The sequence below is a fragment of the Dyadobacter linearis genome, from assembly GCF_907165045.1.
Lineage (GTDB): Bacteria > Bacteroidota > Bacteroidia > Cytophagales > Spirosomataceae > Dyadobacter > Dyadobacter linearis.
Window position 1 is genome coordinate 288358 of record NZ_CAJRAU010000001.1, and the last position, 115343, is coordinate 403700.

At 48.7% G+C, this 115343-nt stretch carries 83 protein-coding genes (2 of these 83 only partly in view); 37 read left to right on the forward strand and 46 right to left on the reverse strand.

The window, feature by feature from the left end; translation table 11 throughout:
- A protein-coding gene (locus KOD92_RS01050; RefSeq protein WP_215231668.1) for a SusC/RagA family TonB-linked outer membrane protein crosses the window boundary here: on the reverse strand, positions 1-2455 show its 5' portion. It extends 713 nt beyond the left edge of the window; 2455 of the gene's 3168 nt are visible here — the first part of the coding sequence; the start codon lies at positions 2453-2455; the stop codon falls past the left edge of the window.
- Positions 2456-2600: 145 nt separating this feature from the next.
- Between KOD92_RS01050 and KOD92_RS01055 the strand changes: the two genes are divergently transcribed.
- Positions 2601-3488: an AraC family transcriptional regulator gene (locus KOD92_RS01055; protein WP_215231669.1), complete on the forward strand. Its 888-nt coding sequence runs from the start codon at positions 2601-2603 to the stop codon at positions 3486-3488.
- A gap of 8 nt (positions 3489-3496) precedes the next feature.
- On the opposite strand, the gene fucP is transcribed toward KOD92_RS01055, so the two are convergent.
- The 9 genes from fucP to KOD92_RS01100 all read right to left on the reverse strand — a co-directional run bounded on the left by fucP (position 3497) and on the right by KOD92_RS01100 (position 16158).
- Complete coding sequence (fucP, locus tag KOD92_RS01060) at positions 3497-4756, reverse strand: L-fucose:H+ symporter permease (RefSeq protein WP_215231670.1); 1260 nt, start codon at positions 4754-4756, stop codon at positions 3497-3499.
- Entirely contained in the window at positions 4753-5520 is a 768-nt protein-coding gene (locus KOD92_RS01065) for an SDR family NAD(P)-dependent oxidoreductase (RefSeq protein ID WP_215231671.1), read from the reverse strand. Before KOD92_RS01065 ends, fucP begins: the two co-directional genes overlap by 4 nt.
- 35 nt (positions 5521-5555) lie before the next feature.
- Positions 5556-6782 (reverse strand): enolase C-terminal domain-like protein, encoded by a 1227-nt coding sequence (locus KOD92_RS01070; RefSeq protein WP_215231672.1) that lies wholly within the window; start codon positions 6780-6782, stop codon positions 5556-5558.
- A 63-nt stretch (positions 6783-6845) separates the two neighbouring features.
- The gene (locus tag KOD92_RS01075; protein ID WP_215231673.1) at positions 6846-8312 is read right to left on the reverse strand and encodes a c-type cytochrome domain-containing protein; all 1467 of its coding nucleotides are present in this window, start codon (positions 8310-8312) and stop codon (positions 6846-6848) included.
- A gap of 12 nt (positions 8313-8324) precedes the next feature.
- On the reverse strand, positions 8325-9782 hold the full coding sequence (locus KOD92_RS01080) for a DUF1501 domain-containing protein (protein ID WP_215231674.1): 1458 nt from the start codon (positions 9780-9782) through the stop codon (positions 8325-8327).
- A 39-nt stretch (positions 9783-9821) separates the two neighbouring features.
- A complete protein-coding gene (locus KOD92_RS01085; protein ID WP_215231675.1) occupies positions 9822-12140 on the reverse strand; it encodes a PSD1 and planctomycete cytochrome C domain-containing protein in 2319 nt (772 codons plus the stop codon).
- Between the two features lie 184 nt (positions 12141-12324).
- Entirely contained in the window at positions 12325-13779 is a 1455-nt protein-coding gene (locus KOD92_RS01090; RefSeq protein ID WP_215231676.1) for a TolC family protein, read from the reverse strand.
- 26 nt (positions 13780-13805) lie between these two features.
- Positions 13806-15161, reverse strand: coding sequence for an HlyD family secretion protein (locus KOD92_RS01095; protein ID WP_215231677.1), 1356 nt, complete (start codon positions 15159-15161; stop codon positions 13806-13808).
- The gene (locus tag KOD92_RS01100; protein ID WP_215231678.1) at positions 15151-16158 is read right to left on the reverse strand and encodes an ATP-binding cassette domain-containing protein; all 1008 of its coding nucleotides are present in this window, start codon (positions 16156-16158) and stop codon (positions 15151-15153) included. The genes KOD92_RS01095 and KOD92_RS01100 overlap by 11 nt, the downstream gene beginning before the upstream one ends.
- A 577-nt stretch (positions 16159-16735) precedes the next feature.
- Between KOD92_RS01100 and KOD92_RS01105 the strand changes: the two genes are divergently transcribed.
- Positions 16736-19153 carry an ABC transporter permease gene (locus KOD92_RS01105; RefSeq protein ID WP_215231679.1) on the forward strand — a complete coding sequence of 806 codons (2418 nt, stop codon included), beginning with the start codon at positions 16736-16738 and terminating at the stop codon, positions 19151-19153.
- An 18-nt stretch (positions 19154-19171) separates the two neighbouring features.
- Here KOD92_RS01105 and KOD92_RS01110 read toward each other — a convergent pair whose 3' ends face one another.
- From KOD92_RS01110 to KOD92_RS01135, 6 genes are all read right to left on the reverse strand, one after another.
- Positions 19172-20629 carry a DUF1501 domain-containing protein gene (locus KOD92_RS01110; RefSeq protein WP_215231680.1) on the reverse strand — a complete coding sequence of 486 codons (1458 nt, stop codon included), beginning with the start codon at positions 20627-20629 and terminating at the stop codon, positions 19172-19174.
- A 5-nt stretch (positions 20630-20634) separates the two neighbouring features.
- Positions 20635-22947 (reverse strand): PSD1 and planctomycete cytochrome C domain-containing protein, encoded by a 2313-nt coding sequence (locus KOD92_RS01115; protein WP_406566158.1) that lies wholly within the window; start codon positions 22945-22947, stop codon positions 20635-20637.
- A 68-nt stretch (positions 22948-23015) separates the two neighbouring features.
- Positions 23016-24554: a RagB/SusD family nutrient uptake outer membrane protein gene (locus KOD92_RS01120; protein ID WP_215231681.1), complete on the reverse strand. Its 1539-nt coding sequence runs from the start codon at positions 24552-24554 to the stop codon at positions 23016-23018.
- Between the two features lie 18 nt (positions 24555-24572).
- Entirely contained in the window at positions 24573-27992 is a 3420-nt protein-coding gene (locus KOD92_RS01125) for a SusC/RagA family TonB-linked outer membrane protein (RefSeq protein ID WP_215231682.1), read from the reverse strand.
- A gap of 192 nt (positions 27993-28184) precedes the next feature.
- Positions 28185-29258 (reverse strand): FecR domain-containing protein, encoded by a 1074-nt coding sequence (locus tag KOD92_RS01130; RefSeq protein ID WP_215231683.1) that lies wholly within the window; start codon positions 29256-29258, stop codon positions 28185-28187.
- 30 nt (positions 29259-29288) lie between these two features.
- Positions 29289-29879: an RNA polymerase sigma factor gene (locus KOD92_RS01135; RefSeq protein ID WP_215231684.1), complete on the reverse strand. Its 591-nt coding sequence runs from the start codon at positions 29877-29879 to the stop codon at positions 29289-29291.
- A 238-nt stretch (positions 29880-30117) separates the two neighbouring features.
- Between KOD92_RS01135 and KOD92_RS01140 the strand changes: the two genes are divergently transcribed.
- The 9 genes from KOD92_RS01140 to KOD92_RS01180 all read left to right on the forward strand — a co-directional run bounded on the left by KOD92_RS01140 (position 30118) and on the right by KOD92_RS01180 (position 37338).
- Entirely contained in the window at positions 30118-30516 is a 399-nt protein-coding gene (locus tag KOD92_RS01140; RefSeq protein WP_215231685.1) for a DUF2147 domain-containing protein, read from the forward strand.
- 15 nt (positions 30517-30531) lie between these two features.
- Positions 30532-31692, forward strand: a complete 1161-nt coding sequence (locus tag KOD92_RS01145; protein ID WP_215231686.1) for a hypothetical protein — start codon at positions 30532-30534, stop codon at positions 31690-31692.
- Positions 31693-31878: 186 nt separating this feature from the next.
- On the forward strand, positions 31879-32439 hold the full coding sequence (locus KOD92_RS01150) for a helix-turn-helix domain-containing protein (protein WP_215231687.1): 561 nt from the start codon (positions 31879-31881) through the stop codon (positions 32437-32439).
- Positions 32440-32547: 108 nt separating this feature from the next.
- A complete protein-coding gene (locus KOD92_RS01155) occupies positions 32548-33741 on the forward strand; it encodes a PAS domain-containing sensor histidine kinase (protein WP_215231688.1) in 1194 nt (397 codons plus the stop codon).
- On the forward strand, positions 33734-34789 hold the full coding sequence (locus KOD92_RS01160) for a response regulator (RefSeq protein ID WP_215231689.1): 1056 nt from the start codon (positions 33734-33736) through the stop codon (positions 34787-34789). The genes KOD92_RS01155 and KOD92_RS01160 overlap by 8 nt, the downstream gene beginning before the upstream one ends.
- Positions 34790-34879: 90 nt before the next feature.
- Positions 34880-35290 (forward strand): Rossmann-fold NAD(P)-binding domain-containing protein, encoded by a 411-nt coding sequence (locus KOD92_RS01165; protein WP_215231690.1) that lies wholly within the window; start codon positions 34880-34882, stop codon positions 35288-35290.
- A gap of 63 nt (positions 35291-35353) precedes the next feature.
- Complete coding sequence (locus KOD92_RS01170) at positions 35354-35503, forward strand: DUF2256 domain-containing protein (RefSeq protein WP_215231691.1); 150 nt, start codon at positions 35354-35356, stop codon at positions 35501-35503.
- Positions 35490-36971: a cryptochrome/photolyase family protein gene (locus KOD92_RS01175; RefSeq protein WP_215231692.1), complete on the forward strand. Its 1482-nt coding sequence runs from the start codon at positions 35490-35492 to the stop codon at positions 36969-36971. The genes KOD92_RS01170 and KOD92_RS01175 overlap by 14 nt, the downstream gene beginning before the upstream one ends.
- Positions 36972-36981: 10 nt before the next feature.
- Positions 36982-37338: a DUF4174 domain-containing protein gene (locus KOD92_RS01180; RefSeq protein WP_215231693.1), complete on the forward strand. Its 357-nt coding sequence runs from the start codon at positions 36982-36984 to the stop codon at positions 37336-37338.
- On the opposite strand, the gene KOD92_RS01185 is transcribed toward KOD92_RS01180, so the two are convergent.
- The 10 genes from KOD92_RS01185 to KOD92_RS01230 all read right to left on the reverse strand — a co-directional run bounded on the left by KOD92_RS01185 (position 37328) and on the right by KOD92_RS01230 (position 50974).
- A complete protein-coding gene (locus KOD92_RS01185) occupies positions 37328-38818 on the reverse strand; it encodes a capsule assembly Wzi family protein (RefSeq protein ID WP_229254473.1) in 1491 nt (496 codons plus the stop codon). The two genes, KOD92_RS01180 and KOD92_RS01185, sit on opposite strands and share 11 nt — an antisense overlap.
- On the reverse strand, positions 38815-41922 hold the full coding sequence (locus KOD92_RS01190) for an efflux RND transporter permease subunit (protein ID WP_215231694.1): 3108 nt from the start codon (positions 41920-41922) through the stop codon (positions 38815-38817). The genes KOD92_RS01185 and KOD92_RS01190 overlap by 4 nt, the downstream gene beginning before the upstream one ends.
- A gap of 9 nt (positions 41923-41931) precedes the next feature.
- Positions 41932-43020, reverse strand: a complete 1089-nt coding sequence (locus tag KOD92_RS01195; RefSeq protein WP_215231695.1) for an efflux RND transporter periplasmic adaptor subunit — start codon at positions 43018-43020, stop codon at positions 41932-41934.
- A gap of 21 nt (positions 43021-43041) precedes the next feature.
- Complete coding sequence (locus tag KOD92_RS01200) at positions 43042-44334, reverse strand: TolC family protein (protein WP_215231696.1); 1293 nt, start codon at positions 44332-44334, stop codon at positions 43042-43044.
- A gap of 82 nt (positions 44335-44416) precedes the next feature.
- Complete coding sequence (locus tag KOD92_RS01205; protein WP_215231697.1) at positions 44417-45769, reverse strand: sensor histidine kinase; 1353 nt, start codon at positions 45767-45769, stop codon at positions 44417-44419.
- The gene (locus KOD92_RS01210; protein ID WP_215231698.1) at positions 45766-46446 is read right to left on the reverse strand and encodes a response regulator transcription factor; all 681 of its coding nucleotides are present in this window, start codon (positions 46444-46446) and stop codon (positions 45766-45768) included. The genes KOD92_RS01205 and KOD92_RS01210 overlap by 4 nt, the downstream gene beginning before the upstream one ends.
- A gap of 24 nt (positions 46447-46470) precedes the next feature.
- Positions 46471-47586 (reverse strand): PepSY-associated TM helix domain-containing protein, encoded by a 1116-nt coding sequence (locus KOD92_RS01215; RefSeq protein WP_215231699.1) that lies wholly within the window; start codon positions 47584-47586, stop codon positions 46471-46473.
- A gap of 19 nt (positions 47587-47605) precedes the next feature.
- A complete protein-coding gene (locus tag KOD92_RS01220) occupies positions 47606-49975 on the reverse strand; it encodes a TonB-dependent receptor (protein WP_215231700.1) in 2370 nt (789 codons plus the stop codon).
- An 87-nt stretch (positions 49976-50062) separates the two neighbouring features.
- Positions 50063-50440 (reverse strand): hypothetical protein, encoded by a 378-nt coding sequence (locus KOD92_RS01225; RefSeq protein ID WP_215231701.1) that lies wholly within the window; start codon positions 50438-50440, stop codon positions 50063-50065.
- Positions 50441-50518: 78 nt separating this feature from the next.
- Positions 50519-50974: a PA2169 family four-helix-bundle protein gene (locus KOD92_RS01230; RefSeq protein WP_215231702.1), complete on the reverse strand. Its 456-nt coding sequence runs from the start codon at positions 50972-50974 to the stop codon at positions 50519-50521.
- A gap of 206 nt (positions 50975-51180) precedes the next feature.
- Between KOD92_RS01230 and KOD92_RS01235 the strand changes: the two genes are divergently transcribed.
- Complete coding sequence (locus KOD92_RS01235) at positions 51181-52506, forward strand: hypothetical protein (protein WP_215231703.1); 1326 nt, start codon at positions 51181-51183, stop codon at positions 52504-52506.
- Between the two features lie 45 nt (positions 52507-52551).
- Here the strand turns inward: KOD92_RS01235 and KOD92_RS01240 are convergent, their stop codons facing one another.
- Positions 52552-52974 carry a response regulator gene (locus tag KOD92_RS01240; RefSeq protein WP_215231704.1) on the reverse strand — a complete coding sequence of 141 codons (423 nt, stop codon included), beginning with the start codon at positions 52972-52974 and terminating at the stop codon, positions 52552-52554.
- Between the two features lie 228 nt (positions 52975-53202).
- Between KOD92_RS01240 and KOD92_RS01245 the strand changes: the two genes are divergently transcribed.
- Entirely contained in the window at positions 53203-57099 is a 3897-nt protein-coding gene (locus KOD92_RS01245) for a hybrid sensor histidine kinase/response regulator (RefSeq protein WP_215231705.1), read from the forward strand.
- Positions 57100-57159: 60 nt separating this feature from the next.
- Here KOD92_RS01245 and KOD92_RS01250 read toward each other — a convergent pair whose 3' ends face one another.
- Together KOD92_RS01250 and KOD92_RS01255 are read right to left on the reverse strand one after the other, a co-directional pair.
- Positions 57160-58167: a class I SAM-dependent methyltransferase gene (locus tag KOD92_RS01250; RefSeq protein WP_229254474.1), complete on the reverse strand. Its 1008-nt coding sequence runs from the start codon at positions 58165-58167 to the stop codon at positions 57160-57162.
- Between the two features lie 50 nt (positions 58168-58217).
- Positions 58218-59468, reverse strand: a complete 1251-nt coding sequence (locus KOD92_RS01255; RefSeq protein WP_215231706.1) for a styrene monooxygenase/indole monooxygenase family protein — start codon at positions 59466-59468, stop codon at positions 58218-58220.
- A gap of 188 nt (positions 59469-59656) precedes the next feature.
- On the opposite strand from KOD92_RS01255, the gene KOD92_RS01260 reads away from it, so the two are divergent.
- Entirely contained in the window at positions 59657-65281 is a 5625-nt protein-coding gene (locus KOD92_RS01260) for a hybrid sensor histidine kinase/response regulator (protein WP_215231707.1), read from the forward strand.
- Here KOD92_RS01260 and KOD92_RS01265 read toward each other — a convergent pair.
- Both KOD92_RS01265 and KOD92_RS01270 read right to left on the reverse strand, forming a co-directional pair.
- On the reverse strand, positions 65278-65619 hold the full coding sequence (locus KOD92_RS01265; RefSeq protein WP_215231708.1) for an Hpt domain-containing protein: 342 nt from the start codon (positions 65617-65619) through the stop codon (positions 65278-65280). The genes KOD92_RS01260 and KOD92_RS01265 overlap by 4 nt on opposite strands.
- Positions 65619-66320 (reverse strand): response regulator transcription factor, encoded by a 702-nt coding sequence (locus KOD92_RS01270; protein WP_215231709.1) that lies wholly within the window; start codon positions 66318-66320, stop codon positions 65619-65621. The genes KOD92_RS01265 and KOD92_RS01270 overlap by 1 nt, the downstream gene beginning before the upstream one ends.
- Positions 66321-66567: 247 nt before the next feature.
- Between KOD92_RS01270 and KOD92_RS01275 the strand changes: the two genes are divergently transcribed.
- Positions 66568-67461 carry a DUF808 family protein gene (locus KOD92_RS01275; RefSeq protein WP_215231710.1) on the forward strand — a complete coding sequence of 298 codons (894 nt, stop codon included), beginning with the start codon at positions 66568-66570 and terminating at the stop codon, positions 67459-67461.
- A gap of 22 nt (positions 67462-67483) precedes the next feature.
- On the opposite strand, the gene KOD92_RS01280 is transcribed toward KOD92_RS01275, so the two are convergent.
- The 4 genes from KOD92_RS01280 to KOD92_RS01295 form a co-directional block, all read right to left on the reverse strand.
- The gene (locus tag KOD92_RS01280; RefSeq protein ID WP_215231711.1) at positions 67484-67981 is read right to left on the reverse strand and encodes a GyrI-like domain-containing protein; all 498 of its coding nucleotides are present in this window, start codon (positions 67979-67981) and stop codon (positions 67484-67486) included.
- Between the two features lie 104 nt (positions 67982-68085).
- A complete protein-coding gene (locus tag KOD92_RS01285; RefSeq protein ID WP_215231712.1) occupies positions 68086-69948 on the reverse strand; it encodes a heparinase II/III domain-containing protein in 1863 nt (620 codons plus the stop codon).
- Positions 69949-70035: 87 nt separating this feature from the next.
- Positions 70036-70806, reverse strand: coding sequence for a response regulator transcription factor (locus KOD92_RS01290; protein ID WP_215231713.1), 771 nt, complete (start codon positions 70804-70806; stop codon positions 70036-70038).
- 6 nt (positions 70807-70812) lie between these two features.
- Complete coding sequence (locus KOD92_RS01295; protein WP_215231714.1) at positions 70813-72498, reverse strand: sensor histidine kinase; 1686 nt, start codon at positions 72496-72498, stop codon at positions 70813-70815.
- A gap of 309 nt (positions 72499-72807) precedes the next feature.
- On the opposite strand from KOD92_RS01295, the gene KOD92_RS01300 reads away from it, so the two are divergent.
- From KOD92_RS01300 to KOD92_RS01345, 10 genes are all read left to right on the forward strand, one after another.
- The gene (locus tag KOD92_RS01300; RefSeq protein WP_215231715.1) at positions 72808-73587 is read left to right on the forward strand and encodes a hypothetical protein; all 780 of its coding nucleotides are present in this window, start codon (positions 72808-72810) and stop codon (positions 73585-73587) included.
- Between the two features lie 68 nt (positions 73588-73655).
- Positions 73656-74297 (forward strand): hypothetical protein, encoded by a 642-nt coding sequence (locus KOD92_RS01305; RefSeq protein ID WP_215231716.1) that lies wholly within the window; start codon positions 73656-73658, stop codon positions 74295-74297.
- 47 nt (positions 74298-74344) lie between these two features.
- Positions 74345-75016: a porin family protein gene (locus KOD92_RS01310; RefSeq protein ID WP_215231717.1), complete on the forward strand. Its 672-nt coding sequence runs from the start codon at positions 74345-74347 to the stop codon at positions 75014-75016.
- Positions 75017-75163: 147 nt separating this feature from the next.
- Positions 75164-77470 (forward strand): serine hydrolase domain-containing protein, encoded by a 2307-nt coding sequence (locus KOD92_RS01315; RefSeq protein ID WP_215231718.1) that lies wholly within the window; start codon positions 75164-75166, stop codon positions 77468-77470.
- A 124-nt stretch (positions 77471-77594) separates the two neighbouring features.
- On the forward strand, positions 77595-78203 hold the full coding sequence (locus KOD92_RS01320; RefSeq protein ID WP_215231719.1) for an RNA polymerase sigma factor: 609 nt from the start codon (positions 77595-77597) through the stop codon (positions 78201-78203).
- 193 nt (positions 78204-78396) lie between these two features.
- Positions 78397-79464: a FecR family protein gene (locus KOD92_RS01325; protein WP_215231720.1), complete on the forward strand. Its 1068-nt coding sequence runs from the start codon at positions 78397-78399 to the stop codon at positions 79462-79464.
- A 15-nt stretch (positions 79465-79479) separates the two neighbouring features.
- Positions 79480-82944, forward strand: a complete 3465-nt coding sequence (locus KOD92_RS01330) for a TonB-dependent receptor (protein ID WP_215231721.1) — start codon at positions 79480-79482, stop codon at positions 82942-82944.
- A gap of 20 nt (positions 82945-82964) precedes the next feature.
- Entirely contained in the window at positions 82965-84398 is a 1434-nt protein-coding gene (locus KOD92_RS01335) for a RagB/SusD family nutrient uptake outer membrane protein (RefSeq protein WP_215231722.1), read from the forward strand.
- Positions 84399-84408: 10 nt separating this feature from the next.
- Positions 84409-85812 (forward strand): sulfatase-like hydrolase/transferase, encoded by a 1404-nt coding sequence (locus KOD92_RS01340; RefSeq protein ID WP_215231723.1) that lies wholly within the window; start codon positions 84409-84411, stop codon positions 85810-85812.
- A 13-nt stretch (positions 85813-85825) separates the two neighbouring features.
- Positions 85826-87175 carry a sulfatase family protein gene (locus tag KOD92_RS01345; RefSeq protein ID WP_215231724.1) on the forward strand — a complete coding sequence of 450 codons (1350 nt, stop codon included), beginning with the start codon at positions 85826-85828 and terminating at the stop codon, positions 87173-87175.
- Positions 87176-87197: 22 nt separating this feature from the next.
- Here KOD92_RS01345 and KOD92_RS01350 read toward each other — a convergent pair whose 3' ends face one another.
- A complete protein-coding gene (locus KOD92_RS01350) occupies positions 87198-87752 on the reverse strand; it encodes a DUF1572 domain-containing protein (protein WP_215232607.1) in 555 nt (184 codons plus the stop codon).
- A gap of 178 nt (positions 87753-87930) precedes the next feature.
- Here KOD92_RS01350 and KOD92_RS01355 point away from each other — a divergent pair, with 178 nt between their 5' ends.
- From KOD92_RS01355 to KOD92_RS27370, 10 genes are all read left to right on the forward strand, one after another.
- Positions 87931-88467 (forward strand): 2'-5' RNA ligase family protein, encoded by a 537-nt coding sequence (locus tag KOD92_RS01355; protein WP_215231725.1) that lies wholly within the window; start codon positions 87931-87933, stop codon positions 88465-88467.
- A gap of 104 nt (positions 88468-88571) precedes the next feature.
- Entirely contained in the window at positions 88572-88736 is a 165-nt protein-coding gene (locus KOD92_RS01360) for a hypothetical protein (RefSeq protein WP_215231726.1), read from the forward strand.
- Positions 88733-89536 carry an erythromycin esterase family protein gene (locus KOD92_RS01365; protein ID WP_215231727.1) on the forward strand — a complete coding sequence of 268 codons (804 nt, stop codon included), beginning with the start codon at positions 88733-88735 and terminating at the stop codon, positions 89534-89536. Before KOD92_RS01360 ends, KOD92_RS01365 begins: the two co-directional genes overlap by 4 nt.
- A gap of 77 nt (positions 89537-89613) precedes the next feature.
- Entirely contained in the window at positions 89614-89982 is a 369-nt protein-coding gene (locus KOD92_RS01370) for a hypothetical protein (RefSeq protein ID WP_215231728.1), read from the forward strand.
- Between the two features lie 163 nt (positions 89983-90145).
- Positions 90146-91405, forward strand: coding sequence for an MFS transporter (locus KOD92_RS01375; RefSeq protein WP_215231729.1), 1260 nt, complete (start codon positions 90146-90148; stop codon positions 91403-91405).
- Between the two features lie 162 nt (positions 91406-91567).
- Entirely contained in the window at positions 91568-91894 is a 327-nt protein-coding gene (locus KOD92_RS01380) for a PadR family transcriptional regulator (protein WP_215231730.1), read from the forward strand.
- Entirely contained in the window at positions 91891-94503 is a 2613-nt protein-coding gene (locus KOD92_RS01385) for an ABC transporter permease (RefSeq protein ID WP_215231731.1), read from the forward strand. Before KOD92_RS01380 ends, KOD92_RS01385 begins: the two co-directional genes overlap by 4 nt.
- 165 nt (positions 94504-94668) lie before the next feature.
- The gene (locus KOD92_RS01390) at positions 94669-96021 is read left to right on the forward strand and encodes a sensor histidine kinase (RefSeq protein ID WP_215231732.1); all 1353 of its coding nucleotides are present in this window, start codon (positions 94669-94671) and stop codon (positions 96019-96021) included.
- A complete protein-coding gene (locus KOD92_RS27365) occupies positions 95996-96421 on the forward strand; it encodes a LytR/AlgR family response regulator transcription factor (protein ID WP_229254475.1) in 426 nt (141 codons plus the stop codon). Before KOD92_RS01390 ends, KOD92_RS27365 begins: the two co-directional genes overlap by 26 nt.
- Before the next feature lie 6 nt (positions 96422-96427).
- On the forward strand, positions 96428-96742 hold the full coding sequence (locus KOD92_RS27370; protein WP_255567379.1) for a LytR/AlgR family response regulator transcription factor: 315 nt from the start codon (positions 96428-96430) through the stop codon (positions 96740-96742).
- On the opposite strand, the gene ppsA is transcribed toward KOD92_RS27370, so the two are convergent.
- Positions 96731-99340, reverse strand: a complete 2610-nt coding sequence (ppsA, locus tag KOD92_RS01400) for a phosphoenolpyruvate synthase (protein WP_215231733.1) — start codon at positions 99338-99340, stop codon at positions 96731-96733. The two genes, KOD92_RS27370 and ppsA, sit on opposite strands and share 12 nt — an antisense overlap.
- A gap of 11 nt (positions 99341-99351) precedes the next feature.
- A complete protein-coding gene (locus tag KOD92_RS01405) occupies positions 99352-99813 on the reverse strand; it encodes a MarR family winged helix-turn-helix transcriptional regulator (protein ID WP_215231734.1) in 462 nt (153 codons plus the stop codon).
- 126 nt (positions 99814-99939) lie between these two features.
- Here KOD92_RS01405 and KOD92_RS01410 point away from each other — a divergent pair, with 126 nt between their 5' ends.
- Positions 99940-100752, forward strand: a complete 813-nt coding sequence (locus KOD92_RS01410; protein WP_215231735.1) for a class I SAM-dependent methyltransferase — start codon at positions 99940-99942, stop codon at positions 100750-100752.
- Positions 100753-100927: 175 nt separating this feature from the next.
- Here the strand turns inward: KOD92_RS01410 and KOD92_RS01415 are convergent, their stop codons facing one another.
- Positions 100928-101800 carry a tetratricopeptide repeat protein gene (locus KOD92_RS01415; protein ID WP_215231736.1) on the reverse strand — a complete coding sequence of 291 codons (873 nt, stop codon included), beginning with the start codon at positions 101798-101800 and terminating at the stop codon, positions 100928-100930.
- Between the two features lie 159 nt (positions 101801-101959).
- On the opposite strand from KOD92_RS01415, the gene KOD92_RS01420 reads away from it, so the two are divergent.
- A complete protein-coding gene (locus KOD92_RS01420; protein ID WP_215231737.1) occupies positions 101960-102271 on the forward strand; it encodes a hypothetical protein in 312 nt (103 codons plus the stop codon).
- Between the two features lie 37 nt (positions 102272-102308).
- On the opposite strand, the gene KOD92_RS01425 is transcribed toward KOD92_RS01420, so the two are convergent.
- The 7 genes from KOD92_RS01425 to KOD92_RS01455 all read right to left on the reverse strand — a co-directional run.
- Complete coding sequence (locus KOD92_RS01425) at positions 102309-103796, reverse strand: family 43 glycosylhydrolase (protein ID WP_215231738.1); 1488 nt, start codon at positions 103794-103796, stop codon at positions 102309-102311.
- 52 nt (positions 103797-103848) lie between these two features.
- The gene (locus KOD92_RS01430) at positions 103849-104922 is read right to left on the reverse strand and encodes a glycoside hydrolase family 43 protein (protein ID WP_215231739.1); all 1074 of its coding nucleotides are present in this window, start codon (positions 104920-104922) and stop codon (positions 103849-103851) included.
- A 42-nt stretch (positions 104923-104964) separates the two neighbouring features.
- Positions 104965-106509 carry a RagB/SusD family nutrient uptake outer membrane protein gene (locus tag KOD92_RS01435; protein ID WP_215231740.1) on the reverse strand — a complete coding sequence of 515 codons (1545 nt, stop codon included), beginning with the start codon at positions 106507-106509 and terminating at the stop codon, positions 104965-104967.
- A gap of 31 nt (positions 106510-106540) precedes the next feature.
- The gene (locus KOD92_RS01440) at positions 106541-109642 is read right to left on the reverse strand and encodes a SusC/RagA family TonB-linked outer membrane protein (RefSeq protein ID WP_215231741.1); all 3102 of its coding nucleotides are present in this window, start codon (positions 109640-109642) and stop codon (positions 106541-106543) included.
- 59 nt (positions 109643-109701) lie between these two features.
- Positions 109702-111546: a MutS-related protein gene (locus KOD92_RS01445; RefSeq protein WP_215231742.1), complete on the reverse strand. Its 1845-nt coding sequence runs from the start codon at positions 111544-111546 to the stop codon at positions 109702-109704.
- A 79-nt stretch (positions 111547-111625) separates the two neighbouring features.
- Positions 111626-113551: a sulfatase family protein gene (locus tag KOD92_RS01450; protein WP_215231743.1), complete on the reverse strand. Its 1926-nt coding sequence runs from the start codon at positions 113549-113551 to the stop codon at positions 111626-111628.
- 24 nt (positions 113552-113575) lie between these two features.
- Positions 113576-115343, reverse strand: partial view of a sulfatase-like hydrolase/transferase gene (locus tag KOD92_RS01455; protein ID WP_215231744.1) — the 3' portion only. Its footprint extends 323 nt past the window's final position; 1768 of the gene's 2091 nt are visible here — the last part of the coding sequence; its start codon lies beyond the right edge, outside the window; the stop codon is at positions 113576-113578.

Below are 115343 nucleotides of genomic sequence, written 5' to 3' on the forward strand. Positions count from 1 at the left end.
ATTTATGATAAAGTATGCTCACGCCGTAGTTGAAATCACCAAAGCTCTTCCGATGACGCAGCTCCACTTCCAGACCCGTATTTTGCATTCCACCCGCATTCACAATAGGCGCGAGCAAGCCCACGCTACTCGGCAAATCGGCCCGCGTAGAAAGAATATCGGTCGTATTTCGTTTGTACCAGTCGATCGTCGCGCCGAAAAGACCTTTGTAGAGATCAATATCAAGTCCAAAATCCAGCATTGCCGTTTTTTCCCATCTCAGATCTTTGGTCACCAGGCGGGTCAGCTGCGCGCCGGAGCTCAAACCTGCAAACGGATAAGCCGTGAGACTAAGAATATCCTGGTAGGGATAGTTACCCGCCAGATTGATCCTGTCGGCCACACCCACATTGATCTCCTGATTTCCCAAAACCCCATAAGAAGCCCGGAGTTTCAGGTTATCGACCCAGGAAAGGGAGTTTTTGATAAAACCTTCCTCCGAAATCCTCCAAGCCGCAGAACCTCCGCCAAACGTTCCCCAGCGCGAACTTACACGTGAAGTACCATCGCGGCGGATATTCCCTTCAAGAAAATATTTACCCTTAAAATCATAATTGACACGACCGAAATACGATTGCAATGCCCATTCGGTAGCTGTACCGCCGGTAGTCTGGTTGTTCGGCCCGCTTCCGTCCAATACCATCAGGCTCGTGTTCGGGAAGTCGAAACGGCTACCCGAAAGGCGCTCAGTCAGGTTATTTTGTTGCTCAAAACCGGCCAGAAGTCCCAGGTTGTGATTGGTCCCAAATTGTTTGGTATAATTCAGCGTACTGAAAAAAGTCCTGGTAATGCTCCGGTCTTCCCGCTGCTGCAACCCGAAAAATGTCGGATTCCCATTCGCTACCTGCACGTAAGTACCCTCTGTATTAGGGTGATAAGCAAATGAAGGCGAACCGAACTGGCGGTTTTTCAACTGATCATTGTAAAAGGTAAGTCCCGCTTTATTCAGCCATTTCAGACCTTTTAGAATCTCGATCTCCACGAAAGCCTGCGCATTGACATTGTAGGTTTTGGTATACTGTCCGCCCGTCGCATACACTTCCTCCACACTCCTGTTTCCCGAGCCATTTGTCGTAAAATCGCGGTTCGTGATCCGCCCGCTTCCATCAGGCAGGAAAGGTCCGAATGTAGGTCCCGACGCGTAGGCCAGCAACAGCAGATCGTCATTCACCAGCCACGGCGCTTTCGCATCCTGGAAAGAAAGGTTCAGGTTCGTGCCAACGCGCACCCTTTTGTGCACCTGTGTAGAGAAGTCGATCAGACCATTGTAACGTTTGTACAGATAGCCTTTTGTGATACTTTCCTGATCGAGAAAATTGAAGGAAACATTATAAAGCGTTTTCTCATTTCCACCGCTGAAACCCAGGTGGTGGTTCTGGATCGGACCTTTATCCAGCACATAATCCAGCCAGTTGAAGTTGGGATACTGCTCACTGTTGGGATTATTTTTATACAGATCAATCTGTTCCTGCGTGTAGATCGGCGCCTGACCACTTCTCGCGCGTGCCGAATTGTACATTTCCATATACTGCACAGAATTCGTGATCAGCTCCGGTGTCCGCGTGGCTTCACTGAGTCCGAAGCTGCCGGTATATTCAATTTCGGAAGAGCCTGCTTTTCCTTTTTTTGTCGTGATCAAAATAACACCGTTCGCCGCGCGCGCACCGTAAATAGAGGCTGATGCAGCATCTTTCAATACGGTCACACTTTCTATATCCTGCGGAGAAAGGTTTTTGATGGAAGCAATAATACCATCGACGAGGATCAGTGGCGCATTGGAGGCACCAAATGAACCGAATCCCCGCAACTGGTAGGATGCATCGTCACGTCCCGGCTCCCCGGTAGACTGGATAACGTCCAAGCCCGAAACCCGGCCTTGCAGCAAATTCTGCACATTAGGTACCGGCCGTTCCGTCAGTTCCTTCCCTGAAACCGTGGTCACCGAACCGGACAAATTCGCTTTTTTGGCGGTTCCATAACCGACTACCACTACTTCGGAAAGGGAAGATTCTTCGGCTTTCAAACTGACATCCAGCGTAGTTTGCGTACCGGCAGGAATTTCCTGTCTTAAATAGCCTATATAACTGAAAACCAGCGTCGAGTTCGGCTCGATCTGCAAACTGTATTTACCCTCGGCATCGGTGATCGTTCCCGTGGTAGTACCCTTCACCTGCACACTCGCTCCCGGCAGCGGCGCATTGTCATTGTCGAAAACAGTACCCGAAATCTGGCGGTTCTGACCAAAAGATACGTGACAGAAAATGAGCAAAACCACCACCAGTACCTTTGAAAACCGATCTGAAAGACCATTGAAATGCGCCGGCTTAACTAAGTGAACGCCGCTTCGACCGCACAGACGCCAGGACGCGAGCCAGCCCGACCTCGTCCGTGACTCAGGGTTGTAAATTTGATCCATAAATCTGAAAATGTTTAAATATATCAGGACTGCGCGCTGGTTTAACTCAGCTTGCTTACAGACAAATAAATAGTGATTTAGTTCAAAAAAGTGATTTTGGGTTGATATTTTGTAGTACTATATTTGCAATACGCTCAACTTTTCTATGAAACCAAGCTTCGCAATACTTTCCGACCTGGCCCATTCCCGCAAATCATTCGTGGTGAAGAAAATTGCGCGCTCAACTTTCTCGACAGACTTCCATTTTCACAAGGAATGCCAGCTGGTTCATATCGTTTCGGGCTCCGGCGTGCGCATTATCGGGCATTCTGTTGAGCGATTTGAAAAAGGCGACCTCACTTTTGTCGGGGCCAACGTGCCGCACGTGTGGTACAGCGAGGCCGAAGCAGAAGTTTCGGAGCCGCTTGAAGCCGTTTCACTCGCACTTTACATTGATTCTGAGCTGTTTTGTGAACAAATGGGCGGGCTTATTGATGTTAAGAAAGTACAGAACTTTTTCAACGACGCACAACGCGGGCTGAAAATCCAGGGAGATAAAAAAGAGCTGGTGATCAGTATTTTAGAAGAAATGCTGGAACAAAAAGACGTGCATCTGCTATCTTCTTTCCTGCGCATCCTAGTGTACCTGAGCGACCCCGCGGAATCGACTTACCTCAATGCGCCCGACCCGATTTCCACCTATTCGATCCAGCCGCACGGGCGGATCCCGAAATTGATGTATTACATCCACCAGAACTTCAAGGATGACATTAGTCTGGAACAAGCCGCTTCGGTTTCGGGTCTCCAAATCCATGCATTCTGCCGTTATTTCAAGGCGCTTACCAACCGGACCTTTTCAGAATTTTTGAATGATGTCAGGATCGGTTTTGCGTGTAAATTGCTCCACCAATCCGACTTACCTATTACTCAAATCGCGCTGGAATGCGGTTACAGCAACATTTCCTATTTTAACCGTTGTTTTAAAAAGATCAATAAAATGTCCCCGAAAGAGTTTCGCGACTCCCTGGAAACCCGCAACCGGCAGAAACTCTGAGCGCATTATTACAATGCTGCTTCCTGATCAATATTCAGCACACGATAGCCTGATCTGGCATAAAACACAAGATATGCATAGCAGATAGCCGGCATGATAAATGCGGGTTTAATACCGAATGCATCCGAAAGCAGCCCCATCAGCGGCGGGACGATCGCCCCGCCCACAATACTCATGATAATCAGCGACGATCCCGTCTTGGTATATACGCCGAGGTTTTTAATGCTGAGTGTAAATAAGATTGGGTACATGACCGAAGTGAACAGCCCGACCAGCGACAATGCATAAACGGACACATAGCCGCCGCTGAATATCGAAATGCCGATCAGCGCAATCGCAGCTGCCGAGCAAAACGCCAGGATTTTTGTTGCATTCAGATTGCGCAGCGCAAAAGCGCCGGCGAGCCTTCCTATCAGGACCAGCGCCATATAAAAGGTAATAAAAAGGGCGGCACTTTGTTCGGTAAGGCCGGCTATTCCTGAGGCTTTTGCATAACGGATCATAAAACTGACAATCCCCACTTCCGCACCCAGATAGCAGAAAACGCCCAACGCACCGAGTACGGTATGACGGAATTTCAACACAGAACGGAGCGAGCCCGCACTTTCTCCATCACCTTCGATTTTAGGGAGTTTAATCAAAAACACCAACAGCCCTATTGCCACAAATAATCCACCCAGACTCAGATAAGGCACTTTTACCAACTGCGCTTCTGAATTCAGATATGCATTTAGCTGCGCCGGATCAAACTGCGCGACGGTTTGCGGCGGCACTTCCACGGCATGCAGCAGAAACCGGCTCCCGATATACGGTCCCAATGTGGCGCCCAGAGACCCTACCGCCGATGCCAGACTTAACCGGCTTGAAGCACGGTCGGGATTGCCTAGGACAGAAATGTATGGAGTAGCAGTAACTTCCAGGAAAGTAAATCCGGCCGCCATAATGAAAAGTGCGCCGAGAAAAAGCGGGTAATAGCGCACGCTGGCTGCCGGGAAGAACATAAATGCGCCGATTGCCGCAGTGAGCAGGCCGGTTACCATTCCGGCTTTGTAGCCATATTTATTGATAAATTTCCCAACCGGCAACGCGAGCAAAAAGTACGCCCCAAAGAAAGCCGACTGGATCAGTGAAGATTGAAAATCAGTGAGTTGACAAGCCCTTTTAAGGTGAGGTATTAAAATATCGTTGATGTTGCGACTGAGGTTCCAGATGAACATCAGGCTCATGACAACCAACAGCGGGATAAGTACGTTTTTACCGTTTTTCATCTTTTGTACCCCAATTCTGCCCCGCCACTTACCGGCATTATACAACCTGTTACAAACCGCGCGGCGTCAGAAACCAGGAACACGGCTACGTCGGCGATCACGTCGCCTTCCGGGCAGTAACCTAGCGGGTGGATATTGTTTAGATATTGAGCAATGAATTCAGGATCAGGCTGTTCTTCTGACCATTTCCGTAACATCGGTGTCCACACACCGGCCGGACAAACTGCGTTTACCCGAATACCAAACGGTGCATAATCGAGCGCCATTGCCTTGGTGAGCGCGTTCATTCCTCCCTTTGTGCCCACATAAGCCGCGTGATTTTCCTGCCCTATTTCAGCAACCATGCTGCTGGTATTCAGGATGCAGCCTTTGGTTTGTTTCAACAATTCAATGCCATATTTAGTAGTCCAGAAAACACTTTTCAGGTTTACAGCAAACAGATCATCCCACTCCTCCTCCGAAGTTTCATCCAGCGTTTTCGACGGACTTGCAATTCCTGCATTGTTGTGAATGACATTTATATTACCAAAAACCGCAATGGTATGTTCAATAGCGCTTTTTACCTCATCAGCTGACTTGACATTCCCCGCGAAAGCAGCGAGTGGAAATCCGGAAAATTCTGTTGCAAGCTGGTCCAGAGCCTCCCTATCCGAATCCACGACCGACACACTTGCGCCCGCCGCGAGATATGCTTCCACACACTTCCTGCCGATGCCCGCGGCGCCGCCGGTTATAAAAATCACCTTTCCGTCTAGTACTCCCATATTTTGTTTGAACTGTTCCTTTCGGGCGGCTCGTTTTACTCCTTAAGATCACTGCTGCTCCCGGCTACCTGCGGAACCTGATAATATGCGTCGATTATCTCTGCGGGGTTCACAAAATGCTGTTTCAAATGCGGAATATGTTCGAGGAACAAATGCTCGTGATCCATTCCAATGTGGTTAAAAAGGACCAGATGCTGGTGGATCTGGCCCATATCACCCACGTGCGGCACCACCGGAATGCCCATACTTTTCGACAACAGGCTGATCGTCAGAAATTCCGAAACGCCGCCTACCCGTACCGCGTCCACCTGGCAAAAATCCATCGCCTTCGCCTGGAAAAAATTCTTGAAAATCACTTTATTCGGAATGTGCTCTCCCGTCGCCACTTTAAACGGCGCAATCGTCCTGGCGATCGTCTGGTGGCCGATTACATCGTCGGGATGCGTGGGTTCTTCTATCCAAAACGGATTGATATCCCCCAACATGCTACATGTGTTTTGTGCCTCTGGCACTGTCCATTTTTGGTTGGCGTCGAGCATGATCGTGGCTTTTTCGCCGGCTGCTTTCCGGATTAGCGTTGCTCTCCGTATATCTCTGGCCGGATCGTTGGAGCCAACCTTTAATTTTAATGCGGTAAAACCCTGGTTTATTGCTTTTTGTGTGTTTTCAATGATTTTTTCGTCTGAAAAATTAAACCAGCCCACCGAAGTGTCGTAGCCTTTGTAGCCTGTTTCCAGGACATTCGTACGCAAATTTCTTGTTGCCTGGTGCTCGGTGAGTATGGTCAGTGCCTGTTCCCTGCTGAGCACTTCTTCGAGGTAGCTCAGATCGAGGGTATTGACTAGCTGCTCAGGTGTGAGGTCGAGCAGCAGTTTCCAGAGTGGTACCCGTTTTGATTTCGCCCAAAGATCGTAACACGCATTCACAACCGCCGCCAGCGCCAGATGTACCACACCTTTGTGCGGCCCGAGCCAGCGAAAGGAAGGCGAGTCGACCATTTTACGATAAACAGTACCAAAATCCGACATTAGCTCCTCAATCTCCCTGCCTTTTAATGAAGCCGAAAGGTATTCTATCGCCCTGCAAACCAGGTCCGTACCGACGCCCAATGTGAACGCCAGGCCCACGCCCGTTACGGAAGTTTCCGTTTTCAGGCAGCAAACTGCGTAGGCATATTGCGGGTTAGTGTGCGTCGCGTCGGAACCGACCCCATCGGGCAGATCGAACCGTTTGTCTTTGACTTCAATAGCTACGATGTACATGCAGTGCGGGGATGTTAGGGTACATGTGAAGGGATTTCAAAAAGATGGTGGGTCAGGAACAGATTATTTTTTAGCGCTCGTAAATTTCTTCTCTGCGGTAGTGTCGCTCCGGAAGCCGGTTTCGAAGTGTATCTTTTTGCCATTCTTTAATGCATCTTGTTCTTCCGAAGTCAATGCTGTGCTCCATAGAAATACCTTTTCCAGCGAAGCGATATTCGTTAATGCTTTGATATTGTTATTGTTAACTTTCGTTCCGCTCAATGCCAGCTCACGTAGTTTCGTCAATTTCTCCAACTCACCCAACGTAGTTCCCCGCAGATCTGTGAAATTCAATATCAGTTTGCGCAACTCAGGAAACCGGGCGATCGTCTTTAAATCTTCATCCTTAACCGGCATTTTACCAAAATCCATAGCAACTATCTGATCCTTTATCGGCAGCAGATCGCTGATATCGCTGGATTTAAAAGTTGCCCTGTTGTAAAAATTGACAAACAATGCCGGCGACGCGGGAGCATATTGCCTGATCGTTCGATAGTTTGTATTCAAAGCTTTTATTTCTTCCGGATCGGCCGCTGCAAAATCATATATTTCTCCGGTCCGATTGCCGCCCAGAGTATTCTCTGCGTAGCTAACAATTGGATTTTGAGCCGGCAGTGCGGTTACTTTTTGTTCAAAATCAGAACCCAGCTTTACCCACTCAGCGAGCAGCATTACCTCGTCGTCGGTGAGCTGCGCCTTGCCTCTGGGCGGCATGTGTTTTTTGTCTTCCAGTGGTAAATGTACCCGGCTTACCAGCAACCCAAGATCTGGTTTTGTAGTATCCCAAAGCATTCCGTTCTTGCCTCCTTTGGTCAAAAGTACCTTTGTTTGCATTTGCAGCCCGCCTTTCGACTTTTCTGCATTGTGACAGGAATAACACTTTTGCTGCAAAACAGGCTGCACCAGATTTTCGTAAACTATCGCCTGCTTTATGGAAACCTGATTGGTCGTTTCAGTAGAATTATTCGGTGAAAATGTCAAAAAATCTTCTCCGTGCGTCAGGTTTCCACCCAAATGTCCCGCTACCAATAGCATAGCCAGAAACGTTACCGCAACCAGCTTCGCCGGAATTTTCCAGGGCGCCAGATATTTCGAAGCGCCGTACCAGGCTACACTTCCGACCGATATTCCCACGCCCAGCCACTTGTGCCATAGTAAAGTCCGGGATACTTCGCTTTCTTCTTTAGACAAAATAAAACCTGAAAATGCAGCAACGGTTGCTGTAAACGTTCCCAGTAAAAGCAGCGTTTCGGCCAGTTCCGCATTCCAGCGGACAGAATCCTTTTTTTCGACAATAATGATCCAAAAAGCATAAAGCAGCAGCGCAACCAGCGGAAAATGCAGTACCGCCGGATGCAGCCGCCCCACAGGAAACAGCCAGTTTGGAATCGCTACACCCTTTTCAAATACCAATAAAAAAATCAGCAGGCCATTCAGAAAGAAAGCCAGGTTATAAACGATTCCTTTCCAATTATCCAGGTAGCGGCGCACGATCGATGAATTTTAAGAAATAATGCCTTTTACCAGCTTCCCAGCTACGTCCGTCAGGCGGTAGCGTCTCCCCTGGTGTTTGAAAATAAGCCGCTCGTGATCCAGCCCGAGTTGGTTGAGAATAGTAGCGTGCAGGTCGTGGACATGCACCGGGTCTTTCACGATATTGTACCCGAAATCGTCCGTTTCACCAAAAACCAGCCCCGGCTTAATGCCGCCTCCCGCCATCCAGATCGTAAATGCGCGCGGGTGGTGATCGCGGCCGTAATCGTCTTTGGTAAATTTGCCCTGACAGAAATTGGTCCGTCCAAACTCGCCTCCCCAGATCACCAGCGTTTCGTCCAGCAGGCCGCGCTGTTTCAGATCCGTGATCAATGCTGCCGAAGCCTGGTCCACATCTTTGCATTGCCCGGCTATTTCTTTGGGCAAGCCGGCGTGCCCGTCCCAGCCCTGGTGGTAAAGCTGAATAAACCGAACACCCTGCTCCGATAATTTCCTGGCCAGCAGGCAATTGGCCGCATAAGTCCCCGGCACCAGGCATTCCGGCCCATACATTTTAATGATCGATTCGGGTTCCTTGCTCATATCGGTGATCTCGGGTACCGCCGTTTGCATGCGATAAGCCATTTCATATTGCTGGATCTTCGCCGTCACTTCCGGGTCGCCGAACTCATTGAAAGTGCCCTCATTCAGCGCAGCGAGCTTATCGAGCATCCGCCTCCGTTCAGAACGGTCCATTCCTTCCGGGTCGCCGAGGTACAGCACTGGATTTTCGCCGCTGCTGAACTGTACGCCCTGGTGCACAGAATCGAGAAAACCATTGGTCCACAATTTGGAATACACCCCCTGCCCATTTCCCTTGCCTCTTGAAAGCAGCACGCAAAAGCCCGGCAGGTTCTGATTTTCGCTGCCCAGCCCGTAACTCAGCCACGAACCCATGCTCGGGCGGTTGCCCACCTGCGCGCCCGTCTGGAAAAAAGTAAGCGCGGGATCGTGGTTGATCGCGTCCGTGTTCATGGATTTGATGATGCAGATATCGTCCACAATGCGGGCGGTGTGCGGCAGCAGCTCGCTGATCCACGCGCCAGATTTTCCATGCTGTTTAAAATCAAATACCGAGCCCGCCAGTGGAAACCGGGTTTGGTTGGAAGTCATCCCCGTAAGCCGCTGCCCGCTCCTTATCGATTCAGGCAGGTCTTCACCGAACATTTTATTCAATAAAGGTTTATGGTCAAAAAGCTCAAACTGCGACGGTGCGCCGTTTTGAAAAAGATAGATCACGCGCTTGGCTTTCGGAGCGAAATGCGGCAGGCCCGAAACGATATCGTTTACACTGTTCTCAGCATTCGATTTAAAAAGATCGGGAACCAGCAACGAACCCAGCGCGGCGCTTCCTATTCCAAGACTTAGTTTGGACAGAAAGTGCCTTCGGTTGGAGTTCATTCCAAAATCAAAAATCGGCTTTTCCATATTGCTGTATGCATTATCGAAGCTTCCCGCGTGGCCGGATCAGCTTTTTGTTATCGTTTCTTCCATATTATAAATGGTGCTGATCACCCGCATCAGCGCCGCCGCTTTCACCTGATCGGCTTTTGGCTCGTGCTTGCTGTCGCCCACATTCAATGCAGCGCCGGCTTTGGTTTTATGCTTCGAAAATGTCGCCAGTTCTTCGTGATAATAGTCGGTCAGCAACTTCACTTCGCCCGCATTCGGCTTTCGGCACACTACTCTTTGAAAAACCTCTTTGATCTGGTTTTCAACCGCAACAGGCGACATACTCAGCCGCTCGGCCAGCACGCGCGACGCTTCCAGAACGGTGGGATCATTGAGCATCACCAGCGCCTGAAGCGGGGTATTGGTTTTCTGTCGCTTCACTTCGCAGTGGTCACGGTTGCTGGCGTCGAAGATGACCATCGAAGGCGGCGGCAATGTAAGTTTGATAAAAGTGTAAAGCCCCCGGCGGTACAATGCGCTGTCCTTATCCTGGATATAGCGCGCCAGACTGCCCCTGTTCGCGGTAGTCGCCTCCCAGATTCCTTTCGGCTGGTAAGGTTTCACACTCGGCCCGCCGATTTCATAGTTAAGTAAACCGCTGGTAGACAATACAATATCCCGTATCGACTCGGCTGGAACACGGTAACGCGCACCTCTTGCCAGGTAGATATTCTCCGGATCCTTGTCTGTTTTTTCTTTGGTTGATTTGGAAGATTGCCTGTAAGTGGCCGAAGTGACCATTTGCTTCACAAGCCTTTTAATATCCCAACCATGGTTCATAAAGTCGACCGCAAGCCAGTCCAGCAGCTCGGGGTGGCTTGGCAGCTCGCCCTGCATCCCGAAATCCCCGGTACTCTTCACGAGTCCCCTACCAAATATCTCCTGCCAGATCTGGTTCACGAAAACGCGGGCAGTCAGCGGATTTTCCTTGCTCGTCGTCCACTGCGCCAGCCCGAGCCGGTTCTGCGCATATTTATTGGTGTCAAATCTCATTACCGCAGGCAATGCACTGGCAGTGACCACCTTGCCCGGCGCATCATACACGCCGCGGTTCAGGATGTGTGTCGCCCGCGGCGCATCGTTTTCACCCATTACCGACACCACAATTTTTGAGGTGTCTTTTGTATTAATGAAACGGAGCAGGTTTTTTGCCTCGCTATTGGTGATCGTCAAAACGGGCGTTTTAGCCGGGCCGCTGCCTGCGCTGCCGTCGAAGCCTTTTTCTTTTGAGGTATTAAAAAACGCAAACAGCCGGTAATAATCTTCCTGTGAAACGGGATCGTACTTATGGTCGTGACATTGTGCACATTCTACGGTAAGACCCAGTATTCCCGAACTGAATGTTTTGGTTTTATCAAGATGATATTCCACCCGGTATTCCTCGGGAATTACGCCGTCTTCTTCTGTGATTTTGTGGTTTCGTAAAAAGGCAGTAGCCAGTATTTGTTCTTTGTTTGGATTGGGAAGCAGATCACCCGCGAGCTGCCACACCAGGAACTTGTCGTAGGGTATATTGCCATTGAATGCGTGAATAACCCAATCGCGCCACGCCCATTGTGTGCGCACATCGTCGTTTTGGTAACCGTATGAATCCGCAAACCGCGCCACGTCGAGCCAGTGGATCGCCATTTTCTCTCCGTAAGCTTTTTCTGAAATAAGCTGATCGACGATCTTTTCGTAGGCGTTTGGCGCATCATCTTTTGCGAATTGCTCCTGCATTTCCAGCGACGGGGCCAGGCCGGTGAGGTCAAGCGATACACGTTTCAACAAATGCTCTTTCGCCGCTTGTTCACTCGGTTCGAGACCCGCCTTGTCCATTTTGGCGAGCGTGAAACGGTCTATTTCATTTTTACACCAATCCTCGTCAAGTACCTCCGGCAATGTGGCTTGCGTAGGAACCGTGAATGCCCAATGCTGCTCGTACTTCGCGCCCTGTGAGATCCAGTTTTTGATCAGAGCAATTTCATTTTCATTCAAAAGCCCCAAATGCGACCCGGGTGTGGGCATTTGATATTCGGGATCGGTAGAAGTGATCCGTTTGTACACCTCCGAAGCTTGCGGGTTACCGGGGACAATGGCGTATTTGTCTTTCCCTTCCAGCGCCGAATATGCATTTTCTGCAATATCCAACCGCAAACCGGCTTCCCTTTTGTTGGCATCCGGCCCGTGGCAGGCGAAGCATTTGTCCGAAAGAATGGGGCGTACCTGATAGTTATAGGAGATACCTTTATCAGCCGTAACCCCTTTATTACCAAATCCTTTCCAAAACAAACCCGCAACCAAAATGACGATTCCGGAGAGGATAATATATTTGATCGGAGATGCAGCGCTCATTGCAGTCAACAGGGATTTGAGACACTAATATGCATGTACAACTTCCTCGGAAGCGTGCTATAACATATTAGAATGCTGCAAATCTATGACTGTGAAATATGAAAAACTGATAACGGATTGCGCATTTGTGATACTCCGTTTGCATAATTACCTCGGGGCACTCCGAATTATGGAGTCTTGAAAACTACCTTTCACCGATATTTCCGACAGAATAATAAAGCTGCGCCACTGCTTTCTGGTAGCCCGTCACGAGCTCCGCCATTTTCACTTTCATATCGATCAGCTTGGTTTCCCGGCTATTGATCAGGAACAGCGTACTCTCTCCCAGCTCAAACTTCGCCAGCTCACCATCGACCAGGATCTGCTGGTTTTGAACACTTTGATTCTGAATAGCGAGCTGAGATTCGTATGCTACCAGGTTATTGAATGCATTGAGAATACTCGTATTGATCTCTCGACCAGTCTGCTGTACGTCGTAGCGCAGCGCCTGCTGCCGCACTTTAATCTCCTGCAATTTTCCTCGCTGCTCGCGCAGAAAAAGGGGAAAGGAAAAGTCTACGCCGAGCTTGTAGTTGTTCCAGCGGAGGTCGTAATATTCGGGAACGTAGGAACCGAAATCCGTTCGGCTCGTGATCAGCGACGCGCTGACATTAAGCTTGGGTTTCAGCATTTCGCGCCGGTAATTTCGTTCAAGTTGCAGCTGTAAGCCCTTGTTTTTCAGCATTAAAAGTTGGGGATGCGCCGTGGATGCATAACTGATCAGCGTTTCGAGCTGGTTGCGGTAAAATTTCGAGCCGGGCGGTTCGGTCTCCTGAGGGACTGAATTCTCGGGCACTTCCACCGGTTCCTCGCGCTCGTTCCACAAGTGATTGGACATCAGCAGGCGCGCATTGTTCATTTCTACCTTGATCTTTTCAAGCTGCAAGCTGCGTTCCTGGTAAGTAATAGCGGCTTCCACCGAATCTATCGCAGGTTTATCCCCCATTAATGTCTGATTTTTCAAAAACAAGAACCTTCTGTAAGCGAGATCTGCGCCGTCGCGGATCAATGTATATTGCCGGTAAGCATAAAACCAGTCCCAGTAACTTTTCACCGCATCATACCAAACTGTATTGATCTCCTTGATCTTTTCTGCCTCCGCATAATTGACCATCACGCGTGCCTGCCGCAAAGTATTCCGCCGCGCGTCGATCAGAAGTCCCTGGCCCAGCGGGACATTCAACCCGAGCCCGGCGAGACCGGGTATGCCGGTTCGCGTTTCAGGATTGGTGTTTTCGCCGACGAACCGATCATAGCCAATCTTCAAATCCGCCCCTGCAAGCCAGAGAGGCACTTTTAGTTCATTAGACCAATTGTTATAATACTCCGTATTGCCGAATATCTTTCTGTTAAAACCGCTTTTCAGCGCCGGGTCAAAATCGCCCCACGCCTGCTGTACTTTTGCGCGCGCCTCCTCACTCAGAAGCCCGGCCTGCTTCACGATCGGGTGATTGGCAAGTACGATCTGTTCCAGATCATGCAATGTAAAAACCCGCGCGGTACCTACGACCGTGTCCGCCTGAGCAAAGCAGGTTACCGGGCTGGTAACGAGCAAAAGCAGCAGGATAAGCACTGGTTTAGCTTTTATTAAATACTTCATGCTGAACATTTTCACTTCCTTTCTCATCAATATCTGGCCCCCACCTGCACAGCCGGCTCCGCCTTCAAACTTGGCGGAAATCCATTGAGTAGCCGCCATATCTCATACCACAGCGGAACCGATTCCAGAATCACACGACCATAAACGCCCGACCCCTGCCGCAGCTGTTTGGGCCAGGGCTGGTCCTTCTCAGGTACCGGATTGGTGGGTCGCACCAATAGGCGGTACTTCCCGTTTTCACTGCTTACCAGGTCGATTACCGACACTTTTCCTGCGAAGGTACCCACCGCCACAGACGGCCAGCCGGAAAACTGCACCGACGGCCAGCCTTCAAACTGTAACCTTACGTCGCTGTTATTCAGGATCAACGGCACGTCCATCGCATCCACATATATTTCCGCGGCCACCAGCGGCGCGTCGGGTTGAAGTGTGGCGATCGATTCGCCTTCTTTGATGTTCTCCCCAATACCCGCTTTCAGCGTTTTGACAACGAAACCGGCCTGCGGCGCACGTACTACATACAATCCTCTGCGGATATCATTATTCGAGATCTCGTTGCGCAGTTTGGATATTTCCCCCTGCGCACTCACCTTACTTGAAAGCGCCGAACTGAGTTCAGATTGAGCTTTTGCGACCGACTGATCGTATTCCGCCTTGATATTGTCCAGCTCGATCTGCGCATTCCGCAACGATTGTACAGAGTTGTTCAGCTTGTTCTGCTGACTGATCACCTTGGCATTATCCTCCTGCAATTTCAATCTCCGGGATTCGATATCAGTGAGGGAGAACAGCCCTTTTTCGTAACCCGCCTCGTAACGTGTAAGGCGCGATTTCGCAATATCAAAAAACCGCTGAACCGCTACCAGATCGGCACTGTCGATCTGCACGTTGTTTTCCGCCTGGCGGACTTTGTTTCTTGCCGAGTTGAGCTTGATCGTCAATCCTGCACGCAGGGCGTCCATTTGGGCAACGGTAGCCGCCATTTTCTGGGCAGCTGCGCCCTCACTTCCTTCTTTTGCACGCAGCTGTTCTTGTAGCCGCAAAGGTAATTGAGGGTCAAAATACGATTGGCTGGTTTCTGAAATAACCAGGATCGTATCGCCTTTATCTACATGCTCCCCTTCGCGTACCGCCCAATGCTCAATGCGTCCACCAATCTGATTCTGAACGGTTTGAGGCCGGTCTTCCGGTCTCAATGCAGTCACGTTACCACGGCCCGGAATGGTTTGCCGCCAGGGCAGGAACAGCCCGACCACGAAGACCAGAAGAAGCACCAGCATGATTTTTCCAAGCAATACGGGACCGCGCGTTTTCAGTACTTCGCGTTGGGAAAACGGCCCCATTTCTTCCCACATCTTCTTTTCTGTTGTATTAGTAGCCATTGCTCACCTCACTTTCTTCCAATTCCAGATCTGTAACCACCGCCAGCTTTTCGGCACCGGTCACCATATCGAATATTGTATTCAAACTTGTCATGAATTTCTCGACCGCATAACTGATCTGCACGATAATCACCTCAGCGGCAACGAATTGACCCAATGTAATTTGTCGCTCGATCACGTAATAGGATCCCATAAACAAAAGCCCGCCCATTAAGATGGTACGTAAAGCGACCGAGCTGGCGAAGAACTTTCGCAGGATCTTGAAATGCGCTTTTCTCGCTTTCAGATAGCTGGCAGTGATCTTGTCAGTTTCGAGGATCACCCTTTTCATCTGCGCAGGCTGATCGCGATAACGGTCCAGATCGCCCGCAACCGATTCCAAATAAGCCACAACCTCATACTTATATTCAGATTCGTCAATGCTCGTCAATACTCCTCTTCTATAAAAAAGCGCGAGCATTAGTAAAATGATGAGCACTGTAATCACCCCGAAAATGACGAATACGGGGTGATAGAACGAGAGCAGGATCGCAGCAAAGAAGATCTGGACGCTCGATGCGACCACGTCAACCAGCAATTTTGTCAGCCCTTTCTGGATGGTCAGTACCTCAAAGAAGCGGTTGACCAGCTCAGGCGGATATTCACCTGTCAGCTCCGACTTTTTTATTCTTGGAAAACGGTACGCAAATTCCAGTGTCGCCTTTGCAAATATCTTCTGCTCAAGCACTTCAACCAAAGTGAGCTGGCCGATCAGCAATAACCCTCCAACCACTACACCGAGCAGCACGACACCGATCAATATATACGTGGAGCTGTATAATGCTCCGTTGGAAAGAAAGTTGAAAACCGCAGTAGTACCCAGCGGCAGGCTCAGCCCGATAAGGCCGATCAGGATGGCGTAAATAAATATATAGTTGATCGTGGTCCTTTCTACATACAGCATCCCCATTAATCTCTGCCACGGGGTGGGAACCTCTACACGATGTCCTTTCTTCATTATTCAGTATTCGTTATTAAGATTTTGCAGACTTTTCTTCTGGTAGTTTCGGGCGCAATAATGCCCTTGATGCATATTCCGGACCCGTCAAAAACCGCTGGAAACAGCTGAAAGTGCATAACAATCCGAGCTATACGTAGCTTATGCGATAGCCTGACAGATCTTCCGACCGTGCCTGCTGAACCCGGTGCCAGGGTCTGCGAGCGGCATCAGTAATACTTGAAGTTTTTGGTAAAAATGCGATTCAATAAGCAGCTGATATGCAGCTGAACGTTCGCAAAACTCATTGATAATCAGGAGACAATTCAAACTTAATACGGCAAGGCCGGTTGTTTTTTGATGAGGAGAAACGTTAAACATTTTTCATTTGGGTTATAATCTAACCTTATCGAGATAAAATATTATGCCTGCTTAACCTGAAACCCGGCCCTTCTTCAAGATGTTCGATTAAAAATAAGTATTGTCCATTTTCGAACAACAGTTGCAAAATGGCATACATCAACCAATTGAATGTCAGCGGCTTGCAACAAAGGCACGAAAGTTTCGAAAAGTCGTTGGAAATATCTCTGACTGAACCATGATAGGAAGCTACTTCAAAACATCGGGACGCAGCTTAATGCGCAACAAACTGTTCTCTGCAATTAATATCGTCGGCCTTGCTATTAGTATGTCCGTCGGTTTATTGCTGATCGCATTCGTGCTTGACCTGCGTTCGTATGACAGGTTTCACAAAAACGGTGAGCAGATTTATCGCATTACCAGTGTGGCTAGTTTTCAGGGAGAACAAGGTGGAAAATTTTCATCCACATCCCTTAAAACGGGTAAGCTGATCCGGGAGAAAGTGACCGGTGTGGAAGAGGTAGCTACGCTGCGCAACGATTTTTCGGCCGATGCGAAAGTGGGCGATCATATTCTTCCTATCAAAGGATTGTGGGCCGAGCCGTCGCTATTCGGGATCTTTACTTTTCCAATGCTGGAAGGAAATCCCGAAACTGCGCTGCGTGATCCGTACTCGGTCGTGCTTACGGAAACAGCGGCGAAGAAGTTGTTTGGTAACCAATCTGCGGTCGGCAAAGCGGTTAAGTTTGATACTCTGGATTACCAGGTGACCGGCGTCATGAAGGATGTTCCATTCTTTTCACACATTAGTTTCGAAGCACTGGTTTCACTTTCCACGGCGGGGCAGCTCAATAAACAGGACAAGAATTTTGAGAACTGGACCAATATGTTTTCAAATTCGGTATACCTGCTATTGCCCGAAAAAGCGGATCTTTCCTTCATTCGATCGCAGCTTGACGCCATTGCAAAGCAGGAAAACCTGGCCGATGAAAAAACGAAGATCCAGCTCGAACTGCTTCCTTTGAATGACATTGTGGTCGGGGAAAGTCTGCGTTCTGGCTCCATGAGCGGCTCTTCGGGCCCGCATATACCTACGGCTGTTTTGTGGATACTGGGTGGGCTTGCATTTATCGTGATCTTATCCGCGTGTTTTAATTACACCAATCTCTCGATCGCACGCGCTATGCGCCGCTTCAAGGAAATTGGTCTCCGCAAGGCGATCGGCGCGCAGAAAGGCCAGGTCCGGCAGCAATTTTTTGCCGAGGCGATCATGATCTCGCTGGCGGCCCTTTTCCTCTCCTATTTTATATTTCTGGTATTGCGTCCGCAGCTGATCAGCATGGCCCCTGAAATGCAGCGCACCGTGAAACTCGATCTCACGCCGGCCATGGTTGCCGCATTTGTATTCTTTTCAGTGACAGTAGGTGTGATCGCCGGCCTCATGCCAGCCATATTCTTCTCCAAAGTGAGCGCGATCCATGCGCTCGGCAATGTATCCTCCGTAAAAGTCTTTAAACACCTGACCCTCAGGCGCGCACTGGTGGTGGTTCAATATACGGTGACTTTAATTTTCATCACTACCACGGCCGTGGGTTATGCGCAGTATAAAAACATCCTCGCATTCGATCTGGGTTTTAACACAGAAAATATCCTGAACATCAATATGCAGGGAAATAAGCCCGACGCCCTTTTGAAAGAGCTCAGCGAAATGCCGGAAGTGAGCGCAGTTTCACGGTCGCTGATCGTGACCAGCGTGGGGAATGCGTGGGGCGGCCACATGAAATACAAGGATTCCAGGGACTCTGCGCTGGTATTGACCAATCATGTTGACGAAAAATATCTGCCTCTGCACGGTTACAAGCTCCTCGCCGGCAGCAATTTTATCGCCCGGCCCACCACAGCTGCGGCGGCCCGTGAAGTGATCGTCAATGAGCAGGTATTGAAGCGTTTCAACCTGGGTAGCCCCGAGCAGGCGATCGGGAAAGAGGTGATTTTCAATAGTTTTCGGATTACTGATCGTAAAATGACCATTGTCGGTGTGATGAAAGACTTTCACTACGGTAAGGTCGACAACCTCATAGAACCGGCCGCATTCATGTTCTGGACACCGGAAGACGGGGCTATTGTCAATGCAAAAATTCAAAGTGCCGACATGCTGGCGACAATGGCGAAAATCGAATCGACCTGGAAGAAAATCGACCGGGTTCATCCATTCAAGGCTAATTTTTACGACCAGGAAATAGAAGAAGCTTACAGCGAATTTTCCACGATGATCAAAATCATTGGTTTTCTCTCCGTCCTCGCTATTTCCATTGCATCGATGGGATTGTTCGGAATGGTCGTATTCACCACCGAAACCAGGTTGAAGGAAATTGGTATCCGCAAAGTGATGGGCGCGAGTTCTAGCAGTCTTATCTTTTTACTAAGCCGTGGGTTTCTGATACTGCTGTCGATATCGGCACTCATCGCGCTGCCGGTAACCTATTTGTTTTTCGAAAAATTCGTACTCACCAATTTCCCGTACCATACTCCCGTCCAAATCGCCGAACTCTTTGCCGGCCTGCTCTTGGTACTCGTGATCGCATTCCTGATGATCGGTTCGCAGACACTGAAAGCAGCGAGAAGCAACCCGGTGGATGTGCTCAGAAGCGAATAGTCTTTTTTAAAGGAATATTCAGGAGAGAATATCACGGATTACTTTTCCTGAAACGTCGGTCAACCGGAACCGCCTGCCCAAATGTTTGTAAACCAGCTTTTCGTGATCCAACCCAAGCTGGTTCATGACAGTTGCCTGAAAGTCGTGCACATGCACGGGGTCTTTGATCACATTATATCCGAACTCGTCGGTCTCGCCGTACACAATGCCTGGCTTGACGCCGCCGCCCGCCATCCAGATACTGAAACAACGCGGGTGGTGATCCCGGCCGTAATTATCTTTGGTAAGCGCGCCCTGGCTGAAATTCGTCCGGCCGAATTCGCCGCCCCAGATCACCAGCGTTTCGTCGAGCATACCGCGTTGTTTGAGGTCGGTAACCAATGCGGCAGACGCCTGGTCCACGTCCTTCGCCTGCCAGCTGATGTCACGCGGAAGGTCTGCATGCTGGTCCCAGCCCTGGTGGTAAAGCTGCACAAAGCGCACGCCGTTTTCCGACAGTTTCCTCGCAAGGAGACAATTCGCTGCGAATGTGCCGGGAATCATGCATTCGGGACCATAGAGCTTGATAATATCGTCCGATTCTTTCGACAGGTCGAGCGTTTCGGGCACGGCAGTTTGCATGCGGTAAGCCATTTCATATTGCCTGATCTTGCTCGTAATTTCCGGATCGCCTAGCTCTTCATGGGCCATTTCATTCAGGGACGAAAGCTTGTCCAGCATACGGCGGCGGTCGGTCTTGTCCATTCCTTCGGGATCGTTGAGGTACAGTACCGGATTTTCACCCTTACTGAATTGCACGCCCTGGTGAATGGAATCGAGAAAACCGTTGGACCATAATTTGGAATACACACCCTGACTATTCCCTTTTCCCCTTGAAATCAAAACGGTGAATGCGGGCAGGTTTTTGTTCTCGCTACCCAATCCGTAACTCAGCCACGCGCCCATGCTCGGGCGATTTCCCTGTTGCGCGCCTGTCTGAAAAAACGTGATCGCCGGGTCGTGGTTGATCGCTTCCGTGTGCATTGACCGGATAATACAGATATCGTCTACCACCTTGGCCGTATGCGGAAAAAGGTCACTGATCCATGCCCTAGATTGGCCATATTGATTGAAATCGACAAACGAACCTACCATCGGCAGCGACGCCTGGGTGGCAGTAAAGCCGGTAAGACGCTGGCCTCCACGTACGGATTCGGGGAGGTCCTGCCCGTTCATTTCCCGCAGTTTCGGTTTATAATCAAAGGATTCGAGCTGCGACGGGGCGCCGTTTTGAAAGAGGTAGATCACCCGCTTTGCCTTAGGAGCAAAATGGGGAATGCCAGGCGGAAAATCGGCCCCGGCACCAGCAGTATCTTTACTGAAAAGATCAGGTATCAGCAATGAGCCCAGGGCGGCACTACCTATTCCCAGGCTAAGTTTTGACAGGAACCGTCGCCGGTTGAAAGTCAGATAATGTTCAAGAATTTCGTTCTGCATCTTGCTCATGTTTTTGTAATCGCCTCTTCCAGGTTATAAATCGTAGATATTACGCGCATTAGCACAGCCAGTTGTTTCCTGTCCACTTTTGAAAGCGGATATTCGCCCAGCATCACCGACTTGGCGGCCTTTGCATCGGTCATCGCTTTTTGTTCTTCGGCATAATATTCCACAAGTACAGCCAATTCTCTGGCTGTCGGTTTCCTGCAAACGATCTGCCTGAATGCCTTTGTGATTTTATCCTCAACCGGTTTTTTTTCCTGCAACAGCCTCGCAGCCAGCACACGTGACGCTTCCAACACGGCAGGATCATTCATCATCACCAGTGCCTGCAACGGCGTATTCGTTTTTTGACGGGAAACTTCACACAGATCCCGGTTACTTGCGTCGAAGATCGCCATCGACGGCGGCGGCACGGTCCGTTTTACAAAGGTGTACATGCCGCGCCGGTACAAATCGGGCCCGTGATCCTGCCGGTATACGGACAATAAACCGTCTCCACCTGCGGTAGCTCCTTCCCAAAGCCCCTCAGGCTGATAAGGTTTTACGCTCGGGCCGCCGATCTGCCTGTTGAGCAGGCCGCTGCTGGCAAGCACCACATCTTTCACAAACTCCGCGGGAATGCGGTAACGGGGCGACCGCGCCAGATAGATATTTTCGGGATCTGCATTTCTTTTATCTGCACTCACCACAACCGACTGCCGGTAGGTAGCCGACATGACCATTTGTTTGACCAGCCTTTTCATATCCCAGTTGTGTTCCGCAAAGTCGACGGAAAGCCAGTCCAGCAGTGCGGGATGTGTGGGCAGTTCGCCTTGCATACCGAAGTCGCCCACCGTTTTTACAATACCTCTTCCAAAAAATTCCTGCCACATTCTATTGACAAACACCCTCGCTGTCAACGGATTGCGCTTATCAAAAAGCCACTTGGCCAGGCCGAGGCGATTTTTGGGATATTCCGGATCAAAAGGCAGGATAGACCTGGGTGTACCAGCCTGCACTTCTTCTCCATAAGAATTAAAAATGCCTCTTTGCAATACATAAGTCTTTCGTAATGAATCGAGATCCCCCATAACCGAAACGATCAGGCGGGCAGTGTCCTGTTTATTTACGAAGTCAAGAATACCCTTTGCATCTGCGTCAGTAATTTCCATCATCGGCTTTTTAGCATAAGCTTCGGGCTTTCCTACCGACGGGTCGATGGCGGTATATACCGCACGCATTTCGTTCACATTATTGAAAAATGAAAACATCTGAAAATACTCTTTCTGCGTAACCGGGTCATATTTATGGTCGTGGCAATGGGCGCATTCCATGGTGACGCCCAGTAATGCTTTGCCAAATGTGTCGCTGCGGTCGGTCACGTAGCTGATCCGGTATTCTTCTTCGTCTACCGCACCTTCTTCGGTGATCTTGTGATTCCGGTTGAAGCCCGTTGCAAGAAGCTGTTCTTTTCCGCCGCCCGGTATGAGATCACCGGCTAACTGCCAGGTAATAAAGTCTTTGTAAGACAGATTTTTGTTAAATGCGTGGATTACCCAATCCCGCCACGGCCACTGCGTCCGGAAATTATCCATCTGGTAACCGTACGAATCTGAATACCTCGCCACATCCAGCCACGGCAGCGCCATTCGCTCTCCGTACGCCGGACTCGCGAGCAGCTTATCGACTACTTTTTCGTAAGCTTTCGGGCTCTGATCTGCCAGAAAATCGTCCATCATCGTGATATCCGGCGGAAGACCAGTCAGGTCGAGGCTTAGCCTCTTCAACAAACGTTCGCGATCTGCCTCGGGATTCGGGGACAATCCTTTGCGTTCCTGCATAGCAAGAATGAAACGATCGATCTCATTTTTGGGCCAGGATTCATCCTTTACTTTGGGCAGCTGAGATTTTTTAGGCGCGACAAACGCCCAGTGCTTTTCATATTTCGCACCCTGCTCGATCCATTTCCCGATTAATTCCACTTCCTCGCCGGTCAGACGGAGGTTCGAGGATTTGGGTGGCATTAGGAGGCTCGTATCACTCGTCGTGATCCGTAAATAAACTTCCGACAGAGCAGGTTTTCCCGGAACGATACCATGCATTCCGGGACTTTCCTTCAATGCCTTGTAAGCATCTTCTGCAATATCCAGCCGTAACCCCGCTTCCCGCTTATTGGCATCGGGCCCATGACAGGCCAGGCATTTGTCAGACAGGATCGGCCGAATATCAAAATTGTAACTCACCTCACCGTCAAACGAGCCAACTTCCTGTTCAGCAGCCTCTTCTCCGCAAGAAAACAAAAGCAATGCAGCCCAACCCAGGCCACAGAATGCCATTTGCCAGCCCACCCTCCTCATTCTTTTTCTATTTATCAACAAGCGCATTTCAGCATTTTTTGTTTTAATCAATATCCAGGATTTTGTTGCAGGTCCCCGATCAGTATCTCCCGGTTTGGAATGGGGAAAAGCAGTTTTTGTTCTGTGATCTGGTAGCTGTTAGCGGGAATGTAAGATTCCCCGGCATGCGCCTTTTTAATATACTCCCCATTCTTTGTCATCACTTCAATCGCCCTTCCGGTGCGCACGAGATCGAGCCAGCGCTTGTTCTCGAATGCAAATTCGACCCGGCGTTCGTGCAGGATGATATCACGTAGCTGCGCCTGGTTTGTATTTGCGGAGGCGGCGAGTCCCGCACGTTGCCTTACCATGTTCAGATATTTGAGCGCGTCTGCGGATTTCCCCTGCTCATTCAGCGCCTCGGCCATCGAAAGCAGCGCGTCGGAATATCGGTAGATCGGGAAGTTATCGTCGGTATTTTGTTCCAGACTGTGGGCATGCAGGTATTTTTTGATGAAAGGATAAGCGCGTTTTCCCGCCGGCACTTTATATCCCACCGGACTTTTGATTGCCTCTATCACCATATCCCCCACTACACCGGTACCTTCGGCAATAGCAATGGAGGCAGTAAGTCTCTTATCGCCAGGCTCGTACGTTTCAATCATCTCATAAGTTGGCACATTCCAGCCGCCACCCTGCCGGTTTTGCGACATAATGCCTGTGATGATCTTAACATCCGAAGCCAGCGGTAAAAAAGGATACAGAAAATCACTTTGCTGCCCCTGATTTCCTTGCTGATATTGTATCTCCAAAATAGACTCACTGCTGTTCTTATTAGAAGGGCTGAACACAGAAGCATATTCCGGCAGCAAAGAGTAACCCATCTCGATAATAGCTTTCAGTTCATTTTCAGCGCCCGACCAGTTTTTTTGGGTTAGATAAATATCTGCCAAAAGCATGCGCGCGGTACCCTTGTTGGCGCGGCCGCTCTGCGGGAAAGTCGGTGCCGGCAGCTTGGCAACCGCTTCGGATACATCAGCTAAAATCACTTTATAGACTTCTTCCACCGAAGATCTCGGAATATAAGCTTCACCGGCTGCTTTCACCGTCGTGAGATACAATGGAACGCCGCCGAAATAGCGCACTAGCTCAAAGTAATACACCGCCCGCAGGAACTTGGCCTGTGCGACGATATTGTCAACCGCAGCCTGACCGAACGCCGCATTAGGAATATTATCCAGGATTGCATTGGTTCTTGCGACGCCGACATAAAGCGAATTGTACTTGTCTGCCACGACACTACTTACCACTCTGTCCAGGAAAAAATCAGTATCCTCGCGTTCAATATATTGTCCGCCGCGGTTTGTGTTATTGAATTCCAAATGGGTATTGTCCGACCGCATTTCGCCCATTGTCCAGGAAGCAATCGACCCTTTTCCGGCTCGCAGCGAAGCATAAGCGCCGATCAGTGCCTGTTCAAACTGGGCCTCGGTTTCGTAAAAGTTACCCGACGTGACTGAGCTTTCGGGTACCCGGTTCAAAAATTCGTCCGAACACGACATAAGCAATATCGCGAGCGAGAGGATGATATATATACTATTTTTCATCTTGTAAAAGGTTAGCGATTAGAAGCTTACATTCAAACCCAAAGCCGAAGTCCGCGGGACGGGATACGGGCTCACATCCAAACCTTCCCGAAGTCCGTTCAATCCGTTGAGGCTCGCTTCCGGGTTGGAACCTTTGTATTTGGTCAGTACAAATGCCTGCTGAATGCTCACGAATATGCGTGCCTTGCTGACAAACTTCGTCAGGCGCGGCAATGTGTATCCCAGCGTGACATTTTTGAGTGTCAGATAGGAAGCGTCGAGCACCAGCCTGTCGGAATTACTTCTTGGAAAGGAAGTGGTACCAGAAAGCGAGCGACCGATTATCCCGGCTCCCGGATTCTCCTCCGACCGCCACCGGTCTTTCATGTATTTTTCCACATTAAAGATCCCTTCGAGCGTTTCTGTCCATTCTGCCAGCGAATAGTACATTTTGTTTCCGATAGCTCCGGAAAAAACAAGATTCAAATCGAAATTCTTGTAAGTCAGGCTATTATTGATCCCAAACAAAAATTTCGGGCTCGGATTACCGATGTACGTACGGTCTTTGGTATCGATCACACCGTCGTTGTTGAGGTCTTTCATACGGGCTGTGCCAACCTGCGAGGTACTGTGCTTCGCCTGAGAATTGAACTCCTCCTGCGTTTTGTATATTCCGTCAAAAACGTAACCGTAAAACTGTCCCATCGGGCGCCCTACTTCTGTTTTCCAGATCTCTGCGGGAAATTCGCCAATACCCCCAATCGGCGTATTGTTCGTACCCAGTTTCATCACTCGGTTCCTGTTCACGGATACATTAAAATCGGTAGTCCATTTCAATGCACCAACCAGGTTTCTTGTCGTCGCGCCCGCTTCATATCCCCAGAATTTAAACTCCCCGATATTGTCCTGGATATTGGAAAAGCCCGTACCTGCCGGGATATCCACCTGGTAGAGCATGTTTTTGGTACGTTTGGTATAGTAGTCCAGCGTCAGCGAAATCCGGTCGTTGAATAAGCCGACATCTAACCCGAAATCCATTCCGCGCGTGGTTTCCCAGGTCAGGCGATTGTTGCCGATACTGGATGGACTGCGGCCCTGGACCAGCGCCCCGCCAAATACATAATTGGAGGTCACGATGTTACCGAACTGGTTATAGTTACCAATGTTGAAATTACCCGCGTCGCCATATTCCGACCGGATTTTCAGGTAGCTGACAGACTTCCACCTTTGCGCAAAAGCTTCATCGGAAATGATCCAGCCAGCCGATATCGACGGGAACGAACCCCAGCGATTTTCAGACCCGAAACGCGAGGAGCCGTCACGTCGAATGGAAGCTGCGAGCAGGTATTTGCCTTTATAATTGTAGTTCAAACGGGTGAACATGGAAAGCAAAGACCATTCGCTGGAATTGCTGCCCCCGTTTTTGATTGCCGCCGCGTCGATCCAGCTCACTGCATCATCGGGAAAGCTGGTTCCTGTCAAAAGGTTATTTTCCTGTCTGAAAAGCTGGGCGGAATACCCTACCAGCGCCTCTACGTTATGATTGCCGCCAATTGTTTTGGTATAGTTTAATGTATTTTCTGTCAGCCAGGAAGTGTATTGACTGGTACGGTAAGAACCCACGGCGAGCTTGGGCGCATTTGCAAAAATTGTTCCGACAGTGGACGGGCTGAAAGTACGCTGCCTCCGATCCTGCAAATCGATCGATACCGAACTCTTGAACCGAAAATCTTTCAGGAAATCGACCTCCGCATAAGCATTTGCGAGGACGCGCGTGGACGAACTTTTGTTGGTGGTTTCTTCCAGCGACCGTTTCCAGTTGGGGAATGTAAATAAACCGGGCCCTGAAAAACTCACTTTCCTCGTCCCGTCAGGATTCGTTTCATAAGGTGAAAAGATCGGAGGCGTGATGATCGCCGAATAAATCAGGCTGTAAAATCCGTCGCCATTTGAAAAATCATCACTCGAATTGGTTGGATTATTACCCACCTGGTAAGTCGGGGCCACATTTATGCCCACTCGGATCGCCTTATTGACCCGGTACTCATTGTTTGTACGTAAAGAAAAACGCTGGAAATCGCTATTGATCACAGCGCCTTTTTCCTTGTAGTAACCGACGGTGGTAGCCGAGCTGAAATTGTCCTTATTTGTCATTAAAGACAGGTTGTAGCTATTCTGTCCCGCCGGTTGCAGCAGTTCCTCGTACCAATCGGTATCGGGTCCGGTCCAGGCGTCCGGATTTTGGTACAGCTCAGGAATTCCGCCGGTGTATCCTTCGTATTTGATCTTATCCTCAAAAATCGCCTTCCGGTCTTGCAAAAACTCTTTCGAATTCATCAGTTTCGCCCGCCCTTTTTGCGGCACGTTCGCTACACCGAAAGTAGCACTGAACTGGATCGCCGTCTTGCCCGGTTTTGCCTGCTTGGTGGTGATCAGTACCACGCCATTTGCCGCACGCGAACCATATAATGCGGCGGCCGAAGCGCCTTTCAGCACAGAGAAGGTTTCGATTTCATTGGGGTTGATATTGTTAATGTCCCCTACGATCGGAAAACCGTCCACCACGTAAAGCGGCGAGTTACCTGCATTGATGGACGCCGCGCCGCGGATCCGGATCGTCATGCCGCTGCCGGGTACGCCCGTCGCCTGGTTGACCTGCACACCCGCGATGCGTCCCTGCAACTTCTGGGCAAACTGCCCGACCGGCTGATCTTCCAGCTGCGCCGCCTGCAAAGTAGCGATGGAACCCGTCACTTCTCTTTGCTTCTGCGTTCCGTAACCTACTACCACAATCTCTTCCAAAGCCCGGTCCTCGGCAACGAGGCTCACCGAAACTTCCGAGCGGCCGCCGGTCGGCACTTCCTGGCTTTTATAACCGACAAAACTGAATACCAATATCCCCTCGGACTGCACGTCGAGCGAGTACTGGCCTTCGGTATCCGTTGTGGTGCCGATCTGGGTACCTTTCAGTACCACATTCACCCCGGCCAAAGTAAGTCCCTTGTCGTCGGTCACCTTTCCCGTCGTCATGCGCAATTCGGCAATATGCTCAGGGGCCTGGTCGCTGGCCGGACTTGCCTCCGACTGGCGGTTGTCACGGGTGCTACTTGAGAGCACGATCTTTTTGCCAACAAGTTCATAATTGATCTGCAATGGCGTCAAAAGCACCTGCAAAACGTGCCCGAGCGTCATATTTTGCTGTCGGATCGTAATCATCCGGCCGGATTCGATGACCTGGGAACTGTACACAAAACGGACATCGGTAGACTTTTCAATGTCCGAAAGGACCTTCTTAAAGTGCACATTCTGCGCATCAATGCTCAGCCTGCGATCAAGGTATTGCTGGGCGTTCGAGTCGTGCGCAAACGATATGCCCATTACTGTCAGCATGATCAGAAACTGTATCAGAGAGAATCTCATTAGTCTAGCCGCAAATTGCCGGGCAGCATTTTTTTTCATAGTTTTGTTTAAGGTTAAAGGTTCGTTTAACGGAATTTTTCACTGAATTTTAACTTTGGCGAGTGGACATTCAGTGGAGGTTAACCCGTCGGCAGTGGTGCTTCCATTGCCGATTTTTTTTGGTGGTTTGATCACGTCATTTTTAAAAAGGTTTAGGAATAGTCAGCTTATTTAGGAATAGTAAGTCTTGGATCAGTGACAGCCTGGGCCCGCTATTGTAATCTGCCCATCTACAATCTCATAACTCGCACTGACAGTCTTGCAAAGCAGGTCGAGTTTCTCAAAAAGCGTTTCGTTCGAAAGGTTTGCAGTGATCCGGCATTTACGGAAACTCTCTTCATCAAATTGGATCGCAATACCATAACCCTTCTCCAATTCCCGCAGGATAACCGGAAGCGACACTTCATCATATTCATGGTTAGCCACCTTGCTATCCTTGGTAATCGGCACCGGATTCGCGACGAGCGTTTTGGATACCAGGTTTTGTTCCTTTTCGAAAATCGCGGCCTGGTTGGCGGTCAGTATCACGCCGCTCCGCTCCCGGACATTGGCAGATGCTACCTGTTTGGTGGAATAGACCGAAACCTTACCGGATTGAACCTGAACGCTGATCTTCTTGTCCTGCTCAAATGCACGCACCACGAAGCGCGTACCCAGTACCTTCGTCACCATATCGCCGGTGCAAACCATAAACGGCCGGGACGAACGCGTGACTGAAAAAACGGCTTCGCCTTTCAGATACACTTTTCGCTCGGCGCCTTTGAACTCGGAAGGATAACCGATACTGCTTTTCGGACTGAGCACAACCACCGAACCATCTGCCAATGCCACGCGGATCGGTGCTTCCGTGTCGTTGGCCGTTTGTACCAGTCGTGGGGCAGTCAATAATGTGTTATTGTTTTTAGAAATCACATTTTTATCACGCAGAAACAACTGCCAGCCCGCTAACAGCGTGACTAGCAATACCGCTGCCGCAGCCAGCCATCGCCTGAGATGAAATCGGCTAGTGTCGCTTCGATGTGCCTGGTTCGCTGTTTCCAGAAAACGGTCTACTTCGCGCCTGATTTCTATTCCTCTCAGGGCTTCCTCCGCCACATGCGAAGCACGAATGATCTGCTCTGCCCGCTGCATGACTTCGGCTTTTTCAGGATATTGTTTCAGAAAATTCCTCCAAAAATCTTCCTTTCTCCGGTCTCCGTGCACCCAGTCACGGAAGTCGTCGTCTCCTGCAAAATCTTCCAGTAAATAGGCGGCGTAATTCTTCATCTTCTTCCCGGATTGATTATTTTGTTAGAACTACACGCCAAACAGCAAAGACAACAGGACTACGACCGGCCAGTTCTTGCGAAGGCTATTCAATGATTTTTGAAACAGGTTATAAGCAGATTGCCGGCCAAGATTCATCACGGAAGCGATCTGCTCGAAACTCAGATTCTGGTAAAAGCGCAGGTATATCAATTCTTTTTGTCGCTGTGGGAGTGAATTGAGCACTTTTTCCAGCGTGCGAAACTGGTATATCTCGTGCTCTTCTTCAATCATCTGCGAGTCGGCCGAGAATTCGACCGCAAACGTGTAATCGTCGTCAATGCACGCTTGCAGCATCTGATTTTTGTCAGACAATTCGCGCAGCATGTGACTTTTCAGTACCATTAGCAAATAGCCTTTCACATTTTCAACCTCCCCGATCGTTCCGTGCAGTTTCCACAGGTTCAGAAACACTTCCTGAATACAGTCCTTTACAAACTCCCTTTCGCCGTACAACCGCATGCCCCAGTGAAACAGGTCGGGATAGAGCGATTGCATGATATTGCCTAGTGCAAGGATGTTGCCCGCCCGGTATTCCTGCCAAAGATGTTTCTCGTCAATTCCCGCCGGGCGTTTTTTCATCAGCGACTGTTTTAATAACGAGTGTTTTTGAAGGGAAATCTAACCTATGGTTTTACGAAATATTTAATATTTTTTCACTGAATAATCTTAACCCTACTTATTTAACGGTTAAACTTCCCACATCGCCCGCTAAAATCTATCAGCAAAACGATCGTTACGTTGCATGACAATCGTGGGTATGGTATTTTAGTTATGATTGAAATCCTATATTCATCTCCGATCAATCTCGATTCCTGATATGCGTACCAGAATATCATATTCCCTATTCCTGCTGGGCAGTACCGTTTTATTATCCATGAAGCCTGCGGCTAAACATATTACCGAAGGCAACTGGTATCCGGGCGTGCAAACCTCCAAGATCACGATCGCGCCCTGCGGCAATAAGTATTGCGGGACAATTACCTGGATAAAGGATCCTTCCAAGGCCATTAAAAACGGTGAAGTCGGCGCGGTGATATTCAAGGATTTTTCGATTGTAGACAAGCAAACGCTGGAAGGCGGGAAAATTTACGATCCGCGAAATAACAAATGGTACAGCGGCAGACTGAAAGTTGGAAGCGACGGCAAGCTGGAAGTACGCGGCTGGGTAGGTATGCCGACGTTCGGGAAATCAATGCATTGGACGCGGGCAAACTAGTTAACTGGTATGGAAATGAAACCCCGCCGGTCCACCGCTGCAAACTGGCAGGATCCGACTGTTCCAAGAAAAAGATTTGCTCTGAAAAATTTATGGCTGTTTGCACTTCCCGCAGGTTTCCTGTTTACGATCTGGTTTATAGCATTTGGTTGCAACAACCAAGTCAATTCCAGGACTTTACAGGGAATTACATCAATTAGAACTGAAAATAGCCAGCGTTTTTTCCAATTAAAGGTAGACACAACCAACTGGCGGCAGCAAGGAAGGGGAAGTGAGCTAAGCACCTTGATTCCCAGCCAAGGAAAACTGATGCACACTTTTTTGATCCGCATTCCCGGCTTCGACGCGTTTGCGCGCATTCACCCAGAAAGAAAAGATAGTACCACCTTTGAATCCGAATTACCCAACGTTCCCGCCGGAAAATACCTGGTATATGCCAACATATTAACCTATTCCGGGCTTGTAGAAACCATCACAGATACGCTCGTTATTCCCGGCCAAAAAGCAGCATTAGCTCAGTCAGAGGCAGTTTTTTGGGAAGATACTTATGTGGTAACCAACCCGATCAGCGCGCCGCGAAAAGCAAAGCCGGGCGAGAATTTTGTGATCTGCGGATTGCCCGGAGTAAAACTTGCTTTCGAAGATGGTTCTTATGCGATCATGGAGGGGAAACAAAATGAAGCATTGGAAGCTGGAAAAGCTTACGAGCTTAACTTCGAGCTATTCAATCCCGACGGAAGTGCCTGCCTGCCAGAACCTTACCTGGGTATATTGGGCCACCTGGCGGTTGTCCGCTCTGATGGTTCGGTGTTTATTCATTTGCGCCCGGCAGGATCATTTTCAAAAACCCCGGAGCAGATCTTCAAAAATCGGCTGGCTGATACTACGAAACTCGTGAACAGCCCCGTCGCTTTCCGGGATACTGTCGACAGTTATCTGGCGCGTTTAAAAGCGATGTCAGTCCCGGAGAGGGAGGAATATCTCATGACCGAAATGGGTATGTACGAAACAAATGGTAGCGGAATGATGGGGATGGACCATTCAAACCGCATTACTTTCCCCTATTCATTCCCCAAAGCCGGCCAGTACAGGCTTTTCTTACAGGTCAAGCGGAATGACAAAGTACTCACGGGAATTTTTGATGTCAGCGTAAAAGACTCCGGGCAGACTTTGTAAGCCCGAACGTTTCCCATTTGCATGTACCGCTGATTGTCTCCCAGGCATTCTTTGCGCACGGTCACTACTTTTCGTGCGTCAAATCACCTTTTAGATTTAAGCTTTGCCCTACCTTCACTTGAATCCGATACCCAGGTTTAGGATCAGGTATTTATAGTAGTTACTCCGTGTTAACCCTTCTGAAATATGTTCGTGTATATTAAAAATATGGTGAGTCTGAGGTGTAAGCTGATGGTCAGGGACGAGTTACATAAACTCGGACTGGAATTTGTCAGGATAGACCTTTGCGTTGTTAAATTAATGCAGGATATCACTACCGCGGAACGTCAGCTTTTGAGGGAAAATTTGAGTAAGTCCGGACTGGAATTAATTGAAGATAAAAGGAGCATCCTGATCGAAAAGATCAAGACGGTTATAGTGGAAATGGTGCACAATGATGAAGATCCGCCGAAGACGAATTATTCTGATTATATCAGCCAAAAACTAGGCTACGATTACACCTATTTGTCAAATATATTCACCGAAGAAACCGGGATCAGTATCCGCCAATTTATTATCAACCACCGAATAGAACTTGTAAAAGAGCTGCTGGCATATAAGGAATTGAACCTCACCGAAATTTCGCACAAACTACATTACAGCAGCGTTTCCCATTTGTCAAATCAATTTAAAAAAGTAACTGGTATTTCGCCTTCATCTTATACCCGTCAAAGCCAGACCAGGACCCAGAACCTGGAAAATATGTAAACTTCTTCCAAAAGAGACGCAACAGTTGGTCAATACCTTGCACCGTTGCGCTCCCGATAAATTAGGTTATATTACAAAATATTAATCGCAGAGAATTGCGCAAATTTCATGGAAAATTCGGCGCTACTAAAAGCGATCATTGATAACGCAATTGATGGTATCATCACCATTGATGACAGCGGGACAATCGAAACTATTAATCCCTCCGGCTGCGCACTATTTGAATATGAACCCGGCGAAGTGATCGGGCAGAATATTTCCATGCTGATGCCCACGCCCTTTCAAACACTGCAAGACGAATCTCTCAATCATTTTCACGGTACAATAACAAATGATATAACCGGAACCGACAGGGAAGCTGTCGGCGTCAGAAAATCGGGCGATATTTTTCCTTTTCGACTGGGATTCAGCGAAGTGCAGCTTCTTGGTCGTAAGATCCACATCGGCTTTATACACGATCTGAGCCGCGAGAAACAGGCGGAAGAAAGATTAAAAGAACATTTGCTGCACCTCGAAGAACAGGTTGAAAAGCGGACGAAACTGCTGAAAGAAACCGTGAGCGCGCTGGAATATGCAAAAGAAAAAGTAAGTAAGTCGCTTGAAAAGGAAACCGAACTCGGACAGCTTAAAAGCCGGTTTGTTTCCATGGCGTCGCACGAATTTCGTACCCCACTAAGCTCCATTCAGCTCTCTGCAATACTGATTGAAAAATATGCCGGTGAATGTATTCATCCCGGCATTATCAAACACATTGATAAAATAAAGGTTTCGGTAAGCAACCTGACTGGAATTTTAAATGATTTTCTTTCGCTCGACAGATTGGAAACAGGCGAATTTAAAACAGCACCTACCCGATTCGACATCGTCCGTTTTTCGGAAGAAGTTACCGAAGAAATGCAGCTGATCGCTAAACAAAACCAGCAGATTATTTACCAGCACACAGGAACTTCCAGTATGGTATCGCTGGACCAGGCAATTCTGAAAAACGCAATTGTCAATCTGGTCAGTAATGCCATTAAATATTCGGGTGAAAATACCTTTATTGAATTTAATACCGAAATAACACCTTCCCTGTTAAGTGTTACGATTAAAGATAACGGCATTGGAATTCCCGAACACGATCAGAAACATCTGTTTGAAGCCTTTTTCAGAGCGCACAATACCGGAACCATTCCCGGGACCGGCCTGGGATTACACATTGTGACGCGTTATGCGAAATTGATGGAAGGGCACCTGGAATTCACCAGTAAGGTCAATCAGGGCGCCAGTTTCACACTTTCTTTTCCCCAAAAGCATGAATGAATCTATACTGATCATTGAAGACAACGACAATATCCGGGAAAGCACAGCCGAGATCCTCGAATTTTCCGGCTACCAGGTATTGCAGGCACGAAATGGCAAGATCGGTGTAGAAATGGCCAGCAGCCAGAAACCCGACCTGATCTTATGTGATATCATGATGCCCGAACTGGACGGATACGGCGTGCTTTATCTGCTGAATAAAAATCCCGTCACCAATGCGATCCCATTTATTTTCCTGACTGCCAAAGTGGAGCGCGCCGATTTTCGCAGGGGAATGGAAATGGGCGCCGACGATTACCTGACCAAACCTTTTGACGATATAGAGCTGCTCAATGCCGTTGAAACCAGGCTGAAAAAAGAAGAAAAGCAGAAGGCATATCACAGCAATACACTGCAAAGTCTGGAAAAGCTCACAGCAATTCCACAAACCGGCGCGACGGAGCTCAAAGCGCTGATTGAGAGCCGTAAAATCCGCCAGATCAAAAAGAAACAGATATTATATTACGCCGGTGACCAGCCGCCGGGCCTTTATCTGGTACTGGAAGGATGCATTAAAACGGCCAAACAGGCCGATGACGGCAGAGATCTGATCACCGGATTGTATTACCCGGACGATTATCTGGGTGTAAGCGCGCTGCTGCTCGATGAAGCATTCAGCGAAACGGCACAGGCGGTGGAGGACACTGCGGTATGCCTGCTTTTGAAAGATTCTGTTTTAAAACTTTTGAACAAATACCCTCAGATCGGTAATCAGTTCATCAAAATTTTATCCAACAATATCCGCGACAAAGAAGAGCAACTGCTTGATCTTGCGTACAATTCAGTTAGAAAAAGGCTGTCCCACACGCTCTTACGATTAAGCAGGCAGTCTCCCGACGGCCTGAATGAATTTAAAATTTCCAGAGATCAGCTGGCGACGATGGTCGGGATCGCTATTGAAACGGTGAGTCGCACCTTGTCCGATTTTCAAAATGAAGGGTTGATCGATAAAAAAGGCAGTTTGCTCAGAATCCTCGACCAGGAAGGTTTGGTGGGGATGAAAAATTGACCAGCGTCACATTTATCCATGATCTCCATTAAAGACTGTGCAACATAACCCGGCTACATTCGCATCAAGTTGAATAGAACCGGTTTTTTTATGAAAGTTGTCGCATACAGCATCAAAGCATTCGAAAAAGAACCACTGGCAAAAGCCAATCAGAAAAAGCACAATATCACACTGATATCCAATTCGTTAAGCGAAACCACCTGCCACTATGCCAGGGGTAAGAACGCTGTAATTGTCAGCACTTGCGACGACGTTTCGGCAGCCGTGGTCGACAAACTCGCCGATCTGGGCATCAGTTTCATCGCGACAAGATCCTTCTCCACGGACCATATAGACAAGGACGCTATTGCCCTGAGCGGAATCAGGCTGGCAAATGTGGCGGCCGGCTCACTGCCCGACGTCAATGAAAACGCGATTCCGCTGACCGAACTGGCGTTGCAGCATATTGCAGCACAAACCATCAAAAACCTTGATCTCTATGCTTTGGCACACTTATGCTAATTGCAGGATATCCGACTGCCAACCAGCCGATTTGCCGGCTTTTCAGGCATTGGGCAACCAAAAATGAAAAAGGAGCATTTGCCCGAAAAAGTGTGTATCGTTTGCGGCAGGCCATTTACGTGGCGTAAAAAGTGGGAGAAGGTTTGGGACGAGGTGAAATATTGCAGCGACAAATGCAGGGGCAACAAAAACAAAATACATGCAGGCAGTTAATATCATATTTCCGCATCAATTGTTTGAAAAAAGCCCGGTTGCAGAAAATGGATTCCCCGTTTATCTGGTGGAGGAAACACTTTATTTCAATCAGTTTGCATTCCATAAACAGAAAATAGCTTTTCACCGCGCGACGATGAAATGGTACGCTGATTTTCTGAAATCTAAAAATATTGAAGTGTTTTATGTGGAATCAAAAAGTCCGCTTTCTGATGTAAGGAAACTGGTTGCTGAACTGCATTCAAAAAAGATTAAAACCATCCATTACATTGATCCGACTGATAATTGGCTTGGCCAAAGATTAGCATCGGCCGCTGCAAAAGCGAACATCGAAATCGTCGAATATCCAAGTCCCCTTTTTCTGAATAGTAAGGAAGAATTAAAAGTGTTTTTTCAGGATAAAAAGAAGAAATTTTTCCAGACTGAATTTTACATTCAGGAACGTAAAAAGAGAAAGATATTACTGGATAAAAACGATGATCCGATCGGTGGCGCTTGGAGTTATGATACCGAAAACCGAAAAAAGTATCCCCGCAAAAAGGAACCGCCGCACGTGCAATATCCCGACACGAATGCGCATTACGAAGAAGCAAAAACCTACGTTCAAACGCATTTCAAAGATAACCTCGGCCAGCTGACCAAACACCCGCTTTACCCAGGTGATCACGAATCGGCGAAAAAGTGGCTTTCTGATTTCCTGAGAGATCGTTTTCAGGAATTCGGTCCTTACGAAGATGCGATCGTGAAAGAGGAAAGCATTTTACATCATGGTATGCTCACGCCCATGCTGAATGTGGGGCTGATTACGCCAGATGAAATCATTGAAACAGTAGTGAAATACGCCGAAACGCATCATATCCCGCTGAATTCAACCGAAGGATTTATCCGTCAGATCATAGGCTGGCGCGAATTCATGCGTGGTTTTTATGAATGCAAAGGCTCCATTGCGCGCACCAAAAATTACTGGAATTTTACACGAAAAATACCGAAATCATTTTACGACGGAACCACCGGCATTACGCCTATTGACCACACGATTAAAAAAGTACTCGAACGCGGCTATTGTCACCACATCGAGCGATTGATGGTGCTGGGGAATTTCATGCTATTGTGTGAATTTGATCCAGACGATGTGTATCAATGGTTTATGGAATTGTTTATTGATGCCTACGATTGGGTAATGGTCCCGAATGTATATGCGATGAGCCAGTTTGCCGACGGCGGGCTTATGGCGACCAAGCCTTACATTGCCGGAAGTAATTATATCATGAAAATGAGTAATTACGATAAAGGGCCGTGGCAGGATATTTGGAATGCATTGTTCTGGCGATTTATGCACGTGCACCGAAGCTTTTTCCAGCAAAATCCGAGAATAGGAATGTTGCTTGGTAACTTCGATAAAATGGAAACTGAAAAGCAAAAAGCGTTATTAAATACCGCACATCAATTTCTGAAATCACTAGACTGATTTTCCTATTATGAAAACACTTTTTGTATTACTATTCATGACCATGTCCATAGCCGACGAACCGCGGAAAGTGTTGCTATTTTACAAGGCAAATGGCGCACAGCAATTAAAATCCCAGTTGTCAATATTTGAGGCAGCCAAAAAAGGAATGCAGGAGCGCGATATCAATGTCGAAAGCATCCCATTTTCTACCCAAAATGCAGATCAGTGGAAGAAATGGAAAGTTGATACCAACGAGGCATTTACCTTCATTTTGGTCGGCCGGGACGGGGGCGAAAAGCATCGGTCAGACGAAGCTGTACCCACTGAAAAGCTCTTCGGCCTCATCGACGCGATGCCGATGCGGAAACGGGAGATCAATAACTGAACAGCCGCGCAATGGAAATTCCTGCGCCGTAATTGCGGGGATATAAGTCGCCCAGATCCGTCGCCAGCATCACTTTCAGCACCGTATTTTTCACAAAGCCGGGTTGCGTCTGCAAGCTCAGCAATGCCGAAAACTGGGCCGGACTTCCTTCAAACGGCGAATCGTAAACGCCGAAATTCCGTGAATAGGAGAATTTCCCAAGCCAGCTCACTTGCCGCAGTAAAGTACCCTCCACGCCCACATGCATGACTGCCACCCGGTTGTTGCTGGTGAAAAAATTGGCATAATTCGGCCAGTTCCAGCGCGTGTCCGAAGTGGGTGTGATAAACGGCGTACCTATGGTCCTGTCGAAATAGGACCAGCCGTCACGCACCTGCCCGTTATTGAAATAATCGTCCTTACCGCGCTTCCAGCCAGGCAGATTATCGTCCGCTTCCGGCCCGCCCTGACTTTTGGTGTGAAGATATTCCAGCAAAAGGGTATTGATCTCAAAATTGGATCTCCCTGCTTTTTTTCGCTTGAAACGCACTCCATTGAGCCCGTCGGCAATATTGTTCAGCCAGAAAAGTGAACCGTCCTCGTAAATATGCTGGCGATAAATGAGTATTTGGACCGGCTCCGTTTCAATTTCCATCGCCAGATCAATGCTGCCCAGGTGGTTACCTACCCGGTTCGTCTCGTCAAAATGACTGGCATTTTCGGCCCCGCGCGTCCCGAAAATCACATTGAGATAATTCTTGAAACCCTTGGGCATTTCCCCGTCGATCGTATTGAAATCCGACTTCCCGCTCCATTGCACCTGGTGATTGAAGCCCCCGTATAATTTCAGTTTCGAATGCGGCTTTCCGATCCTTCCGTAGAGTGACTTTTGGTGCAAACGGAGGCCGGGCGTGACCGGCCGTTCCCGCTCAAACCAGCCGTCTGAATAAAATCCCTGAAACGAAATCCAGCCTTGGGTGAAAGGTACCGGCACAAACCCGATGGTACCCAGCTGCACTTTCGGGATCGGCAATGCATTGGTGGACCAGGCGTAGGAACCCGTTCCGAGCGTGGAATCGGCCAGCCCGACCCACTGTTTTTTTCTCCCCGCAAACAATTCCCAGTTCTTATATCGCAGGGTTGCGTGCCCCTGGGGCAGTAGTATTTTGTTTTGGTTTGAAATAAAAGCCGTCGCCTCCGCGCCTACTCCCACCCGCCAGTGTCCCGACGTCGAACCCAATGGTTTGAAATAACTTACTTCTCCACTTATTACCGCCGCCGGGCCCGTTTTCGGTATTGTCCCAAACTGGTTGGATTGTATCCAGAACGGCGTGCGACCCGAGCTTCCCATATACCCCGCCACGGAAACGGAAGCACCAGACGAATCCGCATAAGTGACGTTTTCGGTGGTATTTTGCGCATATCCAATTCCCGAAACCAGCAGAAAAATGCAGCTGGTCCGGGCGAAACGGATAGCTCGTTTAGTTGTTAAAATCATCATGATTGATCCGCCAGCGCACGATCATTTTTGCGGTACGCCCAGTAGAAAATCTGGGGCAACACGGTGAATGACAAGAACATACATATCAACAATCCACCTACGATCATAATAGCAAGCGGCTTCTGGATCTCGGAGCCCATTCCATTTGAAAGTGCGGCGGGCAATAACCCGAGCGAGCCCATTAATGCGATCATAATCACCGGGCGGATCCGGCCGTAGATACCGTCGGAAATAGCCTGTTTAAGTGGCAGTTTGTGCAAAAGGTTATCTTTCATCACGTGCACCAGAATAATTCCGTCGATCGTACAAACTCCGAACAGAATAATAAACCCGATTCCCGCCGAAATGCCGAAGATCGTATTGGTTACCCAAAGCGAGATAAAGCCGCCGATGAATGCAAACGGAATGGTAATGAGCGAAATCAGCGTGTCTTTTACATTTCCGAAATTCATGTATAGTAAAAAGACGATCATCACCACAGCCGCCGGGATGATCAGCGTCAGCTGCCGGGTAGCGCGTTCCTTGCTTTCAAACTCGCCCGCCCATTCCACTTTCGTGTTCTTCGGAAACTTCACATTGTCTTTCACCACTTTCTGCCCCTCCGCAATGGTACTCCCCAAATCCCTTCCTTCAATACTAAAACCCACTCCGATATAGCGGCTGCTGCCTTCGCGGTAAATAAATGCGGGGCCGGTACGCGTGCCTATCGTGGCAATTTCTTTCAAAGGTACCTGGTGATCGTCGAGCGACGGGATCAGGATATTGCCGATCTCTTCCTCGGTATTCCGGTATTTTTCCTGGTACCGGATCGTGATATCAAACATCCGGTCATTTTCGTAAAATACAGAAGCCGCTTTGCCGCCGATTGTCATTTCAATCACCGCCTGCGCGTCGGCCATCGCTACCCCGTGCCGCGCCATGCGGCCTTCGTCGAGCTTGATATTCAGTTCGGGCAGACCGATATTCCTGTACACCAGAATGTCGGTAATACCTTCCACATTTTTCAGATTCGCAGCAACGTCGTCTGCCTGCGCTTCCATTTCCACGAGGTTATCTCCAAAAATTTTGACGACCAGCGAGCTTTTCACGCCCGCCACATATTCCTCCACATTGTCCTGAATAGGCTGACTGAATCCGAAGTTGATACCTGGAAATGAGGCCAATACATTTTTCATTTCGGCGAGCAGCTCTTCTTTCGTGATATTCCTTTTCCACTGCTTTTCAGGTTTCAGCTGCAAGTGGAATTCGTTGTTGAAAAAGCCCGTGGGATCGGTACCGTCGTTGGGGCGGCCCGTCTGGCTCATTACAAAACTCACCTCGTCGAAGGAACGTAAAGTATCCCGCAGCGCATTGCTCGTTTTGACCGATTGTTCGAGGTTAATGCTGTTTGGCAAAGTCGCGCGGACGTAAATAGCGCCTTCGTTGAGTTTCGGAATGAACTCGGTCCCGTAGTTCATAAATTTGCCCACACAAACCGCAAACAAAACAACAAACGAGACGAGTACCAGCCGCTTATGCCGCTCACTCCATTCGTAAAGCTTGAAGATATTGTTCCGGAAAAAATTGACAACCGGGTTATTGATCTCGCGTACATTGTTCTTTAACAACACCTTACACATTGCAGGAACGAATGTCAGACTTAATATCAGCGACCCTACCAGCGCATAACCCAGCGTAAATGCCAGCGGCGCAAACATTTTACCCTCCACTTTCTGGAATGAAAAAATCGGGAGTAACGCGACGATCAGGATGATCTGCGCAAAGAAAATATGCGGCGCCACGTGCTTCACGCTCCGCTTCATCAGGCCCAGCTTCGACATTTTATTAAACCGGTCGACGCCCATTTTCAGCGACGTTCGTTCCAGGTCGACATATATTTTCTCCACGATCACCATCGTACCTTCCAGCAGCAGCCCAAAATCGATCGCCCCCAGCGAGATCAGGTTCGCAGGCAGACCCTGAATGCGCAGCATCGTGATCGCAAACAAAAAGGATAGCGGGATCACCAAAGCCACCGTGACCGTGGTGCGCCAGTTGAACAAAAAGACAAACACGATCAGCGAAACAAGCACGATCCCCTCGGCCAGATTGTGCGTGACCGTATTCACAGTCGCGTCGACCAGTTCCGTACGGTCGATCACAGGGACGATTTTCACGTCGGCCGGAAGAATGCGGTTATTCAGATCGTCGATGGTACCTTCGAGGCGGGCGATCACTTCACTCGGATTTTCACCCCGAAGCATTACCACAATCCCCTCCACCAGGTCCTTATCCTCATCCAGGCCAACCTGCCCAAGTCGCGGCTTGGCGGTAATTTCCACGTCGGCCACCTGTTTTACCAGCACCGGCGTATTGCCTTTGACCTGGATCAGGATGTTTTCAATGTCCTTCACACTTTCCAGCAAACCCATTCCACGCACTACATAAGCCTGGTCGCCCTTCTGGATCACGTCGCCGCCGACGTTGATATTGCTTTTTCCAACAGCTTCAAAAACGTCCAGCGGCGTGAGGTTATATTGCGCCAAAAGCGCCGGATTCACGCGCACTTCGTAAATTTTCTCCTCCCCGCCGAAGCTCGCCACGGTCGCCACGCCCGGTACTGCTACCAGCTCACGCTCGATCACCCACTCCTGCAACGCAGTCAGCTCCTTTACAGGCCGCTCACTTTTAAGCACATAGCGAAAGATTTCGCCTGTGGCACCATAAGGCGGCTCTATTTCTGCGTCCGCGCCATTTGGCATTTCGATGTTGCGAAGGCGCGTGGACGCATATTGCTGGGCGTAAAAATCTTCTACCCCATCCTCAAAAAGCACCGTCACCACCGATAGCCCGAAGAGCGATATGGAACGCACCTGCGACTTTTTCGGAATCGTGTTCATTTCCTTCATCACAGGCAGTGTAATGAACTTTTCGATCTCCTCGGCGCTTCGCCCGGGCCACTGGGTAATGATCCTGGCGCGGGTATTGGTCACATCCGGAAACGCTTCGATCGGCGTGTGGATATAGCTCACCACGCCCACAACGGCCAAAACGGCGGTCATGAAAAATATGATCATCGTATTCTTCAAGGAAAAGGCTACAATGCTTTGTGTCAGTTTTTGCATGAAATTTCTTTATTTATCCTGATCGAGGACTTCGGAAAAAAGCAGGAGCTGGTTGTTGATCACGACCTTTTCGCCCGCTGCAATACCGCTTTTGAAAAAGAGGCGATCGTTGTCTTTTACGTCGGCTACTACCTTCCGTGGTTCAAGGGTATTGTCGGATTTCTGGATCAGGACATAGTTTTCGTTGTTGTGCATGATCAGCGCAGCGGCGGGAATTCCCACCGCCAGCTCCTTGGAATGCCGGGTTACCACAGCCTCAATGGTCAGTCCGGGTTTCAGTTTCAGTTCCTTGTTGGCCATTCTGATCCTGGCTTTCAGTACCCTTTCAGTCGGGTCAAAAACCTGGGAAATGTCGGAGATCGTGCCTTCGAAAAAGTCGTTCGGGTAGGCTTTCGATTTGATGACCGCCTTCATTCCTTTTTGTACAAATGAAAGATCGACTGCGTAAATATTGGCCGTAACCCACACTTCCGACAGGTCTGAAATCGTAAACAGGCTCGCTTCGCTGCTGCCCACCTGCGTACCTTCCGAAATGTTGTATTCGACCACATAACCGCTCACCGGCGCTTTGATCTGGAACACGCCTTTTTCCGAACTCGCATTGTAGAGTGAGAGATTGGATTTGATCTTTTCGATCTCCGACTGTAATATCTCGGCTTCACTTTCGGCCTCAACCAAGTCTTTATCCGACGCAATACGGTCTTCAAACATGGATTTGACAGAAGCGAGCTTGCGTTTTGCGACTGATAGTTGCGATTCCAAAACGCGACCCTGCGCATTCAGTTCCGACAATTCGCTGCTGCGCATTTCGGCCAGCACCTGCCCTTTCGTAACCCGGTCGCCGAGTGAAATGTGTGAGCGCGTGATCATCCCCGTAACCAGACTGGCGTACCGGACAACCTGGTTCGGATTGTATTCGATCTGCCCCGTGAGTCTGATCGATTCGGTAATCGGTTCGATCACAGCGGGATAAGTGACCACGCTGCCGGGCTGGTACGAAGTCTGTTTCTTTTCGGTCACCGGCGCTTCCTTTGGCTCGTAGCAGGAAGTCATCAGCATCGCCACGGTCGATAAAGTGAATAGGTTTGATTTGAACATATATATGGTACTTTTTAGGTCTTAAATCTCTGCTCCTGTGGTGTAAACCAACTTTTCGCGGCTCTGCCGGAGCTGTTTGATGGTGGTAAAAATCGTCCGCTTGTTGGAAATGTAGGCTTCGAAAAAATCGAGGTACTCGACCATATTCACATTGCGCTGCGCGAAGTAGCGCGTGTATGAGTCGAGCACATGATCGAGCTCCCCGCTGTATTCGGGATCGAGGTTTTGATAGGCTGAGATGCTTTTTTGCAGGTCGCGGAATGCGGCGGTCACCTCGGTTTCGATCTGCTGCACTTTCTGTTTCGCCTGCACATCCGACTGTTCAATGCCGATCTTGCTTTCGAGGATATTGCCCTGGTTCCGGTTGAAAACGGGCACATCGAATTTTACCCCAAACCCAAAAAAGTTGAGAAGAAAGTTACCGCCGCGGTCGTAGTTGATACCCAGATTCACATCGGGTTTGCGCTGCGCATATTCGTATTCATATTTCTTTTTTGCCCAATCCTGCTGCATGACACTGATCTTGCCATCGGGCCGGTTGGCGAGCGCGGTCGCCGTTATATTACTCAGCGCAAGCGACGCTAACGTTTCGGTATCAGGCACTTCTGGCGTTTCAAATATGAGGTAACTGCTCGCCGGCGTATGCAGCAAAATCGTCAGGTCCTTTTGCAGGTCATTGATCTGCATCTGCGATTCCACCAATTCCTGGCCGAGTTCCAGTTTCAATGCGCGGAGGCGAAAGAGCTCGGGTTTGTTTACATTTCCCTGCTTGTACTGGCTTTCAAAAGAGGTCAGCAGCCGGGTTACGGCCGTTTGCTGGTTGCTAAGTACCGTTTGATAAGATTGCTGAAATGCGAGCTCGAAGAGATATTCGCGCAGCTGTAACTTCATTTCCCGGATCAGTTCCGAAAAATACTCTGCTGCTATATCGCGGGAAACCGATTCGAGGGCAATGCGTTTCCGACGTTTTCCGCCCGTTTCGATGAGCTGCGAAAGCTCTGCGGTGAATTCGCGGTTTCTACTAAAATTCCCGAATAACGGCGGGATCGTTTCTCCGGAAGAAAGCTGGTTCCGCGTCGCCCACAGATTCACTTCGTCGAGACTGAACTCGGGATTGGGCCAGAGTTTAGCCTGGATAATTCCAGCTTCGGCCTGCCTGATGCTCAGTTTCTGCGCAATCAGGTCGAGGTTATTACCCAGAAATAATGCTTCCGCTTCTTTTTGATTGATTCTCAGCGTGTCCTGCGCCGACACTTTTAACGAAAAAAAGATAGAGGAGGTCAGCGCGAAGAACGCTATGATATACACCTTCACAGAATGTCTGTTTGTTGAAGGCACAAAACTATCTGCGCAACATTAGAGCGTTCTTTGAGCTACATTAAAAGTAAATGAGAAGTCAGAAAAGAATACGGACAGTGATGCCCGCGCCGACTGTCGACCGGATCTGTAAATCGATACCATGATTTTCCAGAATCTTGCTGGAAATCGTCATTCCCAGTCCGTTACCCCTTGTTCTGGATACATTGCCGCCGCGGTAGAACGGTTCGAATATGTGGGCAAGATCGTTCTGACTGATGCCTATTCCCTTGTCGGCTATTATCATTTGCAGCCGCTCGCCTGCCAGTTCAAGTGTAATATCGATGGGTTTCCGGTCTGAAAATTTGGCTGCATTTTCGATGAGATTGTACAATGCAATATAGAGCTGCGTCGGGTTACAGGTGAATGTGAGTACGTCCGTGCGGCCTTCGGGCAGCATTAATGCGAGGTTCGTTTGGGTATCGGGGTATTCGGATTGCAGCTGGTCGAGCACTTCCCACAGAATTTCGTCGATCCGCTGCCCGCTTCTCATTTCCGGCGTCTGCTTTTCAAGATCAGCCAGGATCAACAGGTTTTTCAGGATCTTCTCCAAACGTTCGGCATCATGCAGCACATCGCGGCTTACCGATTTGTATTCTGCGACAGACCTTTCTTTGTTCAGCAGAACTTCCAGATCACCCACAATAGCCGCGAGCGGAGTTTTGAGCTCGTGCGAGGCGTGACTGATGAAATTCTTCTGTATCTGGATATTCTGGTACGATTTGTCGAGCATCGCATTAAACTCCTTGAAAAGGTCTTCCAGTTCGTCGCGCGTTTGGGGGTAAGTGAGCTGCTTCCGGTCGCGGGTCACATCCAGCGCTTTCACCTGCTCGATGATATTGCGGATCGGCTGGTAGGCGATTCTTGACAAAGTATAACTCAGCGCCACGATCACAATGATACCAACAAGCAGCGCGGTAAGCAGTATTTTTAAAAATTCATTCTCCTGTGCATTCAGTGTAGGGTTATTGGCTTTGATGATCACACTAAACGAACCCTGGTTATCCCGGTAGTAGATCGCGTAATAATACAAGCTGTCGATCTTGAAACTGTAACTCTCCCGGTCGCGGATCGTTTTGAGGATCTTAATGGTAATGTTAGAATCCGCGTCCGCCTCACCGAAGTGAATGTTGCCTGCTTTATCGTACAGCCGAATCTCCTGATTTGCGGTCGCGGTCAGGAATCGTTTCTCGATTCGTTTGTACTCTTTGGAGCTCATTTCGTCTTCTTCGAGGTAAAACATAGCTGTGAGCGACGCTTTTCTTGCAAGCTCCTCGAAGAAAATATTCTCAGCTGATTTGGTAAAATTAAAATAGATCAGCGCGGACGAGACGGTGAACACCAGGCTGAAAACCAGGGAAGAAACGAGGGTAAGCTTGTGCTGTACTTTCATTTTTGCGCCGATATCATATAACCCCGCCCCTTCACCGTTTTGATCAGTTTTTCGGAAAAATCAGCATCGATTTTGTTGCGGAGATAGGAAATATATACATCGACCACATTGGTATAAGTATCCGCATTCGCACCCCACACGACCTGCAAAATCTGACTTCTTGTAACTATTTTATTCTGATTTTCAAGCAAATACACCAGAAAGCGAAATTCTTTGACAGACAAAACAAGCTCCCTTCCTTCGCGGGAAACTGCATTGGTATCGAGGTTTACACTCAGGTCACCACAGGTTAGCACATTGTCTTTGGAATAATGCAGCTCGTACCGCCTCCGCAATGCATTGATCCGCGAAAGGAGTTCGGGAAAATGGATCGGTTTGGTGAGATAGTCGTCCGCGCCCAGGTCCAGCGCCTTGATCTTATCCTCGGCCTCACCCAACGCGCTGAGCATGAGCACGGGCGTATCCATTTTCCGGTAGCGGATCAGTTGCGTGAGCTGCAATCCGTCGATATCGGGCAGCATGATATCGAGGATAAAAAGGTCCCAGGTTTCGTCCTGGATCAGCTGCCGTGCTTCCGCTCCATCCTGTGCCAACTGCACTGAATAGCCCGCTTCCTGCAAACCCTTCACCAGAAACCCACCAATACGCCCGTCATCTTCGACTACCAGAATTCTCATTTTTCACCACAGATTTTCACGAATTTAGGCAAAAACGAAAGGTTTTCGAACCCGCCGCCACCAGAGCATAAATCCCGTCACTGCCAGCAGGCCGGGTGTGAGCCCAATGATCGCGTACAGAATTTTCACCGCTGTTCCACCAAAATTACCAACGTGCAAAGGGTGAAATGTGGCTTCAATGCGTTCTCCGAGGGACTTGTCAGCCAATTTGGTTACCTGAAAAACCTTGCCCGTCTGCTGGTCAATCCGCACGGAATTGCCGGCGCCGAAAAGTTTCCACTGACCTTTTTCATACCCCCTCACTTCAAATTTACGTTCCGGCTGCGTAGGCAGATACGCATAGGTTGGTTCGAGATCCGGGAAAGCATTCAGCGCTGTGCGGTACATAGTATCTGCCGACGCCGCCATGAATGTATTGGGCTTGGTCGCCACGATTTCTTTTTCCCAGGTCTTCTTTTCCAGGGCAAACATATTCATCCAAAAACCTGTGAAAAAGATGACCGCATTGAAAACCAGCGACCATACCCCGACGATCCGGTGCAGATCGGAGCTGATAGTCCGCCAGTTTTTACGGTTGAGGGAAATGCGGAATGTCAGCACTTTCCAGATCATTTTCTTGTAAACGATCGCGCCGGTGAGCACCGAAAGCAGCATCGTTATGCCAAATATGGCCGTGAGTGCCGCGCCCGGAATGCCCAGCTGAAAACTGAAATGAAACTGAAACAACCACTCAATAAAGCTAGGCATAAAATCAGTCGCCGGCCCTTCGCGCAGGATTGCGCCGGTGTAAGGATTGAATGAGATCAGCGCCAGATCGTAAGTCAACAGTTTCTTATCATTAAAGTAGATCCTGAAATTGTAAGCTTCGTCGGGCCTGGCTGCCGGATTTAACCAGGCGATCCCGTCCAGGTTGGGATACCTGGAAGTGATCGTCTCATAGCACCGCATTAAAGCATCTCCCGAATTACCCGTTTCTGGCGGCGAAACGTGTAGCAAGTCCTGATTTGCAAGCTGATCCAGCTCCGTTTTGAAAACGAGTACCGAGCCGCTCAGTCCCAGCAGGATCAGGAATATCCCTGTTATCAACCCAAGCCAGCTGTGGAGCCGGAACAAGGTTTGATTTAATCTGAATTTTTTCATAAAAAGGCCAGCCACAGGATTACCAGAGTTGATAACTAACCCCGATCCGGATATTGAACGGATCGCCAAGACCCGCCGTCGTCACACCTGACCGGCTTCCGGTGAAATAGTGTTTGTTGGCCAGATTATACGCATTGAGCTGCACCTGGTACCTGTTGCGCGAGTAAGAAATAGCCGCATCCAGCACTGTATATGATGGAAAAACGAAATTCTGGTTGCTCAGCAAGCCCACCTGGTCGCTCACATATCGCACGCCAGCGGCGATTCCCAGCCCTTTTAATGCCTGAGAAGGTAGCGCATATTTACCCCAGAAATTAATCTGATGTTTGGGCGCATTGGCAAAACGGTCGCCTTTTTTTCCGTAAGTCGTGGTGCTGATCAGTTCGTGCTCGTTGAATGCATAACCCGCAACTAAACTCAAGCGGTTAAGGTTTCCAACGATCGAAAACTCTCCCCCGCGGCTGCGTGTGCCATCGATCGCTGCCTGCCGGTGCGAGTTTTCCTCCGTCGGCGCAGCAGTAAGGATATTGGCATAATTGATCTGGTAAAGCGACAAAGTAGTCGACAATCGGTTGCTGATCAGGTCGGCTTTTGTGCCTATTTCGTACTGCGTCGCCTGCCGGGTCGGGAAGGGCCCACCCGAGAGCACATTGTTGGAAGTCTGCGGATTGAATGATCTGAGGTAGGTTCCGTACACTGATAGATTTTTTACCGGCAAATAAACGACTGCGATCCGCGGAATCCAGCCTGACGTTTTTAGCTCGTCTCCCTGCTTGTTATCCCGATCTGACAGAGGCGTTTCCTTCCCATTATAATCATCATAACGCAGTGAAAGCAGCACTTTTAATTTACTCCCCACACTTACCTGATCCTGGACATAAGCGCCTGCCAGATTGGTAATGCGCTTGTTATCATCAGATTCGTCTGCCGGCGTCGAAGGGTCGGGAATGCTGCCGGTATAGTCGGGATTGAGGATCGAGATCCGGGTGGAAGACTTGTAACTGTAATCATTTTGCGTCCAGCCATAGCGGTTATAGTCTGCCCCGACGATAATCTGGTGGCCCAAAAAGCCCGTTTTGGCAGTATAAGTAGCAAATGCGGTCGTTTGCAAACTAAACCGGTCTGTTTCCCAATCCTGGAATCCGCGGCTGATCGAATCATTCCGAATCCTGCCCACCGGAATATGATCTGTGTAATCAAGGACATTTCTTACAGCGCGTTCCACCACGGTCACTTTCAGGTTATCATTGATTTGGTGGTTGAATGTCAGCGTAGCCGACGCATTGTGCGTTTTTCCGTAATCCGTCGGGCTTTGTATCGTCAGATTTTTGGGATAATAATTGAAATCGAAGGTCCCGTCGGGCCGGGAGTGAATATAGCTTCCGTTGTCATATTGCTGCACCGCCTTTGAGTAAGCGTAGTTGAGTTCAAGATTGAAGGAAGTTCGTTCGCTGGGCAGGTAAGTGAGCGACGGCGCTACGAACAGGTTTTTTTTATTTTGATAATCCCTAAAACTTTCCGAGCGATCATATCCCACAATAGCCCGATATAAGAGCTTTTTATCTCGGGAAACCGGCCCTGTAAAATCCACAGATCCCCTTCCAAATCCCCAACTTCCAAGAGAAAGATCCACAGTTGCCCGTCTTTCAGATAATGGCTTTTTGGTAATAAAATTGACCACACCACCGGGAGAACCCTCACTGAACAACGCTCCCGAAGGCCCACGCAGCAACTCTACTGATTCTATATTGTACAGCAAAGGCTGCTGGCTCCATAGATACAGATTGCCGCGTATTCCGTTAAAAAGCAAGAAACTGGCATCGGTTGGAGAGTAAGCCGTAAAGCCGCGGATCTGAAAAGAACCGTTTCCATTATTGGCTTTCATGCCCGTGAATGTGCCTGCGATCTCATTAAGGGTAAAAGCCTGCCGGTCGCGCAATACGGCCGAAGACACTACCTGCACAGATTGAGGGGTTTCAAGCAGCGGCACGTCCAGCCGCGTCGAGCTGCTTGAACCGGAAACCTGGTATGCACTTCTCGCTGCGCTCACGACGACTTCGGTCAGCACCTGGCGACTTTCAGAAAGTTGTAGATTGAGAAATGGATTTTTCCCCTTCACAATTTTAAGACTCTGGGAATAAGCAATATATCCGACATTAGACACGGTCAGAACGTAAGATCCGGGCGTAATACGTTCCAGGCTGAATTGCCCATCGGCTCCTGTAATAGTTCCGACCGGGGTATTCTGAAATGCAACGGAAGCGCCGATCACGGGTTCGTTGTCTGCATTTACAATGCGGCCACTAAGCGCCCCCAGTTCGGATTGAGCATTGGTTTTCAAACCATTAAACAAAATGGTAATAAGGATAAACAGGTATTTGAATTTCATTGGATATGCAATGATAAACGCGCCGCTCGAAGGCCGAACGGGTGCAGTCAGGTTGAAGTTTTTAATAAATAATGCGTCAGGGGATATTTAAACGCAAGGCGGGGGAACAACAACGGCTAACGGCGCCTGGTAAGCGGCCAGCTGATAGGGAAAGGCAAGTTGCTGATTGTCAGCGATAGGCTTTGGAAGGAATTCAAATATGGTGACTGGTGATGCAAAAAGATGCAATATGGGCAGATTACGCACCTGCTCGCCGGTCTGCTGATCTTTTTTCTCCTCCTGCGCTTTCAGTCTCTTCGCGAGGTAGCAATGGCCTTCGCAATGCAGCTGCGGCTTGTCGCGGTTTTCGCAAAGCACGCGGGTAATGTAATCCTTGTTAACGTGATAATATGCGATAGTACCCCACTGACTAAAAGTCGGCAGGATTGTAACGATGAGCCATATGTAAAGCAACGTAACTCGCATGGATTATGCGCAAATATAGCGATGGATCACATAAAAAAAGCCGCCTCGATTGAGACGGCTAATTTTTACCAATAGATTTTAAGCTTTTGCAACGTCGCGCAAAGCTTTGATCTTATCATGCGCAGAATTGATTCCCTGCGCCTGTGAGCTTACCAGTTCACGAGCATCTGCCGGAAGATCACTGCTTTCCAGCGCATCTTTATACGCTTTTTTGATAGCATCTTCGCCGCGCTCAGCTTCCGACAGAATACCTGCACGGTCACTTCCGCCGAAAATTGATTTTATGTCAATCCATGCGCGGTGCAAAGTACCGCTTACACTTTGTTCATTTTCAAGATGTGGCGCAGAACCTGCAATCGCAGAAAGTTCCTGAACGTTTTTGCGGCTCTGCATTGCATAACCTTCAAAAACCACTTTCAAATCCACATTTTCATCATTGATATCTTCAATCGCCTTTTCAAAACCAGCTACACGGTCATTGTTGATCTCAATAAGATCGTGAATTAAACCATTCGCATTTTCGAGACTTGCCATAATCGTTTTTTAGTTTGTTTGATAGCTCTACTAAGAATATTGTGCCACTACCCTCCTGCCCGCATAAATTTTTTGATAATTAGCGTTGCCAGGCGTATTTAAAATCGATTCTGAGCGGCCCCGATTTTCTTATTTTAATGATAAACATTCCCATAATTTGTTAATTTTGATCACTTTAACTACACCCTTTCCTTGTTCCAGGCATTATGAAACAATTTCTCCGGATTGCAGTAATAGTCGGTTCCGCTGTTCTCTCCACGATGAGCTCCTGCCGCAAGCCCGTTGATGTGATTGAAGCGGAAAAGGGGCAGGAAAGTGTGGACAGCATTCCCGCCACCGGGCACAATCCCGTCCAACTGGAAGATCCTATTTTCTTGAACCGGCATTTCGCCAAAGGATTTATTACTGATCAAATTACCAAAACTCCCGAAGACAGCCCGTTGCTTCCCTGGCTCGCACGCGAAGCAGCAGCTTTCGATCCTGGAAATCTTGTTTTAACTGGCAATCCTTCGCCTATGCTGGCATTTGGTGACGGTATGTCGGCCGGGTGGATGAACGGCGGACTTTACAGAGCCGGGCAGCAAACTGCTTTTCCGAATCTGATCGCACATCAAATGGGTCTGAAAAATTTCAAATCGCCGCTTTTCGATCTGGAACACGGAAATGGTACAGGCTATTTTGTTCAGACAAGTCGAAATGGTAGCCCGACCTGGTCGGAAGTGACTAATAACCTTGCTATTACGAAGCGAAGCAACGTGCCGGAAATGGTGCCTTATCAGGGAGGTGATGTTGAGAATATGTCAGAGCCCCGGTTGGATCAGGGCGGTATCGGCGGCACGCTTTCCCCCAAAGAGAACGGCTGGATATATGGTGCGGACGGACGTGGCTGGACAGACGATATGATCTTTTTCTGGCGCATGAAACCGAATGCAGATAAAAACAAGGATACTTACTGGGATCTATTGAATACCAGCGTGGCCACAAAAAAGCCTGCGATCGTAATTTCCAGCTTTGGATTTGATACCTGGGCAGAGCTTAATATCAAGGAAGCGACGCGGGGGATTGACTGGGCAATGTCCTCATCCGAATCGTCGGCATTAACAATTTCAGTTGCAGAGGTGGCGCAGCGGGCAGGCTCGCAAGGTGTCGTATATACGATCCCGGCGTTCAGGCACTTACCCTATTTTTCCTGGCAAACACAACTGTCAGGGCCCCCTAGCCCTGAACAATACAGCTCAGCTACGCTCAGCGGTACCAATCAGCGGATCCGCGAGGAAGCAAAAACCAAAAAGCTCCTCGTTGTGGATCTCGAAAAGATATATGAGCAGATTTTTGCAGGTAGTTATGTGACCGGAGATGGGTACAGAATCAGCGGTAAGCCGGGCGGTAATTTTTTCTCGGGCGACGGCATTTATCCTTCGGCTATCGGTAATGCGGTTATAGCCAATGAAACGATCAAGGTGATCAATGCCCATTTCGGCTCAAAGATCCCGCTGATCAACCTGACTGAATATGCTGCTTATATTAAATGATGAATGACGTAAGTCTCGGTTTGCTTTTCTCCGGGCTATTCGATTTTAGAAGTTATTCGGTGCAGCGCAGCTCTTCCAGTATTCGATGATCACCCTGACGGTGTCTTTAACTTCTTGAAAGGCGCCTGGTTTTACAAAAAAACCTTGTGCAGAACTACTATAAGCATCGATTACCGCCTGGTGGTTTAATGCAGTTGTAAAGAAAATATAGGGAATACACCGGAGGTTCAGCTCTGCGTCAGTATGCAGCTTTTTCCTCAGCTCCAACCCATTCAATTTTGGCAGATTAATATCAGAAAGGATAATGAAAGGTCGGTCGGTGCTCTCGTAGAGATATTCGAGTGCAGACAAACCATCGGAAAAGTACCTTCTCTGGTTAGGAAACCCCAGCTCTTTAAATGCTTCTTCAAGGACAAACCGGTCGTCTTCGTCGTCTTCGATGATAATGATAGTACCGCCTTTATCCATAATTAATGATCCTTTAAGCAAAAGCACTAAAACATGCCATAGCGCTGGCGAAGATCATCATATTTTCAGGAAGTCCCGTCAGGAAGTTATAGGGAATTAAAATGCCAGCGGAACAAGCGTGACGCGCCTCACATAGATTCAATGTGCTTGAAATGTAGAATTTCTTTTGTACGAGATAAAATATAAAATTAACTACTTATATTTCTACAAAACTTTACAAGTAATTTTATGTCCGCTGAGAATAACATGATGTTCTATCGTTGTGTTTTCCTTTACATTCTGCTCACATCCTTTTTCTCATTGCGGGCGTCGTGCCAGAATAAGCCCCTCCATTTTAGGCATTTATCCTCAGAACATGGCCTGGTTGATAATAACGTAAATTGTTTTTTTCAGGACAGCAAAGGTTTTATATGGATAGGTACCAGCGCCGGATTGAGTCGGTACGACGGGCATGAATTCAGAACTTACAGAAACGAAGAAGGAGACAATAACTGCCTGACCAACAATGCAGTAACGAGCATTACAGAGGACAAAGCAGGCAATATCTGGATTGCTACAAGCGGAGGCGGCCTGAATATGCTCGACTGTACGAGAAAGCGTTTTATAGCCTACATGTTCAGCGCGAGCAACAAGAATAGTGTCTCCGGCGACTACATTAATCAGATTGTTTTTGACAAAAACGGAAAATTGTGGCTCGCGACAACCGGTGGATTAGATCTCTTTGACATAGAGAAAAGGGTCGTGACCGCGCGCTACCACTTTAACCCGGATAGAGCCAACAGCCTCAGCAGCAATAATGTAAATACAGTTTATTGCGACCAGAACAACAATATCTGGGCCGGCACTTCCGCCGGATTGAATCTGCTGAACCGGCAGACAGGCTCTTTCAAGAGATTTATTACTGATAAAAGTCGGCCTAATTCGCTTTCAGGAGATGAAGTGCGCTCTATTTTCCAGGATTCCAAAGGCCGCATCTGGATTGGTACTTATGGAAACGGGCTGAACCTTTACCAGCCGGGCGACGGTACATTCCGGCGATTTAAAAACGAACCCGGAAACCCGGCCAGTCTATCGAACAACAGCGTTACCAGCATCAGCGAGAGTCAGGGTGACATCTGGATGGGAACAGAAAACGGCGGATTGAATATCCTGGATACCCGCAGCTGGACATTTACATCTTACATACACGACGAAATTGACCTGAGCAGCGTCGCTGGAAATTCGGTCGACTGCATCTTCAAAGACAGCCAGGAAAACTTGTGGATGGGCATTTTCAGCAGCGGCATCAACATTTACAAGCGCGAAAACGGCTTCCAGCACTTCCGGCGCAATGCAACTGCCAATAGCCTTTCGAACAACGCAGTGCTTTGTTTTTATGAAGATCTAGAACAAAAAATGTGGATCGGGACCGACGGCGGGGGCATTAATCTGTTCGATATCACAAAGCAGCAGTTTGTTGCCTCTTCAAAAAAGAATCCGGTACAAGGAATTTCCGCCAGGTTTGTTCTCACAATTGTGCCTGGTAACGCGCGTAAACTTTGGATAGGAACATGGGGCTCAGGCCTGAATGTGCTCGACCCGAAAACGGGCCGTGCGGAAGTGTACAGGCATAAACCGGGCGCTGCGAACACGCTGTATTCTGACAACGTTTATGCAATTGCCAAAGCGTCGGATGGGAAAATGTGGCTAAGCACTTACGGGGAAGGTATCGACGTTTTTGACCCGGCTACAAAAAAATTTAAACATTACCTCAGTGATCCCGATGATGTAAAAACGCTGTCGGACAATACTGTGAATTGTTTTCTGGTCGACAGGAAGGGGACATTGTGGATCGGTACCGACGAAGGGCAACTGAACAGGTATCATCCGGAGACAGATTCGTTCACAAGATTTCAGGTTGCGGTAGGAAAGCAAGTTTTCAACGGGGCCGTTAACTGCATTGCGGAGGACAGAAATGGCATTTTGTGGCTGTCTACATTAAAAGGCGTGGTCCGCTTTGACCCGGCGAACCAAAAGTTTAAAAGGTATACGACGGAGAACGGGCTGATCGATAATGTGACGCAGGCGATTGTGGAAGACAATTCGGGCATGCTTTGGATCAGTGCGAAAGGCGGACTCTCAAAGTTTGATCCGGCGCGTGAAAAATTCGAGAATTATCCGGTTGAATTTGGATTGCAGGGCCGGGAATTCAAGCAAAAAGCAGCTTATAAAGACAGGCAGGGAAACTTGTATTTCGGTGGTCTTAAAGGATTTAATAAGTTTAACCCGCAGCGTATCGACCGCAAGCAGGCTACTTATCCTATTGTGATCACCAGTTTTAAGATCCTCAATAAAAATGCAAAGGTGGTGAATCCAGACAATATCGCACCAGTTCTGGATACTGAGATCGCCGATGCCACGCGGCTTACTTTGTCGTATAATCAGTCCTTTATTTCCATTGATTATGCAGCGCTGGATTTTACGTCTTCCCGAAGAAATTATGCCTATTATCTGGAAGGATTTGAAGAGGATTGGAATTATGTGGGGAGCAAAAACGCGGCTGTGTACACCAACCTGCCGCCGGGGGAATATGCTTTCCAAGTAAAGGCGCAGAACATTTCGGGAGATTGGGTAGTAAGGCAGCAAAGCCTTGCTATCGTAGTTAAACCTCCTTTCTGGGCAACCTGGTGGTTTCGCGCATTGAGCTTTCTGTCTTTGGCTTGCATTATTTACCTTCTATACAGACTCCGGGTTGCAGCAATTATGCGGCAAAAGGCAACATTGGAATCGCTTGTTGAAGAACGCACAACTATGGTCCAGAATCAGGCCGGAGAATTACATGCACAGTCTGAACATTTACAGGCACTGAACGAGGAATTGCAGGCGCAATCGGAGGAACTGCGCGCGCAAACGGAAGAACTTTACGATCAGCACAGCCAGGCGCAGCTCGCCCGGGAAGAAGCCGAACGCGCCAATCACGCCAAAAGCATATTCCTTGCCACGATGAGCCACGAGATCCGGACACCTATGAACGGAGTGATCGGAATGACGGCCTTACTGTCTGAAACTGAGCTCAGCACCGAGCAGCGGGACTACACCAGGACCATTTCAGCATGCGGCGAAACGCTGGTCAACGTGATCAACGACATTCTTGACTTTTCCAAAATCGAATCGGGTAAGCTGGACCTGGAAGCCCACGAATTCGAACTTCGGATCACGATGGAAGAAATCTTGCAGCTATTTGTTTTGCAAGCTTCGCAAAAGGGTATTGACCTCCAATATTCCATTGATAAGCGTATTCCGCATTTCCTGGTAGGCGACAGTTCGAGGTTAAAACAGATATTAACAAACCTGATCAATAATGCACTCAAATTCACCGATCGCGGACAGGTTACGATTGACGTGTGTCTGGAAACCGAGCTGGAATCCAGCCAGGTCCGCGTCGGGTTTACCGTGAAGGATACCGGTATCGGCATCATCACAAGCAGTATTCCGAACCTGTTCCGGGCATTTTCCCAGGTCGACTCTTCCATTAACCGCAAATACGGCGGCACCGGGCTGGGGCTGGTCATTTGCGAAAGACTCGTGCGCTTAATGGGCGGCGTGATCTGGGTAGAAAGTGAATATGGAAAAGGATCTTCCTTCCGATTCAATATCGTGACCGGTTACACAGACAATATCTCAGACCAGAGCAGGACGATCCCGGGACAGAACACGAGCGCGAAGGTACTGGAACTCGATTTTGCCCTGCATTATCCACTGCGGATCCTGGTGGCGGAAGACAACCTTGTCAATCAGAAATTCATTGAATATGTACTGAACAAACTCGGATACGAAATCAGCATGGTGAGCAACGGATTGGAGGTGCTGGAAAACCTCACTGCGCACACTTACGATGTTATCCTGATGGATTTGCAAATGCCGGAAATGGACGGACTTCAGGCTACAAAGATCATCCGCGAGAGAAATGGGTGCAAACCCTATATTGTAGCCCTGACTGCCAACGCCATGAGTGAAGACCGGAACAGGTGCTTCGCCATTGGAATGAACGATTACACAACCAAACCGATGAAACTGGAAGCGCTCAAAAGTGTGCTCAAAAAGGCATTCTACAAGATCCAAATGCTTCAACCCGACCTGCAATAGCGTTTCCTACCGGCGAATCCAAGATTTAGAATGGAGCTAGCGAGATGAAAAAAGCCACGTCTAGTTCATGCACAATGCAGCTTGTCCAGCGGGTATTGCACTTCGTATTCTCAGGAACAGATTAATTCCCAGCGGCTCCTGCTCCACGGATATATTCGCAGGATGTACGCCCGCTTCCATTGAAAGCCGGGTTAACTCCTCCGCACTTCTGTGGATCAGCAACCATTCCCCAAAAATTTCCATATAACCTCTGCTGGGATTATTTTCCGAGAAGTTACCGATCAATATCTCTCCGCCTGGTTTCAGAAAAGTAAGCAAGCGTTTGATAGCTATTACAAAAATCTTGTCCTCAAAATAATCAAACAGTCCGGCCGACCAGATCACATCGTATTTCTCCGCACTCGAAAAACGCAGAATATTCTTCTGTCGAAAGCTGATCTGGCTCTCGTAGGCTTTACAAAGATCGCCAGCAAAAGCTACTGCGCGGGAATCAATATCTACGCAGGTTGCCTTTAACGTATCCGGATCTATTGTCTGGTATAGTTCAAATAAATCCCTGGCAGGGCCGCTGGCGACGTTCAGCAAATTAAGAACACCATTTCTGCCTTTCAGTTTTTCCAGCATATTCTGCTTAAAGAAATCCTTCCGGTTGCGCACTGCCTGCGTGGCTGCCTGATCGTGAAAGTAACGGTCCCATTTTTCAAAGCCGGGGTGGCCGAAACTATCGTAGGTATAAATCATATCGATCAGCGCATAGTCGCCGGCATATCCTAACGGTTTCCGATAAACGTATCCGTGAATGGTATTGGCCAGAAAGTCTTCGTCAAAAATGCTTTGCAGGAAGGCTGTCTGTGACTCGCTGATGTACCCATTCTGCTGCATGCGGTACAATTGCTGCATCAACTGATCCAAAAGCGGGTAATCTGCCGGCTCAGGGCCGCCCCTCGCAACCATTTCATGCAACAGGGAAATGCTTTGCGACTGGATGACAGGAACTTTTGTTTGTTGCATGGAGACATAGGTCTCCCGTTCTGCAACCACGGGGGATGCGAAGTTGAGATTGTTCATTAAGTAGTTTTACGTTTGAGTAAATAAAAACAGTTTATCCGAAAAGCATCTTACATCACGGGCTCTGCATTGCGCATTTTGGCGGTCAGATATTCCCGCGCCGCATCCGCATCGTCCAGCCAGGGAAAAAGTGCAGGCGGGTGATTAAATCCGTTTACAAAATCGGACGCAATATCAGGGTTCTGCGTAGCGGCCCCCAATACCTCCACCACATGTGGCTTGGCAGGAGCCAGAAAAATGTCAGAGAACCGGTTCACGTATTTGGAATAATCCCAAAACCCTTCGAAAGTCTCATTCATCCACGCCACATCAAAAGGTTTGTCCCCTCTGGCGATGATCGATTTCGCGTACGCATTCGCCATTTTGGATGCATTGTTTCCTCCCTGGCCCACAATAGGATCGTTCAAAATCACCGTATCTCCTACCCCCAGCACCGCGGCAGTGGAGTTGAGTTGTACTACCGGCTTGCGCACTACCGGCGTAAATGAACCTTTCAAAAATGCATTATCGGCGATCACTTCTGCATTTTCAAAAGCCGCGTAACGCCACGGGAGGTAGGTACGGATCATTTCTTTCGCCTTCACCAGCAGCTCGGAAGCCGTTGTGGCTTCATCGAAAACATCCATCGGGCCACCAGGAATAGCCTCAATGAGAATAAACGAGCACTGAATATCGTCTTTTTGATAAAACGGCGCAGTGATAATTTCCCCGCACCCCATTAATGCATCCAGGGTAATGGACGTGAATTTTGTTTTTTCTGGTTGGTCAAAGTCGTTAATATGTAGCTGCACCAGTTTGCGTGCGGGCTTTTCGTGCGTCGAGCGATCTTCGTCTTTGGTGAATAGCCTCGCAAGTGGACCTTTTCCGGAAGATACAATTACCAGATCAAACTGAGCTGTGCAAGCAAGCAGGTCGGACGGTGTAGTGTCGCTGACGATGAATTTACCTCCCAGTTTTTCGAAAAGCTTGATCCACTGATAAAATTTAAGGCGCTGGTCAATGGACGCACCGGGCTTGCTGGTGCGGGAGCTGATGCCGAAAGCAAAGTTACCGTCAGGCTTTCCGAAATTGATATTAAAACCTGTGGAATGGTATGCGGTGTCGCTCCAAAAGTCCAGCCCAAGCTCGCGCTCGAGTTGAAGTGTATCGTGGAAAAGGTAGGTAGCACCCGTCGGCGGGCCGTTGAATATCTCCTCTGCCGAGCGTTCCGAAATGACCGTTACGTCGTACCCGCTTTTTACAAGTCTGATCGCCAGGTGTAACCCCGACTGTCCTGCTCCCATGATTGCTATCTTTCTCATATTCTGTGTTTTTGATCTCGTTTTGACAGTAGCAAAGATAATATGTGCCGAAGCGGCCAAGTCGTAACAACTCCTTAAAAAGTATAAAAAATTATTAAAATTAAACCCTGAGAATTGAAAGATAGTACCCGAAAGCGAATTTTGCTTTACTTTGAAACACAACGTTTTACGCAACCTCACGCTCTTCCATGACAATCATCGAGAAATACCGGATCACGGCCGAACTATACAAAGACCTTAACAAATCGCTGGTACGCGCGGTGGACGGTATATCAGGGAAAAATGTGATTTTGAAGACCATTCCATTTACCGGAATGCTGGACCCGGCTTGTCAGGAAATCGAACAGGAATTTGCTTTCGGAAGCACATTTTCTTTTACAGGGATATTGAATTATACCCGGATTTTAAGGCCTGAGAACTATCTGGTGCTCGAAATGGATGATTTTGAAGGATGCAGCCTCGAAAGTTTCCTGACCGGAAACCGCCTCTCTATTCCCTCGGCGCTTCACCTGGCCACTTCTCTTACGCTGATCGCAGAAGAGCTGCAATACCATGGGATCTCCCACTCGGATTTGCGCCCGGCCCACTTTCTCGTCAATCCCGAAACATTCCAGGCACGCCTGACCGACTTGAGCAGCGCCGCTGGTTTGGACAGGAAGGAACAAAATGCAGGCAGGAATACGAACCTGACCGCATTGCAATACATGTCGCCCGAGCAAAGCGGGCTTACAGATACGCCGGTAGACTTTCGCTCAGAGTATTACAACCTGGGCGTGATGTTCTACCAGCTGTTCACAGGTGTGCTGCCTTTTGAAAATGCAGATCCCAATGAGCTCGTACACGCACACATGGCGCGCACACCGACGAATCCGTCGACTATTAATCCGGAAATCCCTTCCTGTATTTCAAACATTATCTTAAAGCTGATAGCTAAAAGACCTTCCGACCGTTACCAGACTACCAGAGGAATACGGGCTGACCTGGCGACGTGCCTGGAAAATTTTCACAAAAAAAGCCCGAATACACAGTTCCAGATTGGCGGGCACGACTTTCCCGGCCAGTTTGGCATTACCGAAAAATTGTATGGAAGAGACCGCGAGCTGGAATTGCTGCTTGCAGCGTTTGAACGCTCCGGCGACCGCAATGAAATGTTTTTAGTGTCGGGAAATTCGGGTATTGGTAAATCCTCACTGATCCGAGCGCTGCAAAAGCAGGTGGAACCGCGTGCGCTTTTTATTACGGGAAAGTTTGATCAATATCTACAAAATGTTCCTTTTGAGGCGATTATACAGGCTTTTAAAGAACTCATTTGCAAAATATCTCATCAGGACGCAACCTATTGGAAAGCGCAGATCCTGGATGCAGTAGGTCAGTTTGGCCAGATAATCGTCGACGTAATTCCCGATCTGGAAAAAATGATCGGAAAGCAGCCGGCGGTGGAAATTTTGACTCCTATTGAAGCGCAGAACCGGTTTGTGAACGTATTTACCGGCTTTATTAATGTATTTACAAAAAAGGAACATCCTCTGGTTATTTTTCTGGATGATCTGCATTGGGCCGACCCTTCGAGTCTGCGTTTTCTGAGCCGCGTTACCTATTCGGTGGAAGGCTCAAACCTCTTCATAACAGGAACTTACCGTGACAATGAGCTTTCAGAAAAGCATCCATTGAGAACGGCATTGAAAGAACTGGATACAGCAGCTTCGAATTTATCCCAGCTTACCTTATATCCGCTACAACCTGCCGACATTACCGCACTCATTTCGGATACCTTTTCCTGTCCGCCGAAAGTTGCTGCCCAACTGGCCGATATGGTTTTCACGCGCACTTTAGGCAATCCTTTTTTTGTATCTGAAACACTCAAAGATCTGGTTTCCAATGAGCTGGTGAGATATAATCCTAAGCTTCGCAAATGGACCTGGGACCAGCACGAAGTGAGAGGGTATGCTTTATCAGGATCGTCGCAGCAACTATTAACATCAAAAATCAACAATCTGCGGGAACCGGCGCGCCAGGCATTGGTTACCGCGTCCTGCATCGGCTCGGATTTCGATCTGCTCATACTTTCCGCATTGAATGACAAGACGCCGCAGGAAATATCGGAGGATCTGCGGGAAGCCGTCGCTGAAAATTTGCTGCAACTTTCCGACGAGCGGGGCAATGGAACGCGATTTCTAAATGTCAAACGCTACCATTTCGTCCACGATCAGGTGCAGCAGGCAGCTTATAACCTGCTGTCGGTTGAAGCCAGAAATGAGCTGCATGTGAATATCGGCTATTTTTTACTTGAAAGGCTTTCCGCGGCTGAACGTTACGAGCAGCTTTTTGAGATCGTCAATCACCTCAATCACCACCAGTACTTTGCTCAACCCGGGGAGCGATACAAAATTGCGGAACTGAATTTTGAAGCTGGTAAAAAAGCACGTTCGTCGGCAGCCTACTCCGTGGCAATGGCCTATTTCAGGATTGGAAAAGAGCTCCTGGTGTCTGCAGACTGGACTGATGCTTACCAGCTCGCTCTCGATCTCCACCTCCACCTGGCCGAAAGCGCTTACCTCGCCGGCGACGCCGCAACCTGCATGGAGGTAGCTGAAACTGCATTAATTGCTGCCAAAAATGAGGATAAGATCAAATTTTACCAGATCCAGATCCAAAGCCTGATATTTCACGAGCAGCCATTTGAAGCGATATCACTTTCATTAAAAGTACTGAAAGAACTGAATGTGACCTTCCCTGCAAAGATCAAAAAATGGCATACCGCCTCGGCATATCTGAAATCCAAGTGGCTGATGCGGGGAAAAAAAATTGAAGCGCTCGAAACCCTGCCTCAAATGACAGCGCCAAATCAATTGGCCGCCATGCGCTTTTTGCAAAATATAACAGCCGCTTCTTTCTCGGCTATTCCCGAACTATATCCTTTGATGGTGCTGAAAATGGTGGAATTGTCGCTGAAATATGGCATTGCACCCGAATCGGCAATTACCTTCGCGACTTACGGAGCTATTGTAAATGCAATCGAATACAACCACGACGCCTGTTACCGGTATGGAAATGTGGCCCTGAAATTGGCTGACCGGTTTGAGAATTCGGCCGCCAGAGCGCGCACGCTGCTGATCTATAATATCGTCAACAGGTCGTCGGGGCAGCATACCAACGAGGTACTGGAACCGCTGCGGGTATCTTACCAGACAGGTATCGAAATGGGTGACGTGGAATATTGCTCCTATGCTTCAAGTACTTACAGCTTCCATTTATTGCTTTCCGGGAAAAACCTGCATTGGGTTAAGCACGAAATACTTCGCTACAACCAGCTGCCCCGCTCACTCTCAAAAGGAGCAGTATCACATCATAATGAACCCCTGACCCAGATCGCATCCAATCTGCTTGGTGAAAACGAAGATCCTGTTGTCTTGACCGGCGAATATTTTGATGAAGGCGAATCGTTTTCGGGAATTTTTGCATTGAAAAATAACTCCCGGATGTTTGTGTGTTTCGCGTATAAACTGGCATTGGCCTATCTGTCGGGAGAACTGGAAAGAGGGCTGGCACTGACGCGGCATGCGGACGCATTTGAGGGTAATGTTCGCGGAAGTCAATTTGAATCCCTTTTTTCGTTCTTCTTCGGCCTCCTTAATATTGCGCTTTACAGAAAAGCAGGAAATAATAGCTATTTAAAAACGGCTGCAAAACACCGCGACAAGATCCGGAAGCTTTCCCGGCAAGTCCCTGTTAATCTGGAACACCGCTTCTATCTGATGGAGGCGGAGCTTTTTGCTGCAAAAGGCAACACGCAACAAGCAGTAGCTTACTATGACAAGGCCATAAAAACCGGAATTGAAAATGGTCATTTGCATGAAGCTGCGCTGGCTAATGAGCTTTGTGGTAAATTTTGGCAAGAAAAAGGTCAGATTAAAATGGCGCTGAGTTACCTGAGCGTGGCATTGGACGGTTACCGGGAATGGGGCTGCGTAATTAAAGAAAGAAAATTACTGGCCGAATTCCCCGCACTTTCGCAGGGTTTTCAGGATCATGCAGCCGTTATTTCGCCCAAGAACGGAGCGGGAGAAAGCATTGTATCAACACTGGATCTGGCTACGCTCATGAAAACGTCCACCGCCATTTCGAGCGAGGTCGTGTTTGGCAGGTTACTGGAAAAACTAATGCAGTTTGCCATTGAAAATGCAGGCGCACAGTCGGGTTACTTCCTGCTCGATTGGGGTGGAGAACTGTATATTGAAGCCAGGAGATCAGTGATTGACGGAGCGAGTGAAATACGAAAAATACGGCTTGCAGACTCAGATCAACTTCCGGCGAGCATGATAGAACACGTTTTTAATACAAAATCTGACGTAGTGCTGCACGATGCACTCGCCAGTGATGCATTCAAAAACGACCCCATTGTGATGCAGCGGGAAATTCGCTCGGTATTGTGCATTCCGGCACTGAACCAGGGGAAGCTGGTGGGTGTACTATATCTTGAAAATAATCTCGCCACTGCCGTTTTCACCAACGAGCGTACACAACTATTAAAGCTCCTTTCCGGCCAGATCGCGGTGTCCATCGAAAATGCAATCTTATATGAAAAATTGGAACAGAAAGTGGCTGTGCGAACAGCCGAGATTCAGGTTCAGAAGGAAGAAATAGAGCGCCAGAAGCTATTGGTAGAGGAAAAATCGAAATTTAAAGAACAGTTTTTTGCCAATATGAGCCACGAGATCCGGACACCGATGACGGCGATTCTGGGTATGTCCGAGCTCATTTTCGACACGCAGCTCGACGCCAAGCAAACCGAGTACGCAAAGGGAATCCGGTATTCTTCTGAAAATCTGCTGGCGATCATCAACGATATTCTGGACTACTCCAAGATCGAAGCAGGCAAATTTTCATTTGTCAATAAACCCTTCCAGGTACGCGACCGGATGAACCGGCTGGGCTACATTCTGAGAGTAATAGCAGAAGAAAAAGGACTAAAACTGGCAGTTACCGTCGACGAAGATGTGAGCCAGCAGCTGATCGGCGACCCGATCAGGCTGCATCAGATATTGCTGAACCTGGCCGGTAATGCAGTGAAATTTACAGATAATGGTCTTGTGTCGATTAAAGTAAGTGTGGTGAATAAAGATCGCGAGAACGAAGAGTTGCTATTTGAAGTAACTGATACCGGGATTGGAATTGCAGAGGACAAGCTGGCCTATATTTTTGAAACTTTCACCCGTATTGACGATGATTTGAATACCAAACAATCCGGAACAGGATTGGGCTTGTTCATTGCCAAAAAGCTGGTAGAAGAGCAAGGCGGCAGCATGCAGGTCAAAAGTACGTTAGGAAAAGGAACAAGATTCAGCTTCAACCTCACCTTCGAAGTTTGCAGTCCGGGCGATCATGTGGAAGACGGCGAAGAGGATAGCAATCTTGCCGATGTGAGCATATTGCTGGTGGAAGACAATCTATTCAACCAGGTCGTGGCGGAAGAAACTTTGAAAAAAATTATCCAGAATGTACGTGTGACGATCGCAGATAATGGCGAGAATGCACTCAGAAAGCTCGACGAAGCTAGTTTTGATATTATATTAATGGACGTAAAAATGCCGGTTATGGACGGATACAAGGCTACCAGAGCGATCCGCGGGCGCGAAAAAGACAGGCATATACCCATCCTCGCCTTTACGTCAAATGCGAACCCGGCCGAAGCGCAAAAGTGCCGGGACGCGGGTATGGACGATTACATCACCAAACCCATTGAAGCAAAAAAATTGAAATACAAAATCAGGAAATTGCTGAAAGGCGCGATACAAACTGAGCCAACTTCCTAAGAAAGGCTATTCGATTCACCGGAAAACTCTGCGTGCCAGAAAATATCGAATTTCTGCTGAAAAGCGGCGATTTGTGAAGCTATTGTGTCCGTTTCGCCACTATCGACACTTTCTTCCATTTCCGCCATTTGCCCGGCAAACTCAGTTAAACCTACATAATTGAACTGCGTTTTAAGACTGTGAAGCGCGGTTGAAAGTGCTTCCCAGTCTTGGTCCGCACAAAGTGCCGGAAGTGATTCAACCTGGCCGGGAACCTGCGATTTGAATATAGAAACAAAATGCAGAACCAGCTTTTCATCGCCCGACATCAGGTTTCTCAACAGGGCCAGATCTATCATCAGCTATCGCTTCGTTTGTAAATGAGCTTATAGCCTTCCCCGTGCAAATTGAGGATTTCGACAGACGGATCCGGCTTTAAAAACTTGCGCAGCTTGCTCACGTACACATTCAGACTATATCCCCGGTAATGCTCCTCATCTCCCCATATCCCCATCATCGCGGCATCGCGGGTGAGTACTTTGTTCTGATGCTCGCAGAACATTTTGAGCAGTTTCGATTCTATGGAAGTAAGCTTGATCTTCTCGCCGGTCACGGTCAGTTCGCGAAGTTCCGGCTCAAATTTGGACAGCCCCCATTGATACTGATCGATCGCAATGGTCTTTTCCTGCACTTTCACCCTTTTCAAAATGGCGCGTATCCGTAGATATAATTCCTCCATACTAAACGGTTTGGTCAGGTAATCGTCGGCGCCGATCGTCAGCCCTTTGATCTTGTCTTCTTTCAGCGACTGGCCGGTCAGGAAAATAATAGGTGTAGTTTCTTTGATCTCCTTGATCTCCCCGGCCAGCGTGAACCCGTCTTTCTTCGGCATCTTGATATCAAGTACGCACAGGTCAAATGAATGCAGTTTAAAGGCATCGAGCCCGGCCTGGCCATCATGCTTGAGCATAACCTTGCAGCCTTTCATTTCGAGATATTCCTTGGTCAATTCGCTATACTGGACCTCATCGTCGATCAATAGCAGGTGTGGCGTTTCCATTGTATTGGCGTTAAGTGCAAATGGGCAACAACTAAAGGCGCAAATCTAAAGACAATATAGCCGAGGGCTCCGGCTTTTTTTAAGTTCTTATTCAGTGGTATAAATATTGGTTCAATTACCGGTTTCCGTAAAAGCGTAAGTAAACAATCGGTTTAACTACCTTCGTACCCGAAACAGGCACTCAAACGTCCCAAACGCAGGCACTGGATCGGTTTTTTATAAGGTTTTCCGGTAATTAAAACATAACATGGCATCAGGATTTTTTGCGATTTTAGATGATATCGCTTTTCTAATGGACGACGTTGCGCTGGCAACCAAAGTAGCAACGCGTAAAACGGCCGGTATTCTCGGGGACGATCTGGCCGTGAATGCAGAAAAAGCAACCGGTTTTTTATCCGAAAGAGAACTGCCCGTTTTGTGGGCTATCACCAAAGGTTCATTCCTCAATAAGCTCATCATCGTTCCCGTTGCGCTGCTGCTCAACGCATTCCTGCCGGCTGCGATCACATACATATTGCTTCTTGGGGGACTTTATCTGGCCTATGAAGGGGTTGAAAAAATAATCGAATACTTTTTCCCTCATCCCAAGGAAGAGCAGTCCGCTGTGAAAGTGATCGAAGAGCAAAGTGCTGCCACAGCCGCCGAAAACGAAAAGACGAAAGTCAAATCCGCAGTGACCACGGACTTTATCCTCTCAATAGAAATCGTCATTATCGCGCTGGGCAGCGTTGCAGCCGAAAACCTCCCCATACAGATACTGACCGTTTCGGCAGTAGCGTTGCTGGCAACAGTTGGCGTTTACGGGATCGTGGCACTGATCGTGAGATCCGACGATGCGGGTTACAAGCTGATCAAAAGATCAAACGACAAAGGTTTTTTGTCAAAAGTTGGCCACGTGCTGGTAAAAGCACTTCCGATTATGATCAAGGTGCTCGGTGCTGTGGGTACGGTAGCACTTATATTGGTTGCAGGCGGGATATTTGTCCATAATATTGAACAGCTGCACCACCTTTTTCCAAATCTGCCGTCTATCGTCAAAGAATTCATTGCCGGACTGGTTGCGGGACTGATCGCATTTTTAGTTTTTACCGGTTTCAAAAAACTTTTTTTCAAGAAAAAACCAGCTGGCGCAGCCCACTAACATACATACCGGCAGACAGAAATCAGTCTTCTAACTGAAAAACAATTTCTGTCTGCCACTTATCCGGATTCGGCTCAAAGTCAGGATCAACCAGATAAAATTCGGTGCGTCCGCCCCAGTCCGTGCGGCCGTCAGCCTCCACCTTTTTTTCAGTCAGTCCTTCCGATTTGATCCAGTTTTCCAGCGCGACGTGCGCCTGCATCATATCTTTGAAATCCCCGGTATAAACGAGACTCGCGTAATTACCCGCCGGAAAACTGCCCGCAATCACAAGATCGTCGCCCCCCACTGCCTGACCGACAGAAAACCCGGCTTCGCAATCCAGCTCGCCGCGATCGTTCATTGATTTGTATAAAAAGAAATCCGGCCCCGCAGCTTCAATACCTCTTTCCTGCATCCATTGCTTTACCACCGGGATCAGCGGGGGCAGCGTATCAGGAATATCGTGCATGTGAACAGTCTTGGCGATAGCTACGTAATGCCGCTCATTTCGGTGACCGGAGATTGGTTCTGAAAGCATCTTGACGTCTGGTTTAGTTGCGAGGCAAATTAACCCATTCAAATCACAACCCTAAGTGGCCAATTACGACAAATAACAGGGTAATACGCGACAGGCTGGTAACCTCATTTCCAGTCGACGAGCGGATTGACCTGCGGAAGCGCGCCCGAAGGCGAAAAAATTGCATTGAACATTTCGAAAGAATTTGCAGGCAGGGTTACCTCGAAGCCAACAAACGTGGTATTGGGATTGGGCGCGTCATAGTCATTCGGCGGCGTCGTAGACCACGTTTTGATCTCGATCTTCGCATTCGTCTGGAACACCAGCAGCATTGTTTTTCCTTTTTGCGTCAATTCCACGGTTTTGTCGTCGATGATTTTCACGTTCGCGGCGGTCAGCAGGTTCCAGCGCAATTTGGCCGGCTTATCCCCGGTTTGCACCTCATCCCTTACCACAACCCACTTATCGTCACGAATCGCAATCCCGCGTTTGGCACTATTAATTTGCCCGGCATACATATCGGAAAGGTCGGTGATCGCAGCCAGTTGCGACGGAGTGTCAAGCCATGAATCAATCTTCGCGAAGCCGCCTGCATTCATAAGCTGTCCATTGAAAGACAAGGTATTATGTGCAAAATTGTTCAACCTGAATACTTCCCAGCGCTGAGAATTTTGCGCGCGGTTCCAGAGATCGACCCCTTTTTGTTCGAGCGAATTATAGTCCTGCATGCCAAAATCCATCGCCCACCGCTCACCCTGCGCGTCGATCACGAAAGAGCCGATATCCATGTGTGCGTGGTTGACAGCCGGAGAGCCTGTTTTTAATCCGACAAAAATCGCATTCGGATCTGTCCATGAACTGCGCATAAGTGCCACCGGCGAAGGTCCCTGCCCGATCCACTGCCTTTTCGCAGGTGGACTAATTGCGTCCAGACTTGTTTTTGCACCCCAGATCAGGAGAGCTGGCAAAATTCGGTTATGGACGTTGTTACCTATTTTTTGGGAGAGTCGTTTTTTCTGTGTCCAGAGCAGTGAAGGATCTTTGTTTTTTTCAGCGAACCAGAACATGGCAGGACTCAATCCATCGTTCAATCCGCTGTCGCCCCAGTTGTGCGCCAGGCCGGTAGGACCGATCATATTTTGCAGAAAGCCGGCCGTTTTCAAAAAACCCGGCGTTTGCGAAAGGCCGAAATCTTTCCCAAGCGCTTTTTCTATCGCACTAATAAACAGCACGTTAAAGCTCGTTCCATATTCCCAATAGCTGAATCCTTCGGGATAAGCGCCGTCGGGTTCGTAAGATGGCAGCATTGCTTTCGGTATCGAAGCCACGGCGCGTTCTACCACTTTTGATTCAATTTCGGGATGATCCGCTGCGATCGCCAATGCGCCAAAAGCGATCCCGGCATTGCAAACCTGGTTCCAGTTGTGCTCCTGCGTCAAAAAATCATTATATCTGTCATCGAACGAAGGTTCGATGCCTTTTTTTAGTATCGCCTCTGAGATTTTGCTCCTCGAATCCGCCGAAAGTCCAGCATAAAGCCAGTCATAACCGATCGCGACGGCCATTGTCATTTCGGCCACGTCCAGAAAGTGTGTCGGGTTCCAGTCCTGGAATGCAGCTACGGCCAGCATTTCCTTTTCCGCCCGCCGTAGATACTGCTCGTTTTTGGTCGTTCGATACGCGTAGGACAGTTGAAAAACCCGCCGCAAACACTCCCGGGACTGATCCAGCAGCCTTTTTCCGGTCAGTACCCGCTCTACCGGAGGCAGGGTGAGCATCCTGTTGCATTCAGTGATAATTTCCTGATGAAGCGTATTCCATTCGGGGTACTTTTGGATTTGCGCCATAATCTGCTGTTCCTCACCTTCCAGTAAAAGCAGCCTGGGATGCATTGTAACCGGTTTTCCTTCGCCGGGATTCGGCTCGCGCTGCCCCCGGCACGCCAGAAAAGTCAGCAAGGCCAGAAAAAGTATAACGATTTGTCTCATTGCCGGAGGATTCCATTAGTGTGACAGTAATATTAAGCAAGGAAATCTAATTGTCAGCCGTTTAGGCGTGATTTCCTTTACAAAAACTCACGATACTTTTTGATTTTTTACCACCAGCAGGATATTCATCAGCTCTTTTCTTTTGCCTTCCGGAATAGGTATTTCTTTATTCTGGATAAATAACCTCGACGCGTCGAAACGGTATATTTCGTTCAGATTGATCACAAATGAGCGCGTGAGCTGGTAGAAAAACGACGGAAGTTTGGGCAGAATAGCGCCTTTATTAATCGTAATTAAAACAGGATTGTATTTCTTTTCCGGAAAAAGCCGCTCAAATTCCTGAGGGCTCAGATAAAGCTGCGAATGTACCCTATCAGCCTTGATATAAAGGATTTCCTTCAATTTAACTCCAATATACCCCTGATTGGAAGGGAGGAAAATATGATCCGATTCCACCGGCTGCGTGCCGAAAATGTTGCCTGAATGAAAGTTATTTAAAGCCAGATCAATCTGTACAGACAGCTCACGCATACGCAGCGGCTTTTCAAGAAATGCAGCCGGAAAAGTCTTTCTCAGCCTCTCTTTCACTTCCAGCGGTGTATTGCCGGTTATATAAATGATCGGGACCCACCTGATCCTGTTCAGTTCCAAAGCAGTAGCGACACCATCCTCGGGCCCGTCGAGCTGAATATCGATCACAGCCAGGTCGACCGGTTTTCTCCGCATCAGATCCGTCGCCGCAGTCAGCGTCGCGGCTGTCCCGGCAATCGTAAATCCTTCCTTTTCCAGACCCAATACCATGCTGGCAGCTAGTAGCGGGTCATTTTCTACGATGAGAATATTTTTGCCGGATTCCATTACTTGTTACGATACTTTGAGCCTGTCTGTAAAATGGGCCGCTGCCGGTTTGATTTCCGCTTTAAATGAAAGTGAAAATGCAAATCCATCACGGTTTAAAATGTCGATCTTCCCTTTCAACCGCTCGGCCAGGATATGGATCAGTTTAAGGCCGAAACCCTTGTTTTGTGTCAGTTCCGAAGCTATGCCTGCGCCATTATCGCGGAACGTAAATATCATTTCCTCATTTTTCATCCGGCAGCTGACGTTCAGCTCCGGTGAAGTGTGGCTGGCAAAAGCATATTTGCAGGAATTGGTCGTCAGTTCATTCACAAAAAGACCCAGCGAGATCGCGTGATCTGTGTGGAGCAGCACCGGGTCGATCGCATAGAAAGTGCGCACATTTTCGCGCCGGTACGACTGCAATACCATATTGATCAGGTCGGGAATATATTGATTTAAGCCAATGTAAACCAGCTCCTCACCCTGGTACAGACTGCGGTGAACGAGCGTCATAGCCTGGACGCGCAGCAAGCTTTCCTCCATTGCCTCAATCGCCTCAGGATCGGACATATTGTACATTTGAAGGCTCAGCAGGTCGGAAACGGATTGCAGATTGTTTTTGGTACGGTGATTCTGTTCCTTCACCAGCATCGCGTTTTCCCTGCTTGTTTTGCGGTATTTGACAAAAAGGAGGTAGAAAAGAATGCAGGCAATTCCTGTAAATGAGAACAGTATCAATAGCGTATTTGTCAGTCTTTTCTGTAAAATATGCTGCTTTTTCTGCGCCGCCATTTCAGCGAGGTTCAGCTCATTTTCGTAGGCGAGGTTAATATTTGTGATCGATTCCTGCTGCGTTTCATTGAGGTTCCGGGTTTTGAGGGCGAGCACTTCGCTGTTGTATTTAAATGCTGTTTTCCAGTCATTTATTTTTTCGAAATAAAGCGCCTGGGTCACCAGTAGCAACTCCTCGTCTTTGCTATTCCGTTTATTTCCACCGTCGGCCACAAGCGCGCGGTCCAGCCATTTTTTAGCTTCCGGCAAATTATCCATCATCAGCATATTCCGCGCAACCCGTTCCGACAGTGCCGCTACGTTATAGATCATGCCTTTTTGTTGGTAAATATTAGCCGCATTGTTGTAGTAGTTCAGACTGGTCGGAACATCCTTCTTTAAGATATACAAATGTCCCATCGACTCGTAAGTGATCGCCATATCGACCGAATCCCCGAGTGATCTGGAAATAGCCAGCGACCGCCCGAAACTGCGTGCCGAGCTGTCCAGCGACTTTGCAGGATCAGCACTCTCGTGTGAAGTCAGCCTTTCCAGGTCTCCGAGCGCGCGATTGCTCGCTGCCAGTCCTTTTTGAGATTTGGCCGCTATAAAGTTGGAATGCGCAAGCTGCGCGTACTTTTTTGACGCGGAGAGATTGTGCAGTTCGTGCTGCGTTTCCGAAAGCCGGAGATATATCTTGCCAATATCCTCCGACGGTCCGTGGGGTGTTCGCAAACTCAGCGATTTGAGCAGCCACTGCTGGGCTTTGGCATAATTGTCTATTCCCATAAACCGCTTGCCAAGCAGATAACATTCTTCCGCAATCTGCGCCGAATCGCCTGCCAGCAACGCCGCTTTGTAATCCTGCTGGGTTTGAAAAAGACGCTGGTAAGCCGTTTTGGAATTATTTTGTGCGTAAACCGTCTGATAGAGGGACATTCGGCAAAGCGCTAGCAAGCAGAACAGCAAAGTATTTCTATTCATACAAAAAACAAATGCGCTTCCGCAGTGAATGGTATCCGCCCCTCCGGATTGATCAGTGGTTTTTCAGGATTCGGAATGATTTTCCGGCTATTCGGAAATTTTTTACCGGTCGCTGCGCAAAAACAATTGTTTTGAAAACAATATAGCTTTTTGCTATAAGATCAATCGTTCCATCACCCCTCTTTTCAAATTACAATGTACAATAAATCTGACAACATCAGCGGCCATGGAGGGTCAATTAATTCTCCTTTTCAAATTGTAAGATTGCTCGTTTTAACCGCATTAGTAGTGGTTTTCGTGTCTGCTGCCCGTGCACAAACTGCCAGCACGGTACTCACAAACGCAGGTGTGATCGAAATGCATAAGTCTGGTCTCGGCCCGGATATCATCCTTTCCAGCATTGAAAGCTCGGTTTGCAAATTCAATGTAACCGCCACCGGCCTCGTCGCCCTCAAAAAGTCGGGTGTGGACGATCTGGTTATCAAGGCGATGATGGACAAGCAGGCCGGAAAAACTGCAACCGCTGCTGCTCCCGCAACTGCCGCTGCCAAACCGGAAAAGAAAGAACCCGTAGCCAAGAAGCCCGAAGGTCCCGCGCTTTCACTGCTGAACCACGTTTATTATAGTCCGTCTGCGGCGGAACCCAGGGCGCTGGAAAAGATGGTAGCGGGCATTCGGACCAAGCAAGGGCCATTTGGCGCAAGTATCCTCTTCCAGGTGGAAGGTGCCAAATCCGCGTTGCGCCTTACGGCTGACGATAACGCCGTTTTCGCAATGAATACCGGCAGCGAAGTACTTCCCGAGCTCGTGTTGTATAAATTAAAAGTAGTGCGGGGAAAGCGTGAAGTCGCTACGATGAAAGCAGGGACTTTTTCGGGTGTAAAAACAGGAGAAGATGTGATCACCCTCGACATTTCAAAACTCGGTAACGGGATTTTCAGAATAACACCGAGCAAAAAGCTGCTGCCGGGAGAATACTTTTTCACCGGAAAACCATCCACCGGCTCTACATCCGCCGACGCATTTGCATTCGCAATTGATTAAACAACAACTATATCTTACCCTCTATAATCTTCGCCGCATTCTCTGACTCAATACCTCAATTTCATTCTATGAAAGGTCTTTTCACCTCAAAGCTTCTGGTACTTATAGTAGGTCTGCTGCTTTTCGGCGGCTGCAAAAACGAGGAACCGGTACCGATCGTGAAGGAGACGATTTCCGGCAAGGTCGACTATATCTTGATGGAAATCGTGCTCGGAGGGGTTGCGAGAGTAGATTTTTACGTGCGCGACGAAGTGGACGGAAGAATGTATATAGTACGAATGGCCGAACGCGGCAACTTCCCCGGTTCAACCGCACGTGCTTACATTGATAAAACCGATCTGATCCTGCCGAATACAAAGGAAGTAGTCGACGAACAGACTTTCAGCACGCAGTTCTCAGTCAACCCGATCGTATCTACCGACAATGCGATCCACGTTTCATATTACAATGAAACACCCGATTCCCGGTTCTCTACACAGGAAATTACAGGATATCTCACGCCCGAAACCGTTCTGTCCATCAGTTCCGATGAGGAAGAGGCGATCGCCATTTTACGAACCGAAACGGGCATTCAGAAATACCTGAAACCGATCCTGCTCGACTGCCTCGTCAATGGATTTGCGAAAGATATCAATGGTGCGCAGGAAGGCGATCAGGCCAACCGCTTCCTGGTCTACAAGCTGAAAGTCGACACTGATCGGGAATACTGAATCGGGGACAAGAGGCAATTTATCCCACATTCTTATCTTACTTTCTTATGAATAAGTACCTACCTATCAAACTGTTGATTATAGCACTGTTCATTTATTCCAAATGTACAGGCCAGGTGCGGGTCGGTGTAAAAGCCGGACTGAATGCGCCTACGCTCGTTGGGGAAAATTACTTTTCAGCACATAACTACAAGATCCGGAATGCGGTTCAAACCATCTATTTCCACGCCGGGATCACGAGTGATGTGAGGCTATCAAGATTCTTCACGATCCAGCCGGAAGTACTTTATTCAACTTCCGGATATGAGTGGTTCTCCGCCGAAGAGGAATTCAACAGCTCCAATTCCACCGACGAGCCCGACGTTGCCGAGACGCTGGGGGTGGTGATGGTACCACTGCTGCTGCGCGTAAAATTAGGTGGACTGGGTCTCGTGTTCGGGCCGCAGCTTAACCGTCTCGTGACTGCCCGCCGCAGCAGCCGCTTCGGAAGCAAGTACGATGTAAGGTCGGATTACAAAACAGATCCTGTCTTTTCAGCGGTAATAGGTCTAGAATACACCTTCTCGTTTGGACTTGGCCTCCACGCCCGCTACAACTACTGCCCTACCAGCATAGCCCGGGTCACCGACAAAGGCATTTACGCGCCGGGCAATAGTATGTACAACCACACGGGAATGGGCGGGCTGCATTTTTATTTTTTTAGTAAGAAAGATAAATAGAAGGCAAACACAAATTGGAAGGCAAAAAGGCTTGATTTGGTATGTAACGTACCGTTAGATCAATTTTTCGGCGCGCTGGATAACTGCATACTATATTAGTATTCTCCTGAAATATAGTATTCAACCAACAAATCGCTCCCCAACTGTATGCCCGTTGACATCATTCACTGGTATGGCCGCTCACACGCCAGCCACCAAATCGAGACCGCCAAAGCAAAGGCAGCCCATTACAGAACAATCTGTCTGTCGGTTATCGGCACTGTTGAAAATCCCCTTTACACCGCGGTGATGATCAAGCGTCCGACCCTGCATTATGAAATTCAGGAAGACCGGATGACGGCGACGGAGTTTTCCGATAAGATCGACAAGATGTGGGAGCAAAAATATGGCGTCTATCTCGTTACTGCCACCGGAACGGTTAAAAAGCCACTTTTCGCAGCCTGCTTCAAACCAATGACCGACAAGCCGATCGTGCGTTACGGCATCCTGGGTACAGGCGATCAAATGGCCGGCCTGAACTATCACTTCTGGCACGACGGCTATATTCCCGTTTCGTTCGATGCTTATGGTAACACATTTGATACCCAGCTGGTTGCAGTCTGGCATAAGAACACAGCCCGCGTAACCTGGAACGTGGAAGCTGCGAGCCGGCTCCGGAGTCCTGACGATATTCAGGCGATGTTCAATGCGATCACAAGCCAGGGCGGCCGGCCGGTTGAGATCTCGGCGGCGCCAGGGAATCGCTTTTTTGAGTTATTCCTGGATAGTCAGGTCGGCGGATGGGTTTCGCGCATCAACCTTACGCCAGAGGCTTACGAAAAGGAGATGACCGAGCGGATTAACCAGGGACTTATACCGATCAGCGTTTCAGTACAGACGGAACTACTCCTTTTCACGAAATACTCGGTTGTCTTCGCCGACAGTGAGCGGTCGGTAGCGCGGGTGCCCAGGGTTTCCGTCAGTCACAATGCGCCCAAAGTCGAGGGGATCGACAATGCGATGCTGCGCTTTATCAAAGACCACGCGATCCGCGGCGCCTCGCTGGCGATCACACAGGGTCCGCGGCTGGTGTACGCTGCGGGCTATACTTACGCCGAACCCGGCTATCCCGAACACAAGGAAACCACGCTCTTCCGGCAGGCGAGTGTTTCCAAAACTTTTGTAGCGGCAGCAATTTATAGATTGATACAACTAGGCACCAAGCTACCTGACGGATCACTTTTTGCGCTGGACACAACCATGCAGGAGGTTTTGAAACTAAAAAAACCAGACGGAGGCGAACCTGCCGATGCGCGTTTTGGAAATATCCTGGTTCAGGACTTACTGGAAAGCTGTTCATCGATCGATCAGGACCTGATCTGGCATGATTTAGAGGCAGTGACGGCATTTGGAGCTGCGCTGCCCTGTAACCCGTGGCAGCTTGCATCTTATATTGCCGGTAAAGAGCTGGGTGAAAAAGATCCCGGCAGCCACACAAACGTTAATTACGGCAATACCGACTATTTTCTTTTAAGCCTGATCATCGCCAAAGTGAGCAACTCGGTGAATTTTGAGGCAGCCCTGAAAGAACTGGTATTGACGCCCCTGAAAATGACCCGCGTGAGGGGAAGTCGCTCGATCCAGTCTCAGCAGGCTGCCGATGAGGCGAGGCACCATGTCGTGAATGTAAAACCGGCATTGAAAGCTGGAAAATACAATGAATGGGAAGATATGGCCAAATCAATGGAAGTATGGTACAGCAAATTCAGCGACGCGCGGCCGCTTGTTCCGGGGCATTATGGCGGACTTAATTATGAGCTGATGGAAGGTTGCGGCGGCCTGTCGGCAGCGGTTACTGACATTGCAAGACTTGTGGCAGCGTTCAGTATTACCGATGAAAAAGCGGTATTTTCCGAAACCACACTGGAAACGTGGTGCAGAAACACATTCATCGCTTCACGTATCAAATCAAATCCAAATCCTGCTGCGTCGGTGCACGGTTACCACGGCTTTGACTATGGCAGTCTCCGCAATCCCGCCGCACCCAATGAGTATCTCAATAATTTCGTTTCAGGCAAAGGAGGCTGGCTGCCGAGCCATTCTACCTCGTTTCAATTCGACGCCGGCGGTTTCGGATATATCGTTTCATTTAATTCAACCGGTCAATCGGACGTTAAGACAGACTGGCTGACCGACCATGCAGGTGTTGGTGCGGGATTGGCGCCGGACAGTATTTATGCGATATCACAGGCGCACGACTGGAAAGGAATTGATTTGTTCCCGACATACGGTATGCCTTCGTTTGTCACCTCGAAATTTATCAAATTCCCCATCGGCAATATTGATTTCAACAAAGCCCTTTCTCCGCACCTTGAACTTATCAACATACAAAAAACTGAGTCCGCAGCGATGACGGCGTCCATGCACGTCAGGAACCGAAAAGTTAACATTCCCATCATATCCCGAAAAAAATGATCTTTTAAGTTTGTCTTCCAAATGCAACATCGACAGGATGAGGGGAATATTAAAAATAATCTAAAAAGTTATTAGTATTCCCCTATTTCTCTCTTTTCCAGGCGTACGACTTTCCAGATACCAAATGCCCCCGGTAATAAGTGATGCTGATTTGTGGAGTGAAATGAAAAGTGGGAGTGAGAAAGCTTTTTCTTCTCTTTTCATGAAATACCATGTTTCCCTGGTGAGCTATGGAAAGTCAATCACGCAACATCATTATATAGTCGGCGATTGCATTCAGGATGTTTTTGCGGATATCTGGCTTTACCGAAAAACTATCAGCACGCCTGACTCAGTGCGAGCCTACCTGCTCTCCGGTTTACGAAAACGCATTGCCCGGAAATTGGAACGCGACCAGATCTTCAAGCATGCGACTGATATTGAGCACGTTGAATTCTCCGCCTCGTTCACAGTTTTGGATGAATTGATCACAAATGAAGAAATGCGCTCGCAGGTAACGTATCTCAACGCCGCGATCAACCAACTCTCTCCCCGCCAGAAAGAGGCACTTTACCTGCGCTATTACCAGCAGCTTTCCGTGGATCAGATCGCGGAAATGATGCAGATGAACACGCAATCTGTCTCCAACCTCCTCCACCGCGCCATCAAACAACTCCGCAACCTCTGGAAAGGCGAAATACCCCAACTGATGATTCTCCTTGTCCTCACACACTGCCTTTCTACCGATGTGTAGCCGCTCTGCGGCATGCGGTGGTTGTTTCGTCCCTTTCCTCCTTCCTCCCTTTCCTCCCTTTCCTCCTTCCTTCCTTTCCTCCTTCCTCCCTTTCCTCCGTTCCTCCCTTTCCTCCCTTTCCTCCCCCAAAAAAAACCGTCCCCCTGAGTATCCCCCGCCAAACCCGTCCTCTCCCAAATCATAACCTGTTTCAATGCAACGCAAACATCATTTGCTCCTGGAAGATTATTTGCAAGATCCCTCGTTTCGCCGCTGGGTAAGAGAAGGTATTGACGATGCCGGTTGGGAACAATGGATGAAATCGGATACCGAAGAAACCAGGCTGGCCCGCGAGGCGCAACTGGTTTTGCTGGCCATGAATTTCAAGGAAACTGACGTGTCCGAGTTGGAGACGGAAGATGCATTGCAGGCAACCTGGCAAAAGATCAATAATGTCGAAGCTCAGGCGCCGGTTGTGAAATGGAAACAATTTGCACGCATGCTGGCAGCGGCTGCTGTATTGCTGCTGGCGGTCGGACTGGGTTGGCATTTTTTAAATCAACCCCAAATCCGTGAAGTAGCGACGGAAGAATTGTCCGAAGGAAAGATCGCGGTGCGGCGCAATAATACAAAAACGCCGGTACTGGTGATGCTGGAAGACGGCAGCTCGGTGATTCTGCAACCGGGAAGCCAGCTGGACTACCCTACTGTTTTTAACGAAACCGAACGGAAAGTATCACTCACCGGCGAAGCTTTTTTTGAGATCAGCAAAAATCCTTCACGACCGTTTTTTGTGTATGCCAATGAGATCGTGACGCGTGTAGTGGGTACCAGCTTTCGCATTAAAGCTTACAGTAACCAGCCTGATGTAGAAGTGATCGTGCGGACTGGACAGGTGAAGGTTTCAAGAAAAAACCCTGTCGAAGCCGGATCACCGCAGGAAATTTCCCTGCATCCCAACGAATCGATCCGGTTTGTACGCCATGAGGCCACTTTTGAAAAACCCGTTATCGCCGCCCCCAATGTAACCGTACCGATCGAACAGTTACAGTTTGATTTTGAAGATACCCCGATCAGCAAGATCCTGGAAACGATCGCGCTCGCCTACGGCCTGAAAGTAACTTACCCGGAAGAGGTTTTGAAAAACTGCTATCTCTCGACCTCATTAAGCGATTTGCCTTTACAGCACAAGTTGAAGATCATTTGTGAAAGCGCCGGAGGAGAAACCCGGTACGAGCTCCTGGGCGACCAGCTTACCATTTATTCAAACGGATGTAACTAAACCTAATGCCTGACTATGAAAAAATCCTTGACCCAAAAACGATTATACTACCAGATTGTGTCCAAGTCAATGCAACAACTCTTCCTGGCCATCCTGTTTTCCGGTCTCGTTATCGGCGCTCCGGTGATCGGCCAGAATATTCTGGACAAGAAAATTAGTTTCCGGGCCGAGGATATCAGCCTGGAAACCGCGCTGAAACAACTCGAAGCCGCCGAAAAAGTCAAGTTTTCTTACAATTCCAGGACCATTCCGTTAAAAAAGAAGGTTCAGGTGAATCTGAAAAACGAACCGTTCTCGGTGGTATTGAACCATTTGCTGACGCCGCTCGATATCAGCTACAAAGAAGTAGGAAGCCAGATCGTGCTCATTAAAACGGAGCGGAATGCTTCGGAAGTGACCGTTCCAGCCGAACCGGCAGTAACCGACGACAGCCGCCGCAATGCCGACCGGACTATCTCGGGCATTGTCCGCGACGAATCCGGCGAGGCGCTGCCGGGGGTAAGTATTATCGCAAAAGGTTCGCAGCGGGGTACGATCAGTGATATTGAGGGTAAATTTTCAATGGATATTCCCGACGGTTCTGCCGTTCTCGTTTTTTCTTTTGTGGGGTATTTAAATCAGGAAATCAATATCAGCAACCAATCCACGCTGGAAGTAAAGTTGCTTACGGACACCAAATCTCTGGAAGAAGTAGTGGTGGTAGGATATGGTACTGTCAAGAAAAGCGACCTGACCGGGGCTGTTTCCGAAGTGAGCGCCAAAGCGATCAAGGACTTACCGGTTGCTTCCATTGATCAGAAGCTGGTGGGGCAGGTTGCCGGGGTTCAGATCCAGCAGGTATCAGGTGCGCCGGGCGCAGGTACCTCTGTGAAAATACGCGGAAGCGGTTCGCTGGGTGCGGGAAATGAGCCTTTGTACGTGATCGACGGAATGCCCTATTCATCGGGACTCAACCAGAACATCAACCCCCTTACCTTCATTAACCCGAATGATATTGACAAAATAACCATCCTGAAAGACGCATCTTCCACGGCGATTTACGGGTCGCGCGGGGCGAATGGCGTAATTATGATCACCACCAAAAACCCCGGAAAAAATACCAGCCAGGTCAACTTCTCTTCCTATGCAGGTTTGCAAAGCGTGCCGCAAAGAGGCCGCCCCGAAATGCTGAATGCAAGAGAATTCGCCGAATACCAGCGCGACCGGATCAATTACGTGGTGCGTACCAGAGAAAAAAGGGCGGCGACCATTGAAGATTATCCCGAAGCCTACCGCGACCTCGACAAGCTCAATAATACCGGCACCAACTGGTACGACCTGATCCTGCAAACTGCATTCATCCAGGACCACAACTTCGATATTCAAAAAGGAATGGAGAAGTCGAGGCTCAACTTTGGATTCGGTTATTTCAGTCAGGAAGGAACGATCAAACATACGGGTATCAAACGCTATTCGGCCAATTTCGGCTTCCAGAGCGAAATCCTGAAAAATGTCACTTTGCAGGCAAGTGTAAGGCCCACATTTATCGACCAGAACAGAGCGCAGACCGGAGCGGGAAGGGATCCTGACGTAACCGGGATTTCGCTCTGGGCCAATCCGGTAATGACGCCGTACGACGAGCAGGGGAACATTAAGCCTTACATTACCACGCCCGCAAGCATTTATAACAGTACATGGAGTTTTGCCAATCCATTGTATATTCTGGAACAAAGCAAACGCAACTATCAGGAACTTCGTAACCTGGGAAATGCGGCGCTGGAATGGGCTCCGATCGAGAATCTGAAACTGCGTAGCGCGATCAGTACCGTTGTTTCTGTCTCTCAATACAAGCAATATCTTCCAAGCACGATCGGAGGCTCCAACAACCCGCCGGCTCCGGGCCGCGGCGCTTCAAACCGGTCGTTTGGGAATAGCTTTAACTGGCTGATCGAGAACACAGCTTCCTATTCCAAAACACTCGAAAACCATAATCTGAGCATTCTGGCGGGATATACTACGCAAAAATCAAAAGGTAACGGCGTCAATCTGAATGCAGGTCCGTACGCGAATGATCTGATCGAGACGATCAATGCGGCGCCGGGCATAACAGGCTGGGGCGAATCGGTCGATACATGGAGTATGATCTCCTATCTCGGCCGCCTGAACTATTCCTATAAAGATCGCTACCTGTTCACGGCCACTTTGCGCAGTGACGGTTCCTCGCGGTTTGGTACCAGCAACCGTTTCGCATTGTTCCCCTCCGCGGCAATAGCCTGGAAGCTTTCTGATGAGGAATTTATCAAAGCAATTCCGGCAATTGACCACCTGAAACTGCGCGCCAGCTATGGAAAAAGCGGAAACAACAATATTGGTAACTACTCGCATTTGTCGAATGTGAATATGGGCCAGTATGTGTTTAACAACAATACGGTTTCCGCCGCCACCGTCAGTCTGTTCAATCCTTTTCTGGGCTGGGAAGAATCCGAACAGTTCGATCTGGGACTTGAAACTGCATTGTTCAAGGGAAAACTTTCCGTCACCGCCGATCTGTATCACCGGAAAAGCGTCAATATGCTGCTGAACGACGTGATTCCGGCGATTACCGGTTTTAACAATCAGTTGGTAAACAAAGGAAGTGTCCGCAACCGCGGGCTGGAACTGGGTATCGACGCCACGCCCGTTTCGGGACAATTGACCTGGGATATTAATTTCAATGTCGCATTTAACCGCAATAAAATCCTGGCTACCAACGAAAACGGCGACCGCATTCTGTCCGGCAGCATGGACTCCCGGCCTACCAACGTTTCGATCGTGGGTAAGCCGATCGGGCAGTTTTATGGATTTGTGCTGGAAGGTGTTTATTCTCAGGCTGATATAGACAATCCAGCCGTAGCCAAATATCCCGGCGCGACGGCAGGATACCCGAGATACCGCGACCTGAATGGTGACGGAACTGTGAATGAGATGATCGATTACCAGGATCTGGGCAGTCCGCATCCAGACTTCATTTACGGACTTTCCAACAGAGTAAACTACAAGAATTTCGACCTGGCTGTAAATGTGAACGGGCAATATGGCGGGTACGTAATGAACGGAATGCGCCAGACTACCGACAACCTGCAAGGCTTTTTCAATATCGGAAAAGAATGGGTGAACCGGTGGAGAAGCGATGAAAATCCGGGCGACGGTATCCACGCGTTCGGGCCGAATTCGGTGCACCGGGTGAATGACAAGATCTGGCTGGAAGACGCTTCCTACCTGCGGATTACGAATATGACGCTGGGCTACACTATTCCCTCGGATGTGTTTGGTCAAAAGCGCTATTACCGTAACCTCCGGGTGTACATGAGTGTGCAGAACCTCGCCACTTTTACCAAGTACACCGGGGCAAACCCGGAGGGACAGGCTTCCAATATGGACAATACCCTCGTGCCGGGTTACGATATGGGTAGCTACCCTATCCCGCGCACTGTGACCGCCGGCATTAACATTCAGTTTTAGTACTTTTAAAACAGCAGATCATGAAGAAAATCATATTAGCAGGACTGGTATTGAGCCTATATTCCTGCTCGGGAGATTTCCTGAACATATATCCTGAAACCAGCCTCAATGAAGGCAATTTTTATAGTTCGGATGAAGAAATAATCACTTTGGTAAATGGTTGCTACACCTCGCTGAGAGATATCGAAAAGCGCACCCACTGGGTTATTTCCGAGCTGAAATCTGACGTTCTGGATCAGCAAACGAGCAGTGTAGCCGGCGATTTCACGACCGACCGGATGGACGCGGTCATAGCCGGCTCGGACAATCTCGCGCTCGACGATTTCTGGAATTTTTCGTACAAAGGCATTTATAACTGCAATAAAGCTATTTCTGTGCTTGAAGGCGGCTCGCATGTTTGGAGCAACCCGGCTTTGAAAAGCCGCTCTTCGGGTGAAGTGTACTTCCTGCGCGCTTTGTATTACTTTAACCTCGTTCGCCAATTTGGCGACGTACCGGTTGTCACTGAGCCCGTTACAGGTTTGGAGGCGGTGAATATCAAACGATCTCCCGTGGCAGATATTTACGCGCTGATCACGGAAGACCTGACAAAAGCGCAAACGCACCTGGAAGCTGCGACGACCGTGGAAGAAAACGGACGCGTCAATTACGGCGCGTCGCTGGGACTTTTAGGAAAGGTATATTTGACCACAAAAAATTACCCGGCTGCCGAGGTTATGCTCAAAAAGGTGATTGATCTGGGAAAATTTAGCTTGCTGCCTGACTATAAAAATGTATTTGATCCGGCAAATAAGGATTACAAGGAAACCCTCTTTTCAGTCCAGTACTCCGAAGCGGCGGCGGCTTTATCCAACCAGTTTATCTTCTTCAATGCACCTTATACTTCCAAAGGCGAAGTGACGAACCGGCCGAATATCGCACTTTCGCTGGCCGGGAATATGCGCCCGAGTCAGGATCTGATCAAGTCTTTCGAGGTGGGCGATAAGCGTAAAAGTGTGTCTATTGCTTACTGGCGCGGCCCGGATTGGAATGGTATCGTGGCTGATCTCCCCTATTGCGCGAAATACAAAGCACCACAAACCGCGGCACTCAACTGGGCTGGTGACAATTTTCCGGTATTGCGTTATTCGGATATTCTGCTGATGTACGCCGAAGTTTTGAATAACCTCAACCGCACCGCCGAGGCGATTCCATTCGTGAATCAGGTGCGGGAAAGGGCCGGACTGAAACCTGCTGCCGGCCTGGCCAAAACGCAGCTCGATATGCTGATCGAAAAGGAAAGAATGCTCGAATTTTGCTTCGAGAATCAGCGCTGGTATGATCTGGTTCGCAGAGGTCGCGCGCTGGAAGTAATGCGTGCACATGGTAAGCAAGCGCCTGACGCACAGGTACTCGCTGCGATCCCGAGCGAGCAGATCCTGATCAATAAACTCAACCAGAATACGGGCTATTAATTTTTTGGTAATGATAAAAATACATCGTGAAATGTTGCAAAAACTGAAATGGCGCACAAGCCTGTTGTTCCTGTTTTTAGGTTTAATAATGCAAGAACAGGCAATAGCTCAGGCAGCCAAAACTGCTTCCAAACATCCCAATGTCGTTTTTATCATTGCAGATAGTCACCGTGGGGAGGCCCTGGGCATTAATGGTCACCCGTTTGTCCAGACCCCGCACCTGGACCAGCTTGCAAAAGGCGGGATCCGGTTTACGAATGCGTATGTGACAACGGCGATCTGCGCCGTGAGCCGGGCGAGTATCCTGAGCGGACAACATCGCGCGCGCCACAAGATCAACGATTTCACCACGGGCTTTTCGGATGAGGCAATGCGGAATACATACCCGATGGTATTGAAAAAAGCGGGTTATAAAACGGCGCAGATCGGTTTTCTGGGAGTCGGCAAAACGCCACCGACCCAGTACTTCGACCATTGGGACGCGCAGATTCCGTGGATGACCAAAGACGGTTTGCACCAGACGGATAATATCGCTAAAAAGGCGCTAGAATACCTCGACAAGCAGAAATCGGATCAGCCGTTTTGCCTTGCATTATCTTTCACGGCAGCACACGAAGTCGACGGACAGAATGGAAATCCGGCCACTTATATGGTTCAGGAGCGATATAAGGGTTTGTATAAAGATTTGAAAATGCCCGTACCGGCCACTGCTGCGCCCGAATATTGGAACAGCTTTCCAGATTTTTTCAGAACAAACCAGAATATAGGTCGCGGCCGGTGGATCGGTCTGTTCTCTACGCCCGAGCTGTTTCAGGAGAATGTGAAGAATTATTACCGGCTGCTTACCGGTGTGGATGAGGCTGTGGGAAAAGTGATCGCGAAGCTGCGGGAATCGGGAATGGACGAAAATACGATCGTGGTATATACCAGCGACCACGGCTTTTCGCTGGGTGAGCATGGGATGATGGGCAAATGGTATGGATTTGAAAAAGGCATTCACGTGCCGCTGATCATCAATGATTTACGATCTGATTCGAAACTGCGGAATGTAAAAGCGGAGCAGCTGGTTCTGAATATCGATATCGCGCCTACTATCCTGAATATGGCCGGCGTGCCCGTTCCGGATGTCATGCAGGGTGTAAACCTGTTGGATCTGATCCAGAAGAAACAACCCGGAAGGAAACACTTTTTCTATGAACATACGGTGTTTGCGAGTCCGATGCTGCCGAAAGTGGAGGGATTAATATCGCCCGATTTCAAGTATTTTAACTATACTGAGCACAATTTCGAGTCTCTTTACGATACCAGAAAAGATCCCGAAGAAAAGAAAGATGTGGCGCGGGAAAAACGCTATCAGAAAAAACTGGCGGCCGTTAAGGCTTTATATAAAAAGGAAAAAATAGCGATCCGGTAACGCGCGAAACAATATGAACAAACTGACAATTCTCGGTTTTCTCTTCCTATCCTTCCTATTGGGAAAACCGGCAGCCGCACAAAGTCCGAATATCATTTTCCTCCTCACCGACGACCACCGGGCCGACGCGCTGGGTGTTACGGGTAATAAATACATTCAAACGCCTAATCTTGATCAGCTCGCTAACCGGGGAATACGTTTCAAAAATGCGTACGTAACTACCTCCATTTGCTCGGTCAGCCGGGCCAGCATATTGAGCGGACAATATATGTCGCGCCATAAAATCGATGATTTCGCACAGGATTTCAGTCCGGCAGCATTGGCAAATACTTACCCGATGCTCTTAAAATCAAAGGGTTATAAAATTGGTTTTGTGGGAAAATATGGCGTCGGCGACAACCCGCCGGATCAGGAATTCGATTTTTGGGCATGTAACCGAAAAGGTCAGCCGCCTTACGAATACAAACGCGCCGACGGTTCTATTATCCATCATACCGATAGTGTAGCGAACGGAATTGATCAGTTTTTACGGAAATTCGGCACACAGTCGCCATTTTGTCTTTCAGTGAGCTTCAAAGCGCCGCACGAACTGGATGGAAGTCCGCCAACTTACCCGGTTCAGGAGCGTTTTAAGGATTTGTACAAAAATATCAGTGTGCCGCAGCCGGAAACGGCCGACCCCTCCTATTGGAATGCATTTCCTGACTTTTTCCGCACCGACAAAAACATCGCCCGCGAGCGCTGGCGACCACTTTTTTCTACCCCTGAACTGCACCAGCAAACGGTGAAAGACTATTTCCGCCTGATTACGGGAGTAGACGAAGTAGTAGGAAAACTGCGTAAACAGCTTGAAACGCTGGGAGTTGCAGATAATACGGTGATCATTTTTATGGGTGATAACGGATTTGCATTGGGCGAGCACGGACTGGAAGGAAAATGGTTTGGTTTTGAAGAATCCATTCGCGTACCAATGATCATTTACGATCCCCGAAATGGAAAATCGGGATCCGTAGAAGAGCGTATCGCATTGAATATCGACATCGCGCCCACGATCCTGAACCTTGCAAAACTGCCGGTACCTCCGCAAATGCAGGGTATCGATCTGCTGGCCAGAAAGCAGGGGAAGCGCGACGCGTTCTTTTACGAGCACACTTTTATGGGTAGTCCCCGGCTGCCGAAGATTGAGGGGGTTGTGAAAAAAGATATTAAGTACATGCAATTCACCGAGCACGGTTACGAGCAGCTTTATATCCTGAAAAATGACCCGCTTGAAAAACAAAATGTAGCTGCTGACCCGCGCTATAAGAAGGATCTGAAAAAGCTGCGCGAGCAGTACGCCGCACTGAAAGAACAGGCGAAGTAGCCGTAAAAAGCTGTGCTGATATTCAGAGATCGTCGGTAAAATGCCGTTTCGTCTTTTCGTTTTCAAACTTCCGCGCATTGTAATCGGTGGACCTGTTTCTGGCAATGGAAAGACTTTCCCAGTTCGAGCCGGCTGCCATTTTTGCTATCATTACAATCTGTCCGATGTGATAGGGATAATGCGCCAATTGCCGGTTAATCGCCTCTGTTACAGTATGCCCGTCGTTTCTGATATAGACGATCTTGTCCAGTTCTTCGTCGGTAAGATTGCGCAACGTATCAAGCAAACAGCTCCACCCTTTTTCCCAATAGGCCAGCAGTTCCGCCCGGTCTGAGAAACCGTTTTCGAACTCCTCGTCACGGTTTCGCCAGGGCTTTTCGCCGTCGGTCGTCAGAAAATCTGTAAACCGCGACAGCATATTGCCTGCTATGTGCCTGACGATGACTGCAATGCTATTACTCTCTTCATTATACTGCCAGAAAAGCGTTTCGTCAGTTACCTGCGCAATCGCTTTTTCACCGAGCATTTTATAATATTCAAACTGCCTGATCGCACTTGTGAGGTAGGTCGCCGCCATTTTTTTAGGTTTGTTTAATGTGTTTGATTTGTCTGGATCTAATATGTCAAGATCGGAACAATTTTGAAAGCCGCCGCCGGTTGCTTCGGAAAGGAATGCTAAAAGTCCAGGGAGCTTTTCCAATCAAGATCTGGAACAATTGTTGGATAGAAAAGTAAAGATTTAAAATAAAACAGCATTGATTGACCAAACAAACAACCCGGCAAACGGAGCTGACAAAAAACCACTGGTAGCGACGCTGGTGATCTCGCCTGATGCCCAAACCTATTTCAACGAGCTGCGCCGGCAAAATTTCCCGCCCGAGCGCAACTATCTCGAAGCACACCTGACACTTTTTCACGCATTACCAGACGAGCCGCGCATCTTTGAAGATCTGGAAAAATTCGCAAAAGAACTGCACCCATTTGAAGTTACCGCCCAAAACATCGTGTCGCTGGGCAACGGTACAGCTTTCAAAATAATCTCGGCAGAGCTACCCGCGCTGCACAAAACACTGCAAAATCGCTGGTCTGACGTGCTGACGAACCAGGACCGGCAGAAGCGCAATTTCCACATTACGATACAAAACAAAGTGGATTCTGCGGTAGCCAAAAATTTGCAGGCCGAGCTTACACCAACTTTTCATCCTTTCAGCTTCGAAGTGACCGGCATTCATTTGTGGCGCTACGAAGGCGGCCCGTGGACTTATTTGAATACGGTTTTATTTGAAGGGTAGGAAGTTTGGTCTTCTCTCACGCTAATATTTAAAAACGAAAATAAGTAGATCAAGAAATATTTTAGTCTTATATATAAAATAAAACTATATATAAACCAAAACGAATGAGGTTACAAAAAGACTTTCTCCCGCTTTTCATATTGTTGTCCATTTTTCACTCTTTCAGCGTGAATGCACAGGATAGTGATTTGGAATGGATCAATAAAATGCGCAGCCTATTACTTCGGATACAACGCAAAACGACCTTGCGTTTCTATCTGAAATATTGAAAGATAAAATGATTGTGGGGCTGGGCGAAGCTTCGCATGGGACGCAGGAGTTCTTTTTCCAGAAACGCAGGATCATTCAATATCTGGTAACCCGGGACAATTTCCGCACGATCGCATTCGAAGCTCCCGCAAATTTTATTGAGCCTCTCAACAAGTATATTCAATCTGGTGAAGGAACCCTGAAAAGTACACTGAGCTCGCTGGGACTGTATAATGCTGATGAAATATTGAGACTCTGCGATTGGCTCAGGAAATTTAACGCGTCTGCGGCCCCCGGCGAAAAGGTAAAAATGATAGGGTTTGATGACGAAACGTTCTGGGCAGACCCGCTGGGGAGGGATGAATTAATGGCTGAAAAATTTATCACATTTCAAAAATCGGATCAGCGTAAAAGTATTCTCTGGTCGCATAACCTGCACATCGCCAAGGACATGACGATGGCGGAATATAAGGCAATGGGATTTCACCTCAAAGCGCATTACGGCGGGAAATATTACGCGGTAGGTATGGATACGTACAGCGGCAGCGTGCATGTACTGAACGACGGACAGTTTGAAAGTCACGATTTTACGGCGAAGGAACACTCACTTTCGGCTCTGCTGGCCAGGGCGAAGCTTGAAGCATTCTTTGTCGATTTCAATGGCGCGCCGGCTGCATTGAAGTCAGCGAAAGATATTACCAATATCTATTCAAACTGGAAAGAACCGCAAATGCTGCCGATCGTGCCAGGTTCCGATTTCGACGCCCTCCTGTTTATCAGAAAAACCACGGCTTCCAAACCTTCTGCCGGATCGCGTTGATGGAACAGTATTTATAACTGCACCCGAATTGCTCCGGAAAGATCCACGGCAATTTTATTCATCAACCATAAAATAACATGAAAAATCTGAAAATCTGTTTGGCAGCCATGTTGCTATTTGCGGGCGGGACAATTTACGCGCAGTCAACCGCTCCGCAGGCAAAATCCAATCAAAACACTCCGCAAAATACTTCGCAGCAAAAAGCCTCGACAACGAATGCAGGCCAGTCGCGAACCGGGAATACGCGCAATGTAAAAAGCCAGGCGACAACAGGCACGCCGCCTACGCACATCAACGTAAAGGATTCAAGTGCCAGTAATCCGCAAAACGGTGGGGTGAATGCGCAACACAAAAAAGCGAGTGCCGAAAGCTCCGGTACCGGAAACCTAAAGAAGGGCGACGCAAAAAAAACGCAGCAGCCAACTACAAAAAGAGCCGGACAATAAATAATCAGGGGCCGGCCAACAATCCAGTTGCCCGGCCCCATCCTCCGTTCCTCCTTCCTCCTTCCTCCTTCCTCCCTTCCTCCCCTCCCAAGGAACAGATTTTGTTAAAAGCAATCTACAATACCTGCTCCGGCGTTATTGATGTTAAACCTCAACACAATTCATGGAAGTAGTAGCATTAAGTGCATTCAAAAGCAGGAATTACAGGTTATTTTTCGCGGGGCAGACAATTTCACTTTTGGGTACCTGGATGCAGAAAACGGCGGTTAGCTGGGTAATTTACTCGCTGACGCACTCCAAGTTCATGCTCGGTGTCAGCATTTTCGCTACACTTTTTCCGTCGGCCGTACTTACCCCTTTCGGCGGCGTCGTTTCCGATCGCTATAACCGGTACCGGGTTTTAGTAGTCACCCAGATATTGTCCATGATTCAGGCGCTGGCTCTGACGCTGGTGGTTTTCTTCGACAATTTCGCGGTGTGGGAGATCATCTCGCTCAGCGTCGTCCTCGGGCTCATCAATGCATTCGACGTGCCGGCGCGCCAGTCTCTCGTTTATGAATTGGTAGAGGACAAGAAGAATTTACCTAATGCACTGGCTCTCAATTCGTCTATGGTTAATCTCTCCAAGCTGCTTGGACCTGCGATTGCGGGTATTGCAATTGAGAGATTTGGCGAAGTGGTTTGTTTCGCAGCGAATACAATCAGTTTTGTAGCCGTGATCAGCTCCCTGCTTTTGATCCGGTTACCGAAATTTCAACCCATTAAACACACTAAAAACATACTCGGCGAGCTCAAAGAAGGACTGACCTACATCCGGCAGACGCCCGACATCCGATACATTATCATCATGCTCGCGCTGGTCAGCTTACTGTTACTGCCTTTCACCAGCCTGATGCCCATTTACGCAAAAGACGTTTTTCGGGGCACCGCTTCTACATTCGGACTGCTCGACAGCGCCATCGGTTTCGGTGCATTGACCGGCGCAATTTTCCTCGCCACATTAAAACCGGGAACCAACCTGAGCCGCATTCTCGCTATTAACACATTCGTTTTCGGTACCGGTCTGATCCTGTTTTCGTATACCACTTTGTACCCGCTTGCCCTCGCATTCATTGCCGTCGGTGCATTCGGGATGATGTCGCAAACCACGATCAGTAACACGATGATCCAGACGATGGTCACTCCTGCGATGCGTGGTCGGGTGATCAGTATTTTCGTAATGGCCTATTCGGGCGGCGTGCCGATAGGAAGCCTGATCGTGAGCTATTTATCTCAGCATATCGGCGTGCAGGCGACAGTGTTCGGACAAGGTATTTTGGCATTGCTGATCGGTATCATGCACGTGCGCTATCTCAAAAAGAAGAAAGCGAAACAGCCCATTACGATTTCTCCAAAGATCAACGAAGAGATCCCCCAGGTTTGAGATTGTATTAGCCTGAAAGCCAAAATACTGTTCGCAGCCGGACTTAATTCTGTCCGCATTCGGACATTTTAGGAAATCAAAAAACGCTTCAAAACACACCAGAGGCCATTTTCTGCTTAGGTAAGGTATTTGTCAGACATTTACATAACTAATACCGCAGACATGAAAGGTACTTACCTGGGAGAGTTTGAAGAAGTGGTTTTACTTGCCGTCGCAATACGTATCGGGGACGCGTACGGAGCGGCTGTGGTAGATGAAATCGAGCAGCAGCTCGGCCGCCCGGTCAACCTGGGCGCAGTACATACTGCATTGCACCGGCTGGAAGAAAAAAGCCTCGTCAAATCTGAAATGGGCGGAGTTACCTCCGAGCGCGGCGGCCGCCGTAAGCGCTTATATAATGTAACCGCCACCGGGCGACGGGCGCTGGAAGAAACCAGGCAGCTGCGTAATCAGATGTGGGACAACATTCCTAAAATAGCCTGGTCATGAAACAACCTCAACCGCCCCGCTGGGCCACCCTGCTCCTACGCTGGCTCTGCGCCGCCCATCTGCTCGACGAACTCGAAGGCGACCTGCACGAGCTGTTTCAAAAACGGGTAAAGTCGGAAGGATTACGACAGGCGAAATGGAGATATATCTGCGACACACTCAGCCTTTTGCATCCTGTGTTAATGAAATCAAAACCAAACCCATACCCTAAACCCAACCGTACCGATATGTTACAGAACTACCTCAAAATCGCCTGGCGTAACCTTGCCAAAAACGTTGCTTTTTCAGCGATCAATATCGTCGGTCTGTCCATCGGCATGACCACCGCGATCCTGATCGGCTTGTGGATGTGGGACGAATTGTCATTCAACAAATACCACCAAAATTATAATCGCATTGCGCGGGTGATGCAGCACCAAAGCTACAACGGAACTACGAGCACCACGCCCGCGACGCCGCTGCCGATGCGGGCGGCGCTGCAAAGTGAATATGCCGGTGATTTCAGCCGCATTTCCCTGTCGTCGTGGACGGAAAACCGCATTCTTTCAGCTGGTAATAATAAACTGATCAAAAAAGGTAATTGTGTGGAAGCCGATTTTCCATTGATGATGTCCGTCAGCATGCTCGAAGGTTCGGCAATGAGCCTGAACAATCCTACTTCTATATTACTGTCGAAATCCGTCGCAAAAGCCCTTTTTGGCAGTGATAACGCGCTGAATAAGACCGTCAAAGTCGATAACAAAAATCATTTTAAGGTTACAGGTATTTTTGAAGACCTGCCGCATACGACTGAATTCCGCGACGTCACTTTTCTCCTGCCCTGGAAATTTTTTGTGGAAGAAGAACCCTGGGTAAAACGGTCGGAAACCAACTGGGGAAACAATTCATTCCTGCTTTTCGTCCAGATCGCCCCAAAAACGACTTTTGAGCAGGTAACGTCCAAAATTGAAGGTATCAAAGCGAGGCATGCGAAAGAGGAAGCGAGATTTAGCCCGAGGGCATTTTTGCACCCGATGAGCCGCTGGCACTTGTATTCGGAGTGGGAAAACGGTGTGCTGGTGCGCGGGCGGATCCAGTTTGTTTGGCTTTTTGGCATTATCGGAGGATTTGTACTGCTCCTCGCCTGCATTAATTTCATGAACCTTTCCACTGCCCGGTCGCAGAAACGCGCGAAAGAAGTGGGGATCCGCAAGGCGGTCGGTTCGGTACGCACCCAGCTGGTCGCCCAGTTTTTCAGCGAATCCATATTGATGGCAACCCTTGCTTTTGTGGTAGCATTAATACTGGTGCAGCTGTTTTTACCGTGGTTTAATCAGATTTCGGACAAACAAATCGCATTTCCCTGGGGTAATTTGCAAAGCTGGATATTCGCATTAGGATTTACGCTGATAACGGGCTTGCTGGCAGGCAGTTACCCCGCATTGTATCTATCTCGCTTTAAGCCGGTAAAAGTACTAAGAGGCACTTTTATTGTCGGCCGATTTTCGGCATTGCCGCGTCAGGTATTGGTTGTGGTTCAATTTACGGTTTCCATCACGCTCGTGATCGGCACGCTCATTGTTCTGCGCCAGATCCAGCACGCGCGCGACCGGCCGGTAGGATTCGACAGATCGGGGCTACTTTCGGTCCCTATGACCACGGCCGACCTGCGCAGCCACGATCAGGCACTCCGCAGCGACCTGCTGCAAACGGGCGCGGCTGTAAATATGGCCGAATCTTCCAGCCCGACGGCGGAGGTCTGGAGTAGCGACGCCAGTTTCAGCTGGCCGGGCAAAGATCCTGACCAGCTCGGCGATTTCGGGACGGTGGGTGTCACGCACGAATATGGACAAACGGTTGGCTGGCAGTTCAGGCAGGGCCGCGACTTTTCCCGCCAGTTCTCCGGCGACAAACTGGGTATCGTCCTCAATGAAAGTGCTGTCAAATTTATGGGATTGAAATCGCCGGTAGGGACAAATATCACTTGGAACAGTGAACAATATACGGTGCTCGGGGTAATCCGTGACGTGGTGACCGGCTCACCTTTCATGCCTATTCAACCGACTATTTATATGCTAAAAGAAGAGTGGGCCGCTTTTATTCACATCCGGCTCAACCTAAGCTTTACCGCCCGGCAGGCGCTGGCGAAGCTTGAACCCGTTTTTAAGAAATACAACCCTGGCAGTCCTTTTGAATATAAGTTTGCCAGCGACGAGTACGATCAAAAGTTTAAAGCCGAGGAACAGATCGGACAACTTTCCAGCGTATTTGCCGGATTGGCGATATTCATCAGCTCCCTCGGACTCTTCGGCCTGGCTTCGTTCTTTGCCGAGCAGCGTCAAAAAGAGATCGGAATCCGCAAAGTGCTCGGCGCCTCGGTGGCGAATTTGTGGCAAATGCTTTCGAAGGATTTTGTGATATTGGTTGTGATTGCGAGCATATTGGCGATCCCGATTGCTTACTATTTCATGCACGACTGGTTGCAGCACTACACCTATCAGACGACGCTTTCGTGGTGGATCTTCGCTGCCGCCATGCTCGGCGCGCTGGCGATTACCCTGGTCACGGTTAGTTTCCAGGCCATAAAAGCCGCCTTGCTGAATCCGGTAAAAAGCCTGCGGAACGAATAGCTTTTTGGTAATATCAAATTCAATATCAACACAACCAGGTTCACAGCGACGCGCGCAGCATTCACATTTCGGCCGTATCAATTGCGTAAAATCAGTTCTTTTGCTATCCTAAATCCGATTCCATGAGATCCTGGTTTTATCAATACTGCGAAAGTCCACTTTTTTATGCAGGGAATTCGTCCTGACAATGCAGTCGAATATGAATTTCAGGTTTCAGAATTTCCGGGCAAAAAAGTTGTAGCTCCCTGGAATAGAATCAGTTCATTCACTGATTCTATTCAAATCCGGGCATCGGGCTTTCCGAAAATGGCCTACCTGGGCGGGTATCGGGCTGCTCTGGGGGCGGCGCTGATCGTGGATGTACGTGAGGTGAAACGCAGCCGGATCATATCTACTGCGGTTATCGCCTGGGAACCGGTTCAGCCTGAGATCACGAGCATTTATACCTCCGCAACACTCGATCAGCTTTTTCAGCAGTTACAGGCCCCGTGGCTCGCTGACCAGCATCCTCCGGGCAGTTTTTCGTCCGGAGTAAAAATCCCGTCTTCGAACACAAACCTCGTTTTCACTTTGCAGGAAGGTGTTTTTGCAAGAAATCAAATCCAGTATGAGCTTACCCGGAATGGGAAGGTGCACACTGCCTGGCGGAATAATGCGTATGCTAATTCCTTTGTTTGGCTGAAAGACCTGCCTCACGGAGACTACAAGATCCGAATCCGCTATACCGCACAGCCTCAGCAAATTGCTGAATTATCGTTTGAGATTACCCGCGTTTGGCACGAGACGATCGCCTTTCGCTTACTGGCCGCTATTTTGTCCCTGGTGTTTGTGCTATTGCTGCTGTTATTTGTTCGTCAGCGAAGGAAAAGTCGCCGCGCGGAAATCAACAAATCCATTTTACAGCTCGAACTAAAAGCGCTCTACGCACAGCTGAACCCACATTTCGTATTCAATGCGCTCAGCTCGATCCAGGCGCTGATCAATAAGCAGGATATCCGCGCAGCCAATGCTTACCTGTCCGACTTCGCCCGGCTTACCAGGGATTCACTGGTACACAGCCAGAAAAATGAAATCGCGCTCCACGAGGAGATCCAGACGTTAGATACTTATTTAAAACTGGAAAAGCTGCGTTTCGGATTTAGTTATAACATAAAAGTGGAGCCTGGGGTGAACGAATATGAAACCAATATCCCAGCACTGCTCTTGCAGCCGCTCGTTGAAAATGCGGTAAAGCATGGAGTTGCAGGGAAGGAAGAGGCTGGACATATTGAGCTGCTGATTAACAAATCGGGCCACGACATGGTCATAATTCTGAAAGATAATGGCGAAGGTATCACGGAAAAAACGTCCGTTTCCGGACTCGGCTTAAAGCTGACCCGAGACCGGATCAGCCTATTGAACCAAATCCATCCCGGGCGGCAGATTAACCTTGCTATCCAAAACACTGTCCCGAAAGGCGCGCGTCTTACGCTTACTTTTAATCAATGGTTTGATGAAGGCACTACTGATCGACGATGAACAATCAAATCTGGACAACCTCCGGATCCTGATCGAAACTTACTGTCCGCAAGTGACTATTTACGGGACGGCATCGGACCCGCGCTCGGCTACCAGTTTGCTCTATACGCACCAGCCCGACCTCGTTTTCCTGGACGTTCAAATGCCCGGCCAAAACGGTTTTGACTGGCTGCGCAGCCTTCCAGCCTCCGATTTTGAGGTGATTTTTGTCACCGCTTATGATCAGTATGCGATCGAGGCACTGCGACTTTCCGCTATTGATTTTTTACTAAAACCTGTCGCAATAGACGAACTGCAAACGGCAGTCGAACGCGCTTCCCGGCAGCGTGCATTAAAACAGCAAAATAAAATGCTGCAAAACCTGATGCACTTTTTAAAGGACAGCACCCACCCCGACTAGCAGCGCATCGCATTAGCGACTACCAGGGAAACGAGGTACGTCAAAACGAGTGAGATTATCCGGTGTGAATCTTCAAACAATTACACCACATTTTACCTCACGGGCGGCGATTCGCTGCTCGTTTGCAAACCTATTTATTTATACGACGAGCTACTGAAACGTTACGGTTTTATCCGCTGTCACCAGTCTCATTTAGTCAATAAAGCGGCTATCAGAAGCTGGAAAAAGGAATTCGGTGATTTTCTTTTGCTCTCCGACGGTGCCGAAGTCCCCATATCGAGGAGTAAACGGGATGAGCTCAAAAGCATTTTACAGGGTTAGTATCTCCACAAATCCGTCTGTCCCGTTCACCCGGATGCGCTGGCCGTCTTTGATCAATTTAGTAGCATTCTCTACCCCAACTATGGCAGGCAAGCCGTACTCCCTTGCGATCACCGCGCCGTGGGTCATCAGCCCGCCCACTTCGGTCACCAGCCCCTTTACGGAAACAAATAAGGGAGTCCAGCTGGGATCGGTAAATGTGGTCACTAAGATATCCCCGTCCTCGATTTGTGAGTCTTGCATCTGCAAAATCACACGTGCGCGGCCTTCAATGGTCCCGGAAGAAACCGCCAGACCAGCGATCGCCCCGGGAGGAAGGTTTTCTCGGCGATAAGTCCCGGTAATGATCTCACCGTCAGAAGTAATAACCCGCGGCGGGCTCAGCTTTTCATGCGTTTTAAAATCCTCTTTGCGACGATTGATCAGTTCTAAATCTATTGCTCTTTTGACCACAACCTCGCGCAATTCCTCGAAAGTGAGGTAGTAAACATCTTCTATATCCCGGATCAAAGCAGCTGACCGGAGTTTTTCTGCCTCTTTTAAAATTGCTTTTTTGTAAACAAAATAGCGATTCACCAGCCCATATTTGGGATATTCACGGTAACCGGAAAAATCCCGGATCAGGCCGATCATCCGCTTCGTTTCCGCTGCTTTTTGCTCGCCGCCCGGCAATAGTTCCAGCCGCGACAGTAATTCCTGTTCTTTACTCAATGCTTGCTGCCGCCCCTGCTCAAATTTTCGTTTGCTGGCACCCGATTCAGTGTTTCTGATATTATTCAGGATCAGCGGAACCAGGATAGCAGGATGCTCCGACCAGCGGGACTTTGTAATATCAATTTCCCCCGCGCACCGCATTCCATATTTTTCGAGGTAGACCTCAATTGCTGCCAGCGTCTCATTTCCGCCTTCCAGCCGTGCCAGCTCTTCGGTCAGATTTTCAATTTTTGCATGCTGAAAAAAAGTAAGCACTTCGGGATATTGCCGCGCTACATCAGCCACATCCAGCAGCTCCATGCCCATTTCGGAGGTGATATTGTTCGGTACCGACTGTGAAAGCGTATCGGCCGCATTCTTTTCGCCCAGCCAGTCCATCATTTTTTCATTGACCCACGAAACTGCATTCATACCAATTGTAATCGCCTCGATGTTCTTCTGGCCGAACAACTGTTGCTTCAGTTCAATAAGATCTTCCAATAAGAAGACAAAAAGGTCTGCTCCCGATTTAGACTGAATATCGCGTTTCAGCTTATATACCGACGCCCGGTTTTCCTTGATCAGGTCGGTTACAAGATTAGCAGGAACACCCTGCGGCACGATCTGCTCTGTAAAATGCGAGGCTGGCACGTCAGATTCGTCGGACAACGGTGCCAGAAAATCACCTCGGGCAATGAGACTCAGAAGTGCGTCTTTGATCAGCGGATCGGATTTTCCAAGGTTATTAATTACGCCACTTCGCCCCGCACTCGTACCCAGCATATTCGTAATATCAACAAACAACCTTCCGCCGGCATGGCGCATCGGCGCGCGCGTTGTCAACATAAAAAATGACAGACCCAGCGGCTTCATCGCATCGGTCATCATTTGCTGGTGGCCGACAGACACATACACCCGGTTTCCAGAATCGCTGGCCTGTGGTACGGGAAACAAAGTAGTGACCGGGCGGCTTTGCAGTATATAAAATGCATTGTCGGCCAAACACCATTCAATATCCTGCGGCCGGCCAAAATGTGCCTCAATCTTCCGTCCCAGACTGGCCAGTTCCAAAACCTGCGCGTCAGAAAGCGACGGCGCACTTTGCTTTTCTCCGGGCAGCTCCCGCTCCTCAGTACCTCCTTCCGGCACAGCAAAAATGCCGCACTTTTTTATAGAGATATTTGTCTCAAATAGCTTTCCCGCCCTGATCTTGAAATTATCTGCATTCACAATTCCTGAAACCAGCGCCTCCCCCAGCCCAAAGCTGGCATCAATACTGACAACCTTTCTGTTTCCATTCACCGGGTCAGCTGTGAACATGATTCCCGCCACATCGGGCAGGATCATTTTTTGGATGATCACAGATAAAGACACTTCCCTGTGATCAAATCCATTTTGCAACCGGTACACCACTGCCCGGTCAGTGAAGAGTGACGCCCAGCATTTGCTGATATGTTCCAAAATTGCCGTTTTACCGCTGATATTCAGATAGGTATCCTGCTGGCCGGCGAAGGAAGCTGTTGGGAGATCCTCAGCCGTGGCACTGGAACGCACGGCGTATGAACCTGTCGCGCCAAGCTTTTCAATGCGACTTACTATCTCATTCTCAATGCTTTCCGGAACAGGAATTGATTCAATTACCTCTCTGATCTGTGCGGCAGCTTCACTGATTTCTTTTCTGTCTTCCGCTTTGAGATCAGCCAGCTGGTCAAGTAGCGTATGTAAGGTCTCGTTTTTTCCTAAAATCTCCTGATAAGCCCTGGTAGTAATGCAAAAACCGTCGGGCACCAGCAGTCCGCTTAATCGCGACAATTCGCCCAGATTTACACCCTTTCCACCAACTGCCTGAATCTGGTTTTTATTAATATTCGGAAAACCAATAATATAAGAGTTTACATCAGCCATTTTGCTTCGCTCTACGATTTTTTACCTTGAATCCGCGTTGTCGTTTCTTCCATCAAGCCGATCGTTTTCGACAGATAACTTTCAATCACCTGCCGCTCCTCTTCCGAAAAGGAGGCAATCAGTTTTTCAGTCCTGGCCCGAAATTCTTCATAGGGCGGCACGAGGAGTTCCATGATCTTTTCGGTATTAGGCACGATATGCACTTTCCGGCGATCTTCCGGGGCAAACTGTCGCTTCACAAGTTCTTTCTTTTCAAGCCTGTCGATCAGCCCGGTCACTGCCCCTGTGGTCAGGCCGGTGAGTTGCGAAAGTTCTCCCGCCGTCATCTGCCCTTTTTCCATCAAAAATCCCAAATATTTGTGGTCGGTTCCCGGCAGTCCCGCATTGCGCGCCACAGCCTCATGCATCTGAATCGAGGTGTAAGCATATTGCTGCCCGAGTTTCCTCAAATGTCTGATCTCTTCCTGTGTCATAATATCTTTCTCAATAAATATCTTAGTAACAAAGATAATATCCTTTAAATAAGAACTGCAAGATGTAGGGTGAAATAAATTGATTACTAACGTTTTGTATTAAATTTCACATAAGCTGAAAGCAAGATGAATGCAAACAAAATGTTATGGGAGAAAGGTGATTTCACGCGGTTGGCGGAGACCATGCGGGAAAGTGGTGCTGCTTTGGTAGCAAAACTGGGGATCACGCCAGGTTTAAATGTGCTCGATCTCGGCTGCGGTGACGGCACTACGGCGCTGCCGGCGGCCAGGCTCGGTGCAAATGTCCAGGGCGTTGATATTGCGAGTAACCTTGTGGCTGCGGGCAATGCGCGCGTCCAGGCGGAAGGACTGACGAACATTACATTTCGCGAGGGCGACGCGATCGATCTGCACGATATTGCCGATGAAACATTTGATCTGGTTGTGAGCGTTTTTGGAGCGATGTTTGCGCCGAAGCCGTTTGACGTAGCCAGAGAAATGTTTCGCGTGACCCGCGACGGCGGCAGGATCGTAATGGGCAACTGGATCCCGGGCGACCCGACATTGGTGGCGCAGATCCTGAAAGTAAGCTCGGCCTACACGCCTGCGCCGCCGGAGGGTTTTATCAGTCCGATGCTCTGGGGTGTGGAAGACAGTGTGAAAGAACGTTTTGTAGCAGCGGGCGCATTGGAAGAGAATATCTCGTTTTCGCGCGAAACCTTCACATTCGAAGCCCCGTATTCAGCCGCCACATTCCTCGATACTTTCAGAAATTATTACGGACCGACCATGAATGCTTTCGAAGCAGCCCAGAAAAACGGTACGGAAGCTGATCTGAAACGCGAACTGGAAGTGTTATTTGAAAGCCACAATCAAAGCACTGATAAAAACAAAACCTCTATTCCGGCGACCTTCCTGAAAGTGACTGTTTTGCGGTGATTGTAGCGATCGATTGTATCTAGTGATTTGATATCGCTGCTGTTTGATTACCTAACAAAAAAGAGGGTGTTTCTGGCACCCTCCTTTTTCAACAAACTCACGAAATCCATAAGCTTACCAGGCATGCACAAATTCTCCAATGAATTCATTGCGCTTACCAATCCCCAACCAATTATCACAGCTCTTTTAATTTTTCTAATGCGTTATTATTCCTGGGATTCAACTGCAATGATCTTTTGTACGCAACCTTCGCTTCTTCTTTTTTATTCAGCAATAATAAACATTCCCCATAGCTATCGAAAGTATTAAATCCATCGGGGTATAATTCTGTGTTTAGCTTAAATATCTTCAATGCATCTTGCGGTGTATTAATAAATTTGTAAGCAAAACTATTAATTGCTTCTTCACTCACATCGTAACTAGCAGTGTTACCTTTATCCTTCTCGGCAATGATAAGTTCCAGGGTTTTGTCTAATGACTTTTCTTGCGAATAAAACTGCATGACAGACATCAGGTTCATTTTGCGCTCTTTGATCTTTTGCTCAGCAAGTGTTTCTACAAAATAATACTTTCTCTGCGTATCGGTAATTTGAGTCGAATCAATTCTGTATCGCTCAAACTTTGCATTTTGTCCCATCTTTACGAACTGAGTTCCGTAGATCTGCGGGAGCCCTTTCCGCATTAAATCCCGATCAATAGCCGCCGCAAGCAGCCACCTATTTACCGTAGAGTCCAGAGCAATAGACTTTTTCATCAATTTGACAGCCATTCCTGATGCAGTAGTATCACGCCCATGTTGAAATATCATAGCGCTATGGTAATAATCCTTTCCCGTAATAATCTTCCCCGAATCTAATAGTTCGTACACCCTTTTCGCCCTGACACTATCATTTCTGTTAAGCAAGACCCAATCGATGTTTTGTACTTTCCTTGCACTCTGATCTTCCTCATACATCTTTCTGATTTCAGCATTATCTTTTGTTTGGGCAAAAGCTGAGAAACTGGTTGTCAAAAACATTAGTAGTAACAAATGTCGTTTTTTCTTCATGGTTAGCTTGTGTTTGTTTTAAATCCAGCTATTTAACGGATGGTTGCAATATCCCTAAGTCTGATTTAGCTATGTCTTCTGACTAGACTATTACTTTCCTTCTCCTTTTTCCCTGGTATGGTTTTTACAGATTCGCTATACAATCAACATGATTTTATAATGGCAAAAATAACGAATTTCGAAGACTGGCTTGCGGGCGTTAATCCGCATGGCGATGAAGATATATACGATCTGTATAATTCAGTGAGCAACTTTGAAGGCTCGGGCAGATATTACACGTCGAAAGAAGTGAAGAATGATGGATACGAGTATTTCGTGAAGGCGGACGGATTTGAAGACGAACTGCACCTGGATTCAGACGAAACCAAATTTGCATTCCTAAATCACGTCAAGACGACTTATACGGACGCTTCGGAAAATGACATTGATAAATGGTACGAGATGAAGAAAGAACTCGGACGCACAGATTAGTAAAAAGCGCCTGGCCGTTATTGGCCAGGCGCTTTTTTTACTTGCTTTCAAATTTGAAACTCTCAATAACTGCCACTTCTCCCTGCACTCCTTTTGCAAGAACCCCGGCGCGCAATGCCCGGTCCCACGGTGGCAGAAAAGTAATATCCGGCGCTGCAATCTTCAATGCAGTGAACTCAGAACCCTTAATGCTGTAAGAGAAACTGATATCTGTATTGTTTTTAACGTTCATTTTCAGAAACAGTTGCTTCCCTTTTCCTTTGACAGGAAACTTTCCAAGGCTGCTTCTGGCGCCATCTTTTACGAGCGTAATATGGATACTATCCTGCTTTGCAGCCGCATAGATCAGGTTTTTATCGTCGCCGACCAAAGCCACACCAGCCAGCGCACTTTTCGAAGGTAAGGTTTCCACAGTGGCTTCATAATTCGGACCATCGATTTTCCTCGCTATATACAATTCCCGGTCGTCTTTGATCTGCAATCCTATTCTACCGTTTTTCAATTCAAAATCTGGCTTGTTGAATACAGACCAGTTCCATTGCAAATCCAGTTTTCCCTTGTCAAAAGTATCTGTAACCGTATACTGCTTTGGCAGGTTTGTTGGCGTGAGGTACTCGTCGGTGAAGCGGAGCCAGTTGTCGGATGTGAACTCGAAGCCGCGTACCAGCGCCTGGCGGCCCGTGTATTTGTTGGAAGAACGATCGTAGGCGTGGTACATAAAGTAGTTTTTTCCGTTGTAAGTAACGGCGGTTCCGTGTCCCGGACACATCCAGTCACCCTGGCCAGCCAGGATTGGATTTCCTGAATATTTCTCCCAAGGCCCCATCAAACTTTTCGAGCGTGCAATGCCGGTCGCATAAGTACAGCCCGGCCCGCAGCAGCCTGCCGCCGCATAAATCGAGTAGAAGTAACCATTGTTTTTAATCACCGAAACACCTTCTACCAGATTAGCTTCCCAGGGTGTATCATTTCTGAAAAGCTCCTTTTTCTCGCCGATCAGCGCAGTTCTTTCTTCATTTATTTCCTGTATCCAGATCGGAGTGGGCTTATTTACACTGTTTCCGTCTTCCTTCCAGATCAGGTGCAGCTTGTTATTTTCATCACGGATCGGAAACCCGTCAATCGAGCCTACCTCCTGACAAACCAGCGGGCCGTGGTCTTTAAACGGACCTTCGGGCGAATCGGCGCTGGCTACACCTACGCAGAGATTACCGCCTTTTTTGTGGGCCGTGTAGTACACGTAAACTTTCCCATTATCATAGTTCAGCTCGGGTGCCCAATAGTAAAAATCTGCCCAGGATGTGAGGTCAGGAAAAATAGAACCGGTTTGCTCCCAATTTTTCAGGTCTTTTGATTTAAAAACAGGAAAACCGGGCGCCCAGTTGGAACTCGTTCCGGCGGCGTAATAGGTATCTCCCACCTGGATCACCGACGGGTCTGCAAAATCGCCGCGGATAACTGCCTGCTGCGCAGCTACAATATGTACCAATGCCAGCAGCAGCACACTAATGCTCAATCTTTTCATAAATAACTTTTGACGTGAATGCTTTTTTCAGGGTCTAAATATAAGCAAATCCCTATTCGCCCGAGGGAACGGGAATAGCCCGGCCGGTAGAAATGGGCTCGCCGAAGCTAGGCAAACCGTCCGCTGTCCATGTGAATTTCTGCATGCGTACATTCCTGGAATCGTCGCAGCCTTCCCCGGCGGCAGAGTTGGCGTGGTAAATCACCCAGTCTTCTTTTCCGTCTTTTGACTTGAAAAAACCATTATGCCCTACTCCGTATGCATTCGCCGACGCAAGTCCTGTGAATACCGGCGTTGAGATCTTTGTCCAGTTTTTGGCGTCCATCGGATCGCTTCCCGTTTTCAGGCTCAATAACCCCAGCGAGTAACTATCATTCCCACAATAACTTCCCGAAAAAGCCAGGAACACCTGTCCGGCCGTATTTTTCAGGATTTCCGGGCCTTCGTTCACAGGAAATCCACGCTTCTCCCAATCGTACTGCGGCGCAGAGATCTGCACGGTCGGGCCGGTGAGAGTGAATGGGTTAGTCATTCGTGAGATATACAGGTTCTGGGTTAAATCGGTCGGGCCTCCCGCAAAAGGCCGCCCCGACCAGATCAGGAACAGACTGCTATCCTGCTGAAAAATAGTCGCATCGATCGACCAGAGATCTGCTGGCTGCGTAGTGAGTTTTCCTTTGTCTGTCCAGGTACCCTGCGTGGGATCCGCATTTTCATTTTCCAATACCCACATCCTGTGCTCGCGGTCGTTTCCGTCGGAGCCTGTGTAGTAGATATACCATTTACCATTCACAAAAAACAGCTCCGGCGCCCAGATATCCCGGGAATTGCCGCCAGAAGCCGGCGCATTGAAAACTGTTACCGGCGCCGCATCCTTTAACCGGCTCATTTTCCCCGTTTTCCAGATCTGGATCCTGTTACCGAGCGTGTGCATGTAGTAATAGGTCGAATCTTTCTGGACAACCCACGGGTCGGGCGCGGAATTCAGTAAGGGATTTGTAAATGTGATCGCCTGTTGTTCACCACCGGGAGCCGGTGCCTGCTTCTCCTTTTTACAGGAAGCACTGACGAACACAAATGAAATACACCAGATAAGAGCGGGTCTCAACAAAGTTTTATAGCGCATAAAAAGCGTTTAGATTCAACTGACTAATTTAAGGTATTTGGCTCAGTAACCCGGATTCTGCGTCAGGTTGGGGTTAAGGTCGATATCTGATTGCGGAATAGGATACCACTCATTTCTTCCTTTTACGAAGTTGGTAAACTCCGGATCGCGCACAGCCAGCTCCGGTCCCAGCTCGCCCCAGCGCTGCAAATCTGCAAATCGCCAGCCTTCGCCGGTAAGCTCGGTAATACGTTCGTGCTTGATCTGCGACAGGAATGCCGCCTGCGACAGGCCGGGCCGCGTAACCGTGAGCGGCCGTAAACCGGCACGCACACGCACCATATCCACATAAGGGTACGCCTGTGCCGTTTGCCCGATCGCATTCAGCGCCTCCGCGTACATGAGCAGAATATCCGCATAACGTAACAACCTGTGGTTATTGGGCGAGCGGAAACCTTCCTCGGTCCTGCCCGCTTCATTGTCATTCAATTGTTTTCTAAACCACACCGCACTGCTTTCACCGCCAGATGTACCATAGCGGGAAGCGAAAGTCTGGCCATAAACCATCGTAAACTGCGGCCCGCGGACGTCGGTGGAATCAAATAGCAGCGTAGCTGCAAGTCTGGGATCGCGAATGCCAAGTGCCGTATTTTCTTTTTCAAATTCATTAACCAGCCACCGGCGCGCACCACCGTCAGAAAAACCTACTCCGCGAGGAGCATAAAACTGGGCGATCGAAGTGCCGGTGTTATTGATCCTTGTTTCGTCCACATCGTCGTCGGTATTCTCATTTGGGTTAAACCGGAACTGTATCTCGAATACAGATTCACTGTTATTTTCGGTGGAGGCTTTGAAATTGTCCTGGTAGTTGGCGGTCAATGTATACAAACCTTTTCCTTCGCCCGTAATAAACCACGCGAGGGTATTGGCAGCTTCCTGGTGTTTGTTTTGTTGCAAATACGTTTTCCCAAGCAGGCCCAACGCTGCTCCGCGTGTCGCACGGCCCAGATCGTCGCCAGTATAACTCAGAGGCAATGCAGGTGCGGCTTCCGACAGGTCTTTTTCCACCTGAGCCCAGGCTTCTGCATTGGTCGCATTTGCAGGCCGGTCGGTAGGTTCGGAAGGTTCCAGCATGAGCGGTGGCCGACCATAGTACAGAGCCAGATTGAAATAGAACAGTCCGCGGAGAAACTTCGCCTCGCCGATAATGCGGTTTTTCAAAGCCTCATCCATTTCAATACCAGGCACATAAGCCAATACCTGATTTGCGCGGAATACACCGATAAACAGGTTTTGCCAAGTTCCGGCAGTGAGCCCCTCGTTGTAATTGGTCTGGTTGAAACTCATGATATTGTTCAGCGTAATATCACCGCCGGAGCCGTAACCTTCGTCTGAACGGAGCATTCCGTGGTAGAACAAAAAGCGGGAATACAGTGTAGCAGAACGGTGGAAAGTACTGTAAACCGCATTGATACCCTTAATCGCGTCCGTCTCGCTTTTCCAGAAGGAAGCGATAGTGGGATTATTTGGATTAGGCTGATCGAAATCGCGGTCGCAGGCAGTGGTGACCAGCAAAATGAGTGAGGCAAGCAAAAATATCTTTTTCATGTCGATGTCTTTTGAGATAAAAATCGGGTGGTCAGAAACCCAGGTTGAGGCCGAAAGAAATGATGCGTGCAGACGGATACCCGCCCAGGTCGACGCCCGGTTCCAGGTTGAAATTAGCCCCTACCACATCCGGATCCAGTCCCGTGTATTTGGTAAAAGTTAGCAGGTTCTGCGCGCTCACATATACTCTCGCATTACTTACAGACAGCTTTTCGATCACACTTTGCGGGATAGCATAAGCCAGCTCCACATTTCTCAATCTCAGGTAAGAACCGTTTTCCAGCCAGCGATCTGTGTTTCCGCGGACATTTGAAACAATACCCCTGTCTGCACTCGCCGGGTCGCCCGCTGCGCCGGTAGAATACGAAACGCCAAGTCTTGGGAAGTCGGTGTTCGTATTTTCCGGCGTCCACGGATTAATGCCGCGGCGGTAGTTGGAGTAACCCATTCCGTCAATATCCCTCCTTACATCATTATATATTTTTTGACCAAATGCACCGTAAAACTGCACATTCAGCGACAGGCCCGACCAGGTTCCGTTCAGGATCAGCCCGGAGGTAAACTTCGGCCACGGACTGCCGGCAAAAGTGCGGTCGCGGTCATTGATATCGTCATTTGTTCCCTGATCGATCCGGTTTACATAGCGGACATCGCCGGGTTTCGCATAAGCCGCCTGCGCTTTGTGCGCCTGAACCTCTTCGTTATTCTGAAAAAGTCCGTCGGTTTCAATCAAGTAGTATTCCCCGATCGAGCGGCCGACCTGCGAGCGTGTATTGCCCGACTGAATATAATTCCGCGGCTCGCCCGTTTCTTCATCAACACCGAGGTTACCAAGTTCAAGTACCTTGTTGCGGATAATGCTGAAATTCGGTGCTACACTCCAGGTGAATGGGCCGGAAGTTTGCCGGTACGCAAAATCAAGCTCGATCCCTTTGTTTTCAATAGAACCGATATTCACCAGCGGATCGCCCTGCAAGTTACCGATGTAAGCCGGCAGCGGAAGAGATAGCAAAACGTCTTTGGCAACAGAGCGGAATGCATCGACGGTAATTGCCAGCTTGTTATTGAACAAAACAAGATCTGCGCCGAGGTTGGTAGTCGCTTTTTGTTCCCATTTAATATCCTCATAAACAAGTCTGGCCTGCGTTGCACCCGGGAACTCCGTTTGACCGGAACCAAAAACCGCCCGCGGCGCCTGGTTTAAGAAACCTGTAAATTGATAATTGCTCAGGTTCGCGGAGCCCAATACGCCGTAAGATCCCCTCAGTTTCAGCTCGGAAACGATATCCGATTTGAAAAACTCCTCATTACTGATCTTCCAGGAAGCAGCCGCCGAAGGAAAATAGCCGGTGCGATGTGCAGGTGAAAAGCGGGAATCCTTGTCCGCGCGGAAGGTGAATGTCAGGTAATATTTTTCAGCATAATTATAATTCAGGCGGCCCAATGCAGAATTGATGAGCGTTTGGGAGCGGGTACCGGTTGATGTCATGCCGCCGCTGGCCGAGTTGATCGTCGTGAAGTATTCGCCGCCGTAAAAGCCAAGCTGCAAGCGCCGTCCGCCCACATCGTCTGTGCGGATCGTTTGCTGCGTATAGCCTACTACCCCATTCAGGGTGTGTTTATTAAAGTTAAAATTGAAATTCAGGGTATGCTCAAACAAATAGCTCAGGAACTGCGCGCGCGTTTCGCCAATGCTGCTGAACTCCGGCGACTGGTTCCAGTACCAAAGTCCATCCTTCCGCAGGTTATTGGTTTTATCAAAACTCGTTTCCAAACCTGCATTGAAGCGATAGGTCAGGTTTTTCAAAATCTTGTAGTCGACATACGCATTTCCCAAAACCTTGAAAAAATTGTAGGAAGTCTTCGTAATATCATTGATCGCCACCTGGTTTCTCGAAAATGAACGCGCATTGAAAGAACCGAAACCATAGCCGCCGGGATTAGAAGTGCTTACCAGATCAGGACTTTGAACCGGAATAATTGGAAGGCTGGTCCACATATCGTACCATGCATTTCCCTCGGCAAAACCACCCTGGAAAGGCGTGTTCCGTGTGGTATTGGAAATCATCAGATTTTCTCCGAAAGTAAATTTATTACGCGTGGCCTCCGTATTGATCCGCGCAGAAGCCCGTTCAAAATTCCGGGCTTTCAGAATGCCCTCATCGGCAAAATAGGAGCCGGAGATCAGGTACTTGCTATCTTTTCCTCCGCCCGACAAACTCACATTATAGTCCTGAATACTACCCGTTTGCAGCAGTTCGTCTGCCCAGTTAGTATTCACATTCCCGTTGTAATTAGCCACGCCGGGCTGTAAAGCATAACCAGCATTCTGATAGGCGCGGGTATTGGTCGCGATATATTCCTGCGCATTCATCATATCCCAGCGTTTGGGAAGTGAGGAAATACCCACGCGGGCCGATGCATCCACTTTCAGCGCACCTTCCTTTCCTTTTTTAGTAGTGATAATAATAACCCCATTAGCCGCGCGCGAACCGTAAATAGCTGCCGCAGAAGCATCTTTCAAAACCTGAATCGTTTCAACATCATTCGGGTTAACCGTCGTATTCGCGTCAGCGAGCATACCGTCGATCACGTAAAGAGGGCTGGCATTGCCAAACAGCGTACTTAACCCGCGGATATTGACCACCGCTTCCTGTCCCGGCGCGCCTCCGTTCCGGACTGCCACGCCCGGCGTCATACCCTGCAAAGCTTCGGGCACGGAGCGGGCAATACGTTTATTCGCATTTTGTGCGTCGATAATGCCGGTAGCCCCCGTGAGGTCCGCCCGCCGCACCGACTGGTAGCCGATCACCACAAATTCTTCCAGGTTTTGTGCGTCTTCGTTCAGCTGGATCGTGTACGTAGTTTGGTCGGTGACGGGTACTTCGGAAGTAAGATAACCGATAAATGAAACCCGCAAAGTCTGGCCGTTTGTAGCTGCAATCGAGAATTTACCGTCGGCATCGGCAATAGTTGCAGTATTCGTGCCGGCGATGAGGACAGTCGCACCAGGCAGCGCCTCTCCCGTAGCAGTTTGCACAACGCCGGAAACCTGCCCGGCCTGCGCGAAAGCGGTGTTGATACTAATAAAAAAGAGGATTACAACCTGGATCAGGGTATATGAATTACGCATAGCAGATGGGTTGATGAATTGATAGAAAATGAGGAATAAATCCCATAAAAATTATGCCATCAGATCAGCTTGATCCCGCTTTTGCGCATCAGCTCGCTTGCATTGAAATCAAGGCACAGACCCTCGGTGAGCTTATAATCGAAAAACATTTCCCTGCCTGTGACCCGGCTGTTAAAACTGTAATTACGAACGGGAAGATATTCGCTCGTAGCCCTGGCCAGTTCCAGATCGTGCGTGGAAACAATGCCGGAAGCGTGCAGCTCGCTCAGTTGCCGGATCAGCGAAATACCGCCTTTGTACCGGTCCTGCGAATTGGTGCCTTTAAACATTTCATCCAGCAGAAAGAAAACAGGCGCGCCGCTTTCCGCCAGTTTCAGTAATTGCTCAACCCGCAGCAGCTCTGCATAAAAAGACGAAACGCCTTCTTCCAGATTATCCTGCGTGCGCATGCTTGTAAATAACCTGACCGGAGATACGTTTCCGCTTGTCATACAGCAAGGCGCTCCCATGAAGGCTAAAACAAGATTAACCCCAATTGTCCGCAGGAATGTACTTTTCCCCGCCATATTCGATCCGGTGATCATCATGATAGACCCGTCGCCCGCGAGCTCGAAATCGTTACAAACGCGCTTTTCAGAATGGAGCAGCGGGTGACCAAGCTGTGTAAAACGAAGCTGATCAGATTCGTCGCTGATTTCGGGAAAGGTATAGGCAGGATTGGAGCAGGCAAATCCGCTCAGACTGGCGACAGCTTCAAACTCACTCACCGCCGCAACCCAGCTTCCCAGGTTCTCCTTGTTCCTGGTTTTCCAGTTTTCAGTGAGCAAAATCCAGTAGATATCCAGTAAAAAGAATTGATTCAGAATCGTATAGAATGCATTTCCGCCAATCGGGCCTTTGCTGCCGCGCTGCATGAAAACTTCCAGTATCCGCTTTAATTTTCTGATCTCCGCCGCCGCAGAATAGTGGCTGTTTTGAAATACCGCCTGCAAATCTTGCAGCATTCGAGTAGTGAATGTTTCCGATTCTATTTTATTTATCAGCGCTTCGTAGCCTGCTAAAACAGGTACATTCTGGGCCAGACGGTCGATGATTTCCTGAGAAGTTGCTTTTAAACGCTTTAATACCAAACCATTAATAGTCAGACTAACCAGCAGCGGAATCAGATAGTATATGGAAAACGGTTCGAGGTTACGCAGCACCTGGACGAGATGCAAGGCAAAGAAGCCAAGCGACGCCAGCGACGCAACACCCAACACAATACCAGCAACGAGATATTGCGTACGCAGGGGCAGTAGCTTGACCGGCTCCGCATTCCATTTCAGCAGACCGTCATAACTGGTTTTCGGGTTAATAAAAGGCATTCCGGCGGCTTGCAAGTCCTGTCGCCAGTCCATTTTCGGCGCCAGCTCCTGTACTGCCTGCTGTCGCATGAGTATTGTTTGCTTCGAAGCAGGCTCAGCCAGCCACTCCGCCAGCCGGATCTGTCCCGCTTCTGTCGTAGTCCTGTTCAGAAGTTGGAAGAGGGAATGTGTACCGAAAATATCGACGTCGGCGATATAGGGATGTTCCCTTTTGATGAAAGCCTGTCCGGAAGGAAAATCGGCGAGCTTATTTTCCAGGCGGCTGATTTCCTGCGCGTTGATCTGTTGCAGAAGTGTTACGTGCCGTTGTTCCCGAGCTGCCAGATTGTACCTTTTTACTGCCAGTCCAAACGCAAACACCGATGCCGGAACGACAAAAACAAGCAGCGAAGCAAGGCGGTTACTGGCAATGACCAGAATGCAGCAGATCGCACCAACGAATACGATCAGCCGGACGAGGGAAAGGCTGCTCAGCAATTTGGAATCGTGGTCAACCTTTACCTGGTTTTCTGCGACCCTGCGGCGATACACTTCTATCATTTTAAAAAGGATTGATATATAAAATTCCAATATATATCATATCTCTTTTGAAAACCTGTTTTAACCTACTTTTCTGGTTTTACTCTGCAAAATCGGGGTTGTTGGGTACGAGTCCTAAACTGCCCAGAAAATCCATACAAGCCGCTTTTACTTTATAGTTGCGGCTTTTGGATTCATCGGAGAAACGGTTTTCTGCTTTCTGTACCTTCCTGATCGTTTCGATAAACGGATCTTTATCAGCCACATAAAGCAGGTAGTTAATACTCATCAACGCCAGCTCAGCATTATCGGAATTAACTGATTTATTCAAATTCGCAGCAGCAGTCTCATTTTTGAAAACTTCATAGCCAATCGCCGCACAAGTGATCGAAACAGGTTGATATTCGTCCCCCATTCCTGCTATTATTTCCTTTCCGAAGGGTTTCAAAACTGTCGCATTTTGTGAGCGAAGGCCCAATGCAGCCCAGTACCGCACTATTTTATTAGTATTGGTCAAAAGTTTAACCTGCTGTGCCGCAATAGCTTTTCCCCGCGTTCCCGACAGCGCAGCCGCCGCGAATATCTCCTTCATCGGATAATTCTGATCGGACAACCGATATTCATACGCATTTCCTTTTCCGGAGATCAGCGCGATTTCGTATTCAGGTAAAAACATGACATCGCGCGATTTGAGTAGCGAGGCGCTCAGTTGCTTTCTCATTTTTTCTGCCACCGCCTTCGCTTTTGGATCGTTGATAAGGTTTTTGGTTTCCCAGGGATCGTTTTTAAGGTCGAATAAAAACTCGGCCGGGCGGTCGGCGAAGAGGCTGCTTTGCAAATTGTCCAGCTTTTTTTCGGCAAGATCTTTTCGCATTTGCTGCTTCATTTCAGAGATTTCCATGTACCGGATGTACCTCGCCTCGGGCATAAACGGCATGAAGTTACGGGAGTACATATACCTGCCGTCGGTCACGCTGCGCACCATATCGATCCCATTGTCCGAGCGATCGGAAGAGAGTACGAGGTGGTCGGTTTGAGGCGAGCGGCCGGGACCTGTCAGTTTCCTGCCTTTCATGTACGCGGGAATTTCGCCCCCGGCCAGACTGATCAATGTCGGCGCCAGATCTGCAAAATCAATCAGTTCATCTGTAACCACGCCACCTTCGCCCCAAGGAGAAAGGTGCTTGTACATCGGCGGGAACCAGATCACGAAAGGCACCCTGTAACCCAGGTCGATCCCATTCGTTTTACCCCGCGGAATGCCCTCGCCGTGATCGCCGAAAAAGAAGATAATGGTGCTGTCGCGGAGGTGATCGTCGTCGAGGCGTTTCAGCAGTTTGGCGATTTTATTATCTGTGAGTTTGAGTGAATTGTATACCCGCGCCACCTGCTTCCGCATTTCAGGACTATCGCGGTAGATCGGCGGCATTTCGAAAGCATTCTCTGAGATTCGCTCGTTTTCCGGCAATTCATCCAAAACATTCTTCACGTATTTGGGATAAGCGTCGGTCATTGTCCGCGACTGGTGCGAATCGTTATAATTGAAAACTGAGAAAAATGGCTGCCCGGGTTTCCGGTTCCACCAGCCGGCTTTGCCCGAACTCTCGTTCCACGCATCGGCTATGAACTGCTTCTCATTGAGCACATTATAATCTGTTTTCGCATTATTAGAAGTGTGGTAGCCGGCCTGTTGCAGGTAATGCGGAAATCCATGCATACCGGCCGGCAACGCGTAGTTGCTGCGATGATTTCCCGTGCCCGTTTCGTAAGTTTTGACACCTGTAATCAGCGCCGTGCGACTCGGTGAACACACGGTCCCCGTAGAAAAAGCATTGGTAAAACGCACTCCTTCCTTTGCCAGCTGATCGATTGCCGGCGTGCGGGCGTCCTTATTTCCATAACATCCGATGAACTTTGGAGAAGTATCCTCAATCGTGATCCAGAGAATATTAGGTTTGTTCCGGGCAAATGCAATATCCCCAAAAACGACGAGCGAACAGATCAGGAGCAGTTTTTTCGGTAGCATGGCAAAAAAAGTAACCGGTAATGTTTAATGGTAAAAAAGCGGAGCGCTGCCTTCTGCCTGCCAGTTTAATGTCAGTTTCGGGGTTACTGCGTCTTTAATGTGATAAACAATCCGTAAGGGATGATCGCCCGCTTTAAGCGCAACGGAGCCAGAAATTTTTTGCTCGGACTGATATTCGAAGCTGCCGTCGAGTACATTGGCCTGGTGAAGTTTCAGTAAAAAGCCGCTGTTACCCGCCATTTCCATCTCATAGGTCCCGTCTTTTTCCACGCGTATCATTCCTTCGATCACCATCATGCCGGTTTTGGTCTTGATTTTAGAAAAATCCATTTCTGAAAGAATTCCTTCCTCGGCCGGTTTTTCATTTTGTAAGTCCCCAACCCAGGGATATGTGCCTTTGTAAACCTTAAATTTAAATCCGGTTTTGGTTGCTTTCGTCGCAACCGGCGGGATCAGCGCGGTATCGTAAGGTCGCGGCGCTTCGGAATCGGGTCGGCGAACGCGCAATACCTGCGCTTTGAAATCCTGCTGCATTTGTTTAAAAGCAGCGTTAGAAGCCAGGTTTTTCGTTTCCTGCGGATCTTTTACCACATTATAAATCTCAAAATCATCCTCAGCCGAGCCGATCTGGTACCTTACCCCTACAAAATCACCTTTCCGGATTTTCTGCATCTGGTTCCGCTGCCTCGACCGGTGGTTCGGGGAAAATTCCTCAAAATCCGGCGTTTTCCCATTCTGCACATATTCGATATAAACGAGGCTTTCCTTTTTCTGTCCTTTTCCCGTCAAATGCGGCAACAGTGTCACGCCGTCGGTGCGAGCCGGCGCAGCGATATGTGCTGCGTCGGCGAAAGTAGCAAGCCAGTCGTGAGAAGCACTTGGTGCAGCAATTACCTGATTTGCAGAAATTTGTCCCGGCCAGTTCACAATAGTCGGTACCCGCACACCGCCTTCCCACACATCCCGCTTAATCCCATCGAAGGGACCGAAGCTGTTGAAAAACTCGGGGCTGTAATCGACATATTCCTTCGGCAAATAGGATTCAATGGAAGGTCCGTTGTCGGAAGTGAAAACGACCATCGTGTTTTCATCAATTTTCAGGTCTTTCAATAATTTGAAAATATCACCTACCCCATCGTCGATGCGCCGGCAGAGCGTCGCGTATCGTTTATAAGTGTCCGGCCACGGTTTTTCGGGCGTGGCGGGATTTTTATCATCGTCGTAAGTTGCATTCGCATAATCCGGGTGCACGTAAGAATCGGGCTCGCCACTCGCAGTATTGATCATTTTTCCAGGCGTACCCAGCCACTGGAGACCGCCTTTCAATCCACCACCTTCTGGATATTTCTGTGTCGGTAGTTCGAGTACCGCGTGGGGCACGTCGTAAGCGAGGTACAGGAAAAACGGTTCGTCCTTTTTGCCGGAAGCAGTTTCTTTTACGATCCAGTTTTTGGCCGCGGCTGTCCACAAATCGGTCGTAAAGCATTTGTCTAGCCCGTCGGAAACTTCCGTTTTATTTTCCCAGACTTTCTTTTTACCCCTGTAAATCCCTTCTTTCGGATAATGCTCGTGACCGTCCACATGCTTGATATACGCGTAGGAATAGTCGAAACCGCGGTTCAGCGGGTGCGCAGGCCACTCGGGTTCTTTCGCTTTCAGCCCCTGCAAACCCCATTTCCCGACAAGACCCGTTTTGTAACCCGCCTTTTGCAGCACATTACCGATCGTGAAAGTGTTTTGCAGCTCTTTGTCAAACTGGTTATCCCGCACATTCGCGTGGCCCTGACTTACC

What these genes read in the sequence shown, in the direction of transcription:
- KOD92_RS01055 (WP_215231669.1), top strand. Translation starts at nt 2,601, where the DNA reads ATGAAACCAAGCTTCGCAATACTTTCCGACCTGGCCCATTCCCGCAAA.
- fucP (WP_215231670.1), bottom strand. Translation starts at nt 4,756, where the DNA reads ATGAAAAACGGTAAAAACGTACTTATCCCGCTGTTGGTTGTCATGAGC.
- KOD92_RS01065 (WP_215231671.1), bottom strand. Translation starts at nt 5,520, where the DNA reads ATGGGAGTACTAGACGGAAAGGTGATTTTTATAACCGGCGGCGCCGCG.
- KOD92_RS01070 (WP_215231672.1), bottom strand. Translation starts at nt 6,782, where the DNA reads ATGTACATCGTAGCTATTGAAGTCAAAGACAAACGGTTCGATCTGCCC.
- KOD92_RS01080 (WP_215231674.1), bottom strand. Translation starts at nt 9,782, where the DNA reads ATGGAAAAGCCGATTTTTGATTTTGGAATGAACTCCAACCGAAGGCAC.
- KOD92_RS01085 (WP_215231675.1), bottom strand. Translation starts at nt 12,140, where the DNA reads ATGAGCGCTGCATCTCCGATCAAATATATTATCCTCTCCGGAATCGTC.
- KOD92_RS01090 (WP_215231676.1), bottom strand. Translation starts at nt 13,779, where the DNA reads ATGAAGTATTTAATAAAAGCTAAACCAGTGCTTATCCTGCTGCTTTTG.
- KOD92_RS01095 (WP_215231677.1), bottom strand. Translation starts at nt 15,161, where the DNA reads ATGGCTACTAATACAACAGAAAAGAAGATGTGGGAAGAAATGGGGCCG.
- KOD92_RS01100 (WP_215231678.1), bottom strand. Translation starts at nt 16,158, where the DNA reads ATGAAGAAAGGACATCGTGTAGAGGTTCCCACCCCGTGGCAGAGATTA.
- KOD92_RS01105 (WP_215231679.1), top strand. Translation starts at nt 16,736, where the DNA reads ATGATAGGAAGCTACTTCAAAACATCGGGACGCAGCTTAATGCGCAAC.
- KOD92_RS01110 (WP_215231680.1), bottom strand. Translation starts at nt 20,629, where the DNA reads ATGCAGAACGAAATTCTTGAACATTATCTGACTTTCAACCGGCGACGG.
- KOD92_RS01115 (WP_406566158.1), bottom strand. Translation starts at nt 22,947, where the DNA reads ATGGCATTCTGTGGCCTGGGTTGGGCTGCATTGCTTTTGTTTTCTTGC.
- KOD92_RS01120 (WP_215231681.1), bottom strand. Translation starts at nt 24,554, where the DNA reads ATGAAAAATAGTATATATATCATCCTCTCGCTCGCGATATTGCTTATG.
- KOD92_RS01125 (WP_215231682.1), bottom strand. Translation starts at nt 27,992, where the DNA reads ATGAAAAAAAATGCTGCCCGGCAATTTGCGGCTAGACTAATGAGATTC.
- KOD92_RS01130 (WP_215231683.1), bottom strand. Translation starts at nt 29,258, where the DNA reads ATGAAGAATTACGCCGCCTATTTACTGGAAGATTTTGCAGGAGACGAC.
- KOD92_RS01135 (WP_215231684.1), bottom strand. Translation starts at nt 29,879, where the DNA reads ATGAAAAAACGCCCGGCGGGAATTGACGAGAAACATCTTTGGCAGGAA.
- KOD92_RS01140 (WP_215231685.1), top strand. Translation starts at nt 30,118, where the DNA reads ATGCGTACCAGAATATCATATTCCCTATTCCTGCTGGGCAGTACCGTT.
- KOD92_RS01145 (WP_215231686.1), top strand. Translation starts at nt 30,532, where the DNA reads ATGAAACCCCGCCGGTCCACCGCTGCAAACTGGCAGGATCCGACTGTT.
- KOD92_RS01150 (WP_215231687.1), top strand. Translation starts at nt 31,879, where the DNA reads ATGTTCGTGTATATTAAAAATATGGTGAGTCTGAGGTGTAAGCTGATG.
- KOD92_RS01155 (WP_215231688.1), top strand. Translation starts at nt 32,548, where the DNA reads ATGGAAAATTCGGCGCTACTAAAAGCGATCATTGATAACGCAATTGAT.
- KOD92_RS01160 (WP_215231689.1), top strand. Translation starts at nt 33,734, where the DNA reads ATGAATGAATCTATACTGATCATTGAAGACAACGACAATATCCGGGAA.
- KOD92_RS01165 (WP_215231690.1), top strand. Translation starts at nt 34,880, where the DNA reads ATGAAAGTTGTCGCATACAGCATCAAAGCATTCGAAAAAGAACCACTG.
- KOD92_RS01170 (WP_215231691.1), top strand. Translation starts at nt 35,354, where the DNA reads ATGAAAAAGGAGCATTTGCCCGAAAAAGTGTGTATCGTTTGCGGCAGG.
- KOD92_RS01175 (WP_215231692.1), top strand. Translation starts at nt 35,490, where the DNA reads ATGCAGGCAGTTAATATCATATTTCCGCATCAATTGTTTGAAAAAAGC.
- KOD92_RS01180 (WP_215231693.1), top strand. Translation starts at nt 36,982, where the DNA reads ATGAAAACACTTTTTGTATTACTATTCATGACCATGTCCATAGCCGAC.
- KOD92_RS01185 (WP_229254473.1), bottom strand. Translation starts at nt 38,818, where the DNA reads ATGATGATTTTAACAACTAAACGAGCTATCCGTTTCGCCCGGACCAGC.
- KOD92_RS01190 (WP_215231694.1), bottom strand. Translation starts at nt 41,922, where the DNA reads ATGCAAAAACTGACACAAAGCATTGTAGCCTTTTCCTTGAAGAATACG.
- KOD92_RS01195 (WP_215231695.1), bottom strand. Translation starts at nt 43,020, where the DNA reads ATGTTCAAATCAAACCTATTCACTTTATCGACCGTGGCGATGCTGATG.
- KOD92_RS01205 (WP_215231697.1), bottom strand. Translation starts at nt 45,769, where the DNA reads ATGAAAGTACAGCACAAGCTTACCCTCGTTTCTTCCCTGGTTTTCAGC.
- KOD92_RS01210 (WP_215231698.1), bottom strand. Translation starts at nt 46,446, where the DNA reads ATGAGAATTCTGGTAGTCGAAGATGACGGGCGTATTGGTGGGTTTCTG.
- KOD92_RS01215 (WP_215231699.1), bottom strand. Translation starts at nt 47,586, where the DNA reads ATGAAAAAATTCAGATTAAATCAAACCTTGTTCCGGCTCCACAGCTGG.
- KOD92_RS01220 (WP_215231700.1), bottom strand. Translation starts at nt 49,975, where the DNA reads ATGAAATTCAAATACCTGTTTATCCTTATTACCATTTTGTTTAATGGT.
- KOD92_RS01225 (WP_215231701.1), bottom strand. Translation starts at nt 50,440, where the DNA reads ATGCGAGTTACGTTGCTTTACATATGGCTCATCGTTACAATCCTGCCG.
- KOD92_RS01230 (WP_215231702.1), bottom strand. Translation starts at nt 50,974, where the DNA reads ATGGCAAGTCTCGAAAATGCGAATGGTTTAATTCACGATCTTATTGAG.
- KOD92_RS01235 (WP_215231703.1), top strand. Translation starts at nt 51,181, where the DNA reads ATGAAACAATTTCTCCGGATTGCAGTAATAGTCGGTTCCGCTGTTCTC.
- KOD92_RS01240 (WP_215231704.1), bottom strand. Translation starts at nt 52,974, where the DNA reads ATGGATAAAGGCGGTACTATCATTATCATCGAAGACGACGAAGACGAC.
- KOD92_RS01245 (WP_215231705.1), top strand. Translation starts at nt 53,203, where the DNA reads ATGTCCGCTGAGAATAACATGATGTTCTATCGTTGTGTTTTCCTTTAC.
- KOD92_RS01250 (WP_229254474.1), bottom strand. Translation starts at nt 58,167, where the DNA reads ATGAACAATCTCAACTTCGCATCCCCCGTGGTTGCAGAACGGGAGACC.
- KOD92_RS01255 (WP_215231706.1), bottom strand. Translation starts at nt 59,468, where the DNA reads ATGAGAAAGATAGCAATCATGGGAGCAGGACAGTCGGGGTTACACCTG.
- KOD92_RS01260 (WP_215231707.1), top strand. Translation starts at nt 59,657, where the DNA reads ATGACAATCATCGAGAAATACCGGATCACGGCCGAACTATACAAAGAC.
- KOD92_RS01265 (WP_215231708.1), bottom strand. Translation starts at nt 65,619, where the DNA reads ATGATAGATCTGGCCCTGTTGAGAAACCTGATGTCGGGCGATGAAAAG.
- KOD92_RS01270 (WP_215231709.1), bottom strand. Translation starts at nt 66,320, where the DNA reads ATGGAAACGCCACACCTGCTATTGATCGACGATGAGGTCCAGTATAGC.
- KOD92_RS01275 (WP_215231710.1), top strand. Translation starts at nt 66,568, where the DNA reads ATGGCATCAGGATTTTTTGCGATTTTAGATGATATCGCTTTTCTAATG.
- KOD92_RS01280 (WP_215231711.1), bottom strand. Translation starts at nt 67,981, where the DNA reads ATGCTTTCAGAACCAATCTCCGGTCACCGAAATGAGCGGCATTACGTA.
- KOD92_RS01285 (WP_215231712.1), bottom strand. Translation starts at nt 69,948, where the DNA reads ATGAGACAAATCGTTATACTTTTTCTGGCCTTGCTGACTTTTCTGGCG.
- KOD92_RS01290 (WP_215231713.1), bottom strand. Translation starts at nt 70,806, where the DNA reads ATGGAATCCGGCAAAAATATTCTCATCGTAGAAAATGACCCGCTACTA.
- KOD92_RS01295 (WP_215231714.1), bottom strand. Translation starts at nt 72,498, where the DNA reads ATGTCCCTCTATCAGACGGTTTACGCACAAAATAATTCCAAAACGGCT.
- KOD92_RS01305 (WP_215231716.1), top strand. Translation starts at nt 73,656, where the DNA reads ATGAAAGGTCTTTTCACCTCAAAGCTTCTGGTACTTATAGTAGGTCTG.
- KOD92_RS01310 (WP_215231717.1), top strand. Translation starts at nt 74,345, where the DNA reads ATGAATAAGTACCTACCTATCAAACTGTTGATTATAGCACTGTTCATT.
- KOD92_RS01315 (WP_215231718.1), top strand. Translation starts at nt 75,164, where the DNA reads ATGCCCGTTGACATCATTCACTGGTATGGCCGCTCACACGCCAGCCAC.
- KOD92_RS01320 (WP_215231719.1), top strand. Translation starts at nt 77,595, where the DNA reads ATGCCCCCGGTAATAAGTGATGCTGATTTGTGGAGTGAAATGAAAAGT.
- KOD92_RS01325 (WP_215231720.1), top strand. Translation starts at nt 78,397, where the DNA reads ATGCAACGCAAACATCATTTGCTCCTGGAAGATTATTTGCAAGATCCC.
- KOD92_RS01330 (WP_215231721.1), top strand. Translation starts at nt 79,480, where the DNA reads ATGAAAAAATCCTTGACCCAAAAACGATTATACTACCAGATTGTGTCC.
- KOD92_RS01335 (WP_215231722.1), top strand. Translation starts at nt 82,965, where the DNA reads ATGAAGAAAATCATATTAGCAGGACTGGTATTGAGCCTATATTCCTGC.
- KOD92_RS01340 (WP_215231723.1), top strand. Translation starts at nt 84,409, where the DNA reads ATGATAAAAATACATCGTGAAATGTTGCAAAAACTGAAATGGCGCACA.
- KOD92_RS01345 (WP_215231724.1), top strand. Translation starts at nt 85,826, where the DNA reads ATGAACAAACTGACAATTCTCGGTTTTCTCTTCCTATCCTTCCTATTG.
- KOD92_RS01350 (WP_215232607.1), bottom strand. Translation starts at nt 87,752, where the DNA reads ATGGCGGCGACCTACCTCACAAGTGCGATCAGGCAGTTTGAATATTAT.
- KOD92_RS01360 (WP_215231726.1), top strand. Translation starts at nt 88,572, where the DNA reads ATGAGGTTACAAAAAGACTTTCTCCCGCTTTTCATATTGTTGTCCATT.
- KOD92_RS01370 (WP_215231728.1), top strand. Translation starts at nt 89,614, where the DNA reads ATGAAAAATCTGAAAATCTGTTTGGCAGCCATGTTGCTATTTGCGGGC.
- KOD92_RS01375 (WP_215231729.1), top strand. Translation starts at nt 90,146, where the DNA reads ATGGAAGTAGTAGCATTAAGTGCATTCAAAAGCAGGAATTACAGGTTA.
- KOD92_RS01380 (WP_215231730.1), top strand. Translation starts at nt 91,568, where the DNA reads ATGAAAGGTACTTACCTGGGAGAGTTTGAAGAAGTGGTTTTACTTGCC.
- KOD92_RS01385 (WP_215231731.1), top strand. Translation starts at nt 91,891, where the DNA reads ATGAAACAACCTCAACCGCCCCGCTGGGCCACCCTGCTCCTACGCTGG.
- KOD92_RS01390 (WP_215231732.1), top strand. Translation starts at nt 94,669, where the DNA reads ATGCAGGGAATTCGTCCTGACAATGCAGTCGAATATGAATTTCAGGTT.
- KOD92_RS27365 (WP_229254475.1), top strand. Translation starts at nt 95,996, where the DNA reads ATGAAGGCACTACTGATCGACGATGAACAATCAAATCTGGACAACCTC.
- ppsA (WP_215231733.1), bottom strand. Translation starts at nt 99,340, where the DNA reads ATGGCTGATGTAAACTCTTATATTATTGGTTTTCCGAATATTAATAAA.
- KOD92_RS01405 (WP_215231734.1), bottom strand. Translation starts at nt 99,813, where the DNA reads ATGACACAGGAAGAGATCAGACATTTGAGGAAACTCGGGCAGCAATAT.
- KOD92_RS01410 (WP_215231735.1), top strand. Translation starts at nt 99,940, where the DNA reads ATGAATGCAAACAAAATGTTATGGGAGAAAGGTGATTTCACGCGGTTG.
- KOD92_RS01415 (WP_215231736.1), bottom strand. Translation starts at nt 101,800, where the DNA reads ATGAAGAAAAAACGACATTTGTTACTACTAATGTTTTTGACAACCAGT.
- KOD92_RS01420 (WP_215231737.1), top strand. Translation starts at nt 101,960, where the DNA reads ATGGCAAAAATAACGAATTTCGAAGACTGGCTTGCGGGCGTTAATCCG.
- KOD92_RS01425 (WP_215231738.1), bottom strand. Translation starts at nt 103,796, where the DNA reads ATGAAAAGATTGAGCATTAGTGTGCTGCTGCTGGCATTGGTACATATT.
- KOD92_RS01430 (WP_215231739.1), bottom strand. Translation starts at nt 104,922, where the DNA reads ATGCGCTATAAAACTTTGTTGAGACCCGCTCTTATCTGGTGTATTTCA.
- KOD92_RS01435 (WP_215231740.1), bottom strand. Translation starts at nt 106,509, where the DNA reads ATGAAAAAGATATTTTTGCTTGCCTCACTCATTTTGCTGGTCACCACT.
- KOD92_RS01440 (WP_215231741.1), bottom strand. Translation starts at nt 109,642, where the DNA reads ATGCGTAATTCATATACCCTGATCCAGGTTGTAATCCTCTTTTTTATT.
- KOD92_RS01445 (WP_215231742.1), bottom strand. Translation starts at nt 111,546, where the DNA reads ATGATAGAAGTGTATCGCCGCAGGGTCGCAGAAAACCAGGTAAAGGTT.
- KOD92_RS01450 (WP_215231743.1), bottom strand. Translation starts at nt 113,551, where the DNA reads ATGCTACCGAAAAAACTGCTCCTGATCTGTTCGCTCGTCGTTTTTGGG.